The organism is Pedobacter sp. AW31-3R (assembly GCF_052180285.1).
GTDB lineage: Bacteria > Bacteroidota > Bacteroidia > Sphingobacteriales > Sphingobacteriaceae > Pedobacter.
Genome location: NZ_CP197475.1, coordinates 922,744 through 1,038,086 on the forward strand (window position 1 = coordinate 922,744; position 115,343 = coordinate 1,038,086).

Below are 115,343 nucleotides of genomic sequence, written 5' to 3' on the forward strand. Positions count from 1 at the left end.
TAATAAAGGCAATCGGATCATGTACTTTATCCTCATTTGTGATAAAGGCTGTAGTTTCTTTTTTGAAGATGGTGAATCCGGCAATAATGAATCCTGCAAAAACAACTGGAATGATATATTTCGAGTTTGCATAAGGGATCCTGAATTTCCCCCTTTGGATATTGGGCTTGTTTTGAAGCACCAGTACGCCTGCACAAACCAGTACAAAAGCGAAGAGGGTACCGATGGAACATAAATCGGTTACTATCGTCAGATTCATAAAGAGTGAGGGTACTGCGACTACAAATCCAACTACAATCGTTGCAAAAGAAGGGGTTTTGTATACCGGATGAATTTTGGAGAAACGTTTTGGGAGTAACCCGTCACGACTCATGCTCATCCAGATCCTGGGTTGCCCCATCTGGAAAACCAGTAATACACTGGCCATGGCAAACACAGCACTTACTGCTATAATACCACTCATCAATTTCAGGTCTATCTGGTCAAATACAAAAGCCAGTGGATCACCAACAGCCAACAGGTCATATCTCACTATTCCTGTTAACACCAATGCTATGGCCACATATAAAATGGTACAGATAATAATGGCCCACATCATTCCCCTTGGCAAATCCTTCTGCGGATCTTTACATTCCTCGGCAGTGGTGGAGATCGCATCAAAACCGATATAAGCGAAGAAAACTGCAGATACCCCTTTCAGTACACCCGATACCCCATTTGGGGCAAAAGGATTCCAGTTTGAGGTATCGATATAAAATATGCCGACAGCCAATACCAGGAGTATAACTGCCAGTTTGACCACAACCATGGCATTACTTGCATTTTTTGATTCTTTCATGCCCCTGTATACCAGCCAGGTAATCAGGATGATAATGCCCAGGGCAGGTAAATCTGCTACCAGGTGAAAATCGCCGATCAGGGGGGCGGTCATCCAGGCATTATTTGATATTCTTGTGGCTTCGTCCAGGTTCGCATAACTTTTTCCCGCGTTCAGGAGGGCCTCTGCATGGGTATGTCCGTTGTAAGCCGTCAGGTAATCCATGGTCATCCAGTCTGGCAAATGAATTCCGTTAATTCCCAGGGCGGGAATTCGAATAGAGGAGAGGAGTCCGGTGAAATAATCTGACCAGGAAATGGCTACAGTAATGTTTCCTATGGCATACTCCATGATCAGCGACCAGCCAATGATCCAGGCTACCAGCTCACCAAAGGCGACATAGGAATACGTATACGCACTGCCTGATACAGGGACCATTGAGGCAAATTCAGCATAGGCAAAAGCCGCAAAACTACAGGCGATGGCGGTAAATATAAACAGAAAAATTACTGCAGGTCCGCCATCAGCACTCGCTTTTCCAATGGTGCTGAATATCCCGGCACCAATGATTGCTGCAATTCCAAATGCTGTGAGGTCCCTTACACCAAGAGTTTTGTGCAATGAATCGCCATGGTCGCCATAACCATTCTTGGCATCATCCAGTATTTTAGTAATTGACTTCTTCCGGAAAAGTTTTTCGAACATAATGGGCAATTGTATGAATTTTTTCGCTGAAATTATTAATTTTTATATAAACTAACCTAGTTTATCTAGTTCTTCTTTTACAAATGACGCTAATTCTTTTATATAATGGCTGCTAAAGTCGAATTTTATGCCTGCAGTTTCATAAATTTCGTTCATTGGTTTGGTATATCCCAGGGATAATGCTTCAATATATTGTTCTAATGCCTTTTTTGGGTTTTCTTTATAGTTTTTCCATATCGCAATAGCTCCAAGTTGGGCTATAGCATATTCTATATAGTAAAAAGGAACTTCAAACAGATGCAATTGCTTCTGCCAAAGGTTACCGAATTCCTGTTCCTGTCCATCCCAATTGGCAAATCCTGCACCAAATCTTGTATAAATTTGTTTGAAGGCTTCTTCCCTGTCCGCCGCATTGTGTCCAGGGTTGGTATAAATCCAGTGCTGGAACTGGTCAATTACTGCTACCCATGGTAAGGTTTTCAATACATCGGTTAATTGTTCTTTCTTCGCACGGATCAGGTCAGCTGCATCATCAAAATAGATCTCCCATTGATCCATGGAAATCAATTCCATGCTCATAGAGGCAAGCTCCGCTACTTCTGAGGGACAATGTTTAAAGTCATTTAATTCCAGTCCTGCCGTAAGAAAGGTATGTACCGCATGACCACCTTCATGCACCATTGTCGTCAGGTCCCTTAAGGCTCCGGCTGAATTCATGAAAATGAATGGGGCTCCGGTTTCTGCAAGGGGATAATTATATCCTCCGGGAGCTTTGCCTTTACGGCTCTCCACGTCGAAAAGATTATTGGCTTTCATGATATTCAGCATCTGACCCAGTTTAGGATCAATAGCAGTGAATGCCTCAATGCTTTTATCAATTAATTCAGCACCGTTTTTGAATGGCTGAAGTGCAGGTTTGCCGGAAGTACTCACTTCCATGTCCCAGGGTTTAAGCGCTTCCAAACCAAGTAATCCTGCTCTCTTTTCTGCCTGTTCTTTTAAAATAGGAACAATTTCGTTTTCTATGGCCTCATGAAAATCATAACAGTCTTTCGCATCATAATCGAACCTGCCCAATGCCTGGAACATGTAGTCCCTGAAATTTTCAAATCCCGCATTCAAGGCCACCTGGTGGCGCATGGCAATGAGTTCGTCAAACAGCATGTTTAAATCATCTTTATCCACTAAACGGCGTTGCTGTATGGTCTCCCAGGCCTGCTGGCGAATAGTCCGGTTAATATCCTTGATGAAATTGGCCGCTTGTTCCAAGGTGTATTCCTGCTCATTGATCAGCACACTCATCGCACCGGTTGTAGCCTGGTACTTCTGTTGTGCTACCTGTAAATTTGTAAAAATAGCTACGTTTTCTTCGCGATAGATCTCCAGTGATTTTTTAATGGCACGGAGGTAAACGAAGTATTTATCCTGGTCCAGTTCATCAATAAATTCACTGGCAACAAGCTTTTGATTCAGCAGATTGGCTACAGGCGATATTTTAGGCTCTATCTCAGTGGCGAAATACTGGAAACTACTGACCAGTTCTTCATTGGCTGTATCACAGGTCATCTTAATATATCTCCAGGCGAAATCTTCTTCCAGTGCTGCTTCAACCTCACTTTTATCTTTCAGCCATTGCTCCAATTCCTGCACACTGCCGATTTCCCGGTTCAGGAGTTCATCTAAAACAGGCGATAGATTGTCCCACTTGATCTCAAGATCCTGAGGAAAATAGTTTCTCGTTTTTTTCGGTATGGTCAGATTAATCATAAGGTTTAAAATTTAAAATACGTACGTAATAATGCGTCCAATAGGAAACACACTGCAAAAATTACTGAGGCGAAACCGTTTGTTGTGGCAAAAGCGCGGTTTACCTTACTGATATCATTTGGTTTAACCAATAGATGCTGATAAATCAGCATAGAGCAGAAAAACGCCACCCCCAGGTAATATGCCCAACTAAAAGGGGTAAACATAATGGGCAATATCACACAAAGTGCAGAAAAAACATGAAGCACTTCCGAGAGTTTCAATGCATTTTTTCTACCTATTGCTGAAGGGATGGAATGGAGTTCCTCTCCTTTATCAAATTCTTCATCCTGAAGGGCATAGATGATATCAAAGCCACTTACCCAGAATAATACTGCAAATGAATACAATACCGGTACAATGTTAAACACACCTGTAACTGCGATGTAAGCACCAATAGGGGCTAAGGCAAGCCCTAAACCCAATACCATATGACACAGTGCGGTGAATCGTTTGGTATAACTGTAGAACAAGACGACGAAAAGTGCTACGGGTGAGAGGTAAAAACACAGGTTATTGATAAAAAAGGTGGTCACCACAAATAAACAGCAGTTAATGATGACAAAGATGAGAGCCTCATTGGCTGAAATTTTACCTGCCGGTATATCCCGCATCAGGGTACGTGGATTTTTAGCGTCAATTTCCCTGTCGAGATACCTGTTGAATGCCATTGCCGCATTCCTGGCGAATACCATACAGAGCAGGACAAGTACCAGGAGAAGCCACTTGAAGGGTTGGTCTGTGGTGGTCACACCCAAGAAAAAACCAATCATAGCAAAGGGAAGTGCAAAGATAGAATGTGCGAAAAGCACTAAGGAAAAATACTTTTTCATTCGTATTATGGGGATATTTCAGTAAGGATATTAATCTTTAATCAGGTGAGACGTTTATCAAAAAGGCTTAAAAGCCATCATTTGGCGTTAGTATCGGCATCGCAAAATCAAGATTGGTATCTTCAATGAATTTCAGGATTTCGTCTTTTCCTACACCTTTTTCTGCCGAACTCGTAAAAACCGGAGGGATTTCTTCAAACCACCCTGAAAGCTCTTTTTTAAAGAGGGCAATATTCTGGTTTGTTTTTGTAATCGACTGTTTATCCGTTTTGGTGAAGGCCAGTACAAATGGAATTTGTATCTCGCCCATCCAGCAGCAAAACTCAATGTCAATTTTTTGCGGTGCCAGCCTGCTGTCGATCAGTACAAATACGCACTGCAGACTTTCTCTCTTGGTGATATAATTACGAATGAACTTCTCCCAACTTTCACGGTTGTTTTTAGATACTTTGGCATAACCATATCCGGGTAAATCTACAATATACCATTCTTCATTCACCAGGAAATGGTTAATTAACTGTGTTTTTCCGGGTTTCTGAGAGGTTTTTGCTAATCCATGCTGGTTCACCAGCATATTGATCAGGGAAGATTTTCCTACGTTAGAACGTCCTATGAAGGCATATTCAGGTTTATTAGCCACTGGCAGCGCAGAAATCTTTGTATTGCTGCAAATAAATGTTGCTGATTTTATAATCATTTGACAAAGGTAGAAAATTAGTTTTCAACAATACTTATCTTTGCCGCATACCATGAGCGAAAAAATAACACCCTACCAATCTGAGACCGTTACTAAAAAAGAACAAGTGGCCTCTATGTTCAATAACATATCAGGAACTTATGACTTCTTAAACCACTTCCTTTCCTTAGGAATTGATATTATATGGCGTAAAAAGGCAATTAGAGAGCTATCTGCATTAAAACCGAAAGTAATGCTTGACGTAGCTACAGGGACAGGCGACTTTGCCTTTGAGGCTATAAAAATATTAAAACCCGAAAAAATAGTAGGGGTAGATATTTCTGTAGGAATGCTGGATGTTGCCCGGAAAAAAATTGCTGAACGTCAGCTGGAGCATGTTTTCTCAGTCCAGACGGGAGATTCTGAAGGTCTGCATTTTGAAGATAACCATTTTGATGCGATCACCGTTGCCTTTGGCGTACGTAATTATGAGAACCTCGAGAAAGGTCTCTCCGATATGCTGAGGGTGCTGAAACCTGGCGGGAAGATCGTAATCCTTGAATTTTCAAAGCCGACCGTGTTTCCTGTGAAACAGACTTATAATTTTTATTTTAAACACCTGTTACCAGTATTCGGTAAGTTATTTTCAAAAGATAACAGGGCTTACACGTATTTAAATGAGTCTGTTATTGCCTTCCCTGACGGAAAGTCTTTTACTACGCTAATGGATAAGGTAGGATACAAGCAAACTAAACACCGGTCATTAACGTTTGGAATAAGTGCCATCTATACGGGCATTAAATAAGCGGATCTTAAAAATAAGTAAATGCGAATAAAACTAAGCCTTATTGCTATATTTTTCTTTGTTTGCAGTACTGCCATGGCCCAGCAGAATTGGGGTGGGGGAGTAGATGAGGAAAGAATACATTTTGGCTTTACCTTCCAGCATACCAGTTCGCTGTATAAAATTCAGAAAAAAGGTGATTGGAGAGCTCCCTTTAATGACCCGGATACGGGATTTCCACTCACAGATTCCCTGTCTGCCTTATATAGTAAATCGTCTCCGGGATATGGGATAGGTTTTGTGGTCAATGGCAGGATCAGTAATCATGTCGATGTGCGCCTGACACCTACCCTGAATTTTAACAACCGTAAGATCGCGTATGAATATGTACAGCGCAATCCGGCAACAGATCCTACAGCGCCAGTTAGCATGCCTTTTTATGCTGTCGACCAGAAGGTACAGGCTACACTCGTCGAATTTCCCCTGGGACTAAAAATAAAGTCCGACCGGCGCAATAACTTCCGGGCGTATATGCTTTATGGTGCAAAGTATTCCTATGATATCACCTCGAAGAAAAAGACAGATGATGCCGGAAATGCCTTTTTATATAAGCTGCTTAAAAACCGAAAAAGTTACTTATCCTATGAGGCTGCTTTTGGAATGGACCTCTATTTTGAATACTTTAAGATGTCGCCCGAAATTAAACTGTCTTATTCGATGAATAATATCCTGGATAATTCAACACCCAATCCTTATAATGTACCCATTGAAAAGCTCATGTTACGTAATGTTACATTCAGCTTATTTTTCGAATGATGAAGCAAAAGATAAAATCATAGCTTTGCCCTGGCATTGGATGAATTTTCAAAGCCTAAATTGAAGTTGAGGACAGCTTCAGCAAATAAGTAATCTGGGATGAATGCGGTAGCAATTGATATTACTGCAAGGCATACCGGCAGCGCGGTTCTCCACGTAAAGTGCTACAGGTAGTTGGGAAAATAGTACTGAAATTTCCAGTGGGCAGCTTTAAGAAAATTAAATTAACAAAAATTACTGAAACACAATAGTATACCTATGAAAACAGCATTAATTACCGGCGCAACTTCAGGTATAGGCGAGGCATGTGCACATTTATTTGCCCAGCAGGGGTACCGCCTGATACTTGTTGCCAGGAGACAACCGTTATTAGAAAAGGTTGCTGGACATTTAGCAGATAAATATGGCGTCGAGATCAGCACCCTGATTGCTGATGTCAGAAATAAAAAGGCAATCACCGAAGTCCTGGAAGGATTACCGGAAGACTGGAAAAAAATAGATGTGCTGGTCAACAATGCCGGTTTAAGCCGTGGACTGGATCCTATAGATAAAGGGAATACGGACGACTGGGATGCGATGGTAGATACCAATATCAAAGGCTTGCTGTATGTCACAAAGGTGGTGTCCGGATGGATGGTTGCGGAGAAAAAAGGCCATATTGTGAACATCGGATCTATTGCCGGTAAGGAAGTTTATCCGAATGGGAATGTATACTGTGCTACAAAACATGCAGTTGATGCACTAAATAAAGGAATGCGTATAGATTTGTTGCCATATGGTATTAAGGTCACCGCAATAAATCCGGGGATGGTTGAAACAGAATTCTCATTGGTACGTTTTAATGGGGATGAGGAGAAGGCCAGAAAAGTTTATGATGGACTTGAACCCTTATTTGCAGCAGATATTGCCGATGCCATCTGGTATGTGGTGAGCAGACCTGCACACGTCAATATAAATGAGATGTTAATCATGCCAACAGCACAGGCTTCGGCAACATTAGTACAAAGAAATTAGACAAAATATATGATATCCACTATTATCGATCAGAAAATAAAAGAAGCGATGTTGGCTAAGGACCAGGCAAAATTAAGAGGCCTCCGTGCAATAAAGGCAGCTTTATTACTGGCAAGAACAGAAAAAGGATCAGAGGAAATTAATGAAGAGGCTGAATTAAAGATCCTTCAGCGATTGGTTAAACAGAGAAAAGAATCTTCAGATATTTATACCCAGCAAGGCAGGCAGGACCTGGCAATTATCGAAGAAGAAGAAATTGCGGTGATCACTGAGTTTATGCCTAAACAGCTGGATAGAGAAGAAGTTGCTGCAAAAATTGCCGGTATTATTGCCACATCAGGTGCTACTTCTGTAAAGGATATGGGTAAAGTCATGGGGCTTGCAAATAAAGAGCTTGCAGGTAAGGCTGATGGTAAATTAATTGCGGAACTGGTAAAAGCTCAATTGGCATAAATTGTGCTGAATTGATTTTTTTAAATGCTTTTTTTTAAAATTAACACATTTTATTGTTTTAATTTAAACTAGTCTACTAACTTAGTAGCACATCTTACAGATAATTAATTATGAAATACGAGGTAATAGAAGACGAAGGGTTTAATTATATAGAAGCTGGAAAAGGAGAACCCCTGGTATTACTTCATGGTTTGATGGGTGAGCTGAGTAACTGGGAACCTGCAATTGATATGTTTAAAGAACATTACCATGTTCTTGTCCCAATTTTACCCATTTATGAATTGCCGATTCTTACATTAGGTGTAAAAAGTTTAGCGAAGTATGTTCATAAATTCATTAAGTTTAAGAAACTTAAACAGGTTGTTCTTGTCGGTAATTCTTTAGGTGGACATGTTGGACTAGTGATGACGACAACACATCAGGAAGCTGTAAAAGCATTGGTACTTACAGGAAGTTCCGGATTGTATGAAAATGCTTTTGGAGGGTCATTCCCAAGAAGAGAGAGTTATGACTATATTCGTGAGAAAGTCGCATTTACTTTTTATGACCCTGCCGTTGCGACAAAAGAAATGGTAGATGAGGTATATAAATCTGTAAATGACCGTTCAAGAGTTATCCGTATCCTGGCGCTGGCAAAATCTGCGATCCGTCACAATATGGCAAAGGAACTCTCTAAAATAACTATCCCCGTTTCATTGATATGGGGAAAACAGGATAAAGTAACTCCGCCGGAAGTGGCCGAGGAATTTCACCAGTTATTGCCCAATTCTGAATTGAACTGGGTAGATCAATGCGGACATGCCCCGATGATGGAGCGTCCCGAAATTTTTAATGAATATTTGAACAAATTTTTAAATAGAGTCTTACTTAAATAAATGTTTGCATCTGAACTCATATCCCATACAATTCTCCCGGTGCGGACTGCTGATTCAATTCAGGCTGCACTGGACAGAATGGCTGAGTTCAAATTGTACCACTTGCCTGTAGTCAATGATTCCCAGTTCCTGGGACTGATTGCTGAAGAGGATTTACTGGAAATCAGGGATACACATGAAACTTTAGGTAATGTATCACTTCCGATGATCAACCCCTTCGTTTATCAGGATGTACATGTGTATGATGTGATCCGCATATTTGATCAGCTCCAGCTTTCCATCGTTCCTGTTCTTGACTATAGTAAAAACTACCTTGGCGTAATTTCAGTCCATAATATACTCAGCTTCACTTCAGAGATTTATGCCGTAAGGGAACCGGGAGGAATTATTGTGCTGGAAATTAATAACAGGAATAATTCATTGTCTCATATGGCGCAGATCGTGGAAGGGGACAATGCACAAATATTATCCTCCTACGTCCAATCTTTTCCCGATTCCACCAGACTGGAAGTGACGTTGAAAATTAATAAAACGGAACTTTCAGGTATTATTTCTTCTTTTGAACGCTATAACTATCAGGTTAAGGCTGTTTTTAACAGTATTATTACCGATAACGGAACTGAAGACAGATATAACTCGTTAATGAATTATTTAAACGTATAAGCTGCTTCATTCCATGATTTTCCCCTTAGGTTTCAGTCTTTATCTCTCTGGAATTACCTGCCATCCTGAATATATCAGGATGAATTATTGTCATCATCAAATCTACAGGCTCTTTTCTGTCTGATAGCCATTAAAAAAACGATATTTACAGCATGAAGATTGCAATTTACGGTAGAGAATTCAATAACAGTGTTTTACCATTTGTACAGGATGTTTTTGATGCTTTACAGGACTTTGGAATAGAAACCCTTGTTTATGAAAAGTATTATGATTTTATCAAAGATAAGGTCAGGCTTTCCGCAAAGCTCAGGTTGTTTAGCAACCACATCGATTTGCAGCATAGTGCGGACATCCTGATCAGCCTTGGAGGTGATGGGACATTACTGGATACCCTTGCCCTGGTCAGAAAATCGGGAACTCCCGTGATCGGGATTAATTTTGGACGTTTGGGTTTCCTTGCCAGTGTGAATAAAAATGAGATTAAAACAGCGATTGAAGCATTGGTCAATCAGCAGTTTTCAATCGACAAACGGAGTCTTCTTAATATCGAGTCTAAGCACCATCTCTTCGGTGAGGAAAACTTCGCTTTGAATGATATTACCATCCACAGACGCGACAATACAGCGATGATGATTATTCATGCCTATATGAATGATGAGTTTGTCAATTCTTATTGGGCAGACGGCCTGATCATCGCTACGCCGACAGGCTCCACCGCTTATTCTTTAAGCTGCGGGGGACCAATTATTTTTCCCAGTGCGCAAAATTTTGTGATTACACCAATTGCACCACACAATCTCAATGTAAGACCAGTAATTATTCCTGATAATGTTGATCTTAGATTTGAAGTAGAGGCAAGAAGTGCAAAGTTTCTCGTATCTTGTGACTCCAGGACAGTTACTGTAGACAGATCTGTTAAAATTACGATCAATAAGGCTAATTTTGATGTCAATTTAATCAGATTGAACAATGAGAGTTATCTGACCACATTAAGAAAGAAATTACTATGGGGTATTGATACCCGTAATTATTAACATGAAGTTTAAGAACATATTTATTGGTATTATCTTATTTAATCTTTCACCGGCCCTCAGCTGGGCTCAGACTACAGAAGTCGGATTAAATGTTGGAGCAGCTGGGTATATGGGCGACCTGAATCAGAGAAATATACTCGATTTTAGTGGGCTGGCTTTCGGAGGTTATGTAAAGCGGAACTTTGACGCCTACTGGGGTGTTGGCATCCATTACAATTATGGTAAAATCAAGGATAATGATGCCTCTTCCTCCAATGCTGATTTCAGGGCACGTAACCTTAATTTCTCTACCTCACTTCATGAATTGAGTATTCTGGGCGACTTTAATTTTCTGGATTACTTTGCCGGAGGAGGGAGGAGAAACTTCAGCCCTTATATTTTTGCCGGTCTTGCCGGGGTACGTTTTAATCCAAAAGCCACTTATCAGGGACAGGAGTATGAACTAAGATATTATAATACGGAAAATGTTCACTATAAAAATTATGCTTTCAGTATTCCCTATGGGGTGGGTATAAAGTACCGAATCACTGAAAAATTAGGTCTTTTTTCTCAGCTGGGTTACAGGACGGCTTTTACTGATTACCTGGATGACGTGGGCGACCGTTATCCTATGACAGCGGTATACGGAAAAGTGGATGACAATCATCCTGTCCGTATCAATCTGTCAAATCCCTCTCTTAATCCTGAAAGGATGAATCCAGGTGGGCAAAGAGGGGACCATGTAAAAAAAGATACCTATATGTTTTTTCATATTGGGATTTCTTATACTTTTCTGTCCGATAAATGTTTTACTTTTTAATATTTCAATTCTGCCATCAGCCATGCAGCTGATTTTTTTGGTAGAAATAAACAAAATAACTTATAACTTTGGCATCTTATTTCAGTAAGAGTAACTAACAATTTGATTCACATAATTTTAAATTATGCATTTAAACACGCGTAATCTGATGTAAATCAAATGAATCTTCTGAATGTTATACATTTTAGCCATATTTGCACAATTACATGGGATTTAAAGAACAAATCGATAAAAGTCGCTTGCCGGAACACATCGCTATTATCATGGATGGTAATGGAAGGTGGGCCAAAAATCAAGGCAAATTCAGGTCTTTCGGACATGAAAGCGGAGTACTTTCAGTAAAAGATATTGTGGAGGGCTGTGCGGATATTGGGGTGAAATATTTAACTATTTATGCTTTTTCAACAGAAAACTGGAATAGGCCTATCGAAGAAGTCAATGCATTGATGGAGCTGTTGATCGCTACGATCAACAACGAAACAGATACACTAAACAAAAATAATGTTCGGTTGAATGCCATCGGAGATATTGCTTCCTTACCCCAGAAATGTATTGATGACCTGAAGAGTGCAATGGAAGAAACGTCTAAAAATACCTCCTGTACACTCACGCTTGCCTTAAGTTATAGTGCCAGATGGGAAATTGTGGAAGCTGCAAAGAAACTGGCCAGACAAGCCCTTGATCAGAAAATCAATATTGATGAAATTACTGAAAAAGTGTTTTCTTCTCAGTTAACGACTGTTGATATGCCCGATCCTGAACTAATGATCAGAACCAGTGGGGAACATCGAATAAGCAATTATTTGTTGTGGCAAATGGCCTATACTGAGTTCTATTTTACAGAAACCCTGTGGCCTGATTTCAGAAAAGAAGATCTTTTTGAAGCTATTGTAGACTACCAAAAACGCGAACGTCGCTTCGGTAAAATTAGTGAACAGTTGAACTAATTTTACTTTTAACACTTTTTAACATGTGTTTAAATTAACTTAGCAACGTTTTTTAGATTGTAAATGAAAAGAATATACCAACTCATATTAATGTTATTGGTCGGGTTGCCGACAATGGCTCAAATTACCCGTCCACAGTCAAATCCTGCTACACCCAGCTTAAAAGTTAAAGGCACGGATTTAGATTATTTTCAACCTAAAGAATATATTATAGGAGGAACAACTTTAAGTGGTGCAAAGTTTATTGATAAGGAAGTTATTATTACACTTTCCAAATTGATAAAAGGTGAAACGATTCTGCTTCCCGGTGAAGCGACATCTACAGCCATCAAAACTTTATGGTCACAGGGATTATTCGATGATGTAGAACTGAATATTGCTAAAATTGACCAGGATACTGTCTTTTTTGATATCCAGGTGGTTGAACGTCCACGTCTAAGCGCTTTCGAACTGAATGGATTGTCCAAATCCCAAAAAACAGATATCACAGAAAAGCTGAATTCAAAATCGGGTAAAACAATTATCAATGAGAATACATATAATAGTACAACCAGTATTATCAATAAATATCTTGCTGAGAAAGGGTATTTCTTTACTAAAATAGACTACAAAACTAAACCTGATCCAAACCTGGAAAATGGAATGGTTCTGCAGGTTTTTGTAGACCGTGGCCGTAAGGTTAAGGTTCATGAAATCAGCTTTACCGGTAATAAGGAGTTTAAGGAAAAACAATTGCGGAAGTACCTGAAAAAAACAAAACAACAGGCTTTTTATAAGGTGTTTGGTTCCGGTAAATTCAGTAAGGAAAAGTATGCTGAGGATAAGGAAACCCTGATTGCTAAAATGCAGGAAAAGGGGTACCGGGATGCGGTAATTATTAAAGATACCACTTACAGATACAATGATAAGTCGATTGGTATCAAAATGGAAGTTTATGAGGGACCAAAATACTATATTGGTAACATTACCTGGACAGGAAATGCCAAATATGCTACTAAAGATCTGACCCGGGTACTGGGCCTTGAAAAGGGTGAAGTCTTCAGCGAAGAGAAACTGAATGTGAAATTACATGGTAATGGAGCCGAAAGTGAGGACGTATCCAGTATTTATCTGAATGATGGGTACCTGACCTTTAATGTCGATCCTGTTCAAACCAGGATTTATAACGATACGGTAGATTTAGAAATCAGGATATTTGAAGGACCGCAATATGTCAACAACAGGATTACAGTAAAAGGTAATACCATTACAAATGACAGGGTTGTGCTTCGTGAGGTACATACCAAACCAGGGGATAACTTCTCCAAGGATTTATTGATCCGTACGGTTAGACAGATTGGTCAGTTGGGTAACTTCGATGAGTCGAAAACAGTACCGACTCCAAAACCTAATCCTGCCGATGGTACAGTAGATATTGAATATGCTGTGGAGGAAAAACCTTCTGACCAGGTGGAATTATCAGGTGGTTTCGGTGGTGGCCGCGTTATTGGTACTATCGGACTTACGTTTAATAACTTCTCTTTAAGGAACCTGTTCAATCCAAAAGCTTACCGACCGCTTCCTAAAGGTGACGGACAGAAACTAAGCCTGCGTGGCCAGACTAACGGCCAGTATTACCAGTCGTACAGCTTCTCTTTCTCTGAACCATGGTTAGGTGGAAAGAAACCGGTAAGTTTCGGATTAAGTGCATTTACCTCTTCCCAGTCTAATGGTGGTTCCGGTACTTCATTACAAAAGATACGTATGAACGGGGTAACAGTAAGTTTGGGTAGAAGGTTAAAATGGCCTGATAACTATTTCCAGTTAACGCACTCTGTGAACGTACAGCAATATGTATTGAATAATTATTCGGGTTATTTGTTTACCACAGGTACTTCTTATAACTTCAACTTAACTCAGGAACTGAGCAGGGATTCAAGAAACTCTACGATTTTCCCTACAGAAGGTTCATTCTTTAAATTTACCATACAGGCAACGCCGCCATATTCGTTACTTAACAATACGAACTATGCAACAGCATCCGATAAAGAACGTTATAAGTTTACTGAATACCACAAATGGAAGTTTGAAGGACAGTGGTTCCAGAAGCTGGCGGGTAAATTTGTAGTGAAAGCCCAGGCCCAGTTTGGTTTCTTAGGCTTATACAATCGTGCTGTTGGACAATCTGCTTTTGAAAGGTTCAAATTGGGTGGTGATGGTATGCAGGGATTTGACTTCCTTCAGGGATCTGAACTGATCACGATGCGTGGTTATGCGAACAATGTGGTTATTCCTGTTGGAGCCAATGTGAATACTGCACAAAACTCTGGTAGCCCGATTTTCAGTAAATACGTAATGGAGTTACGTTACCCGGTGATTGCAAGTCAGTCTGCCACCGCTTACCTGGTTGGTTTTGCTGAGGGTGGTAATACCTGGAACAAGTTTGCTGATTTTAACCCTTTCAACGTGAGAAGGTCAGCAGGTATTGGTGCCAGGATATTTTTACCGATATTTGGTATGCTGGGAATTGACTATGGTTTTGCCTTTGACAAAATACCGGGTGTACAAGATGATGGAAAACAGGCATTCACATTTAGTATAGCTCAGCAATTGGGAGGCTTTAATTAATTGATTACCTTTGTAAGTACTTTCTTAGAAAAGCTTGCAATTAAATATAATGAAGCTGTCATGAGCTTAAGCCCTGTCAGGAAGATGGGCTTAAGCTCATGATAGCTTATTAACCTTTAACAAACAATATATAGCGATGAAAAGAGTTATTTTAATAGGGTTGTTCGTTTTTGCCGGATTTGGTGCCTTTGCGCAAAAGTTCGCTTATGTAGATACTGAATATATCCTAAAACAATTACCGGAATATAAATCAGCACAAAATCAGTTGAATGTACTTTCGCAACAATGGCAGAAAGAAGTGGAAGCGAACTTTACAGATATTGACAAGATGTATAAAGCTTACCAGGCTGATCAGGTATTGCTGACGGATGACATGCGCAAACGCAGGGAGAATGATATTATTGAAAAGGAAAAAGCAGCAAAAGACCTGCAGCGTCAAAAATTCGGGCCTGATGGGGATCTTTTTCAGGCAAGAACCAAGTTGTTGAAACCTATTCAGGATAAAGTAACCGGTGTAATTGCTGATCTTGCAAAATCAAAGCTTCTTGATTTTATCTTTGATAAAAGCAGCGAATCGACCATGATGATTTACTCAAGCAGCAATTATGACCTGAGTAACGATGTAATCATTAAATTAGGTTACAAACCCGGTACAGTAAAATAAAAACACATAAATAAATTTAAAACAATTATTAAGAACATTAGAAATGAGAAAGTTAATTAACGTATTTTTTGTGGCAGCTGGCTTAATGGTTACTGCTAATGTTGCCAGTGCCCAGCAAAAAATTGCACACCTTGATTCTGAGTCTATCTTCGCGAGCATGCCAGAAGCAAAAACGGCTACTGCAGCTCTTGAGACTCTTCAAAAACAGAAACAGGCTGAAATCGAAAAAATGCAAGCCGAATATGGTACTAAATATGAAGCTGCTGTAGCTAAAAATAAAACATTAAGTGAAGCAAACAAAGAAGTAGTGGGTAAGGAACTACAAGCTATGGGTGTTGAATTAGACGATATGAAAAAACGTATCGAAGATGCAAGTCAAAAAGCAAGACAGGATATCGCAACTAAACAAGGCGAATTATTAGCTCCGTTGAATACTAAATTCATTAATGCAGTTAAAGCGGTGTCTAAAGAAAAAGGTTATGCTTATGTATTCGATATTTCATCACAACAAGGTGCAAACAACCTGTTGGCATGGGATGGTGGTGATGACGTTACTGCTGCGGTTAAAACTAAATTGGGTATCTCAGCTACTGCAGCTGCTGCACCTAAAAAATAATCCTTAAAAATTATCAGATTGCGGAACGGGGATGATACCTTCGTTCCGCTTTTTTTTGCCATGAAAAATAATAAATCTATCGGTGTTTTTGATTCCGGATATGGAGGATTAACTGTATTTAAATCTATTGCAGCACTACTTCCTGATTATAACTATATCTACCTTGGTGACAATGCAAGATCACCCTACGGTGATCACACATTTGAGACGGTGTATGAGTATACCCTAGAGTGTGTAGAGTGGCTGTTTGCCCAGGGCTGTCCACTGGTGATACTCGCCTGTAACACGGCGTCCGCAAAGGCATTAAGGACTATTCAGCAGAAGGTACTGCCACTGAAGTACCCAAACCACAGGGTTCTTGGTGTCATTCGGCCTACAGCAGAGGTGATCGGAACTTATACTTCCTCTCATACCATTGGCGTAATGGGAACAAGGGGAACCGTTAATTCTGATTCTTATCCCATCGAAATCCATAAGTTCTATCCGGAACTCCGGGTGATCCAGCAAAGCTGCCCGATGTGGGTACCATTGATTGAAAATAATGAACATGAGGGGGAGGGAGCCGATTATTTTGTTCAGGAATATGTGAATGAGTTGTTGGGTAAAGCGCCCGGACTGGATGCGATACTGCTGGCCTGTACCCATTACCCTTTGCTCATTCCCAAAATACAGTCTTATTTACCGGCTGATTGTAAGCTGATCGCACAGGGTGATATTGTTGCTGAAAGCCTAGTCGCCTATTTAAATCACCATCCCGAAATGGAAACAATGCTTACAAAAAAAGGGGAAAAACGGTTTTTTACTTCGGGCGATCACAAGGTATTTGATAAGAATGCTTCGATATTCTTTGATAAAGCAGTCATTTCTTCCCGGATCAATTTAAAGAAATAACACTTAGTCTGACCCTTTTCGCGCTTTAAATCCGTTAAGATGCGGTTTTTTGTGCATGTTGACCAAGGTGTTTTACACTTATACTTTTATAAGTCACTGCAATGAAAGATTCTCGTTCTTTCTAGGTTCTGAATATTATTCCATTTAAATTTGCCGCTCAAATCACACACAATGAGCGAACCTATAAAACACGAGTGCGGAATTGCCTTTATCCGACTTTTAAAACCTCTCTCATACTATCAGGAAAAATACGGTACTGCCCTGTATGGCCTTAACAAGCTATACCTTCTGATGGAGAAACAGCACAACAGAGGACAGGATGGAGCAGGAATTGCAACGATCAAACTGGATGTAAAACCCGGACACCGCTACATCAGTCGTTATCGGTCAATGGCCCAGAATGCAGTTGCAGATATTTTCGGATATGTACACAATAAATTTGTAGATATTCAGGAAAATACGCCGGAACTGATGCAGGATGCAGAGTGGCTAAAACAAAATGTAAGTTTCATTGGTGAAGTTTTGTTAGGACACCTTCGCTATGGTACACATGGACAGAATAGTATAGAAAACTGTCACCCTTTTCTTCGTCAGAATAACTGGATGACACGTAATCTTGTGATTGCCGGTAACTTCAACATGACCAATGTGGATGAATTACTGGAACAGTTGTATGAACTTGGACAACACCCGAAGGAACAAGCCGACACCGTAACCGTACTGGAAAAAATCGGACACTTCCTGGATGATGAAAACCAGGAGTTATTTGATACCTATAAAAAAGAAGGTTTGTCAAATGTAGAGATCACGCATAAAATCTCTCAAAACCTTAATATTGGCCATATCCTTCGCCGCTCAGCGAAAACATGGGATGGGGGATATGCAATCTCAGGAATAGTAGGTAATGGTGATGCCTTTGTACTTCGCGATCCATCCGGTATCCGTCCCGCCTATTTTTATCAGGATGATGAGATCGTTGTGGCAGCATCTGAACGCCCTGCAATCCAGACTGCCTTTAATGTTGGATTCAAACAGGTGCAGGAAATTCAGCCCGGACATGCCCTGATCGTTAAAAAAGACGGAACGGTAAGCCAGGAAGTTTTCAGGGAACCTCAGGAAAAAAGAGCCTGCTCTTTTGAACGTATTTATTTCTCCCGTGGAAGTGATGCGGAAATCTATAAAGAAAGAAAAAAACTAGGTAAACTACTGATCCCTCAGGTATTGGGTGCAGTAAATAATGACCTGAAAAATACAGTGTTCTCCTTTATTCCCAATACGGCAGAAATCTCTTTCTATGGTATGGTAGAAGGATTGCATACACATATCAAAGACGTTCAGAAAGAAACTCTGATCTCCCGTAAGGATGCCCTTAATGACACAGAGTTGGAAGAACTGTTATCCATGTGCCCCCGTGTAGAGAAACTGGCGATTAAAGATGTCAAACTCCGTACCTTCATTACTGCTGATGCGGACCGTAAAGAGATGGTGGCACACGTGTATGATACCACCTATGGCATTATTAAAAATCATACGGATACATTAGTGGCAGTAGATGATTCGATTGTTAGAGGCACTACACTTAAGCAAAGTATCATTAAGATCATTGACAGGTTACACCCTAAAAAGATCATTATCGTTTCTTCAGCACCGCAGATCCGCTACCCAGATTGTTATGGTATTGATATGTCTAAAATGGGTCAGTTTGTGGCCTTTGAAGCAGCTATACAATTATTGAAAGCACGCGGAATGGAGCATATCATTGAAGAGGTTTACCAGAAATGTAAGGCTTCATTATTGTTGCCAAAGGAACAGATTGTTAATCATGTGAAAGATATTTACAGACCTTTCAAACAGGAAGAGATCTCTGCACAGATTACAAAAATTATCACTCCTGAAGATACAGTGGCAGAAGTAGAGGTCATCTACCAGACGCTTGATAATTTACACCTGGCTTGTCCTGAACATACGGGTGACTGGTATTTCTCCGGAAACTATCCAACGCCGGGTGGTAACAAAGTAGTCAATAAAGCTTTTGTAAACTGGAAGGAAGGAAATAACCAGAGAGCGTACTAATAGGCCTAGGGGCTGGAGAGGGAAAACTCTTTAAGTCTTCGCTTTATCTCATCATATTACCCGTTGTACACTGTTACAGCGGGTTTTTTATTGGAAGAAACTCTTTTCTTAATGGTAATACTTTAAGGCAACCTCAATAAAGAGCCGGATGGCAAAGATGATAATTACTGCACCGGCAATGCGGTTAAGGAGCCTGATGTTCTTCTCCTTGATCCTGTACCGCAGTTTGGCCGCATAATAGGTCTTGAGTAAATCTACCGACAGCTGGGTGATCATGGCCACCACAAAGAAAACAATCTTTTCATCTACATTGTAATGCAACTGGCCTGATACGATACCACCCACCATGATCCAGAACATGAGTGTTGTAGGAGACAGCAGGCACATCAAAAAACCTTTGATAATATACCCCCGCTTGCGCACCTTAACAATATCAGAGGTGTCATAGTTCACCTTTACCCGAGTGATCAGATAGAAAAGGCCTATGCCAAGAAGGAATAGCCCCCCTATAATTCCAATATAAAAATTGTATGCTGCATCATATTTTACAAACTGGGAACTGAAAATAGTGAGACTTATAAAAATTATATCACTTAGGATAACGCCTATTGCCAAAGAAAAACCCGCCTTGAAGCCCTTTTCTATACTGGTCTTTATCATGGAAAAGAAAACGGGACCTGTTAAAAACGAAAACAAAATACCCGCACCTATCCCCTGTAATATTGCTTCAATCATTCAACTCACAAATTATTTGGCGCTAATATCTGATTTTATACCATAAATGCGCCCTTTTTTTTGACTTCATTTATTGTGCTGAAAGCAAGTTTTTACAAACAATTTATTTTAATTATGTTTGCCCCCTGCAATATCAGCAGAAGAAATCAGCAGAAAACAAAGACAAAGATGACGGTTAAACTCGGTTTTAATCATATTTATATGAACCTGGCGGTCGACCTCTCTACGCGTTCGCATTGTGTAAGGGCACAGGTGGGGGCGGTACTCACCAAAGACACCAGGATTATTTCTATCGGTTATAACGGTCCCCCGGCGGGTACCCACAATTGCGATGAGGAATGGCCCGATACCGGTTGTGCCCGCGATTCCAGAGGCAGCTGCTCGCTGGCCCTGCATGCAGAAGAGAATGCTATTCTTTATGCGACGAAAAATGGATCTAAAATAGAAGGATCTACTTTATATACTACCTTGTCACCATGCATTGCCTGCGCAAGATTAATCCTTTCCTCTGGTATCAAAACCGTATTCTTTAAAGACTCTTATGCGGAATATAAAGGATTATCAAGTGATGAAGGCGTGGATTTCTTAAAAAGATTCGGTGTTGAAGTGAATAAATACTAACTTTGGCCATGCTAGAAAAAATCATCATTATCGATTTTGGATCCCAATACACACAATTAATAGCGCGTAGAGTACGTGAGTTAAATGTTTATTGCGAAATACATCCTTTCAACAACATTCCAGAAATATCAACAGATGTTAAAGGTATTATCTTTTCAGGTAGCCCTTACTCTGTTCGCCAGGAAGATGCGCCTCAAATAGATTTAGCACTTTTCCATAACCAGTATCCTGTCCTTGCTGTATGTTATGGTGCTCAGTATCTTGCCCAGCATTCAGGCGGTGAAGTTCAACCTTCTTCTATCCGTGAATACGGACGGGCAAACCTGAATTTTGTCGATACAGGGAATAAATTATTGAAAAATATTGGAATGGACTCACAGGTATGGATGTCACACGGTGATACCATTACTGTAGTTCCGGATTCTTTCGAGATCATAGCAAGTACAGACAGCGTAAAAGTTGCTGCCTTCCAGGTAAAAGATTCTTCAACTTATGCCATCCAGTTCCACCCGGAAGTGACACACAGTACAGATGGAAAACAGTTGCTGGAAAACTTTCTGGTAGATATCTGCGGCTGTGCACAGTCATGGACGCCTGATGCTTTTGTGGAAACAACGATAGCTGAATTACAGGCAAAATTAGGAAATGACAAGGTTGTTCTTGGTCTTTCCGGAGGAGTAGATTCAAGCGTTGCCGCTATTTTATTACATAAAGCGATTGGTACTAATCTTCACTGTATTTTCGTTGATAACGGCTTGCTCCGTAAGGACGAGTATGAAGCGGTACTGGAACAGTATAAACACCTTGGCCTGAATATAAAAGGGGTAGATGCCAAAGACAGGTTTTTGAGCCAGCTGGCTGGCCTTAAAGATCCTGAGCTTAAACGTAAAGCTATAGGCCGTGTATTCATCGAGGTTTTTGACGATGCTGCACATGAGGTACAGGAGGTGAAATGGCTGGCACAGGGAACAATTTATCCGGATGTGATCGAATCTATTTCGGTAAAAGGCCCTTCTGCAACCATCAAATCTCACCACAATGTGGGTGGTTTACCAGACTTTATGAAATTGAAAGTGGTAGAGCCATTGAACACTTTATTTAAAGATGAAGTGAGAAGGGTAGGTAAATCTCTTGGACTGGAAGATTTCATCTTAGGACGCCACCCTTTCCCAGGACCGGGTCTGGCGATCAGGATTCTTGGTGATGTGACTGCAGAAAAAGTTGCGATCCTTCAGGAGGCAGATGCGATTTATATAAACAATTTGAAAGAAGCGGGGTTATACGATCAGGTTTGGCAGGCAGGAGCAATTTTCTTACCTGTGCAATCAGTAGGAGTGATGGGTGATGAGCGTACATACGAAAACGTGATCTGTCTGCGTGCTGTGGAATCTGTAGACGGGATGACGGCTGACTGGTGTCATTTGCCTTATCCTGTACTTGCAAAAATTTCAAATGAAATCATCAATAAAGTAAAAGGTATAAACCGGGTTGTATATGATATCAGTTCAAAACCGCCCGCTACAATTGAGTGGGAATAAAATATGGTCTCTTTTATTTATCTGTTATTGTCTGAGTGCTTGTTCAGCCAGGACAATAACAGGTAAATCACCTAAAAAGACAACGGCTACACAAACAGAGAAGGCTGGCGAGAAAGCGGAGAAGAGGTTTACCGAAGCCAGTATTGCATTGTTGCTGCCATTTAACCTTCCTGAAAAACAAAACCTGAAGTCCCTTAATCAGGCGGGCATAGAAAAGCATGCCATGGCACTTGATTATTACCAGGGATTCAAAATGGGGCTGGACTCCGCAGCTGCAACAGGACTCAATTTTCATGTCAATGTGGTAGATACAAGGGATAATGCTGCACAGATCAGCGACCTGATCAGAAGCGGAAGGCTGCAGGGCAATCATTTAATTGTGGGGCCTGTATTTCCGGAAGGCATTAAGTTCATGACCAACTATTCCATAGCAGGGCATGTGCCCGTGGTGTCTCCCCTCGCGGCTTCACATCCAGATGAATTTAATAATCCAAATCTTATTTCTATTGTCAATAATATTGACCTGCATGCGGGAAAATATGGCGACTTTATCAGAAGGAAGTATGACAGGGAAAAAACTGTAGTGGTGCTCATCAATCCGAAGAAAAGTAACGATGAAATTATGGGTAGTCCTATCCGGAATTATTTTCAGACAGGCAATGGTGCATCGTTTACTTTCCAGGAGTACAGCTCTGTATATACGATGGAAACAAAACTTATTCCCGGAAAGCAATATGTGGTGTTGATTTCTTCAGCAGACAGGCAATTTGTGGTCGCAACCATAGATAAGCTGGTTAAAATGAAAAAGGCGGGTTTACCGGTCGATCTGTTCGGTCACCCCAACTGGATTAAACAAAATTACAATACGGATAAACTGCAATTGTTAAATACCCGCATTACTTCTTCTTACCATGTAGATTATAAAAGGACTGAGGTCATTAACTTTATCAGGAATTACAGAAAGCTCAATCAGTTTGAGCCCAGTGAATACGCTTTCAAAGGTTTCGATACCGGTTATTATTTTGGAAAACTCTTTGCCAGGTATGGTTCGGCTTATCTGAAACACCTTTCCGCAGAAAAATATAAGGGACTACAGAATTCTTTTTCCTTTGTGAAAGACGAGCAGCTGGGCTATATCAATACCAGCCTCTTTCTGCTGGAATATAAAAATTACGAACTCAGATCATTGGATTAACAAGAGGCAGGGACATAGCTAATACGCAGTACTTATGAAGATAGCGCATCAAATCAGGTCATTTGAGCAGATTTTAATGGAATATGATGGGAAATTACCCCTGCATAGATTCCTGGTTACGTATTTCAAGGAACATAAACAAATGGGTTCGTCTGACAGGCGTTGGGCATCACGTTACCTGTATAGCTTTTTCAGGCTCGGACGCGCATTGAGAAAGGAAGACCAGTTGCTGCGGTTGGCGATTGCAGATTTTCTTTGTAACCAGACCAGCAGCTTAATGATAGAAGCGTACCTTCCTCAATATGCAGATCAGCTGATGTTGCCTGTACAGGCAAAGGTAACTTTGATTGCTGATGCCTATCCTGCATTCAGTCTGGCAGATGTATTTCCCTTTCAGGCAGCGCTGTCCGAAGGGATCGTACCTGCTGATTTTCTGCATTCCTTTTTTGTCCAACCTGATCTGTTTGTCAGGATACAAGAAGACCATCACCAGAAAATTGTAGCCTCCCTCCTTGCAGAAGGAGTGGAGGTTAGGGAAATCAGCGGAAATACACTGGCATTGCCCAATGGAACGAAGCTGGAAAAACTAATGCCTGACCACAATTTCTATCAGGTACAGGACCTGTCTTCCCAGAAAACAGGTGAATTCTTCGCTCCAAAGCCATATGATTATTGGTGGGACTGTTGTGCTGCCTCCGGAGGGAAGTCGCTGCTGCTGCATTCCCTGGAGCCAAAAGTGCAATTGCTGGTGAGTGATGTGAGAGAAAATAGTCTGCATAATCTCGATGAGCGTTTTCAGCTTGCAGGAGTAAAGAAGTACCAGAAGAAAGTGCTTGACCTGTTGCTGAACAATGACCAGGACCTGCACCACTATGAATTTGACGGAATTATTCTGGATGCACCCTGCTCAGGGGCAGGAACCTGGGGACGTACACCAGAAATGCTGAGTTTTTTCGACACGCATAAAATAGATTACTTCTCGCGCTTGCAGAAAACTATAGCAACGAATGTGGTCAAGTATCTTAAGCCAGGGAAACCGCTTATTTATATTACCTGTTCAGTATTTAAAGCAGAAAATGAAGAGGTCGTTGCCCACCTGACTGATACGCTTCCCCTAAAACTGGAGCATATGGAGGCGATTACCGGCTACAGTGATAAGGCCGATACCATGTTTATAGCAAGGCTGATCAAGCAGTAGCAGCTGGAGGTTTATTATAGCCCCGTATTGTTTCTGAAAAGTTTAATGGCAATCGCAAGGAGGATCACCCCGAATGTTTTCCGAAGTACGTTAAGTCCGGATTTGCCAAATAGTTTTTCCAGCCTTTCTGTATTCTTCAGGACGATGTAAACGAATATCATGTTGATCAGGATCCCTACCAGGATATTCTGAGTAGCATATTCTGTTTTCAGGGAAAGTAAAGTCGTCATGGTCCCTGCACCGGCAATAAGCGGGAAAGCGAGGGGGACAATCGAAACTGTTTCCGGCGCTTCTTCCGTAAAGATCGTAAGTCCCAGGACCATTTCCATCGCAATGAAGAAAATCACGATCGACCCTGCAATGGCAAATGAAGCCACATCAAGTCCAATCACCTTCAACAATCCTTCCCCGGCAAATAAAAAGACAATCATCAGTACTGTCGCCACAAGTGTGGCCTTTTCTGACTGGATATGCCCTGCTTTTCTGCGTAATTCTATGACTACAGGAATAGAACCTAAAATATCAATAATAGCAAACAGTACCATTGAGGTGGAGAGGATCTGGCTGAAAGTAAATTCCATTGCGTTGATTTTTATGCAAATGTAGAACTATTTAATCACAAAAAAGCCAACTGAAAGTTGGCTTTTTTGTGATTAAAATAATATTTATTTGTATGCTGTTATTTCAGGGAATCCTGATATTCTTTTCTGATTTTACTGTTCTTTTTACCGTATGCATAATAGATTGCAATACCTAAAAGCATCCATATCGCTAAACGGCCCCAGCTTTCCTTAGGTAAACCTGCCATCATCAGCACACATACCAGCACGCCCAATATAGGAACCAGGGGCACAAGTGGTGTACGGAATGGTCTTACCAGATCCGGGTCTGATTTTCTCAGGATCAATACCCCGATACACACCAGGGAGAAAGCAAAAAGGGTACCGATACTTACCATGTGTCCAAGGTCAGATACGGGTACAAATCCTGCAAAAACACTCACAAATACCATAAACATCAGGTTGGTTTTCCATGGTGTCTGGTTCTTCTTATGTAGATCAGAGAATATTTTTGGCAACAGTCCGTCTTTACTCATGCTGTAAAACACACGGCTCTGGCCCAATAACATCACCAGGATCACCGAAGTATAACCTGCAAGGATAGCAACAATCAGTGAACGGTTTAAGAAGGTATATCCTGTCTGTGCAAATGCAGTAGCTACTGGTTTAGCATCACCTGCAAATTTGGTGTAGTTTTCCAGGCCAGTCATTACATAAGAGAACAATACATATAATAAGGTACAAACGACCAAAGAACCGATAATACCCACAGGCATTCCTTTCTGAGGATCTTTTGCTTCCTGGGCTGCCGTACTTACGGCATCAAAACCAATAAAGGCAAAGAATACCACACCTGCACCACGTAAGATACCACTAATACCGAAGTGACCAAATTCATCACTGGTGAAGAATTCAAAAAATCCTTTTGTACCAGCCTTAACCGCTTCTTCACCTGGATTAACAGGAATAAATGGAGTATGGTTGGCCGGATTGATAAAGCTCCATCCCAGTGCAATAAAGATAAGTACTACCGCCACCTTGACAATAACCAGTATGTTATTGACAGCCGAAGAATCCTTGGTACCCTTCATCAGTAAAAGGGAAAGAAGACATACAATTACAATCGCCGGAAGGTTCACCATTCCACCTTCCCATGGACCATGCAGGAGTTCTTTCGGGAAGTGTACTCCAAAGCCTTCAATGAATTCAGAAAAATACTGTGACCAGCTGGCGGCAACAGTTGCGGCACCCAAGGCATATTCCAATACCAGGTCCCATCCAATAATCCATGCCATAAACTCACCCATGGTTGCGTAAGAGTACGTATACGCACTTCCTGCAACAGGAATCATTGAGGCAAACTCTGCATAACAAAGGCCAGCGAATCCACAACCAACAGCAGCTACAATGAAAGATAAGATGACAGCGGGACCTGCATTATCAGCGGCAGCGATGCCGGTAAGGGAAAATAAACCTGCACCTATGATTGCCCCTACGCCCAGGGCCACCAAGTTGAAACTTGTTAAAGAACGATGTAAAGTCCCTTCACCACTCTCATTAGCTTCCACTAATAATTTTGGAATAGATTTTTTAAATAACATAAGTTAGTTTGTCAGTTAAGTTTTTTTTATAATTGTTAGTTGGATGAATTCAATTTCAAACCTAATTAAAAAATTTAGAAAAATAAAGAGGGATTTTTTTAGAAATCCCCCCTTATTTGATGACAATAATACGTAATAATTAGTTATTTATGAATGTGTCTGTTACATTTTTTACAGTATCAGACATTTGTACTCCATTTTTATCTGTTTTTGTGATAATTTTAACCTCTTTCCTGATTTCTTGCTGAATTGGTTTAGCAACGCCTACAGCAATGTGAGGCGCGATAATCAGCGATACAATCGACATCAATTTGATCAGGATATTCATGGAAGGGCCTGAGGTGTCTTTAAAGGGGTCTCCAACGGTATCACCCGTTACAGATGCCTTGTGAGGCTCTGATCCTTTGTACTCCATCACCTCATTAATTAACACTCCCTTTTCGAATGATTTCTTCGCATTATCCCATGCACCACCGGCATTTGATTGAAAAATACCCATTAATACCCCGGAAACCGTTACTCCGGCCAGTAAACCGCCCAGCACCTCGGGGCCAAAAATAAAACCGACAACAATAGGCACAATGATCGCAATCGCACCTGGAAGCATCATTTCCCTGATGGAAGCATCTGTAGAAATCGCTACACATTTCTCATATTCCGGTTTGGCCTTGTATTCCATAATTCCCGGTATTTCGCGGAACTGACGGCGTACCTCCTGAACCATAGCCATCGCCGCGCGGCCTACAGCAGAAATACATAAAGATGAAAATATAAAAGGGATCATGCCCCCAACAAATAATCCCGCAAGGACATCGGCCTTATAAATATCGATCGATGTGATGCCGGAGATCCCGGCAAAAGCTGCGAACAGGGCAAGCGAAGTAAGCGCTGCAGAAGCAATCGCAAAACCTTTACCGGTTGCTGCTGTCGTATTCCCTACAGCATCCAGGTTATCCGTTCTTTCCCTGACTTCCTTCGGCAGTCCGCTCATCTCTGCAATCCCCCCTGCATTATCTGCAATTGGGCCAAAAGCATCTATCGCCAACTGCATGGCCGTTGTTGCCATCATCCCTGCGGCAGCAATGGCTACCCCATAGAAACCTGCAAAATAATAAGATCCGTAAATACCTGCTGCCAGTACAAGGACCGGAAGTACGGTAGATTCCATCCCTACCGATAAACCACCGATGATATTGGTCGCATGGCCTGTAGAAGACTGGTGAATAATGGACCTTACCGGACGTTTGCCCATCGCTGTATAATATTCGGTGATCAGACTCATCAGGGTGCCTACCACAAGTCCTACAAGGATGGCATAATAGACAGACATCGAGGTGAATTCAAAACCGCGGATTTCCATTACCGGTGGAAGTAACCATTTCACCGCAAAGAAGGAGGCTATGGCGGTAAGGAAGATGGAAAGCCAGTTGCCCATATTTAAAGCATTCTGTACGCTGTCTGTCTCTTTGTTGATCTTCACAAATACGGAAGCAATCATGGAAAAGATAAGGCCCAGACCGGCAATAAGCATGGGCAGCAGGATCGGTGCCATTCCCCCGAAATTGTCGGCAGAAACAATTTCCTGTCCCAATACCATCGTGGCCAGGATCGTCGCTACATAGGAACCGAATAAATCGGCACCCATACCGGCAACATCGCCAACATTATCTCCCACGTTATCTGCTATCGTCGCCGGGTTCCTTACATCATCCTCAGGAATGCCTGCTTCAACTTTACCTACAAGGTCGGCCCCCACATCTGCAGCCTTGGTATAGATCCCTCCGCCAACCCTGGCAAACAGGGCTATACTTTCCGCACCAAGGGAGAAACCAGCAAGGACTTCAATCGTCTTTTTCAGTTCATCCCCCGCACCCGGAGTTCCTGGCTGGACAAAGATGTGGTATAAAATAATAAAAAGACTGCCCAGTCCGAATATGGCCAACCCGGCAACACCAAATCCCATCACCGTACCCCCGGTGAAAGAAACTTTCAGGGCCTGGGCCAGACTGGTACGCGCCGCCTGTGTGGTGCGCACATTTGCCTTGGTCGCAATCCGCATCCCAATATATCCTGCAAAGGCAGAAAAGACAGCGCCTATTAAAAAGGCTACAGCAATTACAGGGCTGGAATGGATAGGAACCTCCGGACTGCCTTCCATGGTACCCGACCAGGCCAGTAAAATTCCGGCAATGATGACAAAATAGGTTAGCACCTTCCATTCAGCCTTCAGAAAGGCCATTGCCCCATCAGCAATATATCCGGCAAGTTCTGCCATGTTTTTATCGCCTGCATCCTGTCGCGAAACCCATGCACTTTGAATCGCCATGACTAAAATTCCGGCCAATCCTATGATCGGAATCAGATAAATTAAGTTTTGTTGTAAGAAATTCATATGTTGATTTATATTGGTTGCTGATCAATTGTCAAACAGCAATTTACAAATTTAAAACAGTTTATAGTACTGAAACATAACGCATATCACATGCTGAAGTGGTGATCGTCATATTTTGTGTATGAATTTCCTTCAATTTGGGATAGAATGTTGGAATTCAACACCATTAGGGAAAAGCCGGTAAAAGGCTGCGCCATGAATTTTAATTGGAGTTTTTTAAATATCTTAGTAAGATAAACCATTATCAACAGACCCTCACCCTAATCGAATTCCACATGAATAATGAAAATCAGGACAATACCTTTAAAAGGGAACTGGGACTGCTGGACGGCACCATGCTTGTCGTCGGATCAATGATTGGCTCCGGAATCTTCATTGTAAGTGCAGACATTGCCCGTCAGGTGGGCTCGGCAGGATGGCTCATCCTGATCTGGGTGTTATCAGGACTGATTACTGTCATCGCTGCGGTAAGTTATGGAGAGTTGAGTGCCATGTTTCCCAAAGCTGGTGGACAGTATGTTTACCTTAAAGAAGCCTACAGCAAGCTCATTGCCTTTTTATATGGCTGGAGTTTCTTTGCTGTCATACAAACGGGTACCATTGCGGCGGTGGGTGTGGCATTTTCCAAGTTCGCCGCATACCTGTACGAACCTTTAAGTGATGCCCATATATTATATCATATAGGCGACTTTAAATTGAATGCGGCACAACTGGTCTCGATAGTGACGATCATCCTGCTTACGTATATCAACAGCCGTGGAGTAAAAAACGGAAAACTCCTCCAGACCTTCCTGACCATTATCAAGATCCTTTCCCTGGCGGGATTGATACTGGGTGGCTTTTTCTTTGCTGCAAATGCTGAAGTATGGAATGCAAACTGGGCAGATGCCTGGAACACCAGGTCATTTGATCTTAAAGAAGGGGCATGGGTAAGCATAGGGGGAACTGCCTTGCTTTCAGGTATTGCTGCGTCCATGGTAGGATCATTGTTTTCCAGTGATGCCTGGGTAGGAGTGACCTTTATTGCCGGAGAGATCAAAAATCCACAGAAAAACGTGGGCCTGAGTTTGTTCTTCGGTACATTTATCGTGAGCGTGATTTATATCCTTGCCAATCTCATGTATATCGCTGTCATGCCTCTGCAGGAAATTGCAGTGGTTAAGTCAGACCGGGTAGCCGTTGCTGCGGCGCAGTATATTTTCGGTGATATGGGTACAAAAATCATTGCCATGATGATTATGGTTTCCACCTTTGCCTGCAACAACGGATTAATTATGGCAGGTGCAAGGGTATATTATACCATGGCTAATGATGGCCTCTTCTTTAAAAAGGCATCTGCGCTGAATCAATCGGGTGTACCGGCTTGGGCACTTTGGTTTCAGTGTATCTGGGCCTCCGTGTTGTGTTTGACTGGAAAATATGGTGATCTGCTGGATTATGTAATGATCATTGTGATCATCTTTTATATCCTCACTATTTTCGGGATCTTCATCTTAAGGAGAAAGATGCCTGACAGGGAACGTCCTTACCGGGCATTTGGCTACCCGGTCCTGCCATTTATCTATATGATTGTAGCGACTGCGATCTGCATTGCCTTACTGTTTACCCGCTTAAGTACCTGTGGCTGGGGAGTATTGATCATGCTGGCAGGAATACCGGTATATTACCTTTCCAGGCCTAAAGAAGGTATTGTTGAACCATAGATTTACACTGTATCCAGATTTCTGGAGTTATCAATTCCATATTTTTGAATTAAAAGCCGTATTTTTGTATAAAAAATAAAGCAATTGGGAACTCCACTAGATATAGGTATAAAAGGATATAATAATTACGGTACACACCTGAAAGAAAAATATAAGGGTCAGCGTGTATTCAAAGTCATTGTTGACGGCGGGTTTACCTGTCCTAACCGTGATGGCAGTAAAGGTTATGGCGGTTGTACCTATTGTAATGTAGATTCATTTACACCCGAGCTTTCCAGGAAACTGCCTACCATACGTGAGCAGCTGGAACAGGGGATGGAACGGGGAAAGAACTTTTATAAAGCAGATAAGTTTATTGTGTATTTCCAGCCCAATACCAATACCTATGCTCCCGTACATTATTTAAAAATGATGTACGACGAAGCCTTGTCTATCAACAGTGAGGATGTCGTCGGCTTTTCGGTGGGCACACGCCCCGATTGTATTGATGCGGAAAAGGTGGCCTTACTGGAAAGTTATACCGACCGTTTTGATGTGGATCTTGAAATGGGAATGGAGTCTATCTATGATGAAACCCTGAACCAGATCAACAGAGGTTGCAGCCATGCTGAATTTGTAGAGGCCGTAAAACTGCTGGACAATAGTCCGCTTGATTTATGTGTACATACTATCTTTGGCTTCCCTTGGGAAACGGAAGAGATGATGTTAAATTATATCCATGAGATCAATAAATTCCCTAAAATCAAATTCGTAAAATTCCATCATCTTCATATTGTGGAAGGATCGATTATGGGGGCCAAATACAAAAAGGCACCTTTTAAATTGTTCTCTCTGGAAGAATATACAGACCTGCTTTGTAAACTGATTCCTTTACTCCGGCCTGATGTAGTGATTCAGCGTTTATTTGGTATTTCCGATTGGGATTTACTGATTGCACCGAACTGGGGCCTCAATAAATCGGCTATCCAAACCTATATCGATAAAGAAATAGAGAAAAGGGGAATCGTTCAGGGGGCTGAATACGTCCCTGCAGTTGTGTAGGGTTCTTTAAACTCCCCGAACAGTTCAATCACCTTTTTCTCCCTGTACCTGAATATCTCCTGCACTTTACCGGCAACAAAAATGCGATTGGCTATTTTTCCGAAAATGCCCATGGGCAACCCATAGGTCAGGATGTCATTCATTTCTACACCACCGGCAATCTCTTTAAAGTGATGCTGGTGATGCCAGAATTTATAGGGTCCAAAGCGCTGCTCATCAATAAAATACCTGAATTCCTCTACCTGCGTGATTTCTGTCATCCAGTCGAGTTTTAATCCTGCTACAGGTGAAACCTTATAGGTAATAATCATTCCCGGATACATTTTCTCCTGTTCACTGATCGCTGAAGTTACGGTAAAAGCCATATCATCAGGGGTAATTTTCGCAAGGTTAAGTGGGGAAGAGAAAAAATCCCATGCTTCCGCCATGCTGATCGGAACACGCTGAGAAAAACGAAGATGATATGCTTGCATAGAATTGAAATTGAATACGGTTCAGCACCCTGATAACAAAATGTTTAAAAAAATGTTTCGATTGATCGAAAGTATTTATAAAAATGATTTTCATATATTTTTTATTGCTTTTTTGAAATAAACACCGAAAAACAGCTATAAATATTCCATTAAATCTAATAATTGTAAAAAAATTGATATTTATTGCGATTTTATTTTAAAAATATTAGTGATTTTTGGACTTATTTCTATTGGTTGTAGTTTTTTATTATGAATATTTGATTTTAAATCACTAATTTCATAGAGTAAACAAACAAAAGAATATTTTTAAACCTAAAAATTAGTAATTATGAGTAAAGTTTTATTTAAACAAGTTGTCCCATTTGCTATTCTTGCGATAGTGGCGATTTTAGCGTTATTTATTCCTCTTCATCCTAACTTCGATGAAGGTAAATATAGCGCCCCCGATATTGCCTGGGTAATCACAGCTACAGCGCTGGTATTTTTAATGACTCCGGGGCTTGCATTTTTCTATGGTGGTATGGTTCACCGTAAAAATGTATTGTCTACCATGATTAAAAGTATCGTGTCTGCTGGGATTATCAGTGTATTATGGATAGTTGTAGGCTTCAGTTTAGCTTTTGGTGATACAATTGGTGGTTTCATTGGTAACCCCTCTACTTTTGCTTTCTTCCAGGGGGTAAACTCAGGACCGTCATGGAGCCTGGCACCTACAATTCCGCTTACTTTATTTGCGCTTTTCCAATTGATGTTTGCCATCATTACACCAGGATTGGTTGTTGGAGCAGTCGCTGAGCGTATCCGTTTTACTTCGTACATCTTATTTATATTACTTTTCGCCATTTTCGTTTATTCTCCATTGGCACACTGGACCTGGCATCCGGAAGGCATCCTGTTCAAAATGGGCGTGCTTGATTTTGCCGGTGGTACTGTCGTGCATATTTCTGCAGGTATGGCTGCCCTGGCCGGTGCATTGGTACTGAAAAGAAGAATTGTACACAAAGACCACCAGGAAATACCTCCTGCAAATATCCCTTATGTATTAATTGGTACAGGCCTTTTATGGTTCGGATGGTTTGGTTTTAATGCAGGTTCAGCTTTAGGTGCAAACAGCCTGGCCGTATCCGCTTTCGCTACAACAAATATTGCTGCAGGTGCTGCAGGTCTTTCATGGATGTTCTTCGATGTATTGAGAGGTAAAAAACCTTCGGTGCTTGGTTTCTGTATCGGTGCTGTAGTAGGACTGGTAGCGATCACTCCGGGAGCAGGTTTTGTGTCTATTCCATCAAGTATCTTTATCGGCTTCTGTGCTGCTATTATCTCTAACCTGGTTGTCGTATGGAAATCTAAAACCAGCCTTGATGATACACTGGATGTATTCCCTTGCCATGGGGTAGGCGGTATCGTTGGGATGTTATTAACCGGTGTATTCGCCACAAAAACTGTGAACTCGGCAGGTGTTGACGGATTGTTCTACGGAAATGCAGATTTCTTCCTTACCCAGCTGAAAGGTGTGGTAATCGTTGCCGTATTCAGTTTCGTTGCCTCTTTTGTGATCTTTAAACTGATCAATTTCATTCAGCCAATCCGTGTAAGTTCAGAAGAAGAATTAGAAGGTCTGGATTCAAGTCAGCATAATGAAAAATACTCACAGGGTACTTTAATCGTTGCTGCAACAGGAGCAGAAATCGATCATAACCCATAAATCTATATCATTTGATAAAACGTCTAAATTAACCTTTTCAACCTAAACCGTTTATGAACCTAAAGTCTCTATTTACAATTTCTGCCCTTGCAATCAGTGCAGCCAGTTACGCTCAGGAAGCTGAAACGACATCAAGTCCATTGCAAATTTCCGGATCTGTGGATACTTACTATAAGTATGATTTTTCCAAGAGACCGAACATAGGTACAAGTTTTGCAAATGACCAGAACTCAATTTCTTTGGGTATGATAGACCTTGCCTTGAAAAAGACTACAGGGAAAGCCTCATTTGTCGGTGAACTGTCCTTTGGTCCGAGAGGCCAGGGTGGATCATTACTTCCGGGGGATAGCCCTGATGGAACAGAGTCTTTCCATATCCAGAATTTATATACCACCTATGCCTTCACAGATAAGTTCTCGATGACAGCAGGGTATATGGGTACATTCATCGGATATGAGATCATTTCTCCGACAGGTAATTTTAACTACTCTACTTCGTACCTTTTTACGAATGGCCCTTTCCAGAATGCCGGGATCAAAGCCAATTATGTGTTCTCACCTAAAGTGGCTTTAATGGTTGGTTTGTTTAATGACTGGAATGTGTATAAAGACGAAAACGGGGTTTCGCATTTTGGGGCACAGTTAACGCTTTCTCCTGCGGAAGGATGGACAGCATACCTGAACATGTTAACAGGAAGAGCTGCAGGTGCACCTGGAACAGGATCAATTTATGACCTGACAACTTCTTATCAGGCTACAGAAAGCTTTAAAGTTGGCCTGAATGCAGCTACCTATTCTGTTTCGAACAATAACGGCGGATACAGCGGTGCTGCATTGTATCTGCAGAATGCATTCTCTTCCAGTGTAGCACTGGGACTCAGGGGAGAATATTTCAAATCCAAAGATGATGTGGATGGCATGACACTATCCGGGGTAGTACCGGGTGAGTCTGTATTCGCCTTAACGGTTTCCGGAAATTTAAAAGCTGGAGGTTTGACTTTTATTCCCGAGATTAGATTCGATAATGGATCATCTGAACAATTCCTCAAGAAAGCTGGTGATCCTACAAAAAGTGCTTCACAATTTTCTTTAGCAGCTGTATATGCGTTTTAAACTAAATAACTCTTACTCAATCCGCCAGATCAACAGATCTGGTGGATTTTTATTTTTAATGACCACCATATTTTGTCTGTCGTCCTTCGCCCAGAAAACGACCGGCACGGAAGATCTTCCTCTCGATGAAAGGGGAAAGTATATCCGGTATGAAGTGGTAGAGAAAAAGGATATACCAACAGATTCCCTACGCTACAGGGCTGCGGCCTTCCTGAAAGTCAAAAAGCTTTCCGGTATTACTGCAGGTAATGAACCGCTGACTGCCGGAGGGAAGTTCCTGATCAGTAAAACTGCTTTTGTCCTTACCCGCCCTTCGGGAGAGGTGTCTTATCACTTTGCTTTTGAAATCAAAGAAGGTAAATACCGTTTCTGGTTGACCGATTTTGAATTTACCCCCTATAAACGTGACCGCTATGCCAATTATGTACCCAGTACAGGGAAAAAAATCCCATTGGAAACTGTGCCGGACAAATGGAATAAAGCCGAATGGGAATCCTATGTGACAGCCACGGCTAAACAATCAGCCGCTTTTGCAGATGATTTTAAAGAATACCTGGCGGCAGAAAAGAAAATAGTTGCCCAGCCAAAAGCCAAAACTTCTGTGTCTACTAAAAACTGGTGATTGCTTTAAGAAGGAGCAGGTCACCAAAAACGATATCCGCCCTAATGCACCATTTTATCCGCACAGGTAGAACTGGCAAAGGCTTCAGGCTTCGCTTTAAAGATAAAGCCCATACTTAAGATATACCCCATCGCTTCATTCAGTGCCTTGTTGGATTTAAACATCGGACTGGTATTGATATCTGCGTGTACCTCCAGGTCAACATCGTACAAATCCAGCAGGTCGCATACCGAATAGGCCGTTTCAATCGACTTTTGTACTTCCACCAGCATCCTTTCTTTAATGCTCATTTTCTGGGTCGTCTTTTCCTGGTGGATATACATGAAACCTCCATGGTGCTCCCTCAATAAAACGATTACAGTGGCAAAGTCAGTCGAGGGACCTTTCACCTGTGAGTCGGTACCGATACAAACTTTCAGGTGAAAGCCGTTTTCAGACTCCCTGATGATAGCTTTTTCTACTTCTTCGAGAATAGACGATTGGACAACTTCGCCATTGAATTTTTTCCAGGTCATACGTTAAAGGTGTTAGCAAAACAACCTATAATCAGGTTTCCTAAAATTAAGTTGATTATGCTAAATATACGTTAAATAATTGTTGTTTATTTACTAACAATCAGACTGTTGTCAACAGTTTTTTAGTTTTGTTCCTTTCTGCACGATCCTGCGCCCTTTGCCCGAAAACACAAAAAATAAAACAATCCGCACGCAAATAAGTTGTTTATAGTATACTATGGTAAATAAAACAATCATAATCTCAAATCGATTACCCGTAAAAATCGTAGAACAAGAAGGACAATACATCCTTAGTCCCAGTGAGGGAGGCTTAGCTACCGGATTAGGCTCCGTTTATAAACAAGGAAACAATGTGTGGATAGGCTGGCCGGGTATAGAAGTTCCGGAAGAACGGCAGGACGAAGTACGTCATCAGCTGGCAGAATTAAACCTGATCCCAGTCTTTTTAAGTGCCGAAGAAATTAACCTTTACTATGAAGGTTTCTCCAACGAAGTACTATGGCCCGTATTTCACTACATGATTACCTACGCCAACTTCGACCAGACGTACTGGGATTTCTATAAAAGTGTAAACCGTAAGTTTGAAGCGGCTACAGCAGCGCATATCAATGAAGGGGATACCGTATGGATCCATGATTATCAGTTGTTGCTGCTGCCCTGCATGATCAGGAAAGCACAGCCCAATGTCACTATCGGCTTTTTCCAGCATATTCCTTTCCCTTCCTATGAAATCTTCCGCTTAATCCCATGGCGGGAAGAACTCATTGCCGGCATGTTTGGTGCAGACCTGCTGGGCTTTCATACCTTTGACGATGTACGGCATTTTTTAAGTGCGGCATCGAGGTTGTCCTCCGCAAAAATAGCGGATAATATCATTACCCATAAAGACAGGCAGATTGTCGTGGAATCTTTCCCTATGGGAATAGATGCTGATAAATTCCAGAATCTGGTAAAGGATCCCACTGTCCAGGCATATAAGGAGTCATTTAAGGAATCCCTGCAAGATACAAAGGTCGTTTTGACCATCGACAGGCTGGACTACAGCAAAGGAATCCTGCAGCGCCTTCAGGCATATCAGCTATTGCTGGAAGAGCATCCAGAAAGTGTAGACCGGTTATCCTTATACATGATTGTCGTTCCTTCCAGGGATACGGTAGCGCAATACAAAGAACTAAAAGACCAGATCGATCAGTTGGTGGGAAAAATCAATGCCCGTTTCAGAACGCTGAACTGGCTGCCTGTGCATTATTTCTACCGTTCTTTTCCGGTTGAATTTTTATCTGCCCTGTATTCCAGTGCAGATATTTGCCTGGTCACCCCAATGCGGGATGGTATGAACCTGGTGAGCAAGGAATACATTGCCAGCAGGACCAATAATACCGGCGTGCTTATCCTGAGTGAAATGGCCGGTGCTTCCAAGGAATTAAATGATGCCCTGGTTGTCAATCCCAATAATATAGGGGATGTGATGCGGGCCATTGTGAAAGCCGTAGATATGCCTCTGGCAGAGCAGAAGGCACGGATGAGCGTAATGAGAGCAACAGTAAAAAAATTCGATATACACCTCTGGGTGAAAAATTTTATGGACAAGTTAGAAGAAGTAAGAGAAATGCAGGAATCCCTGTTGACGAAACATGCCGTTAAGGCCGTAACTGAACAGATTGGACGTGAATATGCCGAAGCACATGACCGCTATATTTTCCTCGATTATGATGGAACCCTTGTTGGCTTCAATGCCGATATAGAAAGGGCCTCTCCCGATCAGGAATTGTATGATATCCTTACACAACTGTCCGCCGATCCGGCAAATAAAGTGGTGATCATCAGTGGCCGCAGGCATGAAACACTGCAGGAATGGTTTGGCCATTTGAAACTCGACCTGATTGCAGAACATGGTGCCTGGCAGAAACATTACCAGGAAGAATGGAAAGCATTGCCATTGCTGACCGATGCCTGGAAAAAAGAAGTCAGTGCCGTATTGGATACCTATACCGACAGAACCCCCGGCTCATTTATTGAAGATAAGAGTTATTCCCTGGTATGGCACTACCGTAAGGTAGAAGAAGGCCTGGGTGAACTCCGGGCGAATGAAATTATCAACCACCTCAAGGTAACCATCGCGAATAAAGGTTTGCAGATGATGCCGGGAAATAAGGTGATAGAATTTAAGAACATAGAAGTCAATAAAGGGAAGGCTGCATTGAATTGGTTATATGGCAACACGCCCGACTTTATCATTGCCCTGGGAGATGACCATACCGATGAAGATATTTTTAAAGCATTGCCGCCTGAAGCCTATACCATTAAAGTAGGAAGCAATATTTCAGCAGCAAAATACTACCTGAGGAATTTTGCAGAAGTCAGGGGCTTTTTAAAGACACTGTATACAGACGGACCTTCCGTTGTGGCATAAAAATGTAAATTGAAGCATAAGAAGAGAATCGAAGTCATAAAAAACGCCGGTTTCCATTTCGGAAACCGGCGTTTTTTATGACTAACTGGTGTCTGCAGTTCTTTAGAAGAAGACAGGTTTATCCAGCTTAATGGCAATTCTGTGTGCTGCATTCATCAGGCCGACATGACTATAAGCCTGAGGGAAATTTCCCCATTGACTGCCATCCTTCTCATCTACATCCTCCGCAAATAAATCGAGGTGGTTTCCATAGCCGACCAAAGATTCAAAAGCTTCCACCGCATCGTCAATACGTCCTACAATGGCCAGGGCTTCCACATACCAGAATGCACAAATCAGAAAAGTGGTTTTAGGTTTCCCGAAGTCATCTGTATGGCGGTAACGGTAAAACAAGCCATTCTCTCCTTTAAGCTCATTTTCAAGCGCAATAAGGTGATCTTTTGCCCGCTGTGAATCAGGATCAAGGTAATTCATTAAAATCAGCTGCAGGGTGCTGGCATCCAGGTGTGCACTGCCAACCGCATGGTTGTACACCTTCCGCTCTTCATCATAACACGCTTCGATATGTGCAGCAGCGCGGTCCATCAAACTGATCGCACGCTCTTCAAATTCCTGGTTACCGATAGTTCTGGCCATCTTTAATGCCGCCTTTGCACCTGCCCATTGGAACAGGTTGGTATAACAGTGCATATTCGCGAGGTTCCTGAATTCCCAGATCCCTGCGTCTTTCTCATCAATGGTATGTTCAATTTTCCGGAGCAGGTAATCCAGCCATTTTGTGGAATCCTTTCGCTCACTGAAGATAAACCGGCTATCAGTATATAAGGGGAGCATAGAGATCAGCACCTGTCCGTAAATATCATTCTGGATATGTTCATAGGCCTGGTTCCCTACACGAACGGGCTGGTTGCCCATATAACCTTTCAGGTTAGTCAGGATCCGCTCTGTCAGCACCCGCTCACCTGCAATACCAAACAGGGGCTGGTAACGTTCATCCTCCCGGAAAGAAATATCCGTGATATAGTTGAAATACCGCTCCATTTCTTCAAAATGACCGATATGGTTCAACGCCGTGATCACGTAATAGGTATCCCTCATCCAGCAATACCGGTAATCCCAGTTCCGGGTGCTGCCAGGCGATTCAGGCAGACTTGTGGTACTTGCGGCAATGATGGCCCCGGTATCTTCATACTGGTGGATTTTCAGGACCAGGGCAGACCTGATCACCAGTTCCTGATGGAACCCTGCTATGGTGGAATGTTTGATCCATGTCCTCCAGTATTTTTTGGTCTCTATCAGGAAACGTTCAGCAGTACTTTCAATCGGGGCCTCCAGGTTGTATCCATAGGTCAGGATAAGGTACCTCACATCATTCAGGGCAAAATAACTCTCATCAACAATATAGGAAAGGGAAATATTGGTACTCAGCTGCATGTTATTTTCTGCTCCCCTGAATACAATATGGTTGCTCCCGCGTGAGCCTTTCTGTTCACCTGCACCATAATCAAAGGTCGGTTTACAGGTCACCTTGATTCTCGGATTACCTTCCATGGGTTCGATCTTACGGATCAGCATTAGAGGTTTGTAATAACGTTCATACTGATGAAAACGCGGAGCAAAATCCGTTACCTTATATTTACCTTCTTCTGTACTGATTTCAGTAACCAGGATATTCGTATTTTCAAGATAATGCTGGTCTGTGGTGTATTCACCTTCAGGAAGAATCGAAAATTCTCCTCCGTTTTCTTCATCCAGGATACCGCCGAATACAAAAGAACTATCAAATCGTGGCCAGCACAACCAGTCAATATTTGTATTTTTATTCACATGTGCGAGGAAAGCACAGTTTCCAATAATGCCTGTTTGGTACGTATGTCTCTTCATTAATTGTATTGTTTAAACAAATAGAACAACTTACACTCTTATTTGTTGTACTAAAAAGCGCAAAAGAAAAATTCAATTCATATTTAAATCCCAAAATCATGAACGCAGAACTTATTCAGGAATTCTACTTACTGCAGCAAAGCAGGGCAAACAGGACATATGTTGATGTGATGGAAGAAAAGGTGTACTCGCCTATACAGGAAGCCAATAACAGTGTGACAACCTGGGTATCCAGAAGGGGGAAAATGCTGATGCAATTGGAAACTAAAGTAGAACGCAGCATGAGAAACCTTAAACGCAAATTCCTTAAGTTTTAGCCGCTCCGCTTTTAAAGCCATTCTTAGCTTAATTCCCTTATCTTTGCTACATGATGTTAGAAAAGGTACTGGGTAATTTAAAAATCAATTCCCTGAATGAAATGCAGGAGTCTTCTGTTGCTGCTGCTGCCAAGGGAAAAGATGTTGTTTTACTTGCGCCAACAGGTTCAGGTAAAACGCTTGGCTTCTTATTGCCGGTTTTAAAGAATCTTAAGCCCGAAAATAAAGGTGTACAAGCATTGGTGCTTGTGCCTTCAAGGGAACTCGCCCTGCAGATTGAACAGGTTTTTAAACAGATGGGTACCGGTTTTAAGGTGAACTGCTGTTATGGCGGCCACCCGGTAAAAACGGAACGCAATAATTTTGAACAGCCACCTGCAGTGCTAATCGGTACGCCCGGAAGAATAGCCTATCACCTCAGAAAGGAAAATTTCGACGAGTCCACCATCACCACCCTGGTTCTTGATGAATTCGATAAAGCACTGGAGTTCGGTTTTCAGGAAGATATGGCCTATATCATCGGAAACCTGAAATCGCTGCAGCAGCGTGTGCTTACCTCTGCAACAGCCATGGAAACGATTCCCGATTTTACAGGGGTTAGTGGAGCCATACAGATCGATTTCCTGAAAGATATCAAGGTAGTGCCCGACCTGAAACTGAAAAAGGTGATGACCACAGCCGAGGATAAGCTGGATACTTTATTTGAGCTGATCTGTAAAATAGGCCATAAAACAACACTGATTTTTTGTAACCACCGGGAAACGGTCGACCGGATCAGCGATTTGCTGATTGACAAAGACCTGGCCCATGATATTTTCCACGGAGGAATGGAGCAGGATGAACGAGAACGTGCTTTACTAAAGTTCCGGAATGGGAGTATCAAGATATTAATTACCACAGACCTGGCTTCCCGCGGACTTGATATTCCTGAGGTGGAATGTATCATCCATTATCAGCTGCCTTATACCGAAGATGCCTTTCTGCATCGTAATGGCCGTACCGCAAGGATGAATGCCAAGGGAACGGCTTATCTAATGATCGCTGATGACGAGAAATACCCTTTCCTAAAGAACGATATCGAAACGGAAAAACTAACCGGTAAATATGATCTGCCAAAAGACAGTCAGTGGCAGACCCTCTATATTGCTGCGGGTAAAAAAGACAAAGTGAACAAGATTGATATTGTAGGCCTGTTGTTGAAAAAAGGGGGATTGCAAAAAGATGATGTGGGACTGATTGAGGTAAAAGATCAGAGTTCATACGTAGCTGTGAAAAGGAAAATGGTCAATAAAGTACTGGCTGCCCTGGCTAATGAGCGGATAAAGAATAAAAAGGTTAAAATAGAAATAGCAATGTAATTTTATGAGTAATAATGACATTATAAAAAAACTTCGTGTGGCCCTGGAGCTGAATAACGAAGACATTATTCACATTCTCGGACTGGTGAATTTTAAAGTGACCAAAAGTGAACTTGGGTCATTCTTCCGCAGTGAAGATCATCCAAACTTCAAACCTTGTGGAGATCAGATACTTCGCAATTTCTTAAACGGACTGGTAATTTATAAAAGAGGGCCGAGACCGGAGAAATTAACTCCGCCTCAAAATGATTAACGAATAATACTTCCATAATTCTGGAATTATTTATACCTTCCTTTTAAATTCAATACATGATAGTGCAAGCCGGGAAACCTGAGAAAGGAATGCCGGTTTGAAATTTCCACACTGAAAACTTTCTGTGTACCGAAAAAACAGGATTGCAGCGCTAATGACGAAGTCTTTAAATTTTCCTGAAAGTCTAGGCAATTTAAAATTTATAATTTTAATATCGGGGATGTTGCTGATTTCTGCACAGTCCATCACTGCACAGACACAGAGAAAGCTGATGGGTAAAGCACTTGACTCCCTGAGAGATGTCATTGCCGGAGCGGATGTCTATATTTTTTCTGACAACGATACCCTGAGTACCATTACAGATAATAAGGGAAATTTCTCTTTCTCCGGCTTCAAGGGGGAACAACTGTCGCTGATGATCATGAGTGTCGGTTTTAAGCCATTTACCCATACCTATACCTACAAACCCGGGCAGCTCGTTTTATCGCTCGGATCTATTGTGTTAAAACCCGAATCCAATTTACTTGATGAAGTGGTGATTAAGGCAAGGGATAACCAGATCAAGATCAGAAAAGATACCATTGAATATGATGCCGCTTATTATCAGCGGTATGAAAGCGACAGGGTAGAGGACCTGCTGCGGCAAATACCGGGGATCGAGATTGATGCGACAGGAAATGTATTCACCATGGGTAAGCCCCTGCTCAAACTCCGGGTGAATGGAGAGGATTTCTTTACCAGCAGCGTAAGGGATTTTATCGATCAGCTTCCGGCAAATGTGATCAGTAAACTGCAGATTATCAATGATTATGGGGATGAAGCGAATTTCACCGGCATCAAAGGCGACTCGCAGAAAATGCTGAACCTGGTCACCAAAGACGGGCAGAATATGGGTACTTTCGGGAATGTGGCTGCCAGTGTAGGAACCAATGACAGGTATGGAATAGTCGCCAATGGTAACCTGTGGCAGCAGAGTAAACAGATCGGGATCAAGTCGAGTTCCAATAATACCACTAATGAAGCCGGCGTAAATACCGTTGCCAATGCAGGGATCAATTACCGGGATAAACTCGCAAACGGTATTACCGCAAGCGCTGCCTATAACTATGGTTACAATAAAAATCTTGCACGGCAGGTGACGTTTACAGAAACCGTAAACAGCCTCAGCAGGTCCATCTTCAATAACACGGAATCTGAAACAAATTCGCGGGATAACAACCATAATATCAATTTCAATATCCAGTCTATAGCCAATAAAAGTTATTTACAGGCCTCGCTGACCGGGGCATTGGTGAATAAGGATAGGACTAGCAATAGCAATTCTATCCAGACCGGACAGACCAGGCAGGACCTGCTCAGCAACAACGGTTCCAATACAGAGCTTCCTACGATCAATGCTAATTTGGTTTGGGCGAGGAGCATGGAAAGGCCGGGCAGGAGTCTATCTGCCGGTATGGATTTCAGTAGCGGGATTAACCAGGTGAATGAAACCTTAAGGAATAAATTAAGTTACTACAACCGGACGGCGGATACGATCTTAAAAGATTCCCTGGTGAACAGACAGGTGGAAACCGAGAACCGCTCGAACAATTTAACTGTAGATTTCAGGTATAGTGAGCCACTAAGATACAGCAAAGATTCACTGATCAAAAGGAATATTGATTTTGCTTATTTTATGTCCTATAACAGTACGGACAATAGTTTATATACCAGGATCAACAATAGCCAGGGAAATTCTTCGGTAGTAGATTCATTGAGCTCAATTTATTCTTCTGCCTTCACGTTACACCGATTTGCATTGAATTACAGGTATCAGTCGCCTATAATTACCTATAGCCTCGGGTTGACCTTACAGCCGAGCCAGCTTACAGGACAATACCTGGGGAATGAAAACAGGATAAAACACAATGAACTTGACTTGTCGCCCATTGTGAACCTGAACTATAGCATTTCTGAATGGGAAAACCTGTCCTTTGTTTACACAGGAAGTAGTACTGCACCTGACTTTTACCAGCTTCAGCCGGTTCCCAACATCAGTAACCTGCAGAATGTGGTGATCGGTAATCCGAATCTACAGTCCAGTTTTACCCATTCAGGTTTACTGAGCTACCAACATACGAATGCCGTAAACGGCTCCATCCTGATGATGTCATTGAATGGTACCATTGCGGAAGATCAGGTGGTGAGTAATGTGGTGACAGCTCAGGATACCCTTGGCAGCTCCAGGCAGGAAACACGGTTTGAAAATGCAAACGGTGCCTATTCCCTGGGGAGTGTGTATTCCTTTTCTGTACCTATAGCCAAGAATAAATTCAATGCGGAATTGAGGGGGACATTTGATTACAACAGTGGCATTTCTTATGTCAACTATTATCCCAACAAGAACAGGACTATCAATTCTACCCATGCACTAAGACTGAAGATGAATCAGCGGCACCTCACACTTTCAGGTTCGGCAAGCTATAGCTATAGCAGCAATAGGTACTCCATAGAATATTTAAGGTTAAGGAACATTGAGACCTGGCAGTTTAACTTAAGCGGACGTAGTTTTGTGATCAAAAGCTTCTCCATCGGAGCTGATATTTCTAAAAGAATAAATTCTGGATATGCATTTGATATCGGTGATCCACTGCTGATCAATATGAATATGGAGAAAACCTTATTTAAAAATAAGCAGGCAACACTTTCTGTCCATGCTTATGACTTATTGAAGCAAGGCAATAACCTCAACCGGATGATTGACGGTAATATCATTACTGACAGCAAGTTCAATCAGATTACCCGGTATTTTATGCTGAGTTTTAACTATCGGCTACAAAACTTCGGGAGTAAGAAAAAATAAAGGCCGGTCATTGTAAACCGGCCTTTATTTTTAGACAGCATGTAAAGCCGCGTTAAGGGCTAAACCAGGAATCTGAAGGTCAAATGAGATTTGGCCTTCAGATCTTAAATTCCAGGGCAGATTACCCCAGTTTTTTATATTTAATACGATGAGGGGTCACATCACCCAAACGTTTTTTACGGTTCTCTTCGTAATCACTATAGTTTCCTTCAAAGAAGTACACCTGTGAATTTCCTTCAAATGCAAGGATATGCGTACAGATACGGTCCAGGAACCATCTATCGTGACTAATCACTACCGCACATCCGCCAAAGTTCTCCAGTGCTTCTTCCAGAGCCCTTAGGGTATTCACGTCGATATCATTCGTAGGCTCATCCAGCAGCAAGACATTGGCACCTTTTTTCAGGGTAATCGCCAGGTGAACCCTGTTGCGTTCCCCGCCAGATAAGATCCCTACTTTTTTCTGCTGATCGCCTCCGTTGAAATTGAATTTCGACACATACGCACGTCCATTAGCCGTTTTATTTCCCAGCTGGATATTGTCCAGTCCGTCAGTAATGTTCTCATATACCGTTTTTTCCGGATCAAGGTCATTGTGCATCTGGTCAACATAACCCAATGCTACAGTTTCACCTACCCTGAATGTTCCTTCATCAGGAGTTTCCTGTTCGGTAATCAGGCGGAACAGGGTGGTTTTTCCTGCACCATTGGGACCAATGATCCCAACAATTCCGGCAGGGGGTAAGGAGAAGCTCAGGTTTTCAAACAGGATTTTATCGCCATATGATTTCGTGATATTGTTCGCTTCAATTACCACGTTACCCAATCTTGGTCCCGCAGGAATAAAGAGCTCCAGTTTATCTTCCCTTTCTCTTGAATCTTCCGAGGCCAGTTTATCATAATTGGACAAACGTGCTTTAGATTTTGCATGTCTTGCTTTTGGCGCCATACGTACCCATTCCAGCTCACGTTCCAGGGTTTTCTGACGTTTACTCTCTGTTTTCTCTTCCTGTGCCAGGCGTTTTGCTTTCTGGTCTAACCAGGAAGAGTAATTTCCTTTCCATGGAATACCTTCGCCACGGTCAAGTTCAAGAATCCATCCCGCCACATTGTCCAGGAAGTACCTGTCGTGCGTCACGGCAATAACAGTACCTTTATACTCTTTCAGGAATTGCTCCAGCCAGTCGATGCTCTCCGCATCAAGGTGATTCGTAGGCTCATCCAATAACAATACATCAGGTTCCTGTAACAATAACCTGCACATGGCCACACGGCGGCGCTCACCACCTGAAAGTACACCAATTTTTGTATCCGGATCCGGGCAGCGCAAAGCATCCATTGCACGCTCCAGTTTATTGTCAAGCTCCCAGGCATTTACTGCATCAATTTTATCCTGAAGCTCGCCCTGCTTGATCATCAGTTTATCCATCACATCAGCATTCTCATACACTTCAGGAAGGCCGAACTGCTCATTAATGGCTTCATATTCCTGCAGGATAGCTGTAATCTCCGCAACCCCTTCTTCCACCACTTCCCGGACAGTCTTATTCTCGTCCAGTTCCGGTTCCTGTGCCAGGTAACCTACGGTATAACCCGGAGAGAAAACCACTTCACCCTGGAAAGCTTTGTCAATACCTGCAATGATTTTCAGAACTGAGGACTTTCCTGAACCGTTTAATCCGATGACACCGATTTTCGCGCCATAAAAAAAGGAAAGGTATATGTTTTTGAGTACTTGTTTTTGGGGAGGATAGATCTTGTTCACTCCCGCCATAGAAAATATTATCTTTTCGTCAGCCATTTGATGTTTTTATGTTTTGTGCCGGTGAGGGCTTTTTTTCTTTCTTGATTGGTACCGCAAATATAACAAGGTTAGGGGAAACGGAGGAAACAGCCTACACAAAAATAGACATAAATAAAAAAGAGGGCGATCATGTGTGAATGATACGCCCTCTTGTCATATGGAAGCGGATAGGTTATCCGTTTATGCTTCTCTTTTTTTCTTTTTGCCGTTACTGCTGTTATTCGCCACAACGATCAGGTCAGTTTCCTTATTGTAGTCAATTTCCAGTACATCACCTTCATTGATCTCTCCTTTAAGGATTTCCTCCGCAATCGGATCTTCCAGGTATTTCTGGATGGCACGTTTCAACGGACGGGCACCGAAGTTGCTGTCAAAACCTTTCTCGGCAATGAAGTCTTTCGCTACATCAGTCAGCTTAATTTCATAACCCAGGTTATGTACGCGGCCGAATAAGGCTTTCAGTTCAATGTCAATAATTTTGAAGATCTCCTCTTTACCTAAAGTATTGAATACAATCACATCATCCACACGGTTTAAAAACTCAGGAGCGAAGGCACGTTTCAGCGCGTTCTCGATCACCCCTCTTGAATGGGCATCCACCTGATTGGTTTTAGCGGCAGTAGAGAAACCTACACCCTGACCAAAATCTTTCAGCTGACGGGCACCAATATTGGAAGTCATGATAATAATCGTGTTCCTGAAGTCAACCTTACGGCCTAAGCTGTCTGTTAACTGACCTTCATCCAATACCTGGAGCAGGATGTTAAACACATCCGGGTGAGCTTTTTCAATCTCATCCAGCAAAATCACTGCATAAGGTTTACGGCGTACCTTTTCTGTCAGCTGACCACCTTCTTCATAACCAACATATCCCGGAGGCGCTCCCACTAAACGTGAAACAGCGAATTTCTCCATATACTCACTCATATCGATTTGGATCAGTGAATCATCACTGTCAAACATAAATCGTGCAAGTTCTTTGGCGAGCTCCGTTTTACCCACACCTGTAGGGCCTAAGAAAATAAATGAACCGATTGGTTTTTTAGGATCTTTAAGTCCGGCTCTTGTACGCTGGATGGCTTTAGTCAGCTTTTTGATCGCATCGTCCTGTCCGATAATTTTTTCTGCTACTGTCTCATACATGTTCAGTAACTTCACACTGTCGGTTTGTCCGACACGTTGCAAAGGGATACCAGTCATCATAGACACCACTTCAGCTACATTATCTTCAGAAACTACATAACGCTTGGTCTTTGTTTCTGCTTCCCATTCTGCTTTCGCTTTATCCAGTTCTTCGAGCAGGTTCTTTTCTGTATCCCTCAGTTTTGCGGCTTCCTCGTATTTCTGGCTTTTCACCACTTTGTTCTTCTCCACCTTGATATCTTCAATTTTGGTTTCGATATCAATAATGTTTTCAGGAACATGGATATTTGTCAAATGCACACGGGAACCGGCTTCGTCCAAAGCATCAATCGCTTTGTCAGGAAGGAACCTGTCAGTAATATATCTGGAGGTTAAGGCCACACAGGCATTGATAGCCTCATCTGTATAAGTTACCCCATGGTGATCCTCATATTTCTCCTTAATACGATTTAGTATTTCAATGGTCTCATCCGGAGTCGCCGGTTCGATCATCACTTTCTGGAAACGACGGTCTAGTGCACCATCTTTTTCGATATACTGACGGTATTCATCCAGTGTGGTTGCACCGATACATTGAATTTCTCCTCTTGCCAATGCAGGTTTGAACATATTCGACGCATCAAGGGAACCTGAAGCACCACCGGCACCAACAATCGTATGAATCTCATCGATAAATAAAATCACATCTGTTGATTTCTCCAGTTCATTCATTACTGCCTTCATCCGTTCTTCAAACTGCCCACGGTACTTCGTTCCTGCCACTAAAGAAGCAAGATCTAAGGTCACCACGCGCTTGTTGAACAATACCCTGGAAACTTTACGCTGAACAATACGCAGGGCAAGGCCTTCAGCAATAGCTGATTTTCCGACACCCGGTTCACCGATTAAAATCGGATTGTTCTTCTTACGGCGGGAAAGGATCTGCGACACGCGCTCAATCTCTTTTTCCCTGCCCACGATAGGATCCAAACGGCCTTCTTCAGCAGCTTTCGTCAGGTCTCTTCCAAAATTGTCCAGCACTGGTGTTTTGGATTTGATGTCAGAAACTTTCTTGGGACTGCTAAAGCTTTCTTCTTCACGATAATCATCGTCTCCGCCGGTTGAAGCACTATTCTGGGTTTCATCTCTGAATCCATTTTTATTCACTTCTACCTCCTGTTTAAAGATTTCGTAATTGATACTATACTGCAATAAAATCTGTGAAGCAATATTATCATCGTCACGCAGAATGGACAACAACAGGTGCTCTGTACCGATCAGGTCACTTTTAAATATTTTAGCTTCCAGATAAGTGATTTTTAATACTTTTTCGGCTTGCTTTGTCAATGGGATATTTCCCAGATTAACCGTTACACTGGAAGTACCCCTCACTGCCTCTTCAATTGAACGACGCAATTTAGATGTATCTACTCCCAACGATTTTAATATTTTGATGGCCATACCATCGCCTTCGCGAATCAGACCTAACAAAAGATGTTCAGCGCCTATGTAATCGTGACCTAGTCTCAGGGCTTCTTCCCTGCTAAACGAAATCACGTCTTTGACTTGTGGTGAAAATTTAGCTTCCATATATACCTTTTCTAAAAACGCAACGCCCCTAAACTATAAAATGTTATTAATAAAGCGTTACCAATCTGATTTATTTTATCAACAATTACGCCATACAGACTTGCATAGATTCAGCAACTGACGTTATTTCACTAAACTTACTAACTTTTGGAACGAATAGCAATATTATTATCCCTATCTAAAAAAAATAAAAACAAGCCCAGGAACTGTTTTAGTAATCATTGATATAAATATCAGACTCCATTCGTTCAGTATTGTCCAAAAAATGTAATCATTTTTGCAAACCAGAGAACCTGTCATTTTGTTACCTACGGATAGTTTTATGTACGATATTGTCAGGAGTAAGGATGTATTAAATACTTGATTTGAAGCTGGAAGAGGTGCTTAGAATAGTGTTAACTGTGAACCGGGTACGGAAAAAAGACCTGAATCCAGGCTGATCCGCTTTTCGTTCAATCCATTTAGCCGGCAATGCAATTTAAAGGTATCACTGATCAGCTTGGCAATGTTTCCCTCGCCAGTCATCCGTTGCCGGAAACGGCTGTCGTTCACCGCGCCTCCATGGCAGGATTGAATCATATGCCATACCTTATCGAACCTATCCGGAAAATTGCTCTTCAGCCAGTCTTCAAAAATCGGCCCTATAGCACCGTTTAGACGTACTATCGTATATCCTGCGCTGATGGCACCATGCTGGGAAACAGCCTTCAGGATGGCAGGGATTTCATGATCGCTTAAACCCGGAACCAGCGGAGCAACCATCACCCCTACAGGAATCCCGGCTTTGCTGAGTGTTTCCACCACTTTCAGCCGCTGTTTTGCCGTTGCTGTCCTGGGTTCCATCTGCAGACGCAGCTGCTCATTTAAACTATTGATGGAGAGGTATACCGTGCACAGATTAAGTTTTGCCATTTCCTGAAGCAGATCTATGTCACGTAATACCAGGGCATTTTTGGTGATCATACCAATAGGCTGTCTATACTCCAGTGCAATCTCCAGCAACTGACGGGTAATCCTGAATTTTCTTTCCGCAGGCTGGTAACAATCAGTATTGCCCGATAATGAAATGACTTCTGCATTCCATCCTTTGCGTTCCAGGAACTTTCTGAACAATGCCGGTGCGTCTTTTTTGACGATGATTTTACGCTCAAAATCAAGGCCCGCACTAAAACCCCAGTATTCGTGTGTATTGCGGGCATAACAATAGGTACAGCCATGTTCACATCCCTGGTAGGGATTAAGGGAATAAGCCATGCCCACATCTGGACTGTCCACTTTATTCACGACCGATTTGGAACTGGCCTGAATGAAAGAAGTTTTATGATTTTGTGTTTCCCAGTCATCAATCCCCTCCACATGTTCCTGCACATAGGAGATTTGCTGAAAGCGGTTATGGGGATTAAATTGCGCACCTCTGCCTTTAAGGTAATGGTCTGCAGATGTATCATTTTGTATCATTGAATAAAATTACTAATAATATTAGTAATTAAAAATGATTATAGCCAGAATATTTAGTCAAAGACCTGTTGGTATAAATAAGTAGGGATGGAAATCTATTGTGGCCGGGTATCTCTTTCTAATCAATTATCTTTTCTTCAGGGGGACATAATCCATAGGTATCATATCACCTATTTTTTCGTAAGCCCAGAAACCTTCATACAATAAGGACCTGGCATCATGCATGCTGCCATTGGCATAGAAACTGCTGGCACCATGGAGCTGATGGATGACAGAAATTTCATAATTGGGTATGTTCAGTGGTCTCAGTACATAATGTCCTGTATTGGAATACGCCAGTGGTTCTTCCTCTTTGGTAAACATCACATACAGTTCATCTTTAAAATTGATCGTTTTCCTGTTCGGATAAATCTGCTTCACCAGCGTGTCAGTGCGTACCCCGGAAGTATCTAAAGTGACATATTCTTTTGGCAACTGTGAAAGCTTCCCTATAGTCTGCAGGGAATCATTGAAATCTGAACCTACACGCATCAATCCCTTCATTTTAGCCAGTAATCTTTTCCGGGTCGCATTGATCAGGCTGTCAGAAGGGCGATTGGGATTGGGTATTTTGATTCTTTTGTAGATAATGAAACCTTCCTCGGCAGTGGTATTCCGGTAAAGCGACTGGAAAAAGTGCTGCGGTGAACCTGCATAGGCAATTTCCCTGCTTTTCTGCCATTCCCTTTTTTTCTTCCCTGTGCCTTTTAAATCTTCAAAAACCGGTAATCCGGAAAAATAAACTATTCTTGAATTGTAATCATATTCAAACAGGTTCAGCATATATTTCAGGCGGTAGCCGAGTGCCTTATTTTCTACTACCAGAAATTCGTTACTGGTTACCCTTAACACATTTACATTTCTGTCAAATTTGGTGTAAAGAACATTTGGGTTCAGTATTTTACATTTCTGCGAATTGGGAGTCCTGCCGATGAAAAATTCCTTAAAGGTCTGCAGGTTCTTTTCCCGGTCAGGATCAGCCAGAATCACCACTTCATTCAGCATAATGGTATTCTCCGCCAGTACGATTTTGATGTCGACCGATTTATCGGAGATAATCACACTTTTGCTGTAGGGTAGAAATCCCATCATCTGTACCACGACCTCATATGAGCCTGGCTTGAGTTTGTTCAGTCCGAATTTCCCGTCCATATTGGTCACCGTTGCGGTGGTATATCCGCTGAGATAGATACCGGCGCCGGGTAAAGTTTCCCCTTTCTTATCCTGAACCTGACCTGTAATGGAATACAGGTTTTGCGCATGCGACAGCATGTTGGTGCACAAAAGAAACACAAGTGCCAGCAGAGATTTAATCATGGAGCTAATGTACCGAAAAAGGCAGTTTCCCTGCAAAAGGAAAAAGCCCTTCAGGGGCTTTAAAAATGTTAAAAAGAGTTAAACTTTATAAATATATCCCAGCAGGTCTTCCGCATTTTTTAAGGCCGATTCAGCTGGATTTTTACCGCTCAGCATTTCTGCAATCACTGCAACACGTTCTTCTTTCTTCAGCCGGCGTATGGCCGTTGTTGTTTTTTCCGATTGTTCATTTTTATACACAAAGTAATGGGCAGTACCTTTTGCCGCAATCTGCGGAAGGTGGGTAATACAGATCACCTGCATGTTCCTTTCCAGTTCACCGATCACGTCACCCACACGTAAGGCCGTCTCACCGGAAATACCCGTATCAATCTCGTCAAAAATAAGGGTAGGGAGGGAGGTATGTTTGGATATGATGGATTTGATGGCCAGCATTAAGCGGGACAGTTCTCCTCCGGAGGCAACTTTGCTCACCGGGGCCGGAGCCTGGCCAACATTTGCGGAAAACAGTAAGGCAATCATGTCTTTTCCATCCTTATTCAGATTTTCCACCACTGTCTGCTCAATTTTAATCTTGGCATTCGGCATTCCGACACGGTTTAGGATTTCCCCGACCTGATTTTGTGCGACAGTGATGGCCTTGCTTCTGTTTTTTGATAAAATATCAGCTATCTTTTCGAGTTCCGTTTTTAAGGTATTGATTTCTTTGATCAGGCGTTCAATTTCCTCGTCGCTGTTCAGCAGCGTATTCAGGCTGTCGGATAAGTTATTTTTGATCAGGATCAACTCTTCTACACCATTTACACGGTGTTTTTGTTGCAGCGTATACAGCGTATCCAGGCGAAGATTGATTTCTTCAATTCTGGCAGGATTGAAAACGATATCTTCTTCCAGTCCTGTAGCCTCATGGGCAATATCTTTCAGTTCAATAATTGCGGAACGGAGCCTATCGTTCAAGGCATGATATAAAGGATTAAACTTTTCTATGGCCTGCATCTGGTTCACTGCCTCTTTTAAAATGGGCAATGCTGCGGTTTCTTCGCTGTCGAGCAGCGCATAAGTGTTCAGTAAACCACGCTTGATACTTTCGGAATTATTCAATGCTTCCAGCTCAATTTCCAGTTGTGCCTGTTCGTCTGCCTGCAGATTGGCCTGTTCCAGTTCATTGAATAAAAACTGTTCATAATCCTGTTTGCTTCTCGCCTCATCTGCTGAACTCTGCATATTTAAGAGGTGTTGCAGGTTTCTCTTGTACAGTTTAAATTTCTGCCTGTACTCCGTTAACAGGGGAAGGTGATCAGACAAGGTATCTACGACCGACAATTGAAAACCAGGATCATTCACTTCTGCTGTTGCGTGCTGGGAATGGATATCGATCAGCTTTTCACCGATTTGCTTCATCACAGATAAGGTAACCGGCGTATCATTGATAAAAGCCCTGGATTTCCCGTCAATCGAAATTTCCCTTCTCAGGATACTTTCCTCATGAAAATCGAGGTCAAAATCTTCGAAATAAGCTTTAATGGAGGTATTGGAAAGTTTAAACTGACCTTCAATTACACATTTCTTTTCCTGACTGAAAAAGTATTTCGTCTCCGCACGCTGTCCCAGTATCAGGGAAAGCGCACCGAGCATAATAGATTTTCCTGCCCCGGTTTCTCCGGTAATAATATTCAGACCTTTATCAAGTTCAAGGTCAACACTGTCAATCAGTGCATAATTACGTATAGAAAGTTTCTGTAGCATATCTGTTTGCTAAATTATAAAAACTTAGCCAATCGCAGTTTATTTCTTTGTTAACAAAAAAAGCGACCGGATTGTTCACCGGTCGCTAAGGTTAGTTGTGTGTTAACTGTTCAGCAGGTTTTTTGCGATCTTTTTAGCCTGAGTTGCTGTGCCTGGCTGATGCCAATGGTGGCTTAGGCGAATGGTATGAAAAAAACTATTCCTGTATAGCTTTCTCTCTTTGGCTTTTCTTCTCCATCAATACCTTAACGTCATCATCGAATTTCTTCTTCAATTCCTGGTATTCCCGGCTTTGTTTGATCTCCTGGTCGCGTAACTGATCCGCACGATTTAACCCCGTTATTTTGTAGTTTTTTGTTAAGACCAGCGTGTTTTTCTGCCCCTCTGCAGAAGATACAATTTTATGGATCTCCATAGTTTTGGCCGCCAGGGCAGAACTGATTTCCTGAATATCTGCCTGTTGTTTAGCAGTGAAAACTGGTGCTCTTCTTAATTCGGCCTTCATTTTCATATTTGCTTTCTTCATTTTTTGTAGCGGACTAACGGCTTTGCCCATTTTCTTTCCCAGCTCGTCCAGTTCTTTCTGCAGCGCTTCTATTCTCTTTTTTTCCTGTGGAGAAAGCGGGTCTTTTATCCTAAAAACCGATGCGTCGTCTGCACTGAATTTATTCTTGCCCATAGAACTTACCGCCTTGAATTCCTCATTGGTCAGTCCCTCGAAATTGATATTATTTATGATGGAATCTGTTAATCCTGTGAGGCTATTATTGACAGTGATCATGACATCACTAAGGTCAATTACTCCGCCATTATTCTGAATCACAGTATCTATGTCAGGCCGGCCAACAGAATCCTTACAATCCTTGGTTTTAATGTTAATTTTCAGTTTCTTTTTTGATGTATCTGCGGGTTCCTGCTGTAAAGAAAGGGCAGGATTCATTATCTTATTGATATTCTCCTTCAGCGATAGCTGAATAGCCGATTGGAGTGCTGCTGATTTTTCATGCAGGGAGATTTCAGCCTTTAATGGTTTAATCCATGCCAGGGAAATTACAGTAACAAGTGTTAATGTAATGGCAAAAAACTTTTGTTTAGCGTTCATATAATCAGTTTTCATATCTGTGATTCTTTTAATACGTTGATACAAGTATTGTTTTTTACCTGTTGCAGCGAGTGCCAGGTCTAGGTTTTGATGATCGGCAAGTAACTCCAGTTTCAGCAGGGCATGGGCGTAGGTCATAGGGGTCTGGGTCAGCCCGACAACCATATCGTCGCAGGCATGTTCGCGTTCAATGTCGATGTACTTTCCGATAAGCCATACAAATGGGTTAAAGAACAAAAGTGTATCTATCATTGTCCGGAACAGGTTCAGGAGATAATCATTGCGCCTGATGTGAGACAATTCATGGATCAGGATGGCTTCTACCTGTGCAAGATCCATTTGTGTAGCCAGACTTATGGGAAACAGGACTACTGGTTTCATATAACCAATAATCAATGGTACCTGCACCTGATCTGACAGCCAGAAAGTAACTTTTCTTCTGATATTTAGTTTTTGCGTGAGGGTGTCAAATAAGAGTTTCCAGTTTTCCGGGATCTGGGTATGCGGACCTTTTTTCAGGGATAAGATTTTCTGGTATCCCTGGAAGACAAAGAAGGATTGTATGCCAATCCCGATCACATACAGACAAACCAGATAGGGGAATAGCTTTTCTGCATATTGGCTCACCGACACCTGTGTGGCCAGAAAATTATTTGTTGCTGCCAGTCCTGAAGCCGTGGTTCCATGGGCTTCGCTTACAGGCAAGTCGAATATCTTTAGAAAAGTAAACACAAAACAAAGGAGCATTAGGCTGTTCGCTGAAAAGGCAAACAAATACCTGGTTTTAGCTTTCAGTTGAGGGAAACCCAGCTGAACCAGCATAACCAGCCCATAGATGATAGCTCCTTGCCATAGGGAATGAAGGATACTCCATCCCGTCGCCTTAATCAGATTGTGTAATAAAGCTTCCATATTATTGCATTAAAATTCGTTAAGTTGTTCGTTAAGTTATGATTTGTGGTCTGGGGAATATACCCGGCGGTTTTTTAATTTCTGTCCTGACGGCTGGAGTTCTGGAGAACCTGATTGCTCAGGATGAAAAAGTAATTTGACTGATCACGATTTGTTTTCCAGCTCATCCAGGTATTTTTTGATGGCATCAATTTCATCCTTGCTTGACTTATGGTTGCCCAGTGCCTGCATCACCAACCTCGCTGCTGATCCGTTGAAGGCATTGTCGATTAATTTATTCAGCAGGTGTTGCTGTGTTTTCTGCTGACTGGCCAGCGCACTATAGATATGTGTTTTTGAAGACGTATCCCTGTCTACCAAACCTTTTTCATGCATAATCTGCATGAGCTTTAATGTGGTCGTATATCCGGCTTCTTTATTTTTAGTTAGAATTTCATGTACATCCCTTACCGTACAATTGCCTTTTTGCCAAAGGATCTGAAGAATCTCCAGTTCGCTTTCTGTTGGTTTTGATGTGATTTCTGTTGCCATTACTTTCGTACGAATTGTTTCGTAATCGAATGTACGAATATATTCGTATAAAAGAAATAATAGTTGAAAAATAATTATTGGAGTGGGGGGAGGGTACTCAGAAAAGAAGTATGTCCAGCAATATGTTGAGGATGGAAGTTTGTTTAAAACGAAGTATGCTTAGAGAAGTATGCTTAAAAAACGATATGCGCTAAAAAGAACATCATCTGGGAAATGTGCTAAAAAAAGATACTGGTGATTTCCTGGGAAAAAGAATATTACTTCTTTAATTTCTCATACTTATTGATATTTGCCGGATCAATATCACTCAAAAGGAGGAAAGCTTTCGCTTTATCCTGAGGGGCACCGGCTGCAATAAAATTCACCACTTCATCGGCTTTAGCAGCAAAATAAACATTCGGGAAAATCGATCCCAGTTTCTGTTTATCCATTTTTTTTAAAGCAGGCAGTAAACCAATCAATGTTTGCGTAGCCGCTGATCTGTCTTTCTGCATGTCATCTAAAGCACTGGAATGATAACCATAAATAAAAACTCTTAGCTCTTCAAACGATTTATTCAACAGATTCTCATTTAACCAATAACGATTCCTGAGTCCATCGAAAGCTTTCCAACCTGTATTGCCTGACGCCTGTGCAACGTTTAATATATTCTGGGCCTTTAAAAAATAGGGTGTTCCGCCTAACTGGCTGAAGCTATCCTTATCCAGGCCGACAATGGTATAGGCATAATAAGACAATAGTGAACTTAAGTTGCTTAAATAATTCTGTTCAGAGACATCAATGGGTTGTCCTTCATTGTAATTGAAATCAAAATCTTTATCACTCAGGTTCAGAATAGTGCTGGTATAAGCCGATCCATACACAGGCCGGCTGCTCTGGATTTGTGCTTCTGCCTTATAGGCAGAGCTGCCATCCCAGGCGGTAAGGGTAATCACCAGGTTGCAATCAATCCTTTCCTGGGGCAGGTAGGTCTCGGTACTCCATTTATTGTTATTGAGGAAATTCCTGATGGTGGCCTGGATCAGTTCTACCGTCTGTTTATTGATATTGGAAAGTGTTGGCGCCAGTACCTGAACCCTTGCATTCAGTTCCTGGGCATTTACAGCAGTGCTAAACACAGCTAATGAACAGAGCAGAAAAATAATCAGCAGTTTCTTCATTGGATGATATTGATTTTTACAGCAAATAAAGATACAATGGATTTCGCGTTATTAAACGAGCTTCAGGATTTCGGTACAGATATCTTTGGCAACTTCAACTTTTGTTTTGGCAGCGAAGGTCAGTTTCCCGGCTGTGGAATTAAAGATAGTAATTTTGTTGGTATCTTTCTGGAAACCGGCATCTTTGTCCTGCAGGGAATTAAGGACAATGAGATCAAGGTTTTTCTTCACCAGTTTTGCTCTTGCATGCTCCTCTTCATTTTCAGTTTCAAGGGCAAATCCAACCAGTATTTGTCCGCTTTTTTTCAGCTGTCCGAGATGGGCAAGGATATCTGTCGTTTTCTTCAGTTCAATGCTAAATGCATCAGCTGATTTTTTAATCTTTTGTGTGGCGACCTGTACAGGGGTATAATCTGCAACAGCGGCACTCATGACCATGATATCGGTAGATTCAAAATGGTTCCTGCAGGCTTCGAACATTTCTGCTGCAGTAACGACAGGAACAAGTTTTACATTTTGTTTGCTTTGTTGGGCTGTTGGCCCAGTGATGAGTAGGACTTCAGCACCCATTTCTGCCAGTTGGTCTGCAATAGCAAAACCCATTTTGCCGGAAGAATGATTTCCGATAAAACGAACAGGGTCTATCGGTTCATAAGTTGGGCCGGCAGTCACCAGGACTTTCTTTCCATAAAGGGGAAGGCGTTTACTGATGTGTTGTGTAACAAAAGAAATGATCTCTTCAGGTTCGGCCATTCTGCCTTCACCATGCAGGCCACTTGCCAGTTCGCCACTTCCCGGAGCAATTAATATATTTCCGAAACTGATTAAACGGGCAACATTGTCATGGGTACTTTCGTGTTTCCACATATCGAGATCCATTGCCGGAGCAAAAAATACGGGGCACTTGGCTGACAGGTAAACGGCGCTGAGCAGGTTATCACAGATACCATTTGCCATCTTCGCGAGGGTATTGGCTGTAGCAGGAGCGACAATCATATAATCGGCCCAAAGACCCAGTTCAACATGATTACTCCATACCCCGGTTTCTTCTTCGAAATATTTGGTATAAACCGGATTTTTAGATAGGGTGGAAAGCGTTAGCGGAGTAATGAATTCTGCCGCATCAGCTGTAAGGATTACCCTGACGTTTGCACCAGCCTTAATCAGTAATCTGACTAATGTAGCAGCTTTATAGGCTGCAATACTGCCGCAAACGCCAAGTATAATATTTTTATTCCGGAGCATAGTTTATGCATTTAAACAGATATGCAATGTAATTCTATGCTGCTTTTTATTGAGCGTCTTTAGCAGGATTTCTGTGATAAACTTTATCATTCAGAAACTCATCAATAGCAATAAGACTAGGTTTAGGCATACGCTCATAGTGCTTACTGATTTCAATTTGTTCCCTGTTCTCAAAAATCTCTTCCAGGTTATCATTTGATGAAGCGAATTCGGCTAATTTACCGTGTAATTCTTCTTTCATGTTATTAGAAATCTGATTAGCCCTTTTAGAAATAATAACTAAAGACTCATAGATATTTTCTGTCTTCTGGTCTAAATCATTTACATTTCTTGTAACCGTAGTATTCGATATTGCGGGTTTATTCGTATTCATTATATGTTGGGATTATTTTATTATTGGAGTTCTGGCGAGACTGTCTTTTTTCGCATCCTTCTCGATTAATGCTTTATATTTTGCGATCTGGTTAGCTTCAAGTGCGATGATTTCCTTGGCTTTAACTATACCAGCTTCACTGTCTTTTTTTAGTTCTTTTGCTTCTGCAAGATACTTACTTTCAGGATATTTTTCGATAAAATCATTTGCATATCCGATGGCTTCAGAATATCTTGTTTCCTGACGGAAAGGATAACTGTTTCTCGCATATTCATACTGGGATCTGACAATTAGTAAATCCATTTCCTCGATATATTTGATATCCGGATAGTCAATTTCACCATTTTTTAAGGAGATCACAGATGATTTATAGTTCGCCATCTGGAATCCACCAAGGTCATAATATAACCTTGCATTGGTATATGCTTTTAATTCCAGTTTGTTACGTAAGTCTGAAATATACTGACTTGCCTGCGCTACACGTTCACTCTTAGGGTATAAGTTGATAAATAATTGCAAGGCATCAATAGCTTTGTAGGTATTTTCCTGATCCAGTGTGAATTCAGGAGAATCCTGGTAATAGCAAAAAGCACCCATGTACCTGCATTCTTCTGCATTTTTACTTGTAGGGTAGGTGTCTGCGAAATATTTAAATTGAAAACGTGCAGTTGTATAGTCCTTTAGCCTGTATAAGGTGTAGGCGTAATAGTAGTTCAGATCTTCAGCTTCGGCCCTGCCCCTGTACTTTTGTGACAGGTCTTCAAATAGGATTAACGCTTTGGAATAATCTTTCTTGTTGTATAATCTAATGGCTTCCTGGTATTTTTTTGCCACATCATTACTTAGCCTGATTTTTTCAAAACGGCTTTTGCAACCTGCAATGCTCAGGGCTACAACAGTTACAGCTAGTATAAAAGCGTGTTTAATTTTAAACATTTTACAAAGATAAGGTAATAATACGATAACGTCAATTAAAAATAATCGAGTGCTAAGCTATATAAAGCCTTTTTAACAGCCAAGCTGTTAACATAATTTAACAATTGCGTTCGGAGAGGGTGCTTTGGCACTTTATCGGAGCGTCAAGGTATTCTCGTTATTACATGTTCAATTAGATTCACACTGGATACGCAGCTGACTCCCACTTTATACTCAGTTTTTGAATGTTTTTATAGGGTATTCCCAGGGAATTTGATGCCTGTATACTGAGGTTCTTTCCGAAGACGTTCCGGCGAGTTACCGGACAGTTATACTGTATTTTACGTTGAAAAACTAAAAAATCCTTAATTGTAACAGGACAAATAAGGACAAACGTGGACAAATGCGGACATGGTCTTGCACTGTCCTGCAGGATTGCCTAAATTACCTCCCCATACAAAAATAACATATTTAATTAAATAAACGATGGCTATACTAAAAGGAAGATTCCTGCGCGGAATCGTAGGCCCCGTAGTCTTTAAAAAGGCGGGCGACAAACAACAAGTGACTGCAAAAGCCGGTGCAAGGAAGCAGACACCAGCTACAAAAGCTGCGGCGAACATTTTTGGACTGTCAGGTTCCCTGAGCCAACTCATCAGAACTGCATTTAAGCATGAATCTGAAGTTGCGCTGGACGGCTCTGTTCATGCCAGGCTAAGTGCTGCCATCAACAGCGCGCTAAATTATAGTCACGACTCTTCGGGAATAGGGTTTCATTTCCGAGAGGATAGCTTCCAGGCACTCGAGGGGTTTGATTTTAATGATAAACTTCGTTTGTGTGAAAAATTACCGGCAAGCGTAATTGTAGGCATGGAGCCGGATGAACTGAGCGTTGACTTTCCAAAAACAGACAGGCCTCTAATGCTAAGATTCCCTAAAAAGACAGATTCCTGTGAACTTACGTTCAATGCTGCATTTTTTCGCTTGCAAGAGGGATTGATGAGCAGTACAACAGATCGATATGTCATGGAGATAACCAATCCCTCTGCAGACCTCAATGGACTGCATGTTTCCTTTCCTATTCCCAAAGGCAGCCTTTGCCTGTTGACCCTTAGCATTGAATATTTCAAAAGAAGGCGACCACTGGCTGATGCCAAACCGAATGCCGGCGGAATTCTATTGGCCCGGATTACTCCGGGGGATTATGAGGAAAGTGGGAAGTTTCGATGGATGGAGCATGGGTTGTGCTTTTGAGGAGGAATAAAATTTGCTGTGTGATCCAATCCAGTGTTAAATGTGTGGAGAGCGATGATTAATCAAAAGTGCGTTTTCCTTAGACCAGTTTATCTCCACAACATTTCATCTGAATGTTGTGGAGATAGGTCTCTGCTTAGGCAAACAACCTGGACTGTTCAGTAAGGTCTTCCTGAAGGAAGAAGAATGGACGTTCTTTATTTCTACCGGGCATAATGATGTCGCAGGAGAGCGCCCATGGCCCCAAACCTCGCAAAGGTAAAGAAACCGGGCATTCTATCATCCGTAACTTTGATTTGTTTTAGATTCTCAGGTCTGTTCCAACAAAGTTTCGTTGATTTAAAATACCTATTAGGATTTAAAATCTGGTAATAAAGCCATCGCCTGATTACCACATTGTAAATGTAACCACATCAAATCGTACGGAGTTAACAAAAAAATAAATATTTTTCTCATCATGATTTTTGAGAATAAAATCAAAATTTTTATTGCTGTAAGAGGCTTATGAAATGTAAGGATTCAGTAATTATTATAAGAAACCCTTTAGGTTTTGGGATGGTTTACTGAAAGTAGGTATTTGGGGAAAATTAGAGTTGAAGTGTGTCTTGAATACTCAATGATTGGGTTGACAATACAGCTTCAATACGATAATACCACAATTCTATATTGATCTTCTAAAATTCATATAATTTGGGTAAATCCCATCACCTTATATCCCGGGAACAGGCTATTTTTCTAACTGTTTCGCTAATTTATCCGTAATGAAATAGCCTCCAACGTTTGTTGGTTGTTGACTGAAATTAACAAAACCTAAACGCTTTAATTTCCGGATATATCTTTCTACGGTACTTAATGATAAGCCAGTATCTATTGCGTAATCAGGAGCGCGCTTACCTTGTTCCTGGATCATTAGGTTCAGAAGCAATTTAGCATTAGTTTTCATATTTGATGTGCCGTCTACAAATGTTAGATTAATAATATGACCAAGTATGTCGTCATGAGTATAAAATATGGTCTCATTATTTGCACCTTCATCTGCACCTTCATCTGCACCTTCACTTTTACTTTGTGCTTTTCCAATTGTACTTAAAGCTACATTTGAACCTTTATTCGCTAAGGGTTCTTGTTCATTATTAATTCTTGCAGGGAGAACAGTCAGGAAGTAGGTACAATCTTTATCAGTTTCAAACTTAGGTTCGGGTGAACCATTAATATCCATTGACCTATATATAGCAGGGAACCCTGTTCCTCTGCCTTCAGTTAATTTCAGTTCTTTCAAGAAATCCCCTATTCTCCTATTGCGATATTCACGTGCTACAATACGCTTTTGCTGTTGCAGTATTTGTGCATTGACAGGAGGAACAGGGCCTGGATAGCTTAATATTTCAATCTTGTCGGGCCAAATCTGTACTTCTATTGGGCTACCGATTTCATAACTTTTATGATATACTGCATTTGATAAGGCTTCTTCAAGTGCCACAAAGGGAAAATTGTAAAAACGTGTTGCTTCAGCCTTTTCAGGATTTTTGATGACATGTTCCTGAATAATATTATTTTGGATGAATGCCAATACCGCTCTCAACTGATCCTGAATAGGACCTTTAAAATATTTTTCAGTAAAATCTTTACCTGAAAAATTCTTATGCCATACCAGTTCTATCCAGGGACGACTTAAAAACTGATCAGGATTCTTGCAGAAGAACAGTACGCCTGCATTTACAGGTCTAAGATTTTCATCTGGCCCTTTGGCGATATACATCTGCCGACTTAGATCCTCAGAACTTAGCTTCCTGCTGTCTTCAAGCAGATCACTTTTTACCTCATGTAAATAGGCCTGTATCAGACCAAGATCAAAGTCCCCGACAGTAGCAATACCATTCAACCGGTCATCAAAAGGAATTCTTGCTGCGAGTTCTTGCAATCTTTTAAGGTTATCGCCTTTGGCAATTATACTCCTCGAACCGTAGCGAATATATGGATGCCGTTCAGCTTTAGTTCCTTGGGTGCTAGGCGCTAAATAAGGCCTGTTGTCACCAGCCGGACACCAAATCACAAGGATATGTTTACCCTGTAAAATATAAGGTTGAATAATAGGAAAGTAATTGGGCAATAACTGATGGGCTAAGCTGAGGACTTTGCCTTGAATTTTATCAAACTGACTTTGCGGTACTCCCTCTGGAGGCAGAATAGGTTGTCCATTCTCTTCCTCAACGCCGACAATAATATAACCACCACCCCAGTTGTTCAGGTCATTGGCAAAGGCACAAACCGTATGTACTATATCCTCTGGGTTCCAACCCTTCTTAAATTCAAGACGTTCCCATTCAATCGCTTTTCCGTGAATTAAATCCTCTACATTAACTGGTAATGACATATTTTAAAATGTATCAGTATAAAGTCGTTAGCAAAAATACTCAGAATTAAGCAGAATAACCAGTCGGCTAAACTTTCAAAATCCGAAAGTTTGAATGTTTTTGCCGGGGCAGTAAAATATAAAAAAGCGCCTCAGAAATCTGAAGAACTTTTAACGAACAGGATCGATTAAAACGCCAGATTATAATTAATCGGTTAAGTATGGTGAATGATCTGAGTTTTGTTCCTTTTAACCCCAAGTTTTCCATTTTATTGTAGGTTATATTTATATAGCTTCTGAACAAGCCATGCTATTACATATATATACTGTCAGGCGCCTATTGCAGGTAGGGAATCTGGAATAGGTGTGGATTGAGGTTACACCTGGAAACTGGCCGGGCATTGTGATTATATGGGCCCTTCAATAGTTTTTTTCTGGCCAATCGAAGCCAGGGGCTGTGCCACCTGCCCCATTGCCCATCCCAATTTGTGCCTATGCAGCTGTTTTAAGCAGCGATTATAGGATACTGTATGGCCATTTGAGGTTCCGGGCCCCTGAAAAGGGCAGGTCCTGTTGCTGATTTCCCTATGAAAACCACAGTGTCCTTTTGTGCTGTCAAACATTTATAGCTGTGAGACAATAAGTTAGCGTTATGATACAATTAATTGTGTGTAATTGTTTGTGGTCATGGATATTTTTCCTACTTTTGCATCCCGCTTCGGAGGAAGGGAAACAGTGCAGGAGATAAAGAAGAAGTAATTTGAAAGGCGTGTAAAGAATAGGAATCCGGTAAAGGTTTTATTTTTAAAGAGGAAGGTTTAAACTTCTTTCAGGATTTTAAAACCCTGGAAAATAAAAAAAATAAAAAGCTTGCCAGATCAAAAAAGATTTCTACCTTTGCAGTCCCAACAAAACGGGAGCCCGGCGGCGGATGTCGCAAGGAAACAAACAAGACTGAAACGATCAGAAGATCAGCTGGAATGCAGGAACAATAAGACCTGCGGGAAAGAAGAGAAGAGATCGCAACATATACAGGCCGCCGTGAGGTAAGTGCCGAGAAGTTCATTAAAGAGATGTCATTTATAAAACGTAAGCGGGGTAATCCTGTACAAGATCAAAGTACATGATCCGCATGGGTTTTTCAAGTTAGATCTGTCAGACAAATAAGAACAGATTATTATTAAATTAATTTATTAAGTTAAGAATGGTCAGCGTTCAAACACAACATTTTACAATGGAGAGTTTGATCCTGGCTCAGGATGAACGCTAGCGGCAGGCCTAATACATGCAAGTCGAACGATAGATTGGGGCTTGCTCTAATCGAAAAGTGGCGCACGGGTGCGTAACGCGTATGCAACCTACCTTAATCAGGGGGATAGCCCGAAGAAATTCGGATTAACACCGCATAAAATCACAGCACAGCATTGTGTAATGATCAAATATTTATAGGATTAAGATGGGCATGCGTGTCATTAGCTAGTTGGCGGGGTAACGGCCCACCAAGGCGACGATGACTAGGGGATCTGAGAGGATGACCCCCCACACTGGTACTGAGACACGGACCAGACTCCTACGGGAGGCAGCAGTAAGGAATATTGGTCAATGGAGGGAACTCTGAACCAGCCATGCCGCGTGCAGGAAGACAGCCCTCTGGGTCGTAAACTGCTTTTATTCGGGAATAAACCTCATTACGTGTAATGAGCTGAATGTACCGAAGGAATAAGGATCGGCTAACTCCGTGCCAGCAGCCGCGGTAATACGGAGGATCCAAGCGTTATCCGGATTTATTGGGTTTAAAGGGTGCGTAGGCGGCTTTTTAAGTCAGGGGTGAAAGACGTTAGCTCAACTAACGCAGTGCCCTTGATACTGAAGAGCTTGAATGGACTAGAGGTAGGCGGAATGTGACAAGTAGCGGTGAAATGCATAGATATGTCACAGAACACCGATTGCGAAGGCAGCTTACTATGGTTTAATTGACGCTGAGGCACGAAAGCGTGGGGATCAAACAGGATTAGATACCCTGGTAGTCCACGCCCTAAACGATGAATACTCGCTGTTAGCGATACACAGTTAGCGGCTAAGCGAAAGCGTTAAGTATTCCACCTGGGGAGTACGGTCGCAAGATTGAAACTCAAAGGAATTGACGGGGGCCCGCACAAGCGGAGGAGCATGTGGTTTAATTCGATGATACGCGAGGAACCTTACCCGGGCTTGAAAGTTAGTGAATCATTTAGAGATAGATGAGTGAGCAATCACACGAAACTAGGTGCTGCATGGCTGTCGTCAGCTCGTGCCGTGAGGTGTTGGGTTAAGTCCCGCAACGAGCGCAACCCCTATGTTTAGTTGCCAGCACGTTAAGGTGGGGACTCTAAACAGACTGCCTGTGCAAACAGAGAGGAAGGAGGGGACGACGTCAAGTCATCATGGCCCTTACGTCCGGGGCTACACACGTGCTACAATGGATGGTACAGAGGGCAGCAAGCTGGCAACAGCAAGCGAATCTCCAAAAGCCATTCACAGTTCGGATAGAGGTCTGCAACTCGACCTCTTGAAGTTGGATTCGCTAGTAATCGCATATCAGCAATGATGCGGTGAATACGTTCCCGGGCCTTGTACACACCGCCCGTCAAGCCATGGAAGTTGGGGGTACCTAAAGTATGTAACCGCAAGGAGCGTCCTAGGGTAAAACCGATAACTGGGGCTAAGTCGTAACAAGGTAGCCGTACCGGAAGGTGCGGCTGGAATACCTCCTTTCTGGAGCAAGACTAACTACCCGTTTGCGTAAATGATATAAATGACAATAAAATCTCAAAAAGACAACCCATAGGATGAAACATCAACTAGATGTTTTGACCAGACTGAAAGAAGGTATTGACTGAGGCAAACGGCAATGTGAATGAGCAACTCAACAGCATTACCAGCAGCCACAGAAAAATAGTCCCGTAGCTCAGTTGGTTAGAGCACTACACTGATAATGTAGGGGTCAGCAGTTCAAATCTGCTCGGGACTACATAGTTATAATCTTACGGGGGATTAGCTCAGCTGGCTAGAGCGCCTGCCTTGCACGCAGGAGGTCAACGGTTCGACTCCGTTATTCTCCACCATCACCGGTATCTGATACAAAAGATACAGAAATAGGTAAACCGAAAGGAATACCCGGGATAGAAAAGTTCTTTGACATATTGGAAGAAGTTAATAAAGAAGAGCAAACAACAATAGAGACGTTGTTAGCGCTTAGGGAAGTAACCATGGATGAGCAATCATCACTGGGAACTGATCAAAAAGGTTAACAGCATTAATAAAAAAGCATTTCCATAGGCGCAAAAGGCTATGGAGAGAAGAAAGTAAGAAAGAGTACACAGGGGATGCCTTGGCTCTCAGAGGCGATGAAGGACGTGATAAGCTGCGATAAGCTTCGGGGATTAGCAAATATGACTTAATCCGAAGATTTCCGAATGGGGCAACCTGGCTGATTGAAGATCAGTCGCACTGCGGTGCGCAAACCTGCCGAACTGAAACATCTAAGTAAGCAGAGGAAGAGAAAATAATAATGATTTCCTAAGTAGTGGCGAGCGAACGGGAAAGAGCCCAAACCAATATTGTTACGGCAATGTTGGGGTTGTAGGACTACGATGTGGTATTAATGAATTGAAGTGGAACAGGATGGGAAGCCTGGCAGTAAAGCGTGAGAGCCGCGTACACGTAAGAGACATTAGCCTAGTAGTATCCTGAGTACCGCGAGGTCGGAGACGCCTTGTGGGAATCTGCCGGCACCATCCGGTAAGGCTAAATACTCCTGAGAGACCGATAGTGAACCAGTACCGTGAGGGAAAGGTGAAAAGAACCCCGAACAGGGGAGTGAAATAGAACCTGAAACTGTGTACTTACAAGCGGTCGGAGCGTCCAGGTGGCGTGACGGCGTGCCTTTTGCATAATGAGCCTACGAGTTACTCTTCTCTGGCAAGGTTAAGTGTTTAAGACACGGATCCGAAGCGAAAGCGAGTCTGAATAGGGCGTATAGTCAGGGGAGGTAGACGCGAAACCTTGTGATCTACCCATGGACAGGTTGAAGGTGCGGTAACACGTACTGGAGGACCGAACCGATAAACGTTGAAAAGTTTCCGGATGATCTGTGGGTAGGGGTGAAAGGCTAATCAAACTGGGAAATAGCTCGTACTCCCCGAAATGTTTTTAGGAACAGCGTCGTGGTAGAGTTTGATAGAGGTAGAGCTACTGATTGGGTGCGGGGGAGTCAAATCCTACCAAATCCAGACAAACTCCGAATGCTATCAAATATACACGGCAGTGAGGCCCGGGGTGCTAAGGTCACGGGCCGAGAGGGAAAGAACCCAGACCATCAGCTAAGGTCCCTAAATTACTACTAAGTTGAACTAACGAGGTGCGATTGCACAGACAGCTAGGATGTTGGCTTGGAAGCAGCCATTCATTTAAAGAGTGCGTAACAGCTCACTAGTCGAGCGATCGTGCATGGATAATAAACGGGCATTAAGTAGTATACCGAAGCTATGGGTAATATTTATATTACGGTAGGGGAGCATTCCAGCGGCAGCGAAGTTATGGCGTAAGCTGTGGTGGAGCTTCTGGAAAAGCAAATGTAGGCATAAGTAACGATAAGGCAGGCGAGAAACCTGCCCGCCGAAAGGATAAGGTTTCCTGATCAACGCTAATCGGATCAGGGTTAGTCGGGGCCTAAGGAGAACCCGAAGGGGAAATTCGATGGACAACTGGTTAATATTCCAGTACTTTTTATAACTGCGATGTGGGGACGGAGTAGTGACACTGCCGCGATCTGACGGAATAGATCGTTAAAGACTGTAGGTATTAGGGAGGTAGGCAAATCCGCCACCCTAGCTGAAAGTCGATAGTACCGCGAGGCTTCGGCTAAGTGGATAGCGCAGGTAATCAGACTTCCAAGAAAAACCGCTAAGCTTCAGGTTATAAAAACCCGTACCGCAAACCGACACAGGTATCCGGGAAGAGAATTCTAAGGCGCTCGAGTGAATCATGGCTAAGGAACTCGGCAAAATGGCCCTGTAACTTCGGGAGAAGGGGCGCTGGCAGCAATGTCAGCCGCAGTGAAAAGGCCCAGGCGACTGTTTAACAAAAACACATGGCTTTGCAAAATCGAAAGATGAAGTATAAGGCCTGACACCTGCCCGGTGCTGGAAGGTTAAGAGGGGATGTTAGTCGCAAGGCGAAGCATTGAATCGAAGCCCCAGTAAACGGCGGCCGTAACTATAACGGTCCTAAGGTAGCGAAATTCCTTGTCGGGTAAGTTCCGACCTGCACGAATGGTGTAACGATCTGGGCGCTGTCTCAGCCATGAGCTCGGTGAAATTGTGGTCCCGGTGAAGACGCCGGGTACCCGCAACGGGACGGAAAGACCCCATGCACCTTCACTACAATTTAACATTGACATTGGATACAGGATGTGTAGGATAGGTGGGAGACTGTGAAGCGGCATCGCCAGGTGTTGTGGAGTCAACGTTGAAATACCACCCTTTCTGTATTCGGTGTCTAACCCCTTAATGGGGGGACATTGTTTGATGGGTAGTTTGACTGGGGTGGTCGCCTCCAAAAAGGTAACGGAGGCTTTCAAAGGTAAGCTCAATACGCTTGGTAACCGTATGAGGAGTGCAATAGCATAAGCTTGCTTGACTGTGAGGCAGACAAGCCGAGCAGGGTCGAAAGACGGATATAGTGATCCGGTGGTTCTGCATGGAAGGGCCATCGCTCAAAGGATAAAAGGTACGCTGGGGATAACAGGCTGATCTCCCCCAAGAGCTCATATCGACGGGGAGGTTTGGCACCTCGATGTCGGCTCGTCACATCCTGGGGCTGGAGAAGGTCCCAAGGGTTCGGCTGTTCGCCGATTAAAGTGGCACGCGAGCTGGGTTCAGAACGTCGCGAGACAGTTCGGTCCCTATCTGTTGTGGGCGTAGGAATTTTGAGTGGGGCTGACCTTAGTACGAGAGGACCGGGTTGGACTAACCTCTAGTGAATCTGTTGTTCCGCCAGGGGCATTGCAGAGTAGCTACGTTGGGAATAGATAAGCGCTGAAAGCATCTAAGTGCGAAACTAGCCACGAGATGAGAATTCCATATAGGACCGTAGCAGACTACTACGTTGATAGGTTACAGATGTAAAGGTGGCGACACCATAGTCGAGTAATACTAATCATCCGAAGCTTTCAAGAGCAATACACTGTTGTTTGTTCTTCACACTAACTTCTTTCAATAACATGTCATTGTTTGAGAGCAGGAAGATTCCGAAAGGGATCATCCGAATCTAAAACATATTTAACATATTGTATGTGCGAGCATAAAAACAAAAGCACAGCGTAAAAGCTGTACGGTAAAGACATTTAGGTGCCTATATCGGTGGTGTCCACCTCTTCCCATTCCGAACAGAGAAGTTAAGCCCACCAGAGCCGATGGTACTGCGGTAACACGTGGGAGAGTAGGTCGGTGCCAAATCTTAAAGAGAGCCTTTCAGGAAACTGAGAGGCTTTTCTTGTTTACAGGGGTTTTGTACCTGTGCATTGCTGATAGATACAGCAGGCTGTTCGTATCAACACTAACAATGGAAAAGGTTTTCTCTTTCAATTGCTTATCCCTTTATCTGAGTAATAAATGAATAGTAAGAAATTAGTATATAGGGTGCCCGGAGAATCGGGACGCCTTTCTTGAATTATCGAAGCCCTAGTTTGCCATCTTAACATCGAAGTCTATCAGTTTACCAGATTGAGCGTTCGGGATTAGAACTGCGTATGTTACCGTGTCTATTATTGAACATGCCAACCGCTCAATATTAACATGGTAGATAAGTTTTTTTTCAGTGGCTTCAAGGTGTTGGTCTCTTAATTTCGCACAAGAGCTGATAACTGTATACCCAGCTAACACGAAGTAATTATCCAGATCAATCGAGCTTGTGGTGCCGTACTGTTCAAAATGTTTTCCAAACTCTTCCGGGGTTTTGATAATGAATGTTTCTGATGTTTTATCAGGATTGCTTTTCAGTCTATAAGACGTGTTGTCCAGTGACAGGGTTTTGAATTCGATTTTTTCAGCATTGTCCTGAGCGACAATTTCTTTTTGCTCACAACCGGCCAGCGATAATAAGACTAATAGATAAAATGCTTTCATATTTTCTTGATGATGGTTAATTTAATGATGATCGGTTATGACCGGCGTTTACTTACAAATAAAAACGTAATAAGATTCCTAAATGCTACAAGAATATTTTTTCCTATTTGTCCCCATATCTGATCGTATAAACCGGATAGCAGATAAGTGCTGTTTTTAATTCTTGTTTTTGATAAGATAGTAGACACATGTAGTCAAAAAATCTCTTAAATGAGGGATTGATTTTATCATTTTAAACTGTTCTCTTGGCCTCATTTTAAATTTATATTCATAAATGGGATTGATAAGGAAATGTTTTTCAGCCGCTATACAAAATCCCTCACGATGGACTATCTTTTCAAACCTTGCTATAGAAATTCTGGTTTCCTTAGTCTCCATAAAGAATGTAGGATCTTCACCGAAGGAGAGAAGGATGTTTTTGTAAATAAAATTTGGTAATAAATGTATCCATGGTAATCTAGACAAAAATTTATTCTTGCAGACCTGCTGGTGTCCGCCAAAGGGCATTCTCCAGGGTGGAAAACCAAAAAATATATAACCGTCTTCTGTTAAGTAAGAGTGCAGTACGGAAATTAATTTTTCTTGCTCGTGTATATGTTCTATGACGTCTTTTAGGATGATAAGATTAAATTTTCCCGCAAATTCATTTTTGAAAAGAGGATCGTATATGTTCTTATTATAAATGACGATGGTTCCTGCATTGATATCTTTCTTTAAATAGTCGTTCGACTGAAGTACCCGCAAGTTGTCAAGTTCTACTCCTGTTCCTTCGCAGCCTTTATTTACAAATGCCTTTAGCACTCCTCCTTCAGCTGATCCGATTTCTAAAACTTTTGTCCCTTTTTTGATGCTAACCCCCGACTCTTCGATGAAGGGTATAACATATTTTTCAGTGTTTTTGATTTGAGTTTGAAAATATTCGAACCTGTCTTTGTGAAAATTATACATCGTAATTGTAACTTTTATGGGTTTATTGATCTAAACGCATAAAATGATTCCATCGTTAAAGAAATATTTAATAAAATAAATTAATATTATGTAGCGTTTTTGAAAAATCAATCGTTTTAAATTCATGATTAGTCATTTGTTCTTCTTAAGAAACCATTCGCGTAGTGAATAAAGAAGATTTAATATTAGAAGAGATGATTGTTTGTTTTCCGGTTTTTGGCGAACGCATAAAAGAAAAGATTTATAAATATTACTTTAACTACCTTTTTGGGGTGGTGAAAAGTTATATTGATGATAAGGAAATTGCAAAAGAAGTAGTAAATGATGGTTTTTTAAAAGCATTCAACAGGATAGAGAAATTCGTTTTTAAGGGGGAACGAAAAGACTTTGGTAAAACTTTCAGAGCATGGTTGGTTAAAATAGCTGTACATACTGCAATAGATCGATTGCGGGTAAAAGAAGTGCCATTAATTTTCGGTGATTTGAATGAAAATTTAATCAGTTTATCAATCGATATTCAGGATAGACTTCATGTGAAAGATATGTCTATGTTGTTCGATTATTTACCCGATAACCAACGTACTGTTTTTAAGATGCATGAGATAGAAGGATATAGTCATGAAGAAATCAGCAAGGCGCTCAAAATACCTGCAGGTTCTAGCAGGGTATATTTGTCTAAGGCGAGGCAGCGGATCAGAATCTTATACACACGCAAATTTCTATAAGGCTAATGGGATACTCGGATATTGGACCAAGCAACCACCGCAAACCACCAGGTCTTCAAATCCAGCCCGCTCACTACATTCGCTTCTCCCTGACTTTTTTGCCCTTCGCCCGGCTGTTCCGACTTAATTTGTGTATGCTTCAAAACAGCCTTGTTACCATTCTGCCAGCTTATTAATTGGGACAAAAAACCTTTTTGAAGTTTTTTTGGTTATCTTTGAAACTAAACTAAATACACACACAAATACAATGAATTTTTTTGCAGAAAAAAGAAGGGAAGTAATGCTTCATGTTGAGCAGTATATGCTTGAGATGATGGGTACTTACTTGAAACCGATTGATACGAATTGGCAACCTACTGATTTTTTGCCTGTTTCTACCAGTGATACTTTTTTTGAGGATATTCACTCCTTGCGTGAATCGGCTTCAGGCCTGTCTTACGATCTGGTTGCTGTATTAATTGGTGATACAATTACTGAAGAGGCTTTACCTACCTATGAATCGTGGTTAAGCATGGTTGAAGGGGTGAGCCGTAGTGAAGAAGGTGGCTGGATGAGATGGAACAGGCACTGGACTGCAGAAGAAAACAGGCACGGAGATCTGTTGAATAAATATCTTTATTTATCTGGTCGTGTAGATATGCGACAAATGGAGATTTCAACCCAGTATCTGATTGCCGATGGATTTGACATTGGTACAGGTCATGACCCTTACCGTAACTTTATTTATACAAGTTTCCAGGAACTGGCCACTAATATATCTCACCGTCGCGTTGCTTCTTTAGCTAAAAAGGATGGTGATCCACTGCTTTCTAAAATGTGTGGAATGATTGCTTCTGATGAAGCCAGACATGCCAAGGCATATAAAGATTTTATGAGTAAAATCTTTGAGGTGGATGCAAATGAAGCGATGGTTGCTTTTGAAGACATGATGCGGAAAAAGATTGTGATGCCAGCTCATTTCCTGAGGGAAATGGGATTGAAAATGGGACAGACTTTTGGTCATTTCACAGATGCTGCGCAACGTTTAGGTGTTTACACTGCGGTTGATTATGTGGAGATCATGCAGCAGCTGATTGAAGAGTGGAAACTGGAAAGTATGCGCGACCTGAATGAGGCTGGCGAAAAAGCGCGTGATTATATTATGGCACTCCCAAGCAGATTGTTGCGCGTTGCTGAAAGAATGAAAAACCCTACAATGGATTATAAGTTCAGCTGGATTCACGCTTAAGCGCTGAATTTTACTGATTTTTTAAGGAAAGGCTGATCATCATGATCGGCCTTTTTCTTGTCGTTTTTCCTCCTTTTCTTACAGTAGCATTTTCGATATTTTGTGCTATGAAGATAACTTTCATTAATGATACACCATTAATGATATACCTTTTCCTTTTTTATACATTTCTTCTGTATTGTCCTCCTACTTCATAAAGTGCATTTGTGATCTGTCCCAGTGAACATACTTTGCAGGCTTCCATCAGGGCATCAAAAATATTGCCGCCTGTACTTGCAATGTGTTGCAAGTATTTCAGGGCATCAGCGGTTACGTCTTCATTTTTTTTGTGGAAGGCCGATAAGGTGGCGATCTGGTTTAACTTTTCTTCTGCTGTAGCCCTGATGACCTGAGCTGGTATTATTGTTGGCGATCCTTTTTTGTTAAGGAAGGTGTTTACGCCTACGATAGGATATTCCCCACTGTGTTTTAAGGTTTCATAATAAAGACTCTCTTCCTGAATTTTACCGCGCTGGTACATGGTTTCCATAGCGCCCAGCACTCCGCCCCGGTCATTGATTCTTTTGAATTCCTCCAGTACTGCTTCTTCCACGAGGTCTGTAAGGTCTTCGATAATGAAGGCACCCTGCAAAGGATTTTCATTTTTCGCCAGCCCCAGTTCCTGGTTGATGATGAGCTGTATCGCCATTGCCCGGCGTACGGATTCTTCTGTTGGTGTAGTGATGGCCTCATCGTACGCATTGGTATGCAGGGAATTGCAGTTGTCATATATAGCGTATAACGCTTGTAATGTCGTCCTGATATCATTGAAATCTATTTCCTGTGCATGCAGGGAGCGTCCGGAGGTCTGGATATGATATTTCAGTTTCTGTGAACGTTCATTGCCTTTGTACTTGTTTTTGATGGCTTTAGCCCATATCCTTCTGGCCACACGCCCGATCACGGCATATTCCGGATCCGTACCATTGGAGAAATAGAAGGAAAGGTTAGGGGCAAAGTCGTCGATGTGCATGCCCCTGCTCAGGTAGTATTCTACATAGGTGAATCCATTGCTCAGGGTGAAGGCCAGCTGAGAAATGGGATTTGCTCCAGCCTCTGCAATATGATAGCCAGAGATAGATACGGAATAGAAATTATGCACTTTATGGTCGATGAAATACTGCTGTATATCACCCATCATCCGTAAAGCAAATTCAGTGGAGAAGATACAGGTGTTTTGTGCCTGGTCTTCTTTGAGGATATCTGCCTGCACGGTACCCCTTACCGTGCTGATGGCCTGGGCACGTATCCTGGCATAAATGTCTGGAGGAAGTACCTGGTCACCGGTAACCCCGAGGAGTAACAAGCCTAAACCGTTATTTCCTGGAGGAAGTGTACCCTTGTAGACTGGCCTTGGCTGATGTTTAAGTTTATAGATGTGGTCAATCTTTTTGTTGATCTCATCGGCAAGGTGATGTGCGCTGATGTATTTTTCACATTGCTGATCTATAGCAGCATTCATAAAAAATCCCAATAGCATGGGAGCAGGCCCGTTGATGGTCATGGATACCGATGTGCTTGCTGCACAAAGGTCGAAACCCGAATAGAGTATCTTGGCATCGTCCAGCGTGGCAATACTTACGCCTGAGTTTCCTATTTTGCCATAGATATCCGGACGGATATGGGGATTCTCGCCATATAAGGTGACCGAATCAAAAGCAGTAGATAAGCGTTGCGCCGTTTGGCCCAGAGATACGTAATGGAATCTTTTGTTCGTCCGTTCCGGACCACCTTCACCAGCAAACATCCTTGTGGGATCTTCACCCTCACGCTTTAATGGAAATACGCCCGCTGCATAGGGGAATTCTCCCGGTACGTTTTCCGTCAGCTGCCATTTGAGCAGGTCACCCCAGTCCTGATATCCCGGAAGGGATACTTTTGGAATCTTTAATTGTGACAGGGATTGCTCAGATAAAGCTTGTTTTATTTCTTTACCCCTTATCCGGTAGCTGAGATATTCCTGTTGATATTTTTTTAGGGTAGCTGGCCATTCTTTGATTAAGCGCAGACAGTTCCGGTCTAGTTGCTCCTCCTGATGGGTATAAAGGTCTTTCAGGTTGGCTATGGTTTCTGGCTGGCTGCACAACTGAATGACTCCGTTTAACTGGTATAAGGTGCTTGCCAGGGCAGCCTGCTGATTTACCCATTCCTTATAATTATGGCTGGATGCAACAATTTCTGCCAGGTATCTGCTCCTGTCGGCTGGGATAATGTAGCTCTTTTCAGACTGTTCTGCAGGAATTGGAATCTGAGTACTGAAGCTTACACCTGTTTTATGCATGATGTGCTGCATAAGGGCCGCAAACAGCCTATTCATCCCTGGATCGTTAAATTGTGAGGCTATTGTGCCGAAAACGGGGATGTCACTGTCTTTGGCATCAAAGAGGTTATGGTTTCTCTTGTATTGTTTGACCACGTCACGCAGGGCATCCCGGGCTCCCCGTTTGTCAAATTTGTTGATGGCAACGAGATCTGCAAAATCGAGCATATCGATCTTTTCCAGCTGGGTGGCGGCACCAAATTCAGGGGTCATGACGTACAGTGAAACATCACAATGTTCAGTAATTTCGGTATCCGACTGGCCTATACCGGAGGTTTCTACAATGATGAGATCATAACCGGCAGCTTTGCAGATATCTATACTTTCACGGATATTTTTTGATAGCGCCAGATTGGCCTGCCTCGTCGCGAGCGAACGCATGTACACCCGCGGGTTGTTGATGGCATTCATCCTGATCCTGTCCCCAAGTAATGCTCCTCCCGATTTTCTCCTGGAAGGATCTACAGAAATAATCGCCAGGGTTTGATCAGCTATCTCATGGAGAAAGCGCCTGACCAGCTCATCCACAAGAGAGGATTTTCCTGAACCTCCGGTACCGGTAATGCCGAGTACCGGAATGGACTTAAGCCGGGCTGTACTTTTTAATTTATTTACCCAGGGCTGGGCAGTATCAGGATCATTTTCCGCAAGAGTAATGGCAGCGGCTATACTTTTTATTTCTTTGTCAGGGATGTTTTTAAGCGCTGTGGCCAATTCATGAGGGGGAGCATAGTCAGTTTGTTCAAGCATATCATTAATCATGCCCTGAAGCCCCATTTTGCGTCCGTCATCCGGGGAGTATATTCTGGTTATTCCATAAGCATGCAGTTCTTTTATTTCCGAAGGTAAGATTACTCCGCCTCCACCAGCAAATATTTTGATATGACCGGCTCCTTTTTCCTGTAGCAAATCATACATATATTTAAAGTATTCGATATGTCCGCCCTGATAGGAGGTCATCGCTATACCCTGTACATCTTCCTGTATGGCGCAGTTGACAACTTCCTCAACTGAACGGTTGTGGCCAAGGTGAATCACTTCTGCACCGGTAGATTGCAGGATTCTGCGCATGATATTGATGGTGGCATCATGTCCGTCAAACAGGGCTGCAGCAGTAACAAAACGGATCTTATGCTTTGAGGTATAAGGTTTAATTTGCTCCATGAATAAATTATATTTGGTATTCAAAGATAACAAAAACTGATCAGGACTTGGTTTTGTGTTTATCGGTAGGGATAAGTATATATGAAGGGATAAGTTTATATAAAAAATGGCTGCATCATTCTTCATGAGCAGCCATTTTTTATATATTTTAACCTATTAAGTAATTACAGACCAGGGTATTGATGTGTAAGTTCTGTAATGGGTTCACCAATGCAGCCATTAGGCATCTGGATACGAAGCATTGCGGCCAATGTAGCTGCAATATCTGTCATGTGGTGGGTTTTATTCGTTTTACCCGGTTTTACATGCCAGCCCATAAAGACCAGCGGGATATGTGAATCATATGGGTTCCAGGCACCGTGGGTAGTCCCTGTCTTTCCACCGGAGAACCAGTTTGGTTCCAGGTTGAAGTAGATATCACCACTGCGTTTTGGAAAATATCCATTGGTGATCATCGTTTTCATCGGTTCTGGTAATGTACTTCCTGCTATTTTGCTCAGGTCTACCGCATCAACTACACCATTTACTGTCCTAAGGAATTCTACTGTGGCTGATTTCAGGGCACTGAAGTCCAGCTCGGCAAAATCCTTGTTTGTTTTATCATAGATGATCTCGTTATTGACAGCCATTAATACCGGTTTCTTGATCCTGAATTTACTTTCCAGATAGGTGTTGAGATCAGTTACCATCGTTTTCGAATCAAACAGCCCTGCAGGCAGCCTGTTTTCCTGCATAAATCCAGGAACGTGTGCTGCACCATGATCTGCTGAAAGGAACAACAGGTAGTTTCCTTTTCCTACAGTTTTGTCCAGGTAATTGAAGAAATCTTCCATGTCTTTGTCCAGACGAAGAAAAGTGTCTTCAGCCTCTACAGAATTCGGACCGTACTGGTGGCCTACATAGTCGGTTGATGAACAGCTCACAGCAAGGAAGTCGGTGATATCGTCTTTACCCAGGTTTTCTGAGGCAATGGCCAGTTTAGCCAGATCAAGCGTCATCGTATTTCCATACGGAGTACTTCTGATCATATCATAATTCTTCTTTGCATATAATTTGAGCGGATGGGGGAAAGTTGGGCTTTGTTCACCTCTGACTTTGCCTTCATAGTCTTTGTTATCTGCTGTACTCTGTGTATAGGTTTCTATAGGATAGAGTGTGTTCCAGTTTTTATCATAATACTGATCCGCAAGTTTTGTCTTGTTGTATTTTTGCAGCCATGACGGTAACTCTTTCATGTAAAAAGTACTGGTGATCCAGTCACCGGTTTGTCCGTCGTACCAGTAAGCCGCATTTGCAGCATGTCCGGCAGGAAGGATAGAACCGCGGTCTTTTAAGGAAATACCGATTACCTTACCCTGAAAATTTGTAGCGAGACGCAGTTCATCTGTAATGGTACTGGTCAGCATGTTCCTGGGCGACATTAATCCGGCTACGGTGTTTGAACCCACTGTACTTACGGTAGTATCTTCTGCACAATACATCTCTCTTTTGAGTTTTGGATCGTACCAGTCGTTTCCGATAATTCCCGTAATGGCAGGTACAGAGCCTGTATAAATACTGCTATGTCCACATGCAGTGTAAGTAGGCGTGTAAGGAATGAAAGTGTTTTCTGCGGAGAAGCCCTCATTCACCAGGCGTTTCAGGCCTCCGTTTACATACCTGTTGTAGTAGCGGTATAAATAATCCCAGCGCATTTGGTCTACAACTAGTCCAACCACCAGTTTGGGACGGTCTACTGTTGCAGGAAGTACCTTCGCAGCGGTAGGGTTTTTAGATTTTGTTTGTGCATGGCTTACTCCGGCAAAACAGCCAAGGGCAACAAACAGCATAAAGGATTTTTTCATCAGAATATTATTGTTTTTTAAAGGTTATGAAGCTATCAAGTGCCTATTCATTGCGGTTTGTAAGCGGTAGGCTTATGATGGTTTCATTATACTGTGTTATTTTTTGTTAAGCGCTGTAAAGTTAGAAGAAAGATTTAAAGAACCTCGGCAACTACAAAAGTACTGCCGCCAATGAAAATCATATCGTCCTTATTTGCAGTGCTTTTTGCCGCAGTTAAGGCCTGTGTAACATTTTCAAATACTTCACCCTTCAGACCAAATGCTTCAGCTTGCCTGGCCAGTTCCAGAGCAGGCATCGCCCGTTCCAGGGAAGGTTGACAGAAATAATAAGTGGCCTCTTTCGGAAGTAATGCCAGTACACTGCTGATGTCTTTATCTTTAAGCATACCGATCACTACATGAAGATGTTGATGGGGGGTAGCATGAATGTTTTCCAGTACTTCCGTGATGCCCGCAATGTTGTGTCCGGTATCGCAAATTACCAGGGGCTGATTGTCCAGGATGTCCCATCGCCCCCTGAGTCCCGTAATCTGTTTGGTATTTTCAAGTGCGCGGAATAGCGCTTCATCAGGGATCGTAAAACCTGATTTCCTGAGGCTGTGTACGGACTGTAAAACTGTAATTACATTTTTCAGCTGATAAGTGCCGGAAAGATCCAGCTTTATATCTTTATATAAACAGGATTTATCTTGGAATACTGAAGTATATAAGAAGCCATCTTTTTTGTGGGTATCTGCTACCTGGAGCTGATCGCTCGCAAAAATCAGGTCACTGGCTGTCTCTGCAGCTTTATCAAGGAATACCTGCGCGGTATCTGCCTGTCTCTCCCCAATCACTACAGGGATCTGCGGTTTAATAATACCTGCTTTTTCATAAGCTATGGCCGGAAGTGTGGTACCGAGCAGGTTGGTATGGTCAAGGCTGATATTGGTGATGACTGAGAGTTCCGGAGTGATGATATTGGTCGAATCGAGACGGCCACCCAGACCCACTTCTATGACGGCAATGTCGACTTTCTCTTTGGCAAAGTAATCGAATGCCATGGCTACGGTAACTTCAAAAAAAGAGGGGCTGATGTGCTCGATTTCTTCTTTCTCTTCCGCCACAAAATCAGTGACAAAAGACTCCGGAACCATCTGGCCATTTATTCTAATCCTTTCCCTGAAGTCTTTGAGATGCGGAGAAGTGTATAAGCCTGTTTTATAACCTGCCTCCTGCAGAATTGCGGCCAGCATGTGGGAGGTGGAACCTTTTCCATTAGTCCCACCAATGTGGATTGTTTTGAATTTGTGCTGTGGATTACCGAGGTGTTCACACAGCAGGAGGGTATTATCGAGGTCTTTCTTAATTGCTGCTGCACCAATACGGGTAAACATTGGAAGTCTGCTGTACAGATAATCCAGAGTTTCTGTGTAGTTCATTGATAAATCGAATAAGACTACAAAAGTAATAAAGGAAAGTTTATTTCACTTTAAAATTGAAAACAACTACCCCTACCTGCATATCTGGTGCAGAGTCTGATTGGTTTAATCTTGCCCCCATCACAGCCGTTTTGCATTTTGCCCAGAGATCAAGATCCTGCAGGGTGGTTCCTTTGACTCCCGGAACGGCATTGACTACAATTCCTTGTTTATTGATGGTGATCCTGACGGCTATTTTACCGGTTTTCTGTCCGTCATCCTGTGGGGTAACAAGATTGGTAAAGCGTCTTAAAGCGATCGGATTGTTCCCAAAACCTGAGCCTCCTTCACCATAGTTGTTGGCCAGGGGATCTCCGTTTACGGAACCCTGGTTTCCAGGCGTAGAACCCGTACCATCTCCTCCACCTGTCCCGTTATTTTTCTTGCCTTTATAAAGGGCATTCTGGTTGATGGTAGGTTCCTTAGCAGGTTTATCTACCGTTGATGTGCTGGGAGCAGCTTTACTGGTTGTCTTTTTTGTGGCAATACTGACGGCTTCTTCTGTCGTTTGGGTAACGATTTCCTTGTCTGTGCTCTGACTGGATTTTTCTGTGGTCACCTGCTGATCGGGCACAACTTTGTCCGGTGCCTGCTGGTTGGCGTTGGGATCGGCTGAAGGCTCTTCAATACTGGTATAGTCGGTTCCCATGCCTTCTACTGAAGTACCGTAGTTCACGACCATACCGCCCGTACCAAATTCCTCAACAGGCTCGAAGGAGCCTATGGCAATGAAAAAGCTTAAAGCAATAAAAACTACCATGATGGCCGTTGATATTGCCAATGCTTTAGGATAGTTATTTTCTTCTTTATTGTACGTCATTATTTTTTAGGTTCTACCGCTAAAACAACTTTTAATTTCAGTTGGTTTGCCACATCAAATACGGCCATTGTATTTTCTATCGAAACGCCACGGGCAACATACAATACCAGTGTTAAATCTGGTGATGAACGCTGATAGGTTTCTATACTTGCCTTCATGGTTTCCAATGTTACCTGTTGCTTCTCCACAAAGTATTTCAGGTTTTCATCAATGGATACGGTAACCGTTTTCTGTGCATTTGACTGCTGACCAGATTCAGACCTTGGCAATAACAGTTTGACCACCTGCGGATTTACTACTGCCGAAGCAAGGAGGAAAAACAGCATCAGGAAAAACATGATATCATTCAATGCCGAAGTATGTACTTCAACAGTTCCTTTATTTCTTTTGCGTAGGTTCATTATTTACCTGGTTCTTCTAATAGATCAATAAACTCTAATGCATCTGTTTCCATTCTTAAGATGATACGCTCTACCATTGCATTTAACACATGGTACAAAACGTACGCCATAATACCAACAATCAGTCCTGTGGCAGAGGTGATCATTTTCGTATATAAACCACCGGAGATGGTACCGATTTCAATGGCACCTTTAATAGACACATCATGGAAAATCGTGATGACCCCAATGATCGTTCCTACGAAACCTAACATGGGTGCAATACCTGCAACAATACCTAATATACTGATATTTTTCTCCAGTTTGGATACTTCATGTTTTCCTACGTTTTCAATAGCGGCTTCAATATCTTTAATCGGGCGACCGATACGTCTCAATCCTTTTTCCAGCATACGGCCCAATGGAGAGTTTGTATTTCTGCATAAAGCAATTGCATTCTCCAATCTTCCGTCATGAATATATTGTTTGATCTGAAGCATCAGGTTAGACTCTGATTTCGATGCTTTACGAATAGTGATGTAGCGCTCAACAAATATAACCAGGCCCGCAAAAGCAAGCAGGGCAAGTGGAATCATCACCCATCCGCCTTTGAAAAGCAGGTCGATAAAATGTAATTCTGGAGGTGCAGCAGTAACCGCTTTTGCAACACCAGCGGAATCAGTTAATTGGTTTACTGTATCTGTAGCAACCTGTAGCAATGTGATCATATTATTGTTTGTTTCTGTAAGTGTAAATTCCTTGGATTTTTAATTTGTTTTTGAGTCGTGCCACCTCTTTGTCGGCTTCCGCTTTATCTTTAAACGTTCCTAAACTCATTTTTAGTTTCTTATTGCCTGGTTTAGGCTGTATTATTTTGGCAGTCACCCCACTTTTTTTCATCAGGTAGATGAAATAATCTGCTTCTTTCTGGTTGGCTACAGCGGCTCCGATCACTTCAAAGGTTGTGGTGGTATCCGTTTCTGCAAGCATAGCCGATGCTGTTGAATCGGGTAGGGCAGGGCGGGTAGCGGCCACATCCGGCTTGGGAAGGGAATCGGTGCTGTTGCTATCCTGAACTGCCAGGGAGTCGGTTACTACCGGCAGCGTACGGGTATCAGGTACGGTAACGGGAGCCGGTTTGGACGCATTTCCGCTTGATCCTTTAAATAAATCAGGTTTGAGTAAGTAGACTGCGGCGCAGAGCAGGAGTAAAACAGCAATTCCGATCAGTACCTTGATGGTTGCTGAACTGCTTTTTTCTACTTCAGGATCAGGAGGTACGTCGGGCAAAGTATGGTACTGATTCACTGAAGCTTCGACCGGACTCACCGGTTCCTTCAGGTTCCAGATAATTTCTTCCTGTTCGGTGACAGATATTTTGCTGTCGGTAGATTTCGCACGGTAGGTATTCAGTGCTTCTATTTCAGCATAAAGCTGATTGGCTTCTTTGTTGCTGCCAATAGCAGTTACAGGCTGACCCTCAGTCTCTGTCGTTTCAGCGGTTGTATTGGTGTGATCAGCAGTGGTATGTGTGGTGTCAGCAGAATTTTCTTCTGCAACATACTCAGTTGAATCCGTACCGGGATTTTCTTCACTGATCTGATTTTCTTCTGTTACAGATTCAATAGTGATCTCTTCTGCAGGTATGCCGGAGGAGGTGGAAAAGGATACCGGTTTTTCCTGTTCTTCTTCCTGTGTATTTTCTTCCTGTGTCAGCATTTCTTCTGATTCCTGGATTTGCTGAGGTGCTGTTTCCGGAGTGATAGCTGGAATTACGGACGCATTATCTTCCGGTGTGGTTTCGGCAGGGTCACCGATGGTTTCTACAGCTGTTGTTTTTTCCGCTGTTGTTTCTGCTGCCGGCGCAATGTACCCGCTTTCTGCTTTTACAGTTGGCAGTCCATAAAAATCAAATCCATATTCCAGACCTGCTGCAGGTACAAAAACGAGTGCATCGTTAATTCTTTTTAATTTTCCCAGCACACCAAGGTCCGCTTCCTGATGGTCGTTTAATTGTTGTTGGACACCAGTACTGAATTCATTGATAAAATAAGCGGCAGTCTCTGCAGAAACATTTCTTTTTTTACTGATGAATTCCGGAAGCAAAATATCTTCCTTCATTTCTTCTGTAAACTCAAGAATATAGCTGGGAGGTATGAAGGAATGTGTGTCCACATCATACCTTCCCGGCAGCTTCTTTTTGCAGATTGTTCCCAGACCGGAAATACCAATTAATTTACGGGTTTGAACGAGTTCTGACAGGTATGATAAGATATCCATTCTGGTAAAAATAAATTTTAATTCCGTACCAACCAACTATAATTTGAATTGTCTAGAACGAATAGCTAATTCCACCAAATACATTCACACCAATTACAGGATAATATAAGTATCTGCTGTATTTTGTGTTTAACAGGTTGTTTGCTTTAGCAAAAGCAGAGAATTTATGGTTGATTTTATAGCTTGCACCAATACCTAAATCCACAAATCCTTTGACATTGGCTACCCTTTCAATAGCCGGGTCAGGGACAATATAGTTGCTTGCCGGTGCATCGGTATAAATTTTCGCATTGCTGGCATCCTGTATCGCTACTGCGGCATTAAAGCCGATTTTATCTGTGATTTTATAATCAAGGTTAGAGCTGATACGCAACTGTGGTTTAAACCAGCTGTAAGTCTCCGAAGCAGGTTTATAATCTTCCAGGTTCAGTTTACCCGTCCATTTTAACTGATCACTTACCTGAACGGAGATTTCACCTTCCAGTCCCAACAGCTTCATATTACCGAAGTCATAGATCACATCGAACTTATTGAAGTCTGTGAAATTATTAACGAAGAGGGGCATGTTTTCAATTTCCTTGCGGTATACCCTTGCTTTATAGCCAAATCCTGGTCCGCCAGTACCTTTAATCCCTGCACTGAAGCTTAATTTCTCCACTGAGTTTTTGATCGTGATATTGTTATTCAGGAATGGATTCTCATCAGTCAGGTCTTTCATTGAAGTTCTGTTGACATCTCCTTTAACTTCTGCAAAGATCTGCAGGTAATCCGGAATCAGGGTAAAGTCGGCCGTTACCGCAGGAAATAACCTGCTGCTGGAGGTCGCTGTTTCCTGTACGAAGTTAATTCCTGCTGTAATTTTAATACCATTCGTCTGTAAACGGATATAAGGGTTTAAGCGGAATAAATTATTTGATATGGTGGTGAACTCATCCTTCGTCTTGCCGAACTCTCCTGAGGCCGCTAAACCGAGGTTAAACTGACTTATTCTTTTATTCACATATCCATTGATGACTACAGCGTTCTCTTTTGCGGAGAATTGGTCTCCCCAGATGTAACCATTAATTTTTGCAGCATAGCTGAAGGCATCTTCATCTTCTGTGTATTTGTTAACGATTTCGCCTTCGGCTTCAATAAAGTTGAAAGCCTGGCGTTGCGGATCCAGGTTACGTAATGGGTTTGCTTCGTCATAGCCATAGAAATAAAACCCTTTTCTTTCATAGTTCAGGCGACCACTCAGTACCACTTTTTCGCCTATACTTCTTCCGAAAACACTCAGCTGCTGCTGGTTATATTTTTGTCCTTCCAGTTTTCCATCCTGACTAAAATGTCTGAAATATCCCCCTGCCTGGAGGGCTTCATCGCGTCCCATATTGATATAGGCTTCACCAAGAATGGTTCCGGCAGAACCGAATGCACCTTTTACATAATTATTGATAATTTCCTGTTGTTTCTCAGCGGCAACTTCCTGGGCATACAGTTTATCGATATCGGAATTCAATTGCAGTTTTTTATCGGTAAGACTGTAGTTGAACCTTGCTTTATAAGTTTTAACATCATTTAAATCCGGACTTCTTCTCAGCTTTACGGCTTCGGCCAGGATGGGTTTATATGGCCTTACGACTTCAATCTCTTCAGTAACGGCTTTATTCTGATCTTCTGCTTTAGTCTCTGTGGTCTTTTTATCAGTAGTCTTCTTGTCCTGGGCCTTCATGTTAAGGGTACCGGCGGTAAGGAAGATGATCGTCGTATATATTAGTTTGCTCAATTTCATGATGCTTTGTCTTATTTAATTTTTTCTAATTTTTGTTTGGCAGTCGCAACAATTTCGTCCTTACCTTCATAGTTGTCTATGATGCTCAGCAAGGTACTTTTCGCCTGCAGCTTATCCTTTAATGCGATATAATTATCCGATAGCAAAATAAATGCTTTAGCTACCCAGTAATCATAAGAGGCCATATTATTAATTAAATCAAAACAAGTCTTTTGTGAGGTCTTGTAATCACGTTTTGCATACTGAAGCTCAGCAAGGCCGTACTTCGCCTCGGCAGCAGCAAGGGTCTTCGTTTTACTGACTACATTGGTGAAGGCTTTCGTTGCAGATGCCGTATCCGCTTTCAGTAAATAAGCTTTACCTGCATACAGGTCGGCACTATTGATATCCTCTTCGGAAGCCTTGTCAGAAGTCTTGGTCAGCTCCACATATTTAAGCATATCATCTGCCGCATTTAAGGCCGTATAGGCTTTCAACAGGTTTGTAATGGCGAAAGAGTAATGCACTTTATAATCCGCTGTAGTTTCCAATCTTTTCAGGTAAACGATCGCTTCATTATATTTCTTCTGTGCTAAGAATAACTTGGAAATACTCACCAGTGAACGTTCTGTATAGTCACTTGTCCAGTCATTCAGGATATATTCATAATCAGGCACAGCCTCATCAGGACGATTCAGTTTTACCAATGCCTCGGCCCTGATAAATTTAGCTTCCTTGTCATGTATGGCTTTAGGGAATTTATCAAAATACGCATTTATACTTTCTACCGTTGCCTGGGCATCACCTTTAAGGTAATTGTTATTGGCAGCCTGGAAGACGATATTATCCTGGTCAGCTACCGTATAGTTTCCGATAGGGGTCGTATTTGCATAGGCAATAAACCCATTGGCATCACCACGGTCAACATAAATATTCTTGATGGATTCCAGTGCCTGCTTGGCTTCTTCCGAACTGGCATAGTCCGTAATGACTTTCTTAAAGCTTGTCAATGCGGCATCATCCTGGTCCTGGTTATACTGAACAAGGCCAATGGTTACGAGTGCCCTTGGCACATAACTGCTGTTTGGATATTTGGAAAGGAGACCGGTAAGGTCATTTTTGGATTTATCAAGTTCTCCTTTGTTAAAGTAAGTATAAGCCGTTTCAAAGCCAGCATCATCAGCATAGTTTGAGGTAGGGAACTGTTGCAGTAAACTTTGCATCGTTGCAATTTTAGCATCATCCTGTCCCTGCAGTCCCTGGATCATTCCACGCTGAAACAGGGCATAATCCTCACCGGTAGATTTGTTACTGATGATCCTGTTGTAATACGTCAGGGAGTTGCCATAGCTCTTGCTGACAAAGTAAGAGTCTGCCAATCTGATGGTCGCATCTACCACTGTATTCTGGTCTTTGTCATTTCCGGCAAGGAAACGTTCAAAATAATTGGCGGCCTTGGTATACTTTTCATCTTCAAATGCAGCATAGGCAAGTGCATAGTTGGCGAAATTGTACACTTTGGTTTTATTGGCATCCGGCATAGTGAGGAATTTCTCGAAAGTCTTCACGGCCTCACCATACTTGCGCAGTTCATACATGGATTCAGCCATCCAGTAGGTGCTTAACGCATGGATTTCCGGATCATTCGGGAACTTTCCGGAACGAAGGAACATAGAAAGGGCATTTGGGAAAGCGCGTTCATTATAGAATTCCAGTCCGCGGAAATACGTAACTTTCTGGTAAGCTTCTTCAGCTTCGGGAGATTTATCCTGAATAGGTTCCAGGATATCAATTGCAGCCTGATAGTTTTTACTGGTCAGGAGAATCTCTCCCAATAAAGTCTTGGCTTCATTGATCTTTTTAGACCGGGGAAACTGTTTCAGGAAATTCTGGGTAGATTCCAGGGCCTGCTGATTAAAATCAAGTTCATAACTTAATCTTGCATAATTGATCCAGGCATCTTCCTGAATAGTTTTGTCAAAATCAAGGCGTGAGGCCCTAAAGAAAGCACTTCTTGCTTTTTCCTTATTATTCAGTTTAATAAACGAGCGGCCCAGGGTATGCATACCGCTTTGCAGGTAGATATCATCTGCTGTTAACTGCTCCAGCACGGTCACCGATTCCTTGTACTTCGTCAGCTGGAAAAGGGAATAGCCATATTGGTAGATAAACAGGTTATTTTTAGTGGTCGATTTGTCTTTAGCATAGAAGTCCCTGAAATACAACTCCGCGTTTTTATAATCTGACTTGGCAAAGTAGGATGCTGCGATCAGGCTCAGCATTTCTGCTTCAAACTGTTGTTTCGTACTTTTCAGGATAGGGATAGCATAACTGATCACGTCATCATAACGCTGATCAAGATAATACATCGAAGTGATGTAATAAGGATAGCTGGCTTCATAAGTCGGCGATCCTTTCAGTTTTTCGAAATTGGTTAAGGCAGTTTTATAATCTTTATTCAGGTATTTGATATACGCAAAATAATAAGTTGCGCTTTCCTGGAAAGGGCCTTCCACATCTTTTACCTCTTCGAATAAAGGCTCTGCCTTTACGATATCTTTCAGCTCAAAATAGGAGTAGGCCTGTTTGAACTGGTATTCTGTACGTTGTTTTCTGGAAAGGGTAGAAGGATCAGTTTTTTCAAACCATTCCAATGCTTTCTGATAATTCTTTTGGGCAAAATAGGCTTTCCCTACATGGAAAAAGGCCAGTTTTGTATTTGGGTTAAGCGGATGATCCTTGATGAAATTCTGGAACAAACTTTCTGCATCATCATTACCCAGTTCGAGTGCACATACAGCAGCATAGAACTTTGCATTTTCCTTAAGGAGGGAAAGTTCGGAATTGCTCTCCTGCTGTGTACCTGGTTTCTGTCGCTGTTGTTCTACAAGCCTGAATTGCTGGGCGGCGGCTACGTATTTTTCATTATCCAGCAGTTCCAGTCCTGTCTGATAATTCTTATTGAGATTGACTAACTCTCCTATCTGTGCATAACCTGTGCTGAAATTACCTGCTAATAAAAGCGGAATAAAAAGGTATTTTTTCTTCATTAGTGTGTTTTTTCTTTATATGGTAATGAATCCAGTATCATCTCCTGTACCCTAGTGGCGGAGATATATTCGGATTGCATTAGGTTTCAAATATGGTCGCTACTAATATAAAAATAGTAATCTCTCTTATTGACATAAGAAATTAACAAATGTTAATAACAACTGATTTAACGCAAAGATAGTAAGAATGGTATACCTCAAAGAGGCAGATATTAATCTCTTTGAGCAGCGAGCAGGAATATGACTGCCATCCTAATGGCCACACCATTTTCCACTTGGTCCAAAATGATCGATTGCTTGCTATCTGCCACATCGCTGGTAATCTCCACGCCCCTGTTAATAGGGCCGGGGTGCATGACTACAATCTCTTTATCGAGGTTATCCAGGATTTGTTTATTCAGGCCATACATCATTGCATATTCACGCAGGGAAGGAAAGTATTTAATATCCTGTCTTTCCAGCTGTATACGGAGCATATTGGCCACGTCGCACCAGTTCAAAGCTTTGATCAGGTCATGTTCTACCTTTACACCCAGGCTGGCAATATGTTTTGGAATAAGGGTTGTTGGTCCGCAAACCATGACTTCTGCACCCAACTTCTGGAGACATAAAATATTGGAGATCGCTACGCGGGAATGAAGGATATCACCTACGATAACCACTTTTTTACCCCTGACATCACCGAGTCTTTCCCTGATCGAGTACGCATCCAAAAGTGCCTGTGTAGGGTGTTCATGTGCACCGTCTCCGGCATTGATGATCCTTGCATTGATATGTTTGCTTAGAAACACACCGGCACCTGCATAGGGGTGGCGCATCACGACCATATCTACTTTCATAGAAAGGATATTGTTGACGGTATCAATTAATGTTTCTCCTTTACTTACGGAAGAAGAAGAAGCTGCAAAATTGATCACATCTGCGGAAAGTCTTTTCTGTGCAAGTTCAAATGATAATTTGGTACGGGTAGAATTCTCGAAGAAGATATTCGCTATGGTAATATCACGAAGCGCTGCTGTTTTTCTGATGGGCCTGTTGATCAGGTCCTTGAAATTATCGGCAGTTTCGAAAATCAATTCAATATCATTCAGGTTAATATCTTTGATTCCTAAAAGATGTCGTGTTGATAGTTTGTCTGCTGCCATTTTTTATTTATTTCTTTCTGATAATAAGATCACTTTGTCTTCGCCCTCGGTTTCCTTCCAGGTTACTTTTACCAATTGGGAATCCATACTGTCTACCTGTTGTCCGATATAATCCGGTTCAATAGGTACATGCCTTGAGAACCTCCTGTCGATGAGCACCATCAGCTCTACTTTTGCCGGTCGCCCGAAACTTTGCAGGGCATCGAGTGCTGCCCTGATGGTACGTCCTGTCCACAGCACGTCATCAAAAAGGACAACATTTGTTCCTTCCACAATAAAATCTATGGAGTTGCTGCTTGCAGATACGAAACCATCTTTTCTTCTAAAATCATCACGGAAAAAGGTAATATCTAAATTTCCCTTTTTGATCGTATTAATTTTTAAGATTTCAGAGAGTTCCTGGCGTACCCGGTCTGCGAAATAACTTCCTCTTGGCTGGATGCCAATCAGTACAGTATTGGAAAAATCGGTGTGATTCTCAATTAATTGATGACAAAGTCTCTTAATTGTGATTTGGAATTTTTTACCGTCTAGCAGGGTTCTTTTTTGCATTGACAAATTGATTAGGCAAATATAAAAAATCTTTGTAATTATGAACCTGCAATCTGAATTAATTTCTGCTAAAATGCTAATTTAATTACAGCATACAGGTAAATGCCTAACTTTGAGTATGCAGCATCCAATAATATTTTTTGATGGCGTTTGTAACCTCTGTACCGGATCGGTCCGGTTTATCATTAAACGTGATGATCAGGATTTATTCCGTTTTGCAGCGCTTCAGAGTGAGGCTGCTATTCCTCATTTGCATCCGTTTCAGACTGACCTGAAAATGCTCAGCACTATTCTGCTGCTGGAAAATGGAAAACTTTACAACAGATCCACTGCAGCGCTAAGGATTGCACGTCGCTTGAATGGTGCATGGCCACTGCTCTATGGATTCATCATTATTCCCGTACCCATTAGGGATTGGATATACCAGCAGATCGCGGATAGGAGATACCGGATCTGGGGGAAAGAGGAAAGTTGTATGGTACCGACACCGGCCTTAAAATCCAAATTCCTTTAACAATAGTATGCGGTGATTAACCCGGTTCTACCTTCTGCAATAAATGAAATGGAAAAGATATTCTGAATAGATAGCCTGCAATCAACTCTGGTTCTACTCCTGTAATATATGAAATGGAAAAGATATTCTGGATAGATAACCTGCAATCAACTCCGGTTCTACCTCCTGCAATAGATGAAATGGAAAAAGACAGTCCATATAAATAACCTGCAATTAACTCCGGTTCTACGCCCTGCTACAGGACAATTTAGAAGAAAAGAGGAAAGCGAATGTGATGGCCTAGGACTGTTTGCCCGAAGGGCAAATATTCCAGCCAGAACATCGTTTTTCTCTTTTCGAGCGAAGCAGGAGCAGCCTTAAAAACCTTCACCAAAAAAACCTGTAAACAAAAAAGCATCCCCCAAAGAGGATGCTTTAATAAATATAGCTTTTTAAAGATTATTTACCTTTGTTTTTGCTTTCTTCGCCTTCCATTTGCTCTTTTAACTGAGCAAGAACGCCTAGATCGCCAAGTGTTGATTTCTCAACTGAATCTTTAACTTTTTTAACTGCATTGCTTGAAGCTTTAGCATCTTTTTTCTTAGTCGCTCTTTCTTCAGCAGCAACTTCAGCTTTAGCCTCTTCCCAGATACGGGCATGAGAAACAACGATACGTTTAGCATCTTTGTTAAACTCAATGATTTTGAAGTCATTGGTTTCTTCAGCTTTGATTACAGAACCATCTTCTTTAGCCATGTGTTTAGTTGGAACGAATCCTTCTACACCATATGGTAAAGCAATAACAGCACCTTTATCAGTTACTTTAACAACTGTACCCTGGTGGATTGAATCTAACGTGAAGATAGTTTCAAAAGTATCCCAAGGGTTTTCTTCCAATTGTTTGTGACCTAAGCTTAATTTGCGGCTATCAACGTCTAATTCTAAAACAACTACGTCTAATGTATCACCAACTTTAGTGAATTCGTTAGGGTGGTTAACTTTTTTAGACCATGAAAGATCAGAGATATGGATTAAACCATCAATACCTTCTTCAATTTCAACAAATACACCGAAGTTAGTCATGTTTTTAACTACTGCAGTATGTTTGCTTCCGATAGGATATCTTGCAGCAACATTTTGCCAAGGATCTTGAGTTAATTGTTTGATACCTAAGCTCATTTTACGCTCATCGCGGTCTAATGTCAATACTTCAGCTTCGATTTCGTCATTAACTTTCAGGAATTCCTGTGGACTGCGTAAGTTCTGAGACCAAGACATTTCTGATACGTGGATTAAACCTTCAACACCAGGAATGATTTCTAAGAATGCTCCGTAATCTGCAACAGTAACGATTTTACCTTTAACTTTAGATCCAACAACAAGGTTAGTATCTAAACTTTCCCAAGGGTGTGGAGTTAATTGTTTCAATCCTAATGCAATACGTTTTTTCTCGTCATCAAAGTCAAGAACAACAACATTGATTTTCTCGTCTAAGCTCAATACTTCTTTTGGATGCTCTATGCGGCCCCAAGAAATATCAGTGATGTGTAATAAACCATCAACTCCACCTAAATCGATAAATACTCCGAAGTCAGTAATGTTTTTAACAGTTCCTTCCAGTACCTGTCCTTTTTCAAGTTTAGATACGATTTCAACTTTTTGACTTTCTAAATCGTCTTCGATTAAGATTTTGTGTGATACTACAACGTTTTTGAATTCGTGGTTGATTTTAACAACTTTGAATTCCATTGTTTTACCTACATAAACATCGTAATCACGGATCGGTTTGATGTCAATCTGTGAACCTGGTAAGAATGCTTCAACACCCATGATGTCAACAATAAGACCACCTTTAGTACGGCTTTTAACAAATCCGTTGATGATTCTGTCGTTATCAAGAGCTTCATTGATAGATTCCCATGATCTTTGAGTTTTAGCTCTTTTACGAGATAAGATCAACTGACCATTTGCATCTTCTGGTGCTTCAACGAATACATCAACTGTATCGCCGATTTTCAAATCAGGTGTATCACGGAATTCAGAAGTAGATACCAAACCGTCAGATTTAAATCCTACGTTTAATACCACATCTTTGTTGTTGATTGAAACAACAATACCGCTAATGATTTCACCCTGGTTGATTTGATTGAAAGTATCGGTATACATGTCTTCAAACTTTTTACGGTCTTCGTCAGAGTAATTTCCGAAAGCTTTGTCGTCTGCATCCCAGTCAAAGTCCTGATCTGGTGTTGCTAATGATGATTTGATCTCTTCGATCGATACTGAATCTGCTTCAGACTCAATAGTTTCTCTTTCAGTCAGACGAGCGTCTGCACCTTGTAATTCGGCTTTTTTAGCCAATAATTCTTTTTCTGCTACTTGTTTTTTTGCCATTAATCATTTAATCTCCTTTTTCCCTTGAGGGACTGCAAAGATAGAAATTAATATTTTTAATGAAAGTATTTTTTTATAAATGTTGTTGATTGTGAACATATTGGGTGAAATGACCCGGAATATTCTAAAATCAATAGCCCTTCATCCCGATTTATTTAGCTCTCCAGGAAAAAGAAATTCTCTGAAAACAGCAGAAAAACTTCAGGATCAGCAAAAAGGACTAACATCTTGATTTTAGTAGGCAGATAGCCAAAATACTTTTTGAAGGCACTGGTAAAATGGGTTGCATGTTTATAGCCCATCTTAAGCGACACTTCCGCCACCTTTGCTTCTCCTTCCAGCAGCATCGCCTTTGCCTTCTCCATCTTATGCTGGATCAGGTAGCCGTAAACTGTAGTACCGAATGCAGCCTTAAAGTGCTTTTTAAGGTTAAACTCATTCGTGCCTACCATATGTGCCAGTGTTCTCAGGGGCAATTGGCTATCCATATTACTCAGCAGGATTTCCCTTACCTGGTACATCCGTTCCAGCGCATCCCGTTTAAGCTGGTTAACCAGGCTGTTTCTTTGTGAGAATTTTAACTGCGAGATCTGGAGCATAAGTAATTCTATCACTTTAGATTCCATAAAAAGCCTTTCACAGAAACCGGTGTGCGGAGAATTATCTATGCTGTTCAAAATTGCACTGATTTCCGGTGTCAGATGCATATTTTGTCCTGCAAACACACCAGGTAATCCGTTTTCAAGGGCTGAATGGAAATCAGTATAAGCCGGATGTTCAGGAGGTAAATACCGGAACAGGAAAGACGGGCTAAACGTAATGTATATCACTTCATTCTGTTCCTCTTCAGAAAACTTTGGGTTAAGCTTTTCCGGGTAGAGCAGAATCATGTTATGTTGCTGACTGGGAATGGTAGAAAACGGTTTTTTGTCTCCTTCATGCGAAAAACTAACATTTCCCTTTAGGGTAAATACCATCTGAAATAGGGGAAGATTAGAATCCTCATACAGCGTATGGGATGCTTTTTTGGAATGAAATGCGTTACATCCTCTTGAATAACAGAATGTTATTTGTTTGTTGAAGTTGAAAATGTTTTCCTGAAATTCTCCTTTTACCGTTATTTCTTCTCCTTTTAACGTCATACACTGCTTATATCTTTGCCACGAAAGTAAGATTATTAAGACTACTTCTAAATTAAATCAGTAAAATAATACCCATATGAACAAAAAACTTACAATTATTTTATTATTGCTATTCATTAACACCATTGCCTTTGCCCAGAGGGGGGCGATGAAAGGCAGGGTGATGGACCAAAGCGGAACGACATTACCGGGAGCTACGGTGATGAAAAAAGATACGAGGGAAGTTGTTTCAACCAACAGTGACGGAAGTTTCGCTATCGGAGCGAAAACAGGAGATGTCTTAATCATCTCTTTTACAGGTTATGAGCCCGTAGAAATTACAGTTGACGGCAATGCAAAGATCCTGAATGTATTTCTTGAATCATCTGTTAAACAGTTATCCGAAGTTGTGGTCACCGGTGCACTGGGAATTAAACGCCAGGCCAGGGAGCTGGGAACTTCAGCACAGGTGGTTTCTTCTGAAAACCTGAACCAGGGTAAAACAGTTAATCCGCTGTTCGGTTTAACCAGTAAGGTTGCCGGATTAAGGATCAACATGAATGATGCCACCACGGGTAAAACTGAAGGGCTGGTTCAGATCCGTTTAAGGGGTTCACGCTCTTTTAATGATGCGAAGAACAATCCTATATATGTAGTAGATGGTGTACCTGTACCTGATATCGGCAGGTTAAATCCCAATGACATTGAAAGTATTACCGTCTTAAAGGGGGCAAATGCTGCCGCTTTGTATGGTTCTGAAGGGGTAAACGGTGCTTTAATGGTAACGACTAAAAAAGGAAGCAGCGGCAGGGGAGTAGTGCGGTTCTCTAATACGACTACCTTCTCTAATGTTTACCTGCTGCCGCCGGCCCAAACCCGTTTTGGCCAGGGGCAGAATGGTATATACTCGGCAACACAGTATGAATCATGGGGACCTGAATTTGACGGTACCACAAAAGATTTGGGACTTCCTTTACCAGATGGCACACAGCCAACGGCATTGTATGCTGCTCCGTCCAAAGATAACCGCCTGGATATGTTTGACACGGGCGTAACCTTGCAAAATGATGTTTCATTTTCCGGTGGTGATGATAAATCGACCTATTTTCTGTCAGCACAACAGGTAAATATCCAGGGCGTTATTCCTGGTGATAAAAGTGCTAGGACTGGTGTGAGGTTTAACGGTTCCAGAAAATTCGGAAAGCTGAATACGTCTTATAACTTCAACTATGTATACAATAAAAGAAATACTACACCTGACGGGCCCTGGTACAATACCTATAACCAGCCAGCCAACCTTGACCTGACTAGTTTAAGAAACTGGGAAGACCCAAATTCTGCAGCCCATCCGCTGAATTATTATACTGACGCAACAGCTGCCAAAAATCCATTCTTTTTGATGGATAACAACAGAAACATGTCTGAGCAGCAAACATTCAATGGGAAAGTGGAACTGGACTATGCCTTTACTTCATGGTTCAGTGCTTTATACCGTGTAGGTTTATTCAGTACCACTGATGAAACACGGACAACAACCAATAAACTGGCCTCTACTTCTGGAAACAGAAATGTCAATGGTTCATTAACTGATGGCAGCAATAATTTCAGGAGACTGAACAATGACCTGATCCTGAACTTTAACAAGAAGTTCGGAAAGTTCAGCACACGTTTGATCCTCGGACAGAATATGCGTCTGGATGATACCAAAACAGTTAACGTTTCCAGTTCAAATCTATTATTACCTGATCTGTTCAATCCGGGAACAAGGACGGGAGAGCTTGGCGGTGGTGCTTCGATTATTAAATACAGATCATTGGGTACTTACGGAGAGTTTACCGCAGGCTATAACAACTATCTCTTCCTGACTTTTACGGGGCGTAATGACCATGTTTCTGTCCTGAGTAAAGAAAACAGGTCGTATTTTTATCCTGGAGTAAGTACTTCATTTGTATTCAGTGAAGCGATTAAAGGATTAAAAGACAACAAAATCCTTTCCTACGGAAAGATCTTCGCTTCCTATAATAAAACAGGAAACGTAACGCTTGATCCCTATACCTTAAATAATGCTTACAGCCAGATCAATGGTTTCCCATATGGTTCACTGGTAGGTTTTACACCCAGCCTGATTAATCCGAATGCCAATATTGAACCTGAATTTGTGAAGTCCTATGAAGCGGGTGTTCAGCTGAGCTTTTTCAACAACCGTTTAAACTTTGAAGGTGCGTATGTTTATTCAGATTCTGACGGACAGATTTTTGAGGCGCTGACTTCAAGTGCTACAGGGTATAACAACTCAATTGTAAATTCAGGAAGGTTAACCAATTCTATTATCGAATTAAGCCTGAATGGTGACATTATCCGCAAAAAGGATTTCCGTTGGAATGTTGGCGCGAACTTTACCTACATCAATAACAAGGTGAAAACATTGTTCAACAATCTTGACGAATTCAGGATGTTCAGACAAGCGTATGCAGTGCTTGGACAGTCTTATCCCTTGTTAAGGGTGAGTGATTATGCAAGAGACCCCCAGGGAAGGGTGATTGTCAACTCAGCAGGGAATACCACTACTGTGGCAGACAGAACGGATCTTGGAACAATGGTTCCACCTTACCAAATGGGATTGAGTACCCTGTTCGAATACAAAGGGATCAGTATCGGTGCACAGTTTGACTCCCGTTTGGGCGGATGGTTATATTCTGAAGTGGTACCCAGAATGTATACCGCAGGTACACACCCGGCAACAGTGGAATACAACCGTCAGCCTTTTATCTTCCCGAATTCAGTGATCAATACCGGCACGGCTGAAAATCCAGTATATGTTGAAAATACAACTGTGCTCTCTAAAGGCGACAGGGCTTTCTGGGCAGCCCAGGGTACTGTACAGCGCAATACTGCTGCCAAATCCGACTTCTTTAAATTAAGGGAACTGAACATCAGTTATTCTTTACCTCAGTCTTTGTTAAAAGGACAAAAGGTAATCCGTCAGGCGACCATAGGTTTCGTAGGAACAAACCTGTTCATCATCAGGCATAAAGATAATACCTATGGAGATCCTGAATCGCTATACAACCAGACGGATGGTTACCTGAGTTTCAGACAGATTCCACCTTCAAGGACGTATGGTTTTAATATCAATGTAACGTTCTAACAGATTTTTCAGTAGCCCATAAGGCAGCCTGAAAAGTTTATTGGACAAAATAAAGACTTAAAAGACAAATCATATACAGATGAATCGATCATACGTCTACCGCTTACAAATAGTAATGAGAATGCTTATGATCGCTTCATCACCTTTAAAAAAATATAAGCTGATGAAAAATTCTATAAAAATATTCGCACTGGCAGCCGGAATGTTCACGCTGGCCTCCTGCGAGAAATTTCTGGATGTTAATGATAACCCGAATTCACCGGTAAGTGAAAACCTGGCCTTAAGTGTTAAACTTCCGGGCGCATTAATGAGTACGGTAAGTCAGGAAACAAAACTCATCAATCCCCTGACTTCTTTATGGTCAGGTTACTGGGGGACCACCAGCGAGGCAACTGCGCAGTTTACCAATGAAAAAACATACAATGGTGTGGGTATCCGTGGTACACGTGACGGAATCCAGATCTGGGAGGGAAGTTACAATACCTTACTTTATTATCAATTGATAAAGGTACAGGCACAACAGGAAGGTTCCCTGTTTTACAGTGGTATTGCAAAGATTATGCAGGGAAGGCATTTTATACAACTGGTAGATCTGTATAACAATGTACCTTTTGACGAAGCTCTGCAGGGTACACAATACATCTCTCCAAGATATGAAAACGGTAAAACGGTTTATGAGAAATCGATTAACATGATCACCGAAGGGATCAATGAGATCAAAGCAGCCGGAGCAGCCGATGCGCCGGGTACTGCTGATATTATTTTTGCAGGAAATAAGGTACAATGGGCTAAATTTGGAAATACCCTGAAATTAAGGGCACTGATCCACCAGAGTGAAGTGAATGGCAATGAAGCGTATATCAGTGCGGAAATCCAGAAGATCACACAGGAAGGAAGCGGCTTTTTAGGCGTAAATGAAAATGCTTATGCCAATCCGGGTTACCTGAACACTACTGGTAAGATGAACCCATATTGGGAAACTTATTACCGTAATATTGGCGGACAGACAACGAGTCATATCAGCCTTCGTCCCACAGTATACATCCTGGATAAATACAAGTCTTACAACGATCCGAGAATGGCGAAAATCTATGTGAATGTAGGTACGGAATATAAAGGCGTCCTTTTTGGTAATCCAATTGTTGAGGACCAGTACAACGCAGTGAATACATCTGCCTTCAGAGGTCCGTCAGAGAATGGTAACCAGCCGGCAGGTTTATTCAAAAGCTTTAATCAGCCTTCAGTATTGCTAAGCTCATTTGAGAGTCTGTTCTTACAGGCAGAGGCGGCACATCTTGGATGGATCACAGGAACGGCAAAAACATTTTATGATCAGGCCATTGCCGAATCATTTAAATATATTGGACTTACTCCGGAACAGGCGACTACTTATGCAGCACAGGCAGGTGTAAACCTGACCGGGTCAAGCAATGTGTCTGAATCGATCATTACCCAAAAATGGCTTTCACTAAACAGCATCAGTGGTTTAGAAGCATGGAATGATTACAGAAGGACAGGTTATCCTGCCATACCAAATTCATTGCTTGCCCCTGTTCCTACAGCAAGACCATTGCGGTTAATGTATCCAGAATCTGAACGTCAGACCAATGGTGCTGAAACAGATCAACAAGGGAATGATGAAGTGACTGTGGGATTGATCTGGTGGGACAATAACGGCGCCCAATAATGATAATTTAATCACCTCTCGATACCAATACTTTTGAAACAGACAAAGGGTAGTCCTCATCGGACTACCCTTTGTCTGTTTTCAGTTAGGGTGCAGCGATGGCTTAAGCAGGAACATGTGCATTCACCTTGTCCAATGCAAAGGCCAGCTGTTCTTCCGGGGTAATATCTGTATTGTCCAATATAATCGCATCTTCCGCACGGACCAAAGGACTTTCCACACGTGTGGTATCGGCATAATCGCGGTGTGCAAGGTTTTCAAATACCTCTTCGAGGGAAGTGCTGGTATCTCCCTTGCTCTGTAGCTCTTTAAACCTGCGTTCTGCCCTCACTTTGGGATCGGCAGTCATGAAAAACTTTACGGTGGCATCCGGGAATACTGTGGTACCGATATCGCGGCCATCCATGACTATATTTTTTGATTTTCCCATGCGTTGCTGTTGTTTTACCATTTCAGTACGTACAAACTTATGTGCTGAAACCTCGCTCACATTTTGGGAAACGGGCATTTGCCTGATTTCTTCAGATACTTCTTCTCCATTAAGGGTAATATGCGACTCATAATCCCGTGAATGAAAGTTTAATTCGATGTGTTGTAATCCATCTTTTACAGCCATCGGATCGGTCATGTCAATATGGTGGCGGATGAAATATAACGTCACTGCCCTGTACATTGCCCCGCTGTCAATATAGATGAAGCCTAAAGTCTTTGCGAGTGCTTTTGCTAATGTGCTCTTGCCACATGATGAATATCCATCTATAGCGACAACCAGATTTTTTCTCATATGCGGGCAAAGTTACTATTTTTGTTGCATGATACCTGATAAAGAAGATTTACTGAAAAGCGTTTTATTTAAAACCTCAAGAAGCGGGGGAAAGGGTGGCCAAAATGTGAATAAGGTATCCAGTAAAGTGGAATTGATCCTGAATATCGCAGGTTCCGGCATCTTTACCGCTGAAGAAATCGCCCTTTTAACCACCAGGTTGGCCCATCGGATTGACCTGGAGGGGAACCTGCATATCGTTTCCCAGGAAGACCGCAGTCAACTGGCGAACAAGGAACGTACAGTAGAAAAGCTGATCGCCCTGTTGAAATCCTCTTTACATGTGGATAAAATCAGGAAGCCGACCAAAACACCGCGTTCCGTCATCCTGAAACGAAAGAGTGATAAACAATCACTCTCTGTCAAAAAAGAAAGCAGGAAGAAACCCCGGTTCCACGATTAACCGGTTTGAGGCCGGTTTTGCCGCTTAATTGAACCGGTAAGCCATACTGATGGAGCCATACTGATGGGCCCTGGCTGTGCTTTTCAGTTCTTTGGTCTTGAAGATCATTCCAAAGTCTACCGTAAAACGTTGTGAACTGTAATTGACACCCAGTTGCTGGGCAAATACCAATGGTTTCTGGTCAAATGTGACAGGGCTGTTGTGTTTAAACATGCTGCCCTGAATCGTCGCATCATAGGCCACCACATTTAATTGTGGTTTTGCATAAAAATAGAATTCTCTTTTTACCAGTGCTGTTGTTTTTGCATGGTTGCCTATCACCGCATTGGTATAGGAGGAATTAAACAATTGATTCAGGCTTCCTGTTCTGAACAATACCCCGGCACCGGCCCCGCTAAAGGTTGTTCCCAGGTTCGCATAGCCCTCCAGTGACAATTCCACCTGGTTATCGGCAACACGGGCCAGCAGTCTGGTGTATTGTGCGGCAAGGTTAAGCGCAAGTTCATTTTTTATCTGGTAATCCCATCCCTGGATTTCATAGAAGCCAAAGGTATCATGCAACACCCGCTGCCCGTCTTCTGCCAGTGAATTGGGTCCGGTAGTACCTATCTGGACACTTGTTTTAAGTATACTTTCATTGCTGTAAAACCAGTTCATTGCACCTTCAGCGTACAGGTATCCTGCGAACGGACGGTCTTGTGTCGCCGGATCAGGTGCATCACCGGAATAAGGGTTGAACATTTTCTGTCCCACCACAATTTCATAAGTTTTCTTTTCCAGTCCTTCTTTCAGCTTTTGCTGGTCTGCCGCATGCCGGAAATTGATAAACAGGCCATTCGTATAATAACGGTCAGATCCCTGGCCAAGGTAGGAATCATTGTCACTTCTGAAACCAAACTCATTCTTAAAGGTCTGTGCATTTACCAGGGAAACCAGGAACAACAGGGGAACAAAAAAAAGAGACCTTGCATTTATCATTTTATATGTATTTAAGCGGATTATGGTATTAAAAAAGCCCCGGAAAACCGGAGCTCTAAATATATTATTAAAAAAACTGCTGTGCAATTAGTTTGCTGCAGCTTTGATCTTGATTGATAAATCCTGGGGATTTTTAACTTTATCTTTTGTCAGTGCCAGCTCAACCACTTCCTGCATATCAGTTACGTAATGGAAATTCATATCCTTGATATAACTTTCCTTGATCTCAAGAATATCCTTACGGTTAGACTTGCATAAAATGATATCCTTGATATTTGCCCTTTTGGCTGCCAGGATCTTCTCTTTAATCCCACCCACAGGAAGCACTTTTCCACGAAGTGTGATTTCGCCTGTCATCGCCAGGTTAGATTTCACTTTACGCTGGGTAAATGCTGAAGTAAGTGCTGTTAACATGGTAATTCCAGCTGATGGGCCGTCTTTTGGTGTTGCACCGGCAGGAACGTGAACATGGATATCCCATAAATCGAATAATTCATTCGCTATACCGAACAAGGCAGCATGTGCACGAAGGTAGGCAAGGGCAATGATTGCCGATTCTTTCATCACATCACCAAGGTTACCGGTCAGGGTGAGTTTACCTTTACCCGGGCTTAAGCTGGCTTCGATAAATAAGATATCACCTCCTACCTGGGTCCAGGCAAGACCGGTGACTACACCAGCTACCTCATTTCCTTCGTAAAGATCTTTATCATAGATCGGCGCACCCAGGATACGTTCTACATCCTCAAGGTTTAAAGCCGGATCATAGCTTTCTTCCATGGCTATTTTAGTGGCCACACCACGAACCAGTGAGCCAATTTTCTTCTCCAGTCCGCGTACTCCCGATTCACGGGTATAATCTTCAATTACCTTTTCAATCAGGTTGGTTTTCAATACAATATCCTTTGTCTTGATCCCATGAACTTCCTTTTGTTTAGGTAAAAGGTACTTTTTGGCGATTTCTATTTTTTCCTCGATGGTGTAACCATTCACTTCGATAATCTCCATACGGTCGAGCAATGCCGGCTGAATGGTGCTTAAAGAATTGGCTGTAGCAATAAACAACACATTGGAAAGGTCATAATCTGTCTCCACATAATGGTCATTGAATGCATTATTCTGCTCCGGATCCAATACTTCCAGTAAAGCAGAAGAAGGGTCTCCCCTGAAATCTGAACCTACTTTATCAATTTCATCCAGTACAAAAACCGGGTTTGCGGCACCAGCTTTCTTGATGGACTGGATAATCCGTCCCGGCATAGCGCCGATATAGGTCTTTCTATGGCCGCGAATTTCTGCCTCATCCCTGATGCCTCCCAAAGCCATACGCACATATTTACGGTTTAAAGCTTTGGCAATAGACTTACCCAATGAGGTTTTTCCTACTCCCGGAGGGCCTACAAGGCAGATAATAGGCGCTTTCATATCACGTTTCAGCTTCAATACTGCTAAATATTCAATGATACGCTGTTTCACCTTTTCCAGTCCAAAGTGATCCTTGTCCAATACTCTCTGGGCACGTTTCAGATCGAAATTATCCTTTGTGAAATCATTCCAGGGAAGGTCAAGCAGCAGTTCCAGATAGTTGATCTGCACCGAATAATCTGGCGCAGCAGGGTTCATCCTGCCTAATTTTTCCAGTTCCTTATGAAAGAATTCCTTTACCTGTACCGACCATTTTTTCTTTTTTGCACGGGTTTCCAGTGCTTCATATTCCATGTCTGACGAGTTACCGCCAAGTTCTTCCTGGATGGTTTTGAGTTGCTGGTTAAGAAAATAATCCCGCTGCTGTTTATCCAGGTCCACTCTTACTTTAGATTGGATCTGGTTTTTTAATTCCAGCATCTGAAGTTCCAGGGTCAACAGTTCCATCACCATCATGGCCCTTTCGCGAAGATTATCCATTTCCAGCATTTTCTGCTTGTCAAGTACATCTGCATTCATATTAGAAGAGATGAAATTGATCAGAAAAGAGGTACTTTCAATATTTTTCAGGGCCAGTCCTGCTTCGCTTGGAATGTTAGGGGAGAGCTGGATAATCTGTGAAGACATTTCCCTTATCGAGGCAACCAGTGCTTTGAATTCCTTGTCGCTTTTATGTTTGGCTTCATTGAATTTGGTAATCGTCACTTTGATATAAGGCTCTGACTGTACTTCTTCCAGCAGGCGGAAACGTTGTTTACCCTGTATAATTACCGTGGTATTGCCATCCGGCATCTGCAGCATTTTGATAATATGGGCCACAGTACCTACTTTATTCAGCTGGTCGAATGTCGGGTCTTCAATAGAAACATCTGTTTGAGAGACTACCCCTATAATTTTATCACCTTTATAGGCTTCTTTTATTAATTTGATCGATTTATCCCTTCCTACCGTAATAGGAATAACAACGCCAGGGAAAAGCACCGTGTTCCTCAATGGAAGAATAGCTAAAACTTCTGGGGTTTCTTCATTATTCATTTCATCCTCATCTTGTTGTGACATCAGTGGAAAAAACTCAGTATCTTCATTTATGATGGGTAATGCATTGCCAAAATCGAATTGATCTTTTATACTCATTAAATAGGGCCTTTCTAAGATAAAAAAACGACAATGTGACAGTCTGCCGTTTATAAAATAATAATTATATATATGCAAGCGTATTTTCAACTCTTGTGCCAAACCGCAAATATGGGAATTTGACTGTTAAAAAGGCAGGAATATAAATATTCTTTACCTCATGTATCATATTTCAATTGAATAAACGTTACCATTGAATATCTTTAAATTGTATATAAAATACTGGCAAATACCTTTCATTTTATATCTTTATTCTTTATTAAAAAAAAATTGATGAACTACATTAAAAAGACGCTTGTCCTATTACTGGTTATTTCTGCTCATACTGGCTTTGCACAAAGTGGAAGTTATGATAAACTGGGTATGCAGGCCATGATGAAGGGCGATTATAAAGGTGCTGTTGTGCAACTGGAAAAGGCAGATGCCAAAACGCCCAATAGTCCTAATGTACTTAAAATGCTGGGTTATTCTTATTTTCAATGCGGCGATTTCGAAAATTCCATAGAAACATACAGTCGTCTGATTGTCCTGAAACCGGCGGATTATTCTGCTTACTACTACAGGGGAAAAGCAAGGCAAAATGTAGCCAACGACCCTAAGGAGTCCTTAAATCAGATGCGTGAGAACTTTTATCTTTCCTCCATTAAAGATTTCAGCAAAGCGATAGAAATTAATGGGGAAGAGGATACGCAGCTTCTTCAGAACCGTGGTTTGGCTTATAAGGATTATGCTATTTATAAATCTTATAAGATTAAGAAAAAAGCAGATAAAGAAGCTTGTGTAGCCTTATTTAACAATTCAATCGCTGATTTTCAGAAGGTATTGACCGTACAACCCCTGCGCAAAGACATTATTTCGCTGATCGATTATGTGAAAGCACAGATTTCAAGCCTGAGATAAAAATATAAAACCATAAAAAAAGCCGCAGGATCACATTCTACGGCTTTTTTTATGGTCATTTGCGGGCAAACAGGCGGCCCTGATCAGCGAATCATTAGAATTTACCGGTAATCCGGTATTTTTTCTCATTCAGGAGTTTGATGCGCTGCGTTTTCCTGATTTCATATAAACTGTCCGGATAATAGGAGAGGGTATCATTTGAACTGTATAATAAATTACTGTTGCGGATTAAAATCCGGATCTGTTTCACATGGCCATTGCTGTGCTGAATCAACAGCGACTGTACAGGAACTTTTTCATTGTCGGAGGTATAAAGATCCTGATTATTTGTTCTTGTCACTTTGAAGACGCCCTGCCAGGCTGATTTGTTGATATCTGCATCAGAGAAAGCAGACAGCTCTTTATTCCAGTCTGCGATCGTCACTTTTTTGCTTTCTGCAGTTTGGTTGACCATGACGGCTTTGGAGACCGATGGATGTTTTTCATTTAAACGGCTGGCTTCTTTAGAGATGTAACCCTTTAAATCAAAATAATGTCGCGCTGTCTGATGATCTGCTGGAGCATCTTTCGATTGGCAAGCCAGCAAAAATAAAGGCAGCGATAACAATAAGGTGTTTTTCTTCATCAGTAATGCATTGTTTTATGGGCTAAGAAGCCGTATAGGGGATATGGAAAAGCATTTACTGTGCTTTCCATAGAAAGAAACAGCAAATGCTTTTATATTGTTGGGCAGGATTCCCCTCGTATGATATTATACCAGGTAGTTACCTGTCATGATTGCTGGTTTTTCAATGCCCATTAACTTCAGGATTGTCGGTGCAACATCACCCAGTTTTCCATCTGCAATGGCCGTATAGTCTGTACCTACCAGGATACATGGAACCAGGTTCGTGGTATGTGCAGTATTTACAGAACCATCACCGTTCACCATAAATTCTGAATTGCCGTGATCTGCAAGAATGATAAAGGCATAACCATTTTCCAGTCCTTTGGTCACTACAGCTTCTGCACAGCGGTCTGCTGTCTCTACAGCTTTAACTACGGCATCAAAAACACCGGTATGACCCACCATATCAGGATTGGCAAAGTTCAGGCAGATAAAGTCTGCCCAACCCGATTCCAGTTCTTTGGTAATGGCATCGGTGATTCCCTGTGCACTCATCTCAGGTTGCAGGTCATATGTTGCCACTTTAGGGGAAGGTACCATGATTCTTTTTTCATTGGTAAATTCCTGTTCTCTTCCGCCGGAAAAGAAGAAGGTAACGTGTGGATATTTCTCCGTTTCTGCAATACGGATCTGGTTTTTGCTGTTTCTCTCTAAAATTTCTCCCAGGGTTTCTGTAAGGTCATCTTTAGTGAAAATCACATTCACCTTTTCAAAGTTCTCATCATAGGTGGTCATCGTTACATAATATAACGGCAACTTGTGCATTCCGAAATCCGGATAATCATTTTGGGTAAGTGCTGCAGTGATTTCGCGTCCGCGGTCTGTCCTGTAATTGAAACAGATCACCACATCATCCGGCTGGATAGTGGCTACAGGCTGACCATCAGTACCGGTTACCACAACAGGTTTCAGGAATTCATCGGTAATGCCCTCAGCATATGACCTTTCGATAGCGGCAACAGGATCAGGTGTATGTTCTCCGATGCCATTTGTCATGACATCATAAGCTTGTTTTACACGTTCCCAACGGGAATCCCTGTCCATCGCATAATAACGGCCAACCAGGCTGGCAATTTTACCGGTAGAAGATTTCAGGTGCTGATCCAGGTCTTTGATGAATCCTAATCCTGAATTGGGATCGGTATCCCTGCCATCCAGAAAGGCATGTACGAATACATCCTTTAGTCCCTGCTCATTTGCCGCATCACATAAACCTTTCAGGTGATTGATATGGGCATGCACACCACCATCAGATACCAGTCCGATGAAATGGACTGCTTTATTGTTTGTCTTCGCATAGTCAAATGCATCAACCAGTGTTTTGTTGCTTTTAATTGATCCGTCACTGATCGCTTTATTGATGCGTCCCAATTCCTGGTAAACCACTCTTCCTGCACCCAGGTTCATGTGGCCAACTTCAGAATTTCCCATTTGTCCTGCCGGAAGGCCTACGGCCTCGCCAGATGCTTCAAGCTTTGAATTTGGATACTTTTGAAGTAAGGAATCAAAAAATGGAGTGTTTGCTGCATAAGCAGCGTCAGAACTGTCTTGTTTTCCGTATCCCCATCCATCAAGAATGAGGAGCATAACTTTTTTATTGTTCATCAGGATACTAAATTGATTTTCGTTGTTTTAATTCTGTATTTCGCTTCGCTGCTGTATCTCTGTTGTTGTGAGGTACGTCCGTTCCACCTAACAAATATAAGTGTATTGAACTTTTATCCCGAATCTATTTAATCTTTATGATCTGGAAATGGCATAATTTGTGTGAGAAATATTTATTAACTTTAAAATATGATTAGACCCTTACTACCGGCACTGATTTTATTTACCCAGTTGATCTATACATTGGCCTTCCAGGGGGATATTGTTGAGCATTTATCGACATTATTCAAGTCTGCCAACTCCAAAGAAATCAGTAAAAATTTTGCTCCCTCCGTAGAGATCACGGTAAATGATACAGAAGACGTATATCCTAAAGGGCAGGCCGAGCAGATCCTGAGGGATTTTTTTACAAAAAATTCACCTACCGGTTCTGCTGTGGTACACCTGATCAATACCAATCCAAATTACCGTTTCGGCGTTCTCGCACTGGCTACAAAAAGTGGCAAATTCAGGGTGGCGATCACCTTAAAAAAGTCAGCTAATGCATTTTTTATCACCGAATTGAGGATTGAACCTGATAAATAATACCGTTGTTTTCTTTAAAAATGCTATTTTTGGATTAAAATACACGTTTTGGATAAGGAATTAATAGGTCAATTTATTAAAAATGCTATCGCTGAAGACTTGGGCGATGGCGATCATACATCACTTTCAACTATTCCGGCAGGTACTCAGGGCAAGGCTAAATTACTGGTAAAAGAATCAGGAACTCTTGCAGGAGTAGAACTGGCCATAGAAATATTTCAGCAGGTAGATGCTGCACTGCAGACCGAAGTTTTCATCAATGATGGTGCAGAAGTTGCCTACGGGGATGTGGCATTCACCGTGACGGGAAGCTCCCATTCTATTTTGCTCGCAGAAAGACTGGTACTGAACTGCATGCAGCGGATGAGTGGGATTGCCACGGTAACCCATCGCATTGTTCAACTTTTATCACCTTATACCACACAATTACTGGATACCCGTAAAACCACACCCGGACTAAGATACCTGGAAAAATGGGCGGTACGGATTGGTGGTGGTGTCAATCACCGCATAGGGCTGTACGATATGATCCTTATTAAGGACAACCATGTGGACTATGCCGGTGGAATTACAAATGCAATTGTCGCCGCCAATAACTATCTTGCTGAACAGCATAAAAACTTACAGATTGAAATAGAGGTCAGGAACCTGGACGAGCTTCATCAGGTACTGGCAAAGGGATCGGTAGACAGGATTATGCTGGATAACTTCAGTTTTGATGACCTGAAAAAGGCTGTACAGCTAATTGATCACCAATATATTACGGAAGCTTCCGGTGGGATTGTGGAAGGAAATATTACGGAATATGCCAAATGTGGTGTCGATTATATTTCAATGGGTGCACTTACGCATTCGGTGAAGAGTTTAGACATGAGTTTAAAAGCCATATAAAAGGATGTTATCTATTTATTCTATATCTGCCGTTATCTTAGCCTATCTATGTGGCTCTATCCCTACTGCTGTATGGATCGGGCAGGCATTTTATGGTATTGATGTCAGGGAATACGGAAGCGGAAACGCGGGGGCAACCAATACTTTCAGGGTGCTGGGTAAGAAGGCCGGTATTGCTGTAATGACCATTGATATCGCAAAAGGATATACGGCCACCAAACTTGCCTACTTTATAGGTCTCTCGGTTACCGGACCACACCATTCTGCCCAGTTTGTCAACTATGAGCTGGCATTGGGGGTGATTGCCGTAATGGGACATTTATTCCCAATTTTTGCGGGTTTCAGAGGAGGTAAAGGAGTAGCTACACTTTTTGGAATGATTTTGGCAGTTAACTTTCAGGCAGCGATGTTTTGCGTTCTTGTTTTTGTTGTAGTGCTCCTGGTGACCAAATATGTTTCGTTGAGTTCCATTTGCGCAGGGTTTACCTTTCCGCTGAGTATAGTTTTTATCTTGCATTCCACCATCAAGTCGGAAGTATTATACGGAATGTGCGTGTGTGTGCTGATACTGATTACCCACCAGAAAAATCTGGAGCGACTCCTGAAAGGCAAAGAATCCAAAGTTTATCTGTTCAAAAAGAAAAACAAATAAAAAAATAATTTATCTGATGAAGAAGTCTACTATGATGTGTATTGCTGCGGCAGTACTAATTACCTACGCCTGCTCTACAGTTCCGATCTCTGGAAGGAACAGAATCAGCTTTATAAGTGAAACTGAAATGCAGACTGCTGCTGCACAGAGTTATACCACCCTGCTGAAAGATCCCTCAACCAAAGTCCTGAATACTGCAGATGCTACACGCGTAAAGCGTATCGGTCAGCAGATTGCTGCTGCAGTTACCAAATACATGAATGCAAATGGTTATGCTGCGCAGATTGAAGGTTTTAAATGGGAATTTAACCTGATCGATAGCAAAGAGATCAATGCCTGGTGTATGCCTGGTGGTAAAGTAGCGGTATATTCAGGTATTTTACCTGTAGCAAAAGATGATGCCGGACTGGCAACTGTAATGGGGCATGAAATTGCACATGCAATTGCGCAGCACTCTTCAGAGCGTGCTTCAAAAGCTGCGGTTGCTGAATTGGGCGGAAGCCTTATCGGTGCAGCAACCGGGAATAAGTCGGCCGCTATCCAGACCGGAATCAACCAGGCTTACGGACTGGGGGCACAAGGCTTATACCTGTTACCCAATTCAAGGACGCAAGAGCTTGAAGCAGATCACCTCGGCTTAATCTTTATGTCAATGGCAGGTTACAATCCTGCAAGTGCCGTTACTTTCTGGCAACGTATGTCGGCCGCAAGTGCAGGTGCCCAGAAACCGGCTGAATTCTTCAGTACACACCCTGCGGATGCTACACGTATTGCACAGATCCAGAAAGACCTCCCTGAAGCACAGAAGTATTTTAAATCTACTTCAGGTAAACCTGTTCAATAATTGGTACAGGCTCTTTTAACGATAAATTTTAGAGGTGCAGGATTTCTTTCCTGTACCTCTAAAATTTAATACATTGCTTTTAAGGTATTCAGGATTGCTGAAGCTTTTAGCAGACACTCTTCATACTCACTTTCCGCAGAAGAAGCATAAGTAATGGCTCCGCCCACCTGGAAAGACAGGTAGTTAAGGGTATCATGATAAAGAATGCTGCGGATAATTACATTGAAATCAAAATTCCCCTTTGGGTCAAGGTAGCCAAATGCTCCCGAATATAATCCCCTTCGACTCATTTCAGTCTTTTCAATCAGTTCCATTGCCCGTATTTTAGGGGCACCGGTCATCGATCCCATCGGGAAGGTATAACGGATGGCATCAATGGGATGTAGTTCCGGCCTGATCCTGCAGCTGATTGTCGATATCATCTGGTGCACCTGCGGGAAGGTATAAATGCCAAACAGTTCATCTACCTGTACGCTCCCGGATACTGCGGCTTTCGTCAGGTCATTGCGTACCAGGTCGACAATCATTACATTTTCTGCCTGTTCTTTTTTATTGTTTTTCAGTGCTTTCTTGATGCGTTCATCCTCTTCAGGATCGGGGCTTCGTCTGGCTGTACCTTTTATCGGCTGAGAAATCAGCTGTTCTCCCTGTTTACGGAGATAGCGCTCCGGACTGGCGGAAAGAATATACTTGTCGTTGATTTTAAAGAAACCTGCAAAGGGGGTGGGGGACAGCCGGGTTAAGTTGCTGTATACTGCATAAGGATTGATACTTGCCTGCGTTGCAAAGAACTCCTGACAGAAATTTACTTCATAAATATCTCCCCGGGAAATATACTCCTTCAACTCTTCTACTTTGTGTATATAGGTCTGTTTGTCCATCCGCGACTGTACGTGGAGCCGCTGCGTTTTCACCTTTTCAGCAGACGGGGATCCCTTTTCCTTCAGTGCTTGTTGTCCAAACAAGCCGATCTGTTGCAGTAAGTCCTCGGGACCTTTAAGGATCTCCGCTTCACCATTTTTCACGGCAATAAGAAAGCGGGGGACAAAGAAAAACAGGTCCTGAAATCCCAGGTGGTTTTCATGGGCAGAACTCAGTTGTTCTGTTTCATTCTTAAGATCATAACCTAAGGTGCCGAACATCCAGCCGTCATGCTGATCACGAAATAATTTCAGCTCCTCAAAAGCATTTCCTGCCATGGTGCCCAGTTGCTCCAGGCTGTCTGCAGCAAGAAGGAATTCAAAGCCGGAATAGGCGTCTGAATACTCATTGGAGTCGAAACAACAACATACATCAAACTGACCTGCCCACAACAGTGCCTGTTCTTTAAATGAGATAAGTTCCCGGGGATTCATGGAATATTGACAATTTTTTATGAATAAAAAAGGCGGCACCAGGCCGCCTTTAATGTAATATATGTGCTCTTATTGAAGAACAAGGGTTTGTACCCTGTCCGGACCAACAGAAAGATATTTTACCGGAACTTCCAGTTCTTTCTCCAGGAAAGCGATATAATCAGCCAATTTAGCTGGTATCTCTTCTATTTTAGTGATTTTAGTAATGTCAGTTTTCCAACCTTCAATTGCTTTTAAGACAGGCGTAGGTTTGATGGAAATGATATCATATGGCATATAATCAATCGTTTCACCATTGTACTCATAATGGGTACAGGCATAGATGGTATCAAACTCATTCAATACATCAGCCTTGGTCATCACCATTTCAGTCACTCCGTTCAGCATAATGGCATATTTCAATGCGGGAAGGTCGATCCATCCGCAACGGCGTGCACGACCTGTGGTCGCACCAAATTCATGGCCTACCTGACGAAGGTTTTCACCCACTTCATCTTCCAGTTCCGTAGGGAAAGGTCCGCTTCCTACACGTGTGCAGTAAGCTTTGAAAATACCTACCACGCTGCCAATTTTGTTTGGAGCGATACCTAAACCTGTACATGCACCTGCAGTAGTGGTATTGGATGAGGTCACAAAAGGATAAGAACCGAAATCAATATCCAGTAATGTACCTTGTGCACCTTCAGCCAGGACTTTTTTGCCTTCTTTCAGGTAACCGTTCACAAAATGCTCACTATCTACATGGGGAATAGCTTTGATAAACTCAATCGCTTCAAAGAATGCAGCTTCTTTCTCTGCAAGATCGTATTCGAAATTATAGTGGGAAAGTAATTCTTTATGTTTGCTAACCAGTTTATTGTAACGTTCTTTAAAATCTGGTAAGGTGGTATCACCAACACGTAAACCATTACGTCCGGTTTTATCCATATAGGTTGGACCAATACCTTTAAGTGTAGAGCCAATCTTATCTTTACCCATTTTCTGCTCATTTGCAGCATCCAGTAACTGGTGGGTAGGTAAAATTAAATGTGCTTTACGGGCAATCATCAGTTTTCCTTTAGCAACAGGATCATGACCGGCTGTTTTAAGGTTATCTAATTCTCTTTTTAAAATGATGGGATCTATAACCACACCATTACCAATCAGATTCATGGTTTTCTCGTTAAAAATACCGGAAGGAATGGTATTTAAAACAAACTTCTTGCCATCAAACTCTAAGGTGTGGCCGGCATTCGGTCCGCCTTGAAAACGAGCTATCAAATCATATTGCGGACCTAAAACGTCAACAATTTTTCCTTTGCCCTCATCGCCCCATTGCAGGCCAAGAAGCACGTCTACTTGCGTCATTTAATTTAATTAAGAAAAGATTATAATTGTATTTTTTATTCGTACTGTTTATATTTTCCTAACCATAAGCAGCGTTGTCCAGCTGCATAGGGTTAGGAAAAACCTATGCAATAGCCCTTAGCCGGCATGTTGAACATCCTCTTTTTCCTTGATCGTATTTTTTGCAGTACAATCAAAGCAGCTGCCGTACAAGTTCAAGGAGTGGTGTTTGATCTCAAACTTCAGCAAATCACCCACCATAGTTTGAATCTGATGGATCCTTGGATCACAGAATTCAACCACTTTACCGCAGTCGATACAGATAATATGGTCATGCTGATGGTATCCGTAAGATTTTTCAAACTGGGCCATATTTTTTCCAAACTGATGTTTGGTCACCAGATCACAGGACACCAATAACTCCAGTGTGTTGTACACGGTTGCCCTGCTGACTCTGTATTTCTGATTTTTCATATGGATGTAGAGGGTTTCCACATCGAAATGATCATCTCTTGAATATATTTCTTCCAAGATTGCAAAACGCTCAGGCGTTTTTCTCAGACTTTTGTTTTCGAGATAGGCTTCAAATATTTTTCTAACCAACTCGCTGTTATGGTTTTTAGACATAGTTTTAAAACTCCCTTCAAAGGTATCAATTTTTAAATAGATTGTATGATTTATTCAAATTTTTAGGCATCAAAACGTGTAACTCCTGTGACTCCCCTCACTTCCAAAAGATTTTTGATCAGGTTGTCGAGGTGGTCTTTATCGTTGACAAAGATCATTATAGAGCCATCAAAAATCCCATTATCTGTATCTACTGTAATAGAACGCATGTTTACCTTAAAATCGTTTGAAATAACTTTTGTAATATTATTGATTAATCCAACATCATCAATCCCGACAATATGTAATCCGGTCAGGAAGGTCAGCTCCTGTTGTTTGTTCCATTTTGCTTTAATGACCCTGTAACCATAGTTTGCCATCAGCTGTGCTGCATTCGGACAACTGGTACGGTGGATTTTTATTCCTTCATTTACGGTTACAAAGCCAAATACATCATCGCCCGGAATGGGGTTGCAACAGGCCGCAAGGGTATAATCTATCTTTTGAAGATCTTCTCCAATCAGGAGGATATCAGATTCCGGACCTTTGACCTTATTCAGCAGGGCTTCAATCTGCTGTCCTTCATTTTTCTCCCCAACGCGGTTCTCTACTTCTTTCTCGCTGGCCAGGTATTCTTTCAGGTCTTTCAGTTCTATCTTCCCATTGGCTACATCAATAAACAGTTCCTGGGTGGAACCCAGTTTGAAGTAGTAGCTTAACTTCAGCAGGTTATCGGTGTTATAGGTTATTTTTAAGGATTTAAGTTTACGCTCCAGTAATTCCTTCCCTGCTTCGGCTACCTTTCTTTTTTCCTCTTTAAGGGAAGACTTGATTTTGGATTTCGCTTTTGCGGTGACTACGGTATTCAGCCAGTCTTCCTTAGGCATTTGCTTGCTGGAGGTAATGATTTCCACCTGGTCGCCGTTCTGAAGTTTATATGACAGGGGAACCAGCTTATGGTTCACCTTGGCACCAATACACCTGGCGCCTACGTCGGTATGGATTTCAAAGGCAAAATCCAAGGCTGTAGCGCCCAGGGGAAGCTGTATCAAAGCTCCTTTTGGGGTGAAAATAAAAATCTCATCGGAGAAAAGGTTCATTTTAAAATCATCCAGGAAGTCGAGCGCATTGGCCTCCGGATTGCTCAGCATTTCCCTGACTTTCATGATCCACTGGTCGAGTCCATTATCATTGCTCGATTCCTTATACTTCCAGTGTGCCGCAAAACCTTTTTCTGCAATTTCATTCATTCTTTGCGTGCGGATCTGCACTTCCACCCATTGTCCCTTAGGACCCATCACGGTGGTATGGAGCGATTCGTAACCATTTCCTTTTGGAGAAGACACCCAGTCACGCAGGC

Annotated in this window: 87 protein-coding genes, 2 tRNA genes and 3 rRNA genes (2 of these 92 only partly in view); 45 read left to right on the forward strand and 47 right to left on the reverse strand. The window is 42.0% G+C overall.

What is annotated here, in order from left to right:
- From ACSBL2_RS03895 to yihA, 4 genes are all read right to left on the reverse strand, one after another.
- Window positions 1-1,522: the 5' portion of an amino acid permease gene (locus tag ACSBL2_RS03895; protein WP_442590356.1), read on the reverse strand. Its footprint begins 431 nt before the window's first position; the window shows 1,522 of its 1,953 coding nt (coding positions 1-1,522); it begins with the start codon at window positions 1,520-1,522; its stop codon lies off the left edge, out of view.
- Between the two features lie 51 nt (window positions 1,523-1,573).
- Window positions 1,574-3,289 carry a M3 family oligoendopeptidase gene (locus tag ACSBL2_RS03900; RefSeq protein WP_442590357.1) on the reverse strand — a complete coding sequence of 572 codons (1,716 nt, stop codon included), beginning with the start codon at window positions 3,287-3,289 and terminating at the stop codon, window positions 1,574-1,576.
- Window positions 3,290-3,294: 5 nt separating this feature from the next.
- Window positions 3,295-4,161, reverse strand: coding sequence for a UbiA-like polyprenyltransferase (locus ACSBL2_RS03905; protein WP_442590358.1), 867 nt, complete (start codon window positions 4,159-4,161; stop codon window positions 3,295-3,297).
- Window positions 4,162-4,228: 67 nt separating this feature from the next.
- Window positions 4,229-4,858 carry a ribosome biogenesis GTP-binding protein YihA/YsxC gene (yihA, locus tag ACSBL2_RS03910; RefSeq protein ID WP_442590359.1) on the reverse strand — a complete coding sequence of 210 codons (630 nt, stop codon included), beginning with the start codon at window positions 4,856-4,858 and terminating at the stop codon, window positions 4,229-4,231.
- 52 nt (window positions 4,859-4,910) lie between these two features.
- Here yihA and ubiE point away from each other — a divergent pair, with 52 nt between their 5' ends.
- The 14 genes from ubiE to ACSBL2_RS03980 all read left to right on the forward strand — a co-directional run bounded on the left by ubiE (window position 4,911) and on the right by ACSBL2_RS03980 (window position 19,073).
- Window positions 4,911-5,642 (forward strand): bifunctional demethylmenaquinone methyltransferase/2-methoxy-6-polyprenyl-1,4-benzoquinol methylase UbiE, encoded by a 732-nt coding sequence (ubiE, locus tag ACSBL2_RS03915; RefSeq protein ID WP_442590360.1) that lies wholly within the window; start codon window positions 4,911-4,913, stop codon window positions 5,640-5,642.
- A 21-nt stretch (window positions 5,643-5,663) separates the two neighbouring features.
- Window positions 5,664-6,437, forward strand: a complete 774-nt coding sequence (porT, locus tag ACSBL2_RS03920) for a type IX secretion/gliding motility protein PorT/SprT (protein WP_442590361.1) — start codon at window positions 5,664-5,666, stop codon at window positions 6,435-6,437.
- Window positions 6,438-6,695: 258 nt separating this feature from the next.
- Complete coding sequence (locus ACSBL2_RS03925) at window positions 6,696-7,451, forward strand: SDR family NAD(P)-dependent oxidoreductase (protein WP_442590362.1); 756 nt, start codon at window positions 6,696-6,698, stop codon at window positions 7,449-7,451.
- Between the two features lie 9 nt (window positions 7,452-7,460).
- Complete coding sequence (locus ACSBL2_RS03930; RefSeq protein ID WP_442590363.1) at window positions 7,461-7,904, forward strand: GatB/YqeY domain-containing protein; 444 nt, start codon at window positions 7,461-7,463, stop codon at window positions 7,902-7,904.
- 110 nt (window positions 7,905-8,014) lie between these two features.
- Window positions 8,015-8,779 carry an alpha/beta fold hydrolase gene (locus tag ACSBL2_RS03935; protein ID WP_442590364.1) on the forward strand — a complete coding sequence of 255 codons (765 nt, stop codon included), beginning with the start codon at window positions 8,015-8,017 and terminating at the stop codon, window positions 8,777-8,779.
- Window positions 8,780-9,442, forward strand: coding sequence for a CBS domain-containing protein (locus tag ACSBL2_RS03940; protein ID WP_442590365.1), 663 nt, complete (start codon window positions 8,780-8,782; stop codon window positions 9,440-9,442). It begins immediately after the preceding gene.
- 152 nt (window positions 9,443-9,594) lie between these two features.
- Window positions 9,595-10,476, forward strand: a complete 882-nt coding sequence (locus tag ACSBL2_RS03945; RefSeq protein ID WP_442590366.1) for an NAD kinase — start codon at window positions 9,595-9,597, stop codon at window positions 10,474-10,476.
- Between the two features lies 1 nt (window position 10,477).
- Window positions 10,478-11,275, forward strand: a complete 798-nt coding sequence (locus ACSBL2_RS03950; RefSeq protein WP_442590367.1) for a DUF6089 family protein — start codon at window positions 10,478-10,480, stop codon at window positions 11,273-11,275.
- 206 nt (window positions 11,276-11,481) lie between these two features.
- Window positions 11,482-12,222 (forward strand): isoprenyl transferase, encoded by a 741-nt coding sequence (locus ACSBL2_RS03955; protein WP_442590368.1) that lies wholly within the window; start codon window positions 11,482-11,484, stop codon window positions 12,220-12,222.
- A gap of 63 nt (window positions 12,223-12,285) precedes the next feature.
- Window positions 12,286-14,829, forward strand: coding sequence for an outer membrane protein assembly factor BamA (gene bamA / locus ACSBL2_RS03960; RefSeq protein ID WP_442590369.1), 2,544 nt, complete (start codon window positions 12,286-12,288; stop codon window positions 14,827-14,829).
- Window positions 14,830-14,965: 136 nt separating this feature from the next.
- Window positions 14,966-15,493: an OmpH family outer membrane protein gene (locus ACSBL2_RS03965; RefSeq protein WP_442590370.1), complete on the forward strand. Its 528-nt coding sequence runs from the start codon at window positions 14,966-14,968 to the stop codon at window positions 15,491-15,493.
- A 43-nt stretch (window positions 15,494-15,536) separates the two neighbouring features.
- Window positions 15,537-16,109, forward strand: a complete 573-nt coding sequence (locus ACSBL2_RS03970) for an OmpH family outer membrane protein (protein ID WP_442590371.1) — start codon at window positions 15,537-15,539, stop codon at window positions 16,107-16,109.
- A gap of 60 nt (window positions 16,110-16,169) precedes the next feature.
- Window positions 16,170-17,000 carry a glutamate racemase gene (murI, locus tag ACSBL2_RS03975; protein ID WP_442590372.1) on the forward strand — a complete coding sequence of 277 codons (831 nt, stop codon included), beginning with the start codon at window positions 16,170-16,172 and terminating at the stop codon, window positions 16,998-17,000.
- A gap of 171 nt (window positions 17,001-17,171) precedes the next feature.
- The gene (locus ACSBL2_RS03980; RefSeq protein WP_442590373.1) at window positions 17,172-19,073 is read left to right on the forward strand and encodes a class II glutamine amidotransferase; all 1,902 of its coding nucleotides are present in this window, start codon (window positions 17,172-17,174) and stop codon (window positions 19,071-19,073) included.
- Window positions 19,074-19,181: 108 nt separating this feature from the next.
- Here ACSBL2_RS03980 and ACSBL2_RS03985 read toward each other — a convergent pair whose 3' ends face one another.
- The gene (locus tag ACSBL2_RS03985; RefSeq protein WP_442590374.1) at window positions 19,182-19,808 is read right to left on the reverse strand and encodes a LysE family translocator; all 627 of its coding nucleotides are present in this window, start codon (window positions 19,806-19,808) and stop codon (window positions 19,182-19,184) included.
- Window positions 19,809-19,976: 168 nt separating this feature from the next.
- On the opposite strand from ACSBL2_RS03985, the gene ACSBL2_RS03990 reads away from it, so the two are divergent.
- From ACSBL2_RS03990 to ACSBL2_RS04005, 4 genes are read left to right on the forward strand one after another with little or no spacing between them, the layout of a single operon-like run.
- Window positions 19,977-20,429 (forward strand): deoxycytidylate deaminase, encoded by a 453-nt coding sequence (locus tag ACSBL2_RS03990; protein ID WP_442590375.1) that lies wholly within the window; start codon window positions 19,977-19,979, stop codon window positions 20,427-20,429.
- A gap of 8 nt (window positions 20,430-20,437) precedes the next feature.
- Window positions 20,438-21,967 carry a glutamine-hydrolyzing GMP synthase gene (guaA, locus tag ACSBL2_RS03995; protein ID WP_442590376.1) on the forward strand — a complete coding sequence of 510 codons (1,530 nt, stop codon included), beginning with the start codon at window positions 20,438-20,440 and terminating at the stop codon, window positions 21,965-21,967.
- A complete protein-coding gene (locus ACSBL2_RS04000; RefSeq protein ID WP_442590377.1) occupies window positions 21,924-23,162 on the forward strand; it encodes an ABC transporter substrate-binding protein in 1,239 nt (412 codons plus the stop codon). Before guaA ends, ACSBL2_RS04000 begins: the two co-directional genes overlap by 44 nt.
- Window positions 23,163-23,196: 34 nt before the next feature.
- The gene (locus ACSBL2_RS04005; RefSeq protein WP_442590378.1) at window positions 23,197-24,360 is read left to right on the forward strand and encodes an RsmB/NOP family class I SAM-dependent RNA methyltransferase; all 1,164 of its coding nucleotides are present in this window, start codon (window positions 23,197-23,199) and stop codon (window positions 24,358-24,360) included.
- A gap of 14 nt (window positions 24,361-24,374) precedes the next feature.
- On the opposite strand, the gene ACSBL2_RS04010 is transcribed toward ACSBL2_RS04005, so the two are convergent.
- From ACSBL2_RS04010 to ACSBL2_RS04020, 3 genes are all read right to left on the reverse strand, one after another.
- Entirely contained in the window at window positions 24,375-24,941 is a 567-nt protein-coding gene (locus ACSBL2_RS04010; protein WP_442590379.1) for a MarC family protein, read from the reverse strand.
- A gap of 98 nt (window positions 24,942-25,039) precedes the next feature.
- On the reverse strand, window positions 25,040-26,521 hold the full coding sequence (locus tag ACSBL2_RS04015; protein ID WP_442590380.1) for an amino acid permease: 1,482 nt from the start codon (window positions 26,519-26,521) through the stop codon (window positions 25,040-25,042).
- 139 nt (window positions 26,522-26,660) lie between these two features.
- Window positions 26,661-28,913: a sodium-translocating pyrophosphatase gene (locus tag ACSBL2_RS04020; protein ID WP_442590381.1), complete on the reverse strand. Its 2,253-nt coding sequence runs from the start codon at window positions 28,911-28,913 to the stop codon at window positions 26,661-26,663.
- 275 nt (window positions 28,914-29,188) lie between these two features.
- Between ACSBL2_RS04020 and ACSBL2_RS04025 the strand changes: the two genes are divergently transcribed.
- Both ACSBL2_RS04025 and ACSBL2_RS04030 read left to right on the forward strand, forming a co-directional pair.
- Window positions 29,189-30,616 carry an APC family permease gene (locus ACSBL2_RS04025; RefSeq protein ID WP_442590382.1) on the forward strand — a complete coding sequence of 476 codons (1,428 nt, stop codon included), beginning with the start codon at window positions 29,189-29,191 and terminating at the stop codon, window positions 30,614-30,616.
- A gap of 84 nt (window positions 30,617-30,700) precedes the next feature.
- The gene (locus ACSBL2_RS04030; protein WP_442590383.1) at window positions 30,701-31,657 is read left to right on the forward strand and encodes a TIGR01212 family radical SAM protein; all 957 of its coding nucleotides are present in this window, start codon (window positions 30,701-30,703) and stop codon (window positions 31,655-31,657) included.
- Here ACSBL2_RS04030 and ACSBL2_RS04035 read toward each other — a convergent pair.
- Window positions 31,624-32,130 carry an SRPBCC family protein gene (locus ACSBL2_RS04035; protein WP_442590384.1) on the reverse strand — a complete coding sequence of 169 codons (507 nt, stop codon included), beginning with the start codon at window positions 32,128-32,130 and terminating at the stop codon, window positions 31,624-31,626. The two genes, ACSBL2_RS04030 and ACSBL2_RS04035, sit on opposite strands and share 34 nt — an antisense overlap.
- 328 nt (window positions 32,131-32,458) lie before the next feature.
- On the opposite strand from ACSBL2_RS04035, the gene ACSBL2_RS04040 reads away from it, so the two are divergent.
- Genes ACSBL2_RS04040 through ACSBL2_RS04050 form a run of 3 tightly spaced genes read left to right on the forward strand, consistent with a single transcriptional unit; the run spans window position 32,459 to window position 35,569 of the window.
- Complete coding sequence (locus tag ACSBL2_RS04040) at window positions 32,459-33,835, forward strand: ammonium transporter (RefSeq protein WP_442590385.1); 1,377 nt, start codon at window positions 32,459-32,461, stop codon at window positions 33,833-33,835.
- 53 nt (window positions 33,836-33,888) lie between these two features.
- Window positions 33,889-34,947: a porin gene (locus tag ACSBL2_RS04045; protein ID WP_442590386.1), complete on the forward strand. Its 1,059-nt coding sequence runs from the start codon at window positions 33,889-33,891 to the stop codon at window positions 34,945-34,947.
- Window positions 34,937-35,569: a hypothetical protein gene (locus tag ACSBL2_RS04050; protein WP_442590387.1), complete on the forward strand. Its 633-nt coding sequence runs from the start codon at window positions 34,937-34,939 to the stop codon at window positions 35,567-35,569. Before ACSBL2_RS04045 ends, ACSBL2_RS04050 begins: the two co-directional genes overlap by 11 nt.
- 41 nt (window positions 35,570-35,610) lie before the next feature.
- Here ACSBL2_RS04050 and ACSBL2_RS04055 read toward each other — a convergent pair whose 3' ends face one another.
- Window positions 35,611-36,084: a ribonuclease H-like YkuK family protein gene (locus ACSBL2_RS04055; RefSeq protein ID WP_442590388.1), complete on the reverse strand. Its 474-nt coding sequence runs from the start codon at window positions 36,082-36,084 to the stop codon at window positions 35,611-35,613.
- A 217-nt stretch (window positions 36,085-36,301) separates the two neighbouring features.
- Here ACSBL2_RS04055 and ACSBL2_RS04060 point away from each other — a divergent pair, with 217 nt between their 5' ends.
- Window positions 36,302-38,497 (forward strand): bifunctional alpha,alpha-trehalose-phosphate synthase (UDP-forming)/trehalose-phosphatase, encoded by a 2,196-nt coding sequence (locus tag ACSBL2_RS04060; RefSeq protein WP_442590389.1) that lies wholly within the window; start codon window positions 36,302-36,304, stop codon window positions 38,495-38,497.
- A gap of 102 nt (window positions 38,498-38,599) precedes the next feature.
- On the opposite strand, the gene ACSBL2_RS04065 is transcribed toward ACSBL2_RS04060, so the two are convergent.
- Entirely contained in the window at window positions 38,600-40,381 is a 1,782-nt protein-coding gene (locus ACSBL2_RS04065) for a glycoside hydrolase family 15 protein (RefSeq protein WP_442590390.1), read from the reverse strand.
- A gap of 98 nt (window positions 40,382-40,479) precedes the next feature.
- On the opposite strand from ACSBL2_RS04065, the gene ACSBL2_RS04070 reads away from it, so the two are divergent.
- The 4 genes from ACSBL2_RS04070 (at window position 40,480) to ACSBL2_RS04085 (ending at window position 45,151) form a co-directional block, all read left to right on the forward strand.
- Window positions 40,480-40,698, forward strand: a complete 219-nt coding sequence (locus ACSBL2_RS04070) for a hypothetical protein (RefSeq protein ID WP_442590391.1) — start codon at window positions 40,480-40,482, stop codon at window positions 40,696-40,698.
- A gap of 50 nt (window positions 40,699-40,748) precedes the next feature.
- Window positions 40,749-42,056: a DEAD/DEAH box helicase gene (locus ACSBL2_RS04075; protein WP_442590392.1), complete on the forward strand. Its 1,308-nt coding sequence runs from the start codon at window positions 40,749-40,751 to the stop codon at window positions 42,054-42,056.
- A gap of 4 nt (window positions 42,057-42,060) precedes the next feature.
- Window positions 42,061-42,309: a DUF1456 family protein gene (locus ACSBL2_RS04080; RefSeq protein ID WP_442590393.1), complete on the forward strand. Its 249-nt coding sequence runs from the start codon at window positions 42,061-42,063 to the stop codon at window positions 42,307-42,309.
- 220 nt (window positions 42,310-42,529) lie between these two features.
- Window positions 42,530-45,151: an outer membrane beta-barrel protein gene (locus ACSBL2_RS04085; protein WP_442590394.1), complete on the forward strand. Its 2,622-nt coding sequence runs from the start codon at window positions 42,530-42,532 to the stop codon at window positions 45,149-45,151.
- Window positions 45,152-45,272: 121 nt separating this feature from the next.
- On the opposite strand, the gene ettA is transcribed toward ACSBL2_RS04085, so the two are convergent.
- The 11 genes from ettA to ACSBL2_RS04140 all read right to left on the reverse strand — a co-directional run bounded on the left by ettA (window position 45,273) and on the right by ACSBL2_RS04140 (window position 60,486).
- Window positions 45,273-46,952 (reverse strand): energy-dependent translational throttle protein EttA, encoded by a 1,680-nt coding sequence (ettA, locus tag ACSBL2_RS04090; protein ID WP_442590395.1) that lies wholly within the window; start codon window positions 46,950-46,952, stop codon window positions 45,273-45,275.
- Between the two features lie 183 nt (window positions 46,953-47,135).
- Window positions 47,136-49,667 (reverse strand): ATP-dependent Clp protease ATP-binding subunit, encoded by a 2,532-nt coding sequence (locus ACSBL2_RS04095; protein WP_442590396.1) that lies wholly within the window; start codon window positions 49,665-49,667, stop codon window positions 47,136-47,138.
- A 384-nt stretch (window positions 49,668-50,051) separates the two neighbouring features.
- Window positions 50,052-51,125 (reverse strand): PA0069 family radical SAM protein, encoded by a 1,074-nt coding sequence (locus tag ACSBL2_RS04100; protein ID WP_442590397.1) that lies wholly within the window; start codon window positions 51,123-51,125, stop codon window positions 50,052-50,054.
- 126 nt (window positions 51,126-51,251) lie between these two features.
- Window positions 51,252-52,481 carry a carboxypeptidase-like regulatory domain-containing protein gene (locus ACSBL2_RS04105; RefSeq protein WP_442590398.1) on the reverse strand — a complete coding sequence of 410 codons (1,230 nt, stop codon included), beginning with the start codon at window positions 52,479-52,481 and terminating at the stop codon, window positions 51,252-51,254.
- Window positions 52,482-52,559: 78 nt separating this feature from the next.
- The gene (gene recN, locus ACSBL2_RS04110; RefSeq protein WP_442590399.1) at window positions 52,560-54,227 is read right to left on the reverse strand and encodes a DNA repair protein RecN; all 1,668 of its coding nucleotides are present in this window, start codon (window positions 54,225-54,227) and stop codon (window positions 52,560-52,562) included.
- Between the two features lie 196 nt (window positions 54,228-54,423).
- On the reverse strand, window positions 54,424-56,241 hold the full coding sequence (locus tag ACSBL2_RS04115) for a M56 family metallopeptidase (RefSeq protein ID WP_442590400.1): 1,818 nt from the start codon (window positions 56,239-56,241) through the stop codon (window positions 54,424-54,426).
- Window positions 56,242-56,385: 144 nt separating this feature from the next.
- Window positions 56,386-56,772, reverse strand: coding sequence for a BlaI/MecI/CopY family transcriptional regulator (locus ACSBL2_RS04120; RefSeq protein ID WP_442590401.1), 387 nt, complete (start codon window positions 56,770-56,772; stop codon window positions 56,386-56,388).
- Between the two features lie 257 nt (window positions 56,773-57,029).
- Window positions 57,030-57,932, reverse strand: a complete 903-nt coding sequence (locus ACSBL2_RS04125) for a DUF4835 family protein (protein ID WP_442590402.1) — start codon at window positions 57,930-57,932, stop codon at window positions 57,030-57,032.
- Between the two features lie 51 nt (window positions 57,933-57,983).
- Window positions 57,984-59,177, reverse strand: a complete 1,194-nt coding sequence (gene coaBC / locus ACSBL2_RS04130) for a bifunctional phosphopantothenoylcysteine decarboxylase/phosphopantothenate--cysteine ligase CoaBC (RefSeq protein WP_442590403.1) — start codon at window positions 59,175-59,177, stop codon at window positions 57,984-57,986.
- 46 nt (window positions 59,178-59,223) lie between these two features.
- Window positions 59,224-59,550 carry a DNA-directed RNA polymerase subunit omega gene (locus ACSBL2_RS04135; RefSeq protein WP_442590404.1) on the reverse strand — a complete coding sequence of 109 codons (327 nt, stop codon included), beginning with the start codon at window positions 59,548-59,550 and terminating at the stop codon, window positions 59,224-59,226.
- A gap of 12 nt (window positions 59,551-59,562) precedes the next feature.
- Window positions 59,563-60,486, reverse strand: coding sequence for an outer membrane protein assembly factor BamD (locus tag ACSBL2_RS04140; RefSeq protein WP_442590405.1), 924 nt, complete (start codon window positions 60,484-60,486; stop codon window positions 59,563-59,565).
- 465 nt (window positions 60,487-60,951) lie between these two features.
- Between ACSBL2_RS04140 and ACSBL2_RS04145 the strand changes: the two genes are divergently transcribed.
- A complete protein-coding gene (locus ACSBL2_RS04145; protein WP_442590406.1) occupies window positions 60,952-61,719 on the forward strand; it encodes a hypothetical protein in 768 nt (255 codons plus the stop codon).
- A gap of 727 nt (window positions 61,720-62,446) precedes the next feature.
- On the opposite strand, the gene ACSBL2_RS04150 is transcribed toward ACSBL2_RS04145, so the two are convergent.
- Window positions 62,447-64,093, reverse strand: a complete 1,647-nt coding sequence (locus ACSBL2_RS04150) for an RNA-binding domain-containing protein (RefSeq protein ID WP_442590407.1) — start codon at window positions 64,091-64,093, stop codon at window positions 62,447-62,449.
- A gap of 1,210 nt (window positions 64,094-65,303) precedes the next feature.
- Here ACSBL2_RS04150 and ACSBL2_RS04155 point away from each other — a divergent pair.
- From ACSBL2_RS04155 to rrf, 5 genes are all read left to right on the forward strand, one after another.
- A 16S ribosomal RNA gene (locus tag ACSBL2_RS04155) occupies window positions 65,304-66,826 on the forward strand.
- A 182-nt stretch (window positions 66,827-67,008) separates the two neighbouring features.
- Window positions 67,009-67,082: transfer RNA gene (locus ACSBL2_RS04160), tRNA-Ile, on the forward strand.
- Window positions 67,083-67,099: 17 nt separating this feature from the next.
- A tRNA-Ala gene (locus ACSBL2_RS04165) sits at window positions 67,100-67,176 on the forward strand.
- Between the two features lie 234 nt (window positions 67,177-67,410).
- A 23S ribosomal RNA gene (locus ACSBL2_RS04170) occupies window positions 67,411-70,289 on the forward strand.
- Between the two features lie 168 nt (window positions 70,290-70,457).
- Window positions 70,458-70,569 (forward strand): 5S ribosomal RNA (rrf, locus tag ACSBL2_RS04175).
- Together the 16S, 23S and 5S rRNA genes with 2 tRNA genes alongside form the textbook arrangement of a ribosomal RNA operon.
- Window positions 70,570-70,794: 225 nt before the next feature.
- Here the strand turns inward: rrf and ACSBL2_RS04180 are convergent.
- Window positions 70,795-71,238 carry a hypothetical protein gene (locus ACSBL2_RS04180; protein WP_442590408.1) on the reverse strand — a complete coding sequence of 148 codons (444 nt, stop codon included), beginning with the start codon at window positions 71,236-71,238 and terminating at the stop codon, window positions 70,795-70,797.
- 156 nt (window positions 71,239-71,394) lie between these two features.
- Entirely contained in the window at window positions 71,395-72,186 is a 792-nt protein-coding gene (locus ACSBL2_RS04185) for a class I SAM-dependent methyltransferase (protein WP_442590409.1), read from the reverse strand.
- 164 nt (window positions 72,187-72,350) lie between these two features.
- Here ACSBL2_RS04185 and ACSBL2_RS04190 point away from each other — a divergent pair, with 164 nt between their 5' ends.
- Both ACSBL2_RS04190 and ACSBL2_RS04195 read left to right on the forward strand, forming a co-directional pair.
- Window positions 72,351-72,911, forward strand: a complete 561-nt coding sequence (locus ACSBL2_RS04190) for an RNA polymerase sigma factor (protein ID WP_442590410.1) — start codon at window positions 72,351-72,353, stop codon at window positions 72,909-72,911.
- 247 nt (window positions 72,912-73,158) lie between these two features.
- Complete coding sequence (locus ACSBL2_RS04195; RefSeq protein WP_442590411.1) at window positions 73,159-74,139, forward strand: acyl-ACP desaturase; 981 nt, start codon at window positions 73,159-73,161, stop codon at window positions 74,137-74,139.
- Between the two features lie 160 nt (window positions 74,140-74,299).
- Here ACSBL2_RS04195 and ACSBL2_RS04200 read toward each other — a convergent pair whose 3' ends face one another.
- The 11 genes from ACSBL2_RS04200 to pyrR all read right to left on the reverse strand — a co-directional run bounded on the left by ACSBL2_RS04200 (window position 74,300) and on the right by pyrR (window position 90,946).
- Window positions 74,300-77,662, reverse strand: coding sequence for a methylmalonyl-CoA mutase family protein (locus ACSBL2_RS04200; RefSeq protein ID WP_442590412.1), 3,363 nt, complete (start codon window positions 77,660-77,662; stop codon window positions 74,300-74,302).
- 164 nt (window positions 77,663-77,826) lie between these two features.
- Complete coding sequence (pafA, locus tag ACSBL2_RS04205; RefSeq protein WP_442590413.1) at window positions 77,827-79,506, reverse strand: alkaline phosphatase PafA; 1,680 nt, start codon at window positions 79,504-79,506, stop codon at window positions 77,827-77,829.
- A gap of 134 nt (window positions 79,507-79,640) precedes the next feature.
- On the reverse strand, window positions 79,641-80,927 hold the full coding sequence (locus ACSBL2_RS04210; RefSeq protein WP_442590414.1) for a bifunctional folylpolyglutamate synthase/dihydrofolate synthase: 1,287 nt from the start codon (window positions 80,925-80,927) through the stop codon (window positions 79,641-79,643).
- Window positions 80,928-80,967: 40 nt separating this feature from the next.
- A complete protein-coding gene (locus ACSBL2_RS04215) occupies window positions 80,968-81,786 on the reverse strand; it encodes an energy transducer TonB (protein WP_442590415.1) in 819 nt (272 codons plus the stop codon).
- Window positions 81,786-82,187, reverse strand: coding sequence for an ExbD/TolR family protein (locus ACSBL2_RS04220; RefSeq protein WP_442590416.1), 402 nt, complete (start codon window positions 82,185-82,187; stop codon window positions 81,786-81,788). Before ACSBL2_RS04220 ends, ACSBL2_RS04215 begins: the two co-directional genes overlap by 1 nt.
- Window positions 82,187-82,894 carry a MotA/TolQ/ExbB proton channel family protein gene (locus tag ACSBL2_RS04225; protein ID WP_442590417.1) on the reverse strand — a complete coding sequence of 236 codons (708 nt, stop codon included), beginning with the start codon at window positions 82,892-82,894 and terminating at the stop codon, window positions 82,187-82,189. Before ACSBL2_RS04225 ends, ACSBL2_RS04220 begins: the two co-directional genes overlap by 1 nt.
- Window position 82,895: 1 nt before the next feature.
- A complete protein-coding gene (locus tag ACSBL2_RS04230; RefSeq protein WP_442590418.1) occupies window positions 82,896-84,446 on the reverse strand; it encodes an SPOR domain-containing protein in 1,551 nt (516 codons plus the stop codon).
- A gap of 52 nt (window positions 84,447-84,498) precedes the next feature.
- Window positions 84,499-86,220 (reverse strand): hypothetical protein, encoded by a 1,722-nt coding sequence (locus tag ACSBL2_RS04235; protein WP_442590419.1) that lies wholly within the window; start codon window positions 86,218-86,220, stop codon window positions 84,499-84,501.
- An 11-nt stretch (window positions 86,221-86,231) separates the two neighbouring features.
- Entirely contained in the window at window positions 86,232-89,249 is a 3,018-nt protein-coding gene (locus ACSBL2_RS04240) for a tetratricopeptide repeat protein (RefSeq protein WP_442590420.1), read from the reverse strand.
- 212 nt (window positions 89,250-89,461) lie between these two features.
- Window positions 89,462-90,394, reverse strand: a complete 933-nt coding sequence (locus tag ACSBL2_RS04245; RefSeq protein ID WP_442590421.1) for an aspartate carbamoyltransferase catalytic subunit — start codon at window positions 90,392-90,394, stop codon at window positions 89,462-89,464.
- A gap of 3 nt (window positions 90,395-90,397) precedes the next feature.
- On the reverse strand, window positions 90,398-90,946 hold the full coding sequence (gene pyrR / locus ACSBL2_RS04250) for a bifunctional pyr operon transcriptional regulator/uracil phosphoribosyltransferase PyrR (protein ID WP_442590422.1): 549 nt from the start codon (window positions 90,944-90,946) through the stop codon (window positions 90,398-90,400).
- A 118-nt stretch (window positions 90,947-91,064) separates the two neighbouring features.
- On the opposite strand from pyrR, the gene ACSBL2_RS04255 reads away from it, so the two are divergent.
- On the forward strand, window positions 91,065-91,460 hold the full coding sequence (locus ACSBL2_RS04255) for a thiol-disulfide oxidoreductase DCC family protein (protein WP_442590423.1): 396 nt from the start codon (window positions 91,065-91,067) through the stop codon (window positions 91,458-91,460).
- Between the two features lie 438 nt (window positions 91,461-91,898).
- Here the strand turns inward: ACSBL2_RS04255 and rpsA are convergent, their stop codons facing one another.
- Together rpsA and ACSBL2_RS04265 are read right to left on the reverse strand one after the other, a co-directional pair.
- Window positions 91,899-93,833: a 30S ribosomal protein S1 gene (rpsA, locus tag ACSBL2_RS04260; RefSeq protein WP_442590424.1), complete on the reverse strand. Its 1,935-nt coding sequence runs from the start codon at window positions 93,831-93,833 to the stop codon at window positions 91,899-91,901.
- 155 nt (window positions 93,834-93,988) lie between these two features.
- The gene (locus ACSBL2_RS04265) at window positions 93,989-94,975 is read right to left on the reverse strand and encodes a helix-turn-helix transcriptional regulator (RefSeq protein WP_442590425.1); all 987 of its coding nucleotides are present in this window, start codon (window positions 94,973-94,975) and stop codon (window positions 93,989-93,991) included.
- A 76-nt stretch (window positions 94,976-95,051) separates the two neighbouring features.
- Here ACSBL2_RS04265 and ACSBL2_RS04270 point away from each other — a divergent pair, with 76 nt between their 5' ends.
- Together ACSBL2_RS04270 and ACSBL2_RS04275 are read left to right on the forward strand one after the other, a co-directional pair.
- Entirely contained in the window at window positions 95,052-98,102 is a 3,051-nt protein-coding gene (locus ACSBL2_RS04270; RefSeq protein WP_442590426.1) for a SusC/RagA family TonB-linked outer membrane protein, read from the forward strand.
- 163 nt (window positions 98,103-98,265) lie between these two features.
- Window positions 98,266-99,789 (forward strand): SusD/RagB family nutrient-binding outer membrane lipoprotein, encoded by a 1,524-nt coding sequence (locus tag ACSBL2_RS04275; RefSeq protein ID WP_442590427.1) that lies wholly within the window; start codon window positions 98,266-98,268, stop codon window positions 99,787-99,789.
- Between the two features lie 103 nt (window positions 99,790-99,892).
- Here the strand turns inward: ACSBL2_RS04275 and cmk are convergent, their stop codons facing one another.
- A complete protein-coding gene (cmk, locus tag ACSBL2_RS04280; RefSeq protein WP_442590428.1) occupies window positions 99,893-100,573 on the reverse strand; it encodes a (d)CMP kinase in 681 nt (226 codons plus the stop codon).
- Between the two features lie 28 nt (window positions 100,574-100,601).
- Here cmk and ACSBL2_RS04285 point away from each other — a divergent pair, with 28 nt between their 5' ends.
- Complete coding sequence (locus tag ACSBL2_RS04285; RefSeq protein ID WP_442590429.1) at window positions 100,602-101,015, forward strand: peptide chain release factor-like protein; 414 nt, start codon at window positions 100,602-100,604, stop codon at window positions 101,013-101,015.
- 24 nt (window positions 101,016-101,039) lie between these two features.
- Here the strand turns inward: ACSBL2_RS04285 and ACSBL2_RS04290 are convergent, their stop codons facing one another.
- Together ACSBL2_RS04290 and lon are read right to left on the reverse strand one after the other, a co-directional pair.
- A complete protein-coding gene (locus tag ACSBL2_RS04290; protein WP_442590430.1) occupies window positions 101,040-101,993 on the reverse strand; it encodes a lipid A deacylase LpxR family protein in 954 nt (317 codons plus the stop codon).
- An 87-nt stretch (window positions 101,994-102,080) separates the two neighbouring features.
- A complete protein-coding gene (gene lon / locus ACSBL2_RS04295; protein ID WP_442590431.1) occupies window positions 102,081-104,552 on the reverse strand; it encodes an endopeptidase La in 2,472 nt (823 codons plus the stop codon).
- Between the two features lie 273 nt (window positions 104,553-104,825).
- Between lon and ACSBL2_RS04300 the strand changes: the two genes are divergently transcribed.
- Window positions 104,826-105,452 carry a tetratricopeptide repeat protein gene (locus ACSBL2_RS04300; RefSeq protein WP_442590432.1) on the forward strand — a complete coding sequence of 209 codons (627 nt, stop codon included), beginning with the start codon at window positions 104,826-104,828 and terminating at the stop codon, window positions 105,450-105,452.
- A gap of 94 nt (window positions 105,453-105,546) precedes the next feature.
- Here ACSBL2_RS04300 and ACSBL2_RS04305 read toward each other — a convergent pair whose 3' ends face one another.
- Window positions 105,547-106,077, reverse strand: coding sequence for a hypothetical protein (locus ACSBL2_RS04305; RefSeq protein WP_442590433.1), 531 nt, complete (start codon window positions 106,075-106,077; stop codon window positions 105,547-105,549).
- A gap of 126 nt (window positions 106,078-106,203) precedes the next feature.
- Window positions 106,204-107,724 carry a 2,3-bisphosphoglycerate-independent phosphoglycerate mutase gene (gene gpmI, locus ACSBL2_RS04310; RefSeq protein ID WP_442590434.1) on the reverse strand — a complete coding sequence of 507 codons (1,521 nt, stop codon included), beginning with the start codon at window positions 107,722-107,724 and terminating at the stop codon, window positions 106,204-106,206.
- A 189-nt stretch (window positions 107,725-107,913) separates the two neighbouring features.
- Here gpmI and ACSBL2_RS04315 point away from each other — a divergent pair, with 189 nt between their 5' ends.
- The 4 genes from ACSBL2_RS04315 to ACSBL2_RS04330 are packed head-to-tail and all read left to right on the forward strand — an operon-like array spanning window position 107,914 to window position 110,696.
- A complete protein-coding gene (locus tag ACSBL2_RS04315) occupies window positions 107,914-108,309 on the forward strand; it encodes a DUF4783 domain-containing protein (protein WP_442590435.1) in 396 nt (131 codons plus the stop codon).
- A 48-nt stretch (window positions 108,310-108,357) separates the two neighbouring features.
- The gene (gene nadC, locus ACSBL2_RS04320) at window positions 108,358-109,200 is read left to right on the forward strand and encodes a carboxylating nicotinate-nucleotide diphosphorylase (protein WP_442590436.1); all 843 of its coding nucleotides are present in this window, start codon (window positions 108,358-108,360) and stop codon (window positions 109,198-109,200) included.
- A gap of 4 nt (window positions 109,201-109,204) precedes the next feature.
- On the forward strand, window positions 109,205-109,852 hold the full coding sequence (plsY, locus tag ACSBL2_RS04325; RefSeq protein WP_442590437.1) for a glycerol-3-phosphate 1-O-acyltransferase PlsY: 648 nt from the start codon (window positions 109,205-109,207) through the stop codon (window positions 109,850-109,852).
- A gap of 16 nt (window positions 109,853-109,868) precedes the next feature.
- Window positions 109,869-110,696 carry a M48 family metallopeptidase gene (locus ACSBL2_RS04330; protein WP_442590438.1) on the forward strand — a complete coding sequence of 276 codons (828 nt, stop codon included), beginning with the start codon at window positions 109,869-109,871 and terminating at the stop codon, window positions 110,694-110,696.
- A 65-nt stretch (window positions 110,697-110,761) separates the two neighbouring features.
- On the opposite strand, the gene ACSBL2_RS04335 is transcribed toward ACSBL2_RS04330, so the two are convergent.
- The 4 genes from ACSBL2_RS04335 to ACSBL2_RS04350 all read right to left on the reverse strand — a co-directional run.
- Window positions 110,762-112,051, reverse strand: a complete 1,290-nt coding sequence (locus ACSBL2_RS04335; protein ID WP_442590439.1) for an anthranilate synthase component I family protein — start codon at window positions 112,049-112,051, stop codon at window positions 110,762-110,764.
- A 69-nt stretch (window positions 112,052-112,120) separates the two neighbouring features.
- Window positions 112,121-113,398 (reverse strand): adenylosuccinate synthase, encoded by a 1,278-nt coding sequence (locus tag ACSBL2_RS04340; RefSeq protein WP_442590440.1) that lies wholly within the window; start codon window positions 113,396-113,398, stop codon window positions 112,121-112,123.
- A 117-nt stretch (window positions 113,399-113,515) separates the two neighbouring features.
- Entirely contained in the window at window positions 113,516-114,004 is a 489-nt protein-coding gene (locus tag ACSBL2_RS04345; RefSeq protein WP_442590441.1) for a Fur family transcriptional regulator, read from the reverse strand.
- A 62-nt stretch (window positions 114,005-114,066) separates the two neighbouring features.
- Window positions 114,067-115,343 carry the 3' portion of a RelA/SpoT family protein gene (locus ACSBL2_RS04350; protein WP_442590442.1) on the reverse strand. It continues 931 nt past the right edge of the window, so 1,277 of the gene's 2,208 nt are visible here — the last part of the coding sequence; the start codon falls outside the window, past its right edge; the stop codon is at window positions 114,067-114,069.

Coding starts and splice junctions, on each gene's coding strand:
- ACSBL2_RS03900 (WP_442590357.1), bottom strand. CDS start 3,289: ATGATTAATCTGACCATACCGAAAAAAACGAGAAACTATTTTCCTCAG.
- ACSBL2_RS03905 (WP_442590358.1), bottom strand. CDS start 4,161: ATGAAAAAGTATTTTTCCTTAGTGCTTTTCGCACATTCTATCTTTGCA.
- yihA (WP_442590359.1), bottom strand. CDS start 4,858: ATGATTATAAAATCAGCAACATTTATTTGCAGCAATACAAAGATTTCT.
- ubiE (WP_442590360.1), top strand. CDS start 4,911: ATGAGCGAAAAAATAACACCCTACCAATCTGAGACCGTTACTAAAAAA.
- porT (WP_442590361.1), top strand. CDS start 5,664: ATGCGAATAAAACTAAGCCTTATTGCTATATTTTTCTTTGTTTGCAGT.
- ACSBL2_RS03925 (WP_442590362.1), top strand. CDS start 6,696: ATGAAAACAGCATTAATTACCGGCGCAACTTCAGGTATAGGCGAGGCA.
- ACSBL2_RS03930 (WP_442590363.1), top strand. CDS start 7,461: ATGATATCCACTATTATCGATCAGAAAATAAAAGAAGCGATGTTGGCT.
- ACSBL2_RS03935 (WP_442590364.1), top strand. CDS start 8,015: ATGAAATACGAGGTAATAGAAGACGAAGGGTTTAATTATATAGAAGCT.
- ACSBL2_RS03940 (WP_442590365.1), top strand. CDS start 8,780: ATGTTTGCATCTGAACTCATATCCCATACAATTCTCCCGGTGCGGACT.
- ACSBL2_RS03945 (WP_442590366.1), top strand. CDS start 9,595: ATGAAGATTGCAATTTACGGTAGAGAATTCAATAACAGTGTTTTACCA.
- ACSBL2_RS03950 (WP_442590367.1), top strand. CDS start 10,478: ATGAAGTTTAAGAACATATTTATTGGTATTATCTTATTTAATCTTTCA.
- ACSBL2_RS03955 (WP_442590368.1), top strand. CDS start 11,482: ATGGGATTTAAAGAACAAATCGATAAAAGTCGCTTGCCGGAACACATC.
- bamA (WP_442590369.1), top strand. CDS start 12,286: ATGAAAAGAATATACCAACTCATATTAATGTTATTGGTCGGGTTGCCG.
- ACSBL2_RS03965 (WP_442590370.1), top strand. CDS start 14,966: ATGAAAAGAGTTATTTTAATAGGGTTGTTCGTTTTTGCCGGATTTGGT.
- ACSBL2_RS03970 (WP_442590371.1), top strand. CDS start 15,537: ATGAGAAAGTTAATTAACGTATTTTTTGTGGCAGCTGGCTTAATGGTT.
- murI (WP_442590372.1), top strand. CDS start 16,170: ATGAAAAATAATAAATCTATCGGTGTTTTTGATTCCGGATATGGAGGA.
- ACSBL2_RS03980 (WP_442590373.1), top strand. CDS start 17,172: ATGAGCGAACCTATAAAACACGAGTGCGGAATTGCCTTTATCCGACTT.
- ACSBL2_RS03985 (WP_442590374.1), bottom strand. CDS start 19,808: ATGATTGAAGCAATATTACAGGGGATAGGTGCGGGTATTTTGTTTTCG.
- ACSBL2_RS03990 (WP_442590375.1), top strand. CDS start 19,977: ATGACGGTTAAACTCGGTTTTAATCATATTTATATGAACCTGGCGGTC.
- guaA (WP_442590376.1), top strand. CDS start 20,438: ATGCTAGAAAAAATCATCATTATCGATTTTGGATCCCAATACACACAA.
- ACSBL2_RS04000 (WP_442590377.1), top strand. CDS start 21,924: ATGATATCAGTTCAAAACCGCCCGCTACAATTGAGTGGGAATAAAATA.
- ACSBL2_RS04005 (WP_442590378.1), top strand. CDS start 23,197: ATGAAGATAGCGCATCAAATCAGGTCATTTGAGCAGATTTTAATGGAA.
- ACSBL2_RS04010 (WP_442590379.1), bottom strand. CDS start 24,941: ATGGAATTTACTTTCAGCCAGATCCTCTCCACCTCAATGGTACTGTTT.
- ACSBL2_RS04015 (WP_442590380.1), bottom strand. CDS start 26,521: ATGTTATTTAAAAAATCTATTCCAAAATTATTAGTGGAAGCTAATGAG.
- ACSBL2_RS04020 (WP_442590381.1), bottom strand. CDS start 28,913: ATGAATTTCTTACAACAAAACTTAATTTATCTGATTCCGATCATAGGA.
- ACSBL2_RS04025 (WP_442590382.1), top strand. CDS start 29,189: ATGAATAATGAAAATCAGGACAATACCTTTAAAAGGGAACTGGGACTG.
- ACSBL2_RS04035 (WP_442590384.1), bottom strand. CDS start 32,130: ATGCAAGCATATCATCTTCGTTTTTCTCAGCGTGTTCCGATCAGCATG.
- ACSBL2_RS04040 (WP_442590385.1), top strand. CDS start 32,459: ATGAGTAAAGTTTTATTTAAACAAGTTGTCCCATTTGCTATTCTTGCG.
- ACSBL2_RS04045 (WP_442590386.1), top strand. CDS start 33,889: ATGAACCTAAAGTCTCTATTTACAATTTCTGCCCTTGCAATCAGTGCA.
- ACSBL2_RS04050 (WP_442590387.1), top strand. CDS start 34,937: ATGCGTTTTAAACTAAATAACTCTTACTCAATCCGCCAGATCAACAGA.
- ACSBL2_RS04055 (WP_442590388.1), bottom strand. CDS start 36,084: ATGACCTGGAAAAAATTCAATGGCGAAGTTGTCCAATCGTCTATTCTC.
- ACSBL2_RS04060 (WP_442590389.1), top strand. CDS start 36,302: ATGGTAAATAAAACAATCATAATCTCAAATCGATTACCCGTAAAAATC.
- ACSBL2_RS04065 (WP_442590390.1), bottom strand. CDS start 40,381: ATGAAGAGACATACGTACCAAACAGGCATTATTGGAAACTGTGCTTTC.
- ACSBL2_RS04070 (WP_442590391.1), top strand. CDS start 40,480: ATGAACGCAGAACTTATTCAGGAATTCTACTTACTGCAGCAAAGCAGG.
- ACSBL2_RS04075 (WP_442590392.1), top strand. CDS start 40,749: ATGATGTTAGAAAAGGTACTGGGTAATTTAAAAATCAATTCCCTGAAT.
- ACSBL2_RS04080 (WP_442590393.1), top strand. CDS start 42,061: ATGAGTAATAATGACATTATAAAAAAACTTCGTGTGGCCCTGGAGCTG.
- ACSBL2_RS04085 (WP_442590394.1), top strand. CDS start 42,530: ATGTTGCTGATTTCTGCACAGTCCATCACTGCACAGACACAGAGAAAG.
- ettA (WP_442590395.1), bottom strand. CDS start 46,952: ATGGCTGACGAAAAGATAATATTTTCTATGGCGGGAGTGAACAAGATC.
- ACSBL2_RS04095 (WP_442590396.1), bottom strand. CDS start 49,667: ATGGAAGCTAAATTTTCACCACAAGTCAAAGACGTGATTTCGTTTAGC.
- ACSBL2_RS04100 (WP_442590397.1), bottom strand. CDS start 51,125: ATGATACAAAATGATACATCTGCAGACCATTACCTTAAAGGCAGAGGT.
- ACSBL2_RS04105 (WP_442590398.1), bottom strand. CDS start 52,481: ATGATTAAATCTCTGCTGGCACTTGTGTTTCTTTTGTGCACCAACATG.
- recN (WP_442590399.1), bottom strand. CDS start 54,227: ATGCTACAGAAACTTTCTATACGTAATTATGCACTGATTGACAGTGTT.
- ACSBL2_RS04115 (WP_442590400.1), bottom strand. CDS start 56,241: ATGGAAGCTTTATTACACAATCTGATTAAGGCGACGGGATGGAGTATC.
- ACSBL2_RS04120 (WP_442590401.1), bottom strand. CDS start 56,772: ATGGCAACAGAAATCACATCAAAACCAACAGAAAGCGAACTGGAGATT.
- ACSBL2_RS04125 (WP_442590402.1), bottom strand. CDS start 57,932: ATGAAGAAACTGCTGATTATTTTTCTGCTCTGTTCATTAGCTGTGTTT.
- coaBC (WP_442590403.1), bottom strand. CDS start 59,177: ATGCTCCGGAATAAAAATATTATACTTGGCGTTTGCGGCAGTATTGCA.
- ACSBL2_RS04135 (WP_442590404.1), bottom strand. CDS start 59,550: ATGAATACGAATAAACCCGCAATATCGAATACTACGGTTACAAGAAAT.
- ACSBL2_RS04140 (WP_442590405.1), bottom strand. CDS start 60,486: ATGTTTAAAATTAAACACGCTTTTATACTAGCTGTAACTGTTGTAGCC.
- ACSBL2_RS04145 (WP_442590406.1), top strand. CDS start 60,952: ATGGCTATACTAAAAGGAAGATTCCTGCGCGGAATCGTAGGCCCCGTA.
- ACSBL2_RS04150 (WP_442590407.1), bottom strand. CDS start 64,093: ATGTCATTACCAGTTAATGTAGAGGATTTAATTCACGGAAAAGCGATT.
- ACSBL2_RS04180 (WP_442590408.1), bottom strand. CDS start 71,238: ATGAAAGCATTTTATCTATTAGTCTTATTATCGCTGGCCGGTTGTGAG.
- ACSBL2_RS04185 (WP_442590409.1), bottom strand. CDS start 72,186: ATGTATAATTTTCACAAAGACAGGTTCGAATATTTTCAAACTCAAATC.
- ACSBL2_RS04195 (WP_442590411.1), top strand. CDS start 73,159: ATGAATTTTTTTGCAGAAAAAAGAAGGGAAGTAATGCTTCATGTTGAG.
- ACSBL2_RS04200 (WP_442590412.1), bottom strand. CDS start 77,662: ATGGAGCAAATTAAACCTTATACCTCAAAGCATAAGATCCGTTTTGTT.
- pafA (WP_442590413.1), bottom strand. CDS start 79,506: ATGAAAAAATCCTTTATGCTGTTTGTTGCCCTTGGCTGTTTTGCCGGA.
- ACSBL2_RS04210 (WP_442590414.1), bottom strand. CDS start 80,927: ATGAACTACACAGAAACTCTGGATTATCTGTACAGCAGACTTCCAATG.
- ACSBL2_RS04215 (WP_442590415.1), bottom strand. CDS start 81,786: ATGACGTACAATAAAGAAGAAAATAACTATCCTAAAGCATTGGCAATA.
- ACSBL2_RS04220 (WP_442590416.1), bottom strand. CDS start 82,187: ATGAACCTACGCAAAAGAAATAAAGGAACTGTTGAAGTACATACTTCG.
- ACSBL2_RS04225 (WP_442590417.1), bottom strand. CDS start 82,894: ATGATCACATTGCTACAGGTTGCTACAGATACAGTAAACCAATTAACT.
- ACSBL2_RS04230 (WP_442590418.1), bottom strand. CDS start 84,446: ATGGATATCTTATCATACCTGTCAGAACTCGTTCAAACCCGTAAATTA.
- ACSBL2_RS04235 (WP_442590419.1), bottom strand. CDS start 86,220: ATGAAATTGAGCAAACTAATATATACGACGATCATCTTCCTTACCGCC.
- ACSBL2_RS04240 (WP_442590420.1), bottom strand. CDS start 89,249: ATGAAGAAAAAATACCTTTTTATTCCGCTTTTATTAGCAGGTAATTTC.
- ACSBL2_RS04245 (WP_442590421.1), bottom strand. CDS start 90,394: ATGGCAGCAGACAAACTATCAACACGACATCTTTTAGGAATCAAAGAT.
- pyrR (WP_442590422.1), bottom strand. CDS start 90,946: ATGCAAAAAAGAACCCTGCTAGACGGTAAAAAATTCCAAATCACAATT.
- ACSBL2_RS04255 (WP_442590423.1), top strand. CDS start 91,065: ATGCAGCATCCAATAATATTTTTTGATGGCGTTTGTAACCTCTGTACC.
- rpsA (WP_442590424.1), bottom strand. CDS start 93,833: ATGGCAAAAAAACAAGTAGCAGAAAAAGAATTATTGGCTAAAAAAGCC.
- ACSBL2_RS04265 (WP_442590425.1), bottom strand. CDS start 94,975: ATGACGTTAAAAGGAGAAGAAATAACGGTAAAAGGAGAATTTCAGGAA.
- ACSBL2_RS04270 (WP_442590426.1), top strand. CDS start 95,052: ATGAACAAAAAACTTACAATTATTTTATTATTGCTATTCATTAACACC.
- ACSBL2_RS04275 (WP_442590427.1), top strand. CDS start 98,266: ATGAAAAATTCTATAAAAATATTCGCACTGGCAGCCGGAATGTTCACG.
- cmk (WP_442590428.1), bottom strand. CDS start 100,573: ATGAGAAAAAATCTGGTTGTCGCTATAGATGGATATTCATCATGTGGC.
- ACSBL2_RS04285 (WP_442590429.1), top strand. CDS start 100,602: ATGATACCTGATAAAGAAGATTTACTGAAAAGCGTTTTATTTAAAACC.
- ACSBL2_RS04290 (WP_442590430.1), bottom strand. CDS start 101,993: ATGATAAATGCAAGGTCTCTTTTTTTTGTTCCCCTGTTGTTCCTGGTT.
- lon (WP_442590431.1), bottom strand. CDS start 104,552: ATGAGTATAAAAGATCAATTCGATTTTGGCAATGCATTACCCATCATA.
- ACSBL2_RS04300 (WP_442590432.1), top strand. CDS start 104,826: ATGAACTACATTAAAAAGACGCTTGTCCTATTACTGGTTATTTCTGCT.
- ACSBL2_RS04305 (WP_442590433.1), bottom strand. CDS start 106,077: ATGAAGAAAAACACCTTATTGTTATCGCTGCCTTTATTTTTGCTGGCT.
- gpmI (WP_442590434.1), bottom strand. CDS start 107,724: ATGAACAATAAAAAAGTTATGCTCCTCATTCTTGATGGATGGGGATAC.
- ACSBL2_RS04315 (WP_442590435.1), top strand. CDS start 107,914: ATGATTAGACCCTTACTACCGGCACTGATTTTATTTACCCAGTTGATC.
- plsY (WP_442590437.1), top strand. CDS start 109,205: ATGTTATCTATTTATTCTATATCTGCCGTTATCTTAGCCTATCTATGT.
- ACSBL2_RS04330 (WP_442590438.1), top strand. CDS start 109,869: ATGAAGAAGTCTACTATGATGTGTATTGCTGCGGCAGTACTAATTACC.
- ACSBL2_RS04335 (WP_442590439.1), bottom strand. CDS start 112,051: ATGAATCCCCGGGAACTTATCTCATTTAAAGAACAGGCACTGTTGTGG.
- ACSBL2_RS04340 (WP_442590440.1), bottom strand. CDS start 113,398: ATGACGCAAGTAGACGTGCTTCTTGGCCTGCAATGGGGCGATGAGGGC.
- ACSBL2_RS04345 (WP_442590441.1), bottom strand. CDS start 114,004: ATGTCTAAAAACCATAACAGCGAGTTGGTTAGAAAAATATTTGAAGCC.